Genomic DNA, 114928 nt, shown 5'->3' with positions numbered 1-114928 from the left:
TTGGCACTGGTGTAGGTTGGCGTTTGATCATTATTCATTACCGGTGCGCCATCGTCGCTGTCCCGGTTAGTGAAATTCCAGCCAATGAGCACCAGCGCAATCAAGGCCAGCCCCAACGTTATCCAACGCCTGCTTTTACTCATACTGATTGCCCTTTGGCATCCTCAAATTTATTTTGCGCCATCAAAATGAGATCGCACAGTTCACGCACTGCGCCGCGCCCACCGGCGATACGTGTGACGTAACGCGCTCGCGCTAACAGCAGCGGGTGCGCATCGGCCACCGCTACGCTGAGCCCTACTTTTGCCATAACTGGCCAGTCGATCAGATCGTCACCAATATAAGCCACCTGCTCGTCAGAGAGCGACAGTGTATCCAGAAGTTCGCGATAGGCCAAAAGCTTATCTGATTGCCCCTGATAAAGATGGCGAATCCCCAGCGTTTTGCAGCGGTCTTCCAGTAACCGGGCCGTGCGGCCGGTAATAATAGCCACTTCAATGTCCGAGGTCAGCAGGCAACGAATGCCGTAACCGTCGCGCACATTAAAGGTTTTCAGTTCTTCTCCACTGTTACCCATGTAGATCAGGCCATCAGACATCACGCCGTCCACATCGCAAATCAGCAGGCGAATGTGCCCGGCACGGGCCATAATGTCGGCACTGACCGGGCCGTAACATGTTTCTATAGCGGCAATCTCAGACTGCATTGTGTCTTCCTGTTTACACTACGCCTGCGCGCAGCATGTCATGCATATGTACCACACCCAGCAGATGGTCGTCATCGGCTACCAGCAGGGAGGTAATGTTTTTGGTTTGCATTAAATTCAGCGCATCGACGGCCAGCACGTTCGGACGTACGCGGATGCCGCCACGCGTCATGACTTCTGCAATGGTCGCTTTTTGAAAATCGATGCCCATGTCAAAGATGCGGCGCAGGTCACCATCGGTAAAAACGCCTTCAATCTTCATCAAATCGTCAACAATCACGGTCAGGCCCAGATTTTTACGGGTTATCTCCAGCAACGCATCCCGCAATGATGCATCCCGCGTGACGTGCGGTAACTCATCACCGCTGTGCATGATATCGCTCACGTGCAGCAGCAGTTTACGGCCCAGCGCACCGCCCGGATGCGACAGCGCGAAATCTTCAGGCGTGAAGCCGCGAGCCTCCAGCAGGGAGACCGCCAGTGCATCGCCCATCACCAGGGCTGCGGTGGTACTGGTTGTAGGTGCCAGGCCCATCGGACAGGCTTCCTGCGGCACCTTGACGCAAAGATGAATATCGGCGGCCCGAGCCATGGCGCTTTCAGGTCGACTGGTCAGGCAGATCAGTTTAATCTGCTGGCGTTTAACCACCGGAATCAGCGCCAGAATCTCGCTGGATTCACCGCTATTCGAAATGGCAAGCACCACGTCGTCTTTACCCACCATTCCCAGGTCGCCGTGGCTGGCTTCCGCTGGATGCACAAAGAAAGCCGGCGTGCCGGTGCTGGCAAAAGTCGCCGCCATTTTTTTACCAATATGACCTGACTTGCCCATGCCCATAACCACCACTTTGCCCTTACAGGCATAAATCATGGCGCAGGCGTCGGAAAAGGCCTCGTTGATATACTGGTCAAGCTGCTCAAGGCCTTCGCGCTCAATGCGCAGAACCGTTTTACCGGCTCGCTGAAAATCAAACTCTACCGTTGGTTGCTGATGTGACATGGCAAATCTGTCCTTTTTAGCCGCCCATAAACGCTGGCTGTAGCCACAGCAACGTTACCCAGACGAAGAAACCACAGAGTAAAAGCGTCCCCGCCGTACGGCCAATGCGGCGGTGGCGCAACAGACAAAGCATGGCGAACAGTACGCTTACGCCAAGCATTATCCAGTAATCGCGTGCAAAAGCGTGATAATCGACGCTGCCGGGGTGAATCAGTGCCGGCAGGCCCAACACGATAGCGAGGTTATAAATATTGGCCCCAATCAGGTTGCCAATCGCAATATCATCTTCGCCTTTCAACGCACCGGCGATGACCGTAGCCAGCTCCGGCAGACTGGTGCCGACGGCGATAAGCGTCAGCCCCATAACCAGTTCACTCACGCCAAAGTAGTCGGCAAAGACCGTCGCATTATCAATCACCATGTGTGTTGACATGGGCAGGATAATCAGGGCGACAGCCAGCCAGAGAAAGGCCACGGTGTTACCCGTTTCTTCGCGTGGCAGCTCAGCCAGTTGTTCACGCGTCAGCGTATCGTTATTGTCATTTTCTGCTTTACGCGCGATGTGAATAGTCACAATCAGATAAATCGCGGCGATGGCAATCAGGGCGATACCGTCCAGTCGACTAAGATAGTTATCAAACAGCGTAATACCGCTCAGTAATGAGACCAGCACCATCAGCGGCAGTTCACGGCGAATTAAGTTGGAATGGATGCTGAGCGGATGCAACAGCGCCGCGCCGCCGAGAATCAAAAGTATATTGGTGATGTTCGAACCAAGCGCGGTGCCCACCGCCAGATCCATTTGGCCATACTGCGCAGCGGAGAAGGAAAGGATGATCTCCGGAAGCGAGGTACCGATACTGACGACGGTCATGCCGATGATTAACGGTGGGATCCCGAACGATCGGCAAAGTATTGCAGCACTAAACACCAGACGATCGGCACCATAAGCCAGTAAAAGCAGTCCGATAATCAGCAGTGCGGTTGCGACGAACATGAAAAATCCTTGCTTAAAACCCCTGTTGGCTTGCCTTCAGGTTCGATGTGACAAAACAGGCGCTGATTTTGACCGTCCGAGCGACAAAAGTAAATTTTATGACCGTTTTCGCCAAATCTTTGCATTAAGTTTCTGTAAAGCTATCGTGCGTTTAACCTTAACAGGCTACCATCGTACCCTATGTTTACGCCCGATCCGTAATAGAGGTGATAATGATCCAACAAAAAACGAACCTGGTTGAGGTTCGTGGCGTGAGTTTCTCACGTGGCGATCGCAAAATTTTCGACGATATTTCCCTTACGGTACCCAAAGGCAAAGTGACGGCGATCATGGGGCCGTCAGGGATCGGGAAAACAACGCTGCTGCGCTTGATTGGCGGGCAACTTCAGCCTGACAGCGGCGAGATCTGGTTCCGGGACGAGAACATTCCGACATTGTCGCGCACCCGATTGTATGAAGCGCGTAAAAAGATGAGCATGCTGTTTCAGTCCGGTGCACTTTTTACCGATTTAACCGTCTACGAAAATGTGGCCTGGCCGCTTCGTGAACACACACGGTTGCCGGCGGCGCTTCTGCACAGCACAGTCATGATGAAGCTGGAAGCCGTGGGGTTACGGGGTGCCGCGCAGTTGAAACCTGCGGAGCTTTCGGGCGGAATGGCGCGCAGGGTGGCCCTGGCTCGGGCTATTGCTCTGGAGCCTGAGTTAATTATGTTCGATGAGCCGTTTGTAGGTCAGGATCCTATTACGATGGGCGTACTGGTTAAACTGATTGATGAGCTTAACCATGCACTGGGACTGACATGCATTGTGGTGTCGCATGACGTGCCTGAAGTGTTAAGTATTGCCGATTATGCTTATATCGTGGCGGGACAAAAAATTATCGCGCACGGGACCACGCCTGATTTGCGTGCCAACAATGACCCACGCGTGCGCCAGTTTATCGACGGCATTGCGGACGGGCCCGTACCGTTTCGTTTTCCGGCGGGCGATTATTTGGCCGATTTAACCGGGTCAGGGAGAAGCTAAGCTGATGTTGTTAAAAGCACTGGCGTCATTAGGACGTCGGGGGATTGGAACCTGCGCCAGCTTTGGGCGTGCCGGATTGATGCTTTTTCATGCGCTGGTCGGTAAACCCGCGTTTCGCAAACACTTCCCGCTGTTAGTCAAACAACTCTACAGCATTGGCGTCCTGTCTTTGGTGATCATTGTGGTCTCCGGGTTATTTATCGGCATGGTGCTGGGGTTGCAGGGCTATCTGGTATTAAACACCTATGGTGCAGAAACCAGCCTGGGCATGTTGGTGGCACTGTCATTGCTACGTGAACTGGGGCCGGTTGTCACAGCCCTGCTGTTTGCCGGTCGGGCAGGGTCGGCGTTAACGGCTGAGATTGGGCTGATGAAGGCCACGGAACAGCTGTCCAGCATGGAGATGATGGCGGTCGATCCTCTGCGCCGTGTTGTCTCACCACGTTTTTGGGCAGGCTTTATCAGCATGCCGCTGCTGGCACTCATCTTCACCGCCGTAGGGATTACCGGCGGCGCGCTGGTGGGCGTGAGCTGGAAAGGTATTGACCCTGGCTTCTTCTGGTCGGCGATGCAAAATGCCGTCGATTTTCGTAGCGATGTGGTTAACTGCATTATTAAAAGCGCCGTTTTTGCCGTCACGGTTACCTGGATCGCGCTGTTTAATGGTTACGATGCGATTCCGACCTCTGAAGGTATTAGTCGCGCCACGACGCGCACCGTGGTGCATGCATCACTGGCGGTCCTCGGTTTAGATTTTGTGCTGACAGCACTGATGTTTGGGAATTGATGCGATGCAAAGCAAAAAAAGCGAAATTTGGGTTGGCGTTTTTATGATCATGGCACTGTTAGCGGTGCTGTTCCTTTGCCTGCGCGTGGCGGATCTTAAATCGCTGGGGACAGAACCCACCTGGAAGCTGTATGCCACCTTCGATAATATCGGCGGCCTGAAAGTCAGTTCGCCTGTTAAAATTGGTGGTGTCGTGATTGGTCGGGTGACAGATATTTCACTTGAACCGAAAACATTACTGCCACGCGTCACGATGGATATCAGCGACAAGTATGCCAACCAGATTCCGGACACCAGTTCGCTGGCCATCCGTACTCAGGGCTTGCTGGGCGAGCAATTTCTGTCGTTAAACGTTGGCTTTGACGATCCTGAGCTGGGCTCGGCGATGTTAAACGATGGTGGCACGATACGTGATACCAAGTCGGCGATGGTACTGGAGGACCTGATAGGCCAGTTCCTGTATAAAAGCGGCGACAACAAAGGTAACAAGCAAACCGGTGACAGTAAGGATGCGCAGGGTGGCGATACTGCCGCTCCCGCAGCCGCTCAACCTTAACAGAGGGATAACATGATGTTTAAACGTTTTCTGATGATTGCCATGCTGGCGATCGCGCCATTGGCGGCGACAGCAGCCGATCAAAGCAATCCTTACACGTTGATGAATGAAGCGGCTAATAAAACTTTTACCCGCCTGAAAAGCAAGCAGGCGAAAATCAAGCAGGATCCCAACTACCTGCGTGATATTGTCCGCCAGGAGCTGCTGCCTTATGTGCAGATTAAATATGCGGGGGCGTTAGTCCTGGGCCGTTTCTATCGGGAAGCCACACCGGCACAGCGCGAAGCCTATTTTAAGGCTTTTGGTGATTATCTGGCTCAGGCCTATGGCCAGGCGTTAGCGCTTTATCACGGTCAGACTTACCAGATCGAACCTGCGAAACCGCTGGGCAATGCCAATATTGTCGCCATCCGCGTGACGATCATCGATCCTCAGGGCCGTCCGCCAGTGCGCCTGGATTTCCAGTGGCGTAAAAACAGCCAGACCGGTAACTGGCAGGCGTTCGATATGATCGCAGAAGGGGTCAGCATGATCACCACGAAACAAAATGAGTGGGGCGATCTGTTACGTACGAAAGGGATTGATGCATTGACTGCGCAACTTGAAGCGTCAGCGAAACAGCCAATCACACTGGATCAAAACAAATAATGCAGCCCTCACTGCACTGGAGCCGCGAGGCGAACACGCTACGGCTGGAAGGTGAGCTGGATCGTGACACGCTGCTGGATCTCTGGGAGCAGCGTGAAACGTTGATTAGCGGGGCGACGCTGATCGACGTTTCAGCTCTGGAACGTGTGGATACCTCAGGCCTGGCGCTGTTGGTCCACCTGCGGGAAATCGTCTCGCAGCAGGGCGGCGCGCTGCAGTTTGTTGGCATCGGTGACAAACTGCAGTCGTTGATCACCCTTTACAACCTGCAACAAATTATTGTTTCTGCGGATTAAAGCGCCTGTATTCGCCTTCTCAGCCTTAGCCCCGGTCGCCGACAGGGGCTTTTGCGTATTTAAGAATCAGGCACTTTCCTCTACTATGTCAGCCTTATTATTATTAAGTGAAGTTAAGAGCAATGGAAAACAGTGAAATTCAGGCTGTGCTGATGGCAGCACTGCCTTTAGAAGAAGTTCATGTCATGAGCAACGATGGCAGCCATTTCCAGGTGATCGCCGTGGGCGAACTGTTTGGTGAGTTAAGCCGCGTTAAGAAACAGCAGGCTGTTTATGCGCCGCTGATGGAATTCATTGCGGATAACCGCATTCATGCGGTATCCATCAAAACCTACACGCCTGCAGAGTGGGCGCGTGACCGTAAACTGAACGGTTTCTGATCCCCGCAAGGGCTGCGCCACCTGCGCGACCGTTTAATAGCCAGTTAATTGAGAACCGTGTTAATGGATAAATTTCGTGTGCAAGGCCCCACCCGTTTAAGTGGTGAAGTCACCATTTCCGGGGCGAAGAACGCCGCACTGCCAATTCTGTTTGCAGCTTTACTGGCCGAAGAGCCGGTTGAGATTACGAATGTGCCGAAGCTGCGTGACATCGACACCACTATGAAGCTGTTAACCCAGTTAGGTGCGAAGGTTGAGCGCAACGGTTCCGTTCACGTCGATGCCAGCGGCGTAGACGTTTTTTGTGCACCCTATGACCTTGTGAAAACCATGCGTGCCTCTATTTGGGCGCTTGGTCCGTTAGTGGCCCGTTTCGGTCAGGGCGAAGTCTCACTGCCCGGCGGTTGCGCCATCGGTGCGCGTCCGGTAGACCTGCATATCTCAGGTCTTGAGCAGTTGGGTGCCGAGATTAAGCTGGAAGAAGGCTATGTAAAAGCCTCAGTTAACGGTCGCCTGAAAGGGGCGCTGATCGTGATGGATAAAGTCAGCGTAGGCGCGACGGTGACCATTATGAGTGCCGCGACGCTGGCAACCGGGACCACGGTGATTGAGAACGCGGCGCGTGAACCTGAAATCGTGGATACCGCCAATTTCCTTAATACGCTGGGTGCAAAAATTTCGGGCGCAGGCACGGATAAAATCACCATTGAAGGCGTTGAGCGTCTGGGCGGTGGGGTTTATCGCGTCCTGCCAGACCGTATTGAGACCGGCACCTTCCTGGTGGCGGCTGCTATTTCGGGGGGGAAAGTGCTGTGCCGCAATGCGCAGCCTGACACTCTGGACGCAGTGCTGGCGAAACTGCGTGATGCCGGTGCAGACATTGAAACCGGTGAAGACTGGATCAGCCTGGATATGCACGGTAAGCGCCCTAAAGCGGTCAACGTGCGTACCGCTCCTCATCCGGGTTTCCCGACCGATATGCAGGCGCAGTTCACCCTGCTGAATTTGGTCGCGGAAGGCACGGGGCTAATCACCGAAACCATTTTTGAAAACCGTTTTATGCACATCCCTGAACTGATTCGTATGGGTGCTCACGCAGAAATTGAGAGCAATACCGCAATCTGTCACGGTGTGGAAACCTTGTCGGGCGCGCAGGTGATGGCGACGGATCTCCGTGCATCGGCAAGCCTGGTGCTGGCAGGGTGTATTGCGGAAGGCACAACGCTGGTCGATCGCATTTACCACATCGATCGGGGTTATGAGCATATCGAAGATAAGCTAAAAGCGATGGGCGCAAACATCGAGCGCGTCAGCGGCGAATAATGTTTCGGACAGGCCTGTAAAAAACCAGCCTGGCATACGGGCTGGTTTTTTTTCGTCTGGCACTAACCCGATGTTAGTTTTTGGTCGTCTGATCGGACGATCGCACACGTTTTTTTCGATCCAGTAGGCTGTTCGTTTCAGGATCGTAATAGCGGCTTGGCCATATCTCTGATGGGTGGACATTGATCGCATCAGCAATCAGCCATTCCCCTTTTGGCCATGGCCGTGAAAGGGCGTTAGCCAGTGTTGATGAGCTTAATCCTGCCTGGCGGGACAATGCCGCCAGCGTTGTACCACGTTTGCGCAGTGCGGCAATAATATCGGCAGGATGCCAGTCCTCTGTCCTTTTTTGCATTACTGTTTTCTCCTTGTCAGTGCGAAGCGCGCGGGGGATTCTGACGTGCTTTAAAATACATCTGGAAACTTATGGTGGTTTATATCAGAAAGTTTCCATAAGGTTCCAGTAATATTTCCGTAAGCAGACAGAACTGCGCGGCCTGACGCAAAAGGATGGTAATGACTGCAACAGCGGCGGGGGAAAGAAAGAAGACGAGGCCGTCAGGCCCCGTCAGCGATTAGAAATCGCGTTGAACCGACATGTGAGCCAGAGATTCCAGCGCTGTGCGCCATGGGGTTTCAGGCAGGATTTGTAATGCCGCGATGGCCTTATCCGCTTCCTGCTCAGCACGCTTGCGCGTCCATTCCAGAGAGCCGCACTGGTTCATTGCTTCCAGAACGGGAGCCAGTAAATGGCGGCCGTTCCCCTGTTCAATCGCCTCACGGATCATTTTAGCCTGTTCAGGCGATCCGTTGTTCATAGCATGAAGCAGAGGCAGCGTGGGTTTACCTTCGCTGAGATCGTCACCGGTATTTTTGCCCAGGGTTTCACCATCGGCACTGTAGTCCAGTAAGTCATCGATTAACTGGAAAGCCGTTCCCAAATAACGTCCGTAATCCTGCAGCGCTTTTTCCTGCGCTGGCGTCGCTTCCGCCAGGATCGCCGAGGCCTGAGAGGCGGCTTCAAATAAGCGCGCGGTTTTGCTGTATATCACCCGCATATAGCTCTCTTCGGTGATGTCGGGATCGTTGACGTTCATCAGCTGGAGCACTTCTCCTTCAGCGATCACGTTCACCGCCTCGGACATCAGCGCCAGAATGCGCAACGAGCCCATGCTGGTCATCATCTGGAAAGCGCGGGTATAAATAAAATCACCGACCAGTACGCTGGCCGCGTTACCAAATGCGGCGTTCGCGGTGGCTTTTCCACGGCGCATATCGGATTCATCCACGACATCGTCATGCAACAGCGTGGCGGTGTGGATAAATTCGATTAGCGCCGCGTTGGTCACGTGTAAATCGCCCTGGTAACCCATGGCGCGAGCAGACAGCACGGCAATCATGGGCCGGATGCGTTTACCGCCGCCACTGATGATGTAATAACCCAGCTGGTTGATGAGCGAGACATCTGAATTCAGCTGGTCGAGTATGGTCTGGTTAACGGCAGCCATGTCCTGTGCGGTTAATTCGTTAATCTGTTCTAAGTTCATTCGTCTTTTCAGCTATGACTCGTTTCTCTGCCATGGTAAGCGGTTTTACCCAGCCAGCGTTCAGTAATCTGTTACTGATTGTACTTGAATTTTCAGGTTGAGAAACGTTTGCATTGAGCCTGTGTTTTTTTTCTGCAAGAGTGTGCAAAGTGCTCTTGTCTTCTGTTTGAGTTTTGCGTAGAATTCGCGCCCTATTGTGAATATTTAGCGCGCCGCCTGATGAACTAAAAGGCAAGCGCAGAAGCGGAGTTTTATATGTACGCGGTTTTCCAAAGTGGTGGTAAACAACACCGAGTAAGCGAAGGTCAGACCGTTCGCCTGGAAAAGCTGGACATCGCAACCGGTGAAACCATCGAGTTTGACCAGGTTCTGATGATTGCAAATGGCGAAGACGTGAAAATCGGCGCGCCACTGGTTTCAGGCGGTGTGATCAAGGCAGAAGTTGTTGCTCATGGTCGTGGCGAGAAAGTTAAAATCGTTAAGTTTCGTCGTCGTAAGCACTACCGTAAGCAAGCTGGCCATCGCCAGTGGTTCACTGATGTGAAAATCACTGGTATCACGGCGTAAGAGGAGATCTGACAAATGGCACATAAAAAGGCTGGTGGTTCGACTCGAAATGGTCGTGACTCCAATGCAAAACGTCTGGGTGTAAAACGTTTCGGTGGTGAATCTGTTCTGGCAGGTAGCATCATCGTTCGTCAGCGTGGTACCAAATTCCACGCCGGTAACAACGTAGGTTGTGGTCGTGACCACACTCTGTTTGCTACCGCAGACGGCAAAGTAAAATTCGAAGTTAAAGGTCCGAACAACCGTAAATACATCAGCATCGTTGCTGAGTAAGGTTGTCGTGACGCAGACGGCTACCGTCTGAACGCACGAATTGAAGGCCCCGCAACTCTTGCGGGGCTTTTTACATTCTGCGACCTGTCGCCAGACAGGCGACATAGCCTGGCTGCGTGTTGTACACTTTATGTACATGCTGGCGAGAGCCAGTTTTGATTTATCCGCCGCTGGTCAGCGCAGAACGACCCTGGCGGACCCGTTTGCAGCCTGTTGCAGACGATTGTGTGACGGAGAAAGAAAATGAAGTTTGTTGATGAAGCGACAATTTTGGTCGTCGCAGGTGATGGCGGTAATGGCTGTGTCAGTTTCCGCCGTGAAAAATATATCCCAAAAGGCGGCCCGGACGGCGGTGATGGTGGTGACGGCGGTGACGTATATTTAGTCGCTGACGAAAACCTTAACACCCTGATCGATTATCGTTTCGAAAAATCTTTCCGCGCTGAGCGTGGTCAGAATGGTCAGAGTCGCGACTGTACGGGTAAACGCGGCAAAGATATTACGATTAAAGTCCCCGTCGGAACCCGCGTTATTGACCAGGGAACGGGCGAGACACTGGGCGATATGACGCGTCACCAGCAGACGCTGATGGTGGCAAAAGGCGGCTGGCACGGTCTGGGTAACACCCGTTTTAAATCCTCGGTCAACCGTACCCCACGGCAGAAAACCATGGGCACCGCAGGCGAGAAACGTGACCTGCAACTGGAGCTGATGCTGCTGGCTGACGTGGGCATGCTGGGCTTACCGAATGCCGGTAAATCCACCTTTATCCGTGCGGTTTCCGCTGCCAAGCCGAAAGTGGCTGATTATCCTTTTACCACCCTGGTACCCAGCCTGGGCGTTGTACGTATGGACAGCGAGCAGAGCTTCGTCGTCGCCGATATTCCGGGGCTGATTGAAGGTGCTGCAGAAGGCGCCGGTCTGGGGATTCGCTTCCTGAAACATCTGGAACGCTGCCGTGTTCTGTTGCACCTGATTGACATCGCCCCGATTGACGAGAGCGATCCGGTTGAGAACGCCCGTATTATTCTGGGTGAGCTGGAAAAATACAGCGATAAGTTATTCAACAAGCCGCGCTGGCTGGTGTTTAACAAAGTCGATCTGATTGATGAAGAAGAAGCACAGGCGCGCGCAAAAGCCATTGCTGAGGCGCTGGGCTGGGAAGAGAAGTACTACCTTATCTCGGCGGCCAGCCGTCAGGGCGTGACCGACCTGTGCTGGGATGTGATGAGCTTTATCAACGCCAATCCGAAAGAAGCGGACGTTGAAGAAAAACAGCCTGAGAAAGTGGAATTCATGTGGGACGACTACCACAAAGAAGCCCTCGAGAACGCGGCTGTTGAAGACGATGAAGAGTGGGATGACGACTGGGATGAAGATGACGACGAAGGCGTCGAAATCATTTATCAGCGTTAACACACTTTGCTGCCCCCTTCTGCCGGAATGGGGGCAGTTTTCTTTCCGGCCTGTCTTTGCCCGCTATCACGCCTTGCCGTTGATAACTCAAATGCCGCAGGCAGGGAACAAACCTCCTGCTACCCGCTTCGACGTATACGCCGAAATCCAGCGGGCAGGCGCTGGGTTCACCCGCGCAGCCCTGGCGTATGTCTGCCAGTTTCTTCATACAGCCTATATCTCACTATGCTTTCCCTCCTTCGCATAAAAGCCTGAGGTTCACTTACGTGGCTAACGTGTCGCGGCTCACGGCGTGTTTAATGGCCCGTGGCGTCAGCCCGAGGAACGTCACTAACGCGATGGCAGTAAGAATAAAACAGTGAGGCAAAGGGGAAGGGCGAACGCCTGTCAGGGCAATAAAAAAGCGCAGCGGCGTTGATCCCACTGCGCTTTTATCGACATCAGTTAGTAGTTCTTGTTGATATCGCGATAGAGCCGACTTTCGAACCGCACCAGTGGAATACGGCGCGTGCGCTGATCTTCCGGCGGTACCGCATAGCCGGACAGGAACTGCACAAACGCGACGCGCGCCCCGCTGGACGTGGTGATAAAACCGGCAAGGTTGTAAACGCCCTGCAGTGAACCCGTTTTGGCAGAGACTTTGCCATCCAGACCGGCTTCATGCAGGCCGCCGCGATATTGCAGCGTGCCGTCATGACCCGCCAGGGGCAGCATGGAAATATAATCCAGCTTGCTGTCATTTTGCGCAATGTACTGCAGCACCTGCATCATGGTGGCAGGAGAGATGAGATCGTGGCGCGACAAGCCGGAACCATCAACCTGAATACTGTTACCCAAATCGATATTCGCTTTTTCACGCAGGATACGGCGCACCGCGTCTGACCCGGCGCGGAAGGTGCCCGGCACATTAAAGTAATGATGGCCAATGGTGCGGAACACCGTGTCGGCGATCATATTGTCGGACTTCTTCAGCATCATATGCAGCAGCGTATGCAGCGGCGCAGACTGGGTTGAGGCCAGCACGGTGCCCGGCTCAGTGACCTGTGTCTGGCGCAGCAGATGTCCGCTGTAATCAATACCGGCGGAACGCAGTTCAGATTTCAGAATCTCGCCGGCCCAGGCGGCACCATCCTGAACGGCAAAGGCCAGCGGAAGGGGATCGCTACGCTGACGCAGACAGCCGGTCAGGGTATAGCGGTTCAGCTCACCTGGCACCACATCCAGTTCGCAATACTGACCCTCGCCACTGTTGCGCCCAATGGTGCGCACCTGGCTCAGCATGTGCGCCGGATAATAAGAGGCGATGCGCACGAAGGCGTTTTCGCCGGGCTTATCCGCACTGTAGAGCGACACGGAGAAACAGTTTTTATCGACGATAGCCGCAGCGGGCGGTGCGCTAAAGCACTGCGTCATATCGTTCCACGGCCAACCCGGCGCCGCATCATGGCTGGCAAACACCGAGGTATCAATGACCAGATTGCCTTTGATATGCGTGATGCCTTGTTTTTTTAAGGCTGCGACCATATTACGCAGATCCTGGCGGCCCAGCGTGGGATCGCCAGCGAAACGGGCAACAAGATCGCCATTCAGTGTGCCATCGATCAGCGCACCTTTGGTCTCAAAGGTCGTTTGAAAACGATAATCACCGCCCAGTTCCAGTAATGCCGCCAGCGCGGTGATGACTTTCATGGTACTGGCGGGAAGCGCCATCTGTTTCCCGTGGTAATCAATGATCGGCGTAGTTGCGCCCACTTTTTGCACCAGTAAAGCCAGGTTGGCACCATCTGGCAGATACTGCATGTATTCATCAACGGGTGCTGCTTGTGCCTGCAGCATAAACGCACAGGTTAATCCGGTAACAAGTCGTGAAAATCGCATAATCTCGCGGCAACTGACAGGTGAAGGCGACAATACTACGTCCCTGGACGGTGCAAAGTAAACGATGACCCGCAGGGAACTCTGGGGTAAAATACGTATCAAATTGCAAAACCTTTTCTGGCCTGGAACATTTCCGGGTCAGTCTTCTTTTATTTGCAAAATGAGGCATGGCGCCGCAGAACGCTTTTTTCTGCAGTCACCGGTCAGGATGCACCGTGAAACAGGATTGATGACGAGGAGCTAAAATGAACCAGATTCCGATGACGTTAAGAGGCGCTGAAAGGCTGCGCGAAGAGCTGCATGAGCTGAAAACGGTGAAACGCCCGCGCATTATTGCCTCCATCGCGGAGGCCCGCGAGCACGGCGATTTGAAAGAGAATGCCGAATACCACGCTGCGCGTGAAGAACAGGGGTTCTGTGAGGGACGTATTCAGGAGATTGAGGCCAAACTCTCTAATGCGCAGGTTATCGACGTCACCCAAATGCCTAAAACCGGCCGCGTCATTTTTGGCGCGACGGTGACGGTCCTGAATGTGGATACGGATGAAGAGTTTACGTACCGCATCGTAGGTGACGATGAAGCAGACTTTAAGCAAAATCTGATTTCTGTTAACTCGCCAATGGCGCGTGGCCTGGTGGGGAAAGAAGCCGATGACGTGGCGATTATTAAAACGCCGGGCGGCGATGTGGAGTACGAAATCCTGAAGGTGGAATACATCTGACAGGTGGCAACCTTTTGTAACGGGTTGCAGTACAATGTAAAGAAAGGAAAAAGGCCGCGCTGCGGCCTTTTATCCCATGTAAGAGCATGGCACTTTCTTTGCCCACTTAACGTGGCAGAGAAATCTTGCTCTCTTTAGCGGGGCGATACAGCACCAGCGTTTTACCTATCAACTGAACGTTGACGGCGCCAGTTTCACGTACGATAGCGTCGACGATCAGCTGCCGGGTCTCACGATCTTCAGAGGCGACTTTCACCTTGATTAACTCGTGGTGTCCCAGCGCGTGTTCGATCTCTGCCAGCACACCTTCGGTCAGGCCATTGCCTCCGAGCATGACGACTGGCTTGAGCGGATGGGCGAGGCTTTTCAGGTGCTGTTTTTGTTTGGTACTTAGATTCATCGTATTATTTACTTACTCGGGGATTGAAAACGGTTCATTCTACCGCCATCTCGGGTATATCGCCAAATCGACGCAACCTACTGCGTGCAGATTTATCGCTACGATGACGATTTAGTTGGAAATTTTATGACCGGTAAAAAGCGTTCAGCCAGCTCCAGCCGCTGGCTACAGGAACACTTTAGCGATAAATACGTGCTCCAGGCACAGAAAAAAGGGTTGCGTTCGCGCGCCTGGTTTAAACTTGATGAAATACAACAGGGTGACAAGCTTTTCAAACCCGGTATGACCGTGGTAGATCTGGGTGCTGCACCCGGTGGCTGGTCGCAATATGTGGTACAGCAAATTGGGTCCAAAGGGCGTGTCATTGCATGTGATATCCTGCCTATGGATCCTATTGTTGGTGTCGATTTTCTTCAAGGCGATTTTCGTGAAGAATCGGTGATTAACGCGTTGCTTGAGCGTGTGGGCGATCAGAAAGTCCAGGTCGTCATGTCTGATATGGCACCGAATATGAGTGGTACACCTGCCGTAGATATTCCCCGGTCGATGTATTTGGTTGAGCTGGCGTTAGAGATGTGTCGTGACATTTTGGCTCCCGGCGGGAGTTTTGTAGTGAAAGTGTTCCAGGGGGATGGCTTTGATGAATACCTGCGGGAAATTCGATCCCTGTTCACGAAAGTGAAAATACGTAAGCCTGACGCTTCACGTTCACGTTCACGTGAAGTTTATATTGTGGCGACTGGGCGCAAGCTGTAGCCAACGTGGTGGATCATCCAGCCTTCCCGCTGCGATTCCATGTACGAAGGATCTATAGTACCCTACGCTATCTGTTAACACCGTTGTAATATGAGGTTAATCCCTTGAGTGACATGGCGAAAAACCTGATTCTCTGGCTAGTCATCGCGGTTGTACTGATGTCAGTCTTCCAGAGCTTTGGGCCCAGCGAGTCAAATGGCCGTAGGGTTGATTATTCAACCTTCCTGTCGGAAGTGAACCAGGATCAGGTCCGCGAGGCACGTATTAACGGGCGTGAAATTAACGTAACCAAAAAAGACAGTAATAAATACACCACCTACATTCCTGTCAATGATCCCAAGTTACTCGATAACCTGTTGACCAAGAACGTTAAAGTGGTTGGTGAGCCGCCTGAAGAGCCAAGCCTGCTGGCGTCGATCTTCATTTCCTGGTTCCCAATGTTACTGCTGATTGGTGTGTGGATTTTCTTCATGCGGCAAATGCAGGGCGGTGGCGGCAAAGGCGCAATGTCCTTTGGTAAGAGCAAAGCCCGCATGCTAACGGAAGATCAGATTAAAACCACTTTTGCTGACGTAGCAGGCTGTGACGAAGCGAAAGAGGAAGTCGGTGAGCTGGTCGAATACCTGCGTGAACCGAGCCGTTTCCAGAAGCTGGGGGGTAAAATCCCGAAAGGCGTTCTGATGGTCGGCCCGCCGGGTACCGGTAAAACCCTGCTGGCGAAAGCCATTGCCGGTGAAGCGAAAGTACCGTTCTTTACCATTTCAGGTTCTGACTTTGTTGAAATGTTCGTCGGTGTGGGTGCGTCTCGCGTCCGTGACATGTTTGAACAGGCTAAGAAAGCGGCACCGTGCATTATCTTCATCGATGAGATCGATGCCGTTGGTCGCCAGCGTGGTGCCGGTTTAGGGGGAGGGCACGATGAGCGTGAACAAACCCTGAACCAGATGCTGGTTGAAATGGATGGCTTTGAAGGTAACGAAGGCATCATCGTGATTGCCGCGACCAACCGTCCAGACGTACTTGACCCTGCGCTGCTGCGTCCGGGCCGCTTTGACCGTCAGGTTGTCGTGGGCTTGCCAGACGTACGTGGTCGTGAGCAGATTCTGAAAGTGCATATGCGTCGTGTACCCTTGGCAACCGACATTGATGCGGCCATCATTGCGCGCGGTACGCCAGGCTTCTCCGGTGCCGATCTGGCGAACCTGGTGAACGAAGCGGCGCTGTTTGCTGCACGCAGCAATAAACGCGTTGTGTCGATGGTGGAATTCGAAAAAGCCAAAGACAAAATCATGATGGGTGCAGAGCGCCGTTCCATGGTGATGACCGAAGCACAGAAAGAGTCTACGGCTTACCATGAGGCCGGCCACGCGATTATTGGTCGTCTGGTACCGGAACACGATCCGGTGCACAAAGTGACCATTATTCCGCGCGGTCGTGCATTAGGTGTGACCTTCTTCCTGCCTGAAGGTGATGCGATTAGCGCAAGCCGTCAGAAGCTGGAAAGTCAGATTTCGACCCTGTACGGCGGTCGTCTGGCGGAAGAGATCATCTACGGTGCAGAACATGTCTCTACCGGTGCCTCTAACGATATCAAAGTGGCAACCAACCTGGCCCGTAACATGGTAACCCAGTGGGGCTTCTCTGAGAAACTGGGCCCGCTGCTGTATGCTGAAGAAGACGGTGAAGTGTTCCTGGGCCGTTCAGTGGCAAAAGCCAAGCATATGTCAGATGAAACTGCCCGTATTATCGACCAGGAAGTTAAACACTTGATCGATACGAACTATCAGCGCGCTCGCCAGATCCTGGGCGAAAACATGGACATTCTTCACGCGATGAAAGATGCGCTGATGAAGTATGAAACCATTGATGCACCGCAGATTGACGACCTGATGGCACGCCGTGAAGTGCGTCCGCCAGCAGGCTGGGAAGATCCGGGCAGCAGCAATTCAGACAGTAACGGTACGCCAAAGGCCCCGCGTCCGGTCGATGAACCGCGTACGCCGAATCCAGGCAATACCATGTCAGAACAGTTCGACAAATAAGACGTCAGGTCTTTTAATAAAACCCCGGCTGGTCCGGGGTTTTTTACATCTATACATTGAGCCACAAGGAGTTTTTCACCATGAAACTGTTCGCCCGTGATTCCCATCTCGATTTGTCATTTCCACATGTGATGGGCATTCTCAACGTCACGCCGGACTCTTTTTCCGATGGTGGTAAACACAATGCGCTGGTCGATGCGTTAACGCACACTAACGAGATGGTGAACGCTGGCGCAACAATCATTGACGTGGGGGGTGAGTCCACGCGTCCGGGCGCTGACGAAGTGAGCGTTGAGGAGGAGCTTGAACGGGTGATTCCGGTGGTCGAAGCTATCGCTCAACGCTTTGAGGTATGGATATCAGTCGATACGTCCAAAGCCGACGTGATTCGTGAAGCCGCCAGCGCAGGGGCTCACATTATCAATGATGTGCGCTCGCTGTCTGAGCCTGGCGCGTTGGCAGCGGCAGCGGCAACGGGCTTACCGGTTTGTCTGATGCATATGCAGGGCGAACCGCGTACGATGCAGCAGGCACCCGCCTATAAGGATATTGTAAGCGAAGTGGACACTTACTTCGTTGAACAACTGGCCCGCTGCGAAGCCGCAGGCATAAAAAAAGAGAATCTGTTACTCGACCCGGGCTTCGGTTTCGGTAAGAATCTCAGCCACAATTATGAACTGCTGGCCCACCTCAGTAAATTTCACCGTTTTGCGCTGCCGCTGTTGGTTGGCATGTCACGCAAATCAATGATTGGACAACTGCTGAATGTGGGGCCTTCCCAGCGCCTGACGGGCAGCCTGGCCTGTGCGGTTATTGCCGCCATGCAGGGCGCGCACATTATTCGCGCCCACGATGTAAAAGAAACCGTCGAAGCGATGCGGGTGGTTGAAGCGACACAAAGAGCGAAAGGATGAAGAGCATGAGCGAACGTAAATATTTCGGTACCGATGGGATTCGCGGCAAAGTCGGTGAGTCACCGATTACCCCTGACTTTGTATTAAAGCTCGGCTGGGCGGCGGGTAAAGTACTGGCCCGTCACGGCTCCAAAAAAATTATCATTGGTAAAGACACGCGCATTTCAGGCTATATGCTGGAATCCGCGCTGGAAGCCGGTCTCGCAGCCGCAGGGCTGTCCGCGGCCTTTACCGGCCCAATGCCCACGCCCGCTATTGCCTATCTGACCCGCACGTTCCGTGCCGAAGCCGGCATCGTGATTTCCGCGTCGCACAATCCGTTTGATGATAACGGCATTAAGTTTTTCTCCGCCGAAGGGACGAAACTGCCCGATGACGTGGAAGAGGCGATCGAACTGGAAATGGAAAAACCGCTTACCTGCGTGGAATCCGCCCAGCTGGGGCGTGCCAGCCGTATTGTTGACGCGGCCGGGCGTTACATTGAATTTTGTAAAGGTACGTTCCCCAGCGAACTCAGCCTCAGTGGCCTGAAAATTGTCGTCGACTGTGCAAACGGTGCCACTTATCACATTGCGCCTAATGTCCTGCGTGAACTCGGTGCGACGGTGATTGCAGTTGGCGTCCAGCCTGATGGCATGAACATTAATAAAGCATGCGGCGCGACCGATCTCAGGATGCTGCAGGAACGCGTACTGGCTGAAAAAGCGGACATCGGTCTGGCCTATGACGGTGACGGCGATCGCATCATGATGGTCGACCACCTTGGCAAGAAAGTGGATGGGGACCAGATTCTGTATATCATCGCCCGCGAAGGTCTGCGTCAGGGACAGTTGCGCGGTGGTGTGGTCGGCACGCTGATGAGCAACATGGGGCTGGAGCTGGCGCTGAAACAGCTGGGTATTCCGTTTGTTCGTGCAAAAGTGGGCGACCGCTATGTACTGGAAAAAATGCAGGAAAAAGGCTGGCGCCTGGGAGCGGAAAACTCCGGTCATGTGATCCTGCTGGATAAGATCGCTACGGGTGACGGCATCGTTGCAAGTTTGCAAGTACTTACAGCTATGGTTCGTAACCATATGAGCCTGCACGATCTCTGCACCGGCATGAAAATGCTGCCTCAGGTGCTGGTAAATGTCCGCTTCGCCGGCGAGCACGATCCGCTGGAAAGCGATGCCGTTAAAGCGGTAGCCGAGGACGTGGAAAAAGCCCTGGCCGGAAAAGGACGCGTGCTGCTGCGTAAATCAGGCACGGAACCGCTAATCCGCGTAATGGTAGAGGGTGAGGATGAAACCCAGGTGACGGCGCTGGCGAATCGAATTGCCGATGCGGTTAAAGCCGTCTGAGGCAGCTGGCAGGCGGGGACATCGCAGTGAACCTGCCTGCAAAATCATCGCACTGGCGCTTTTTTCTGCAATCAGCGTGCCGCATGTAAATTGCACTTGCAGAGGTATGCGCCATTGGTTAGTATTCACACCCGCTTCTGATGGGTGATGAAGAAACTCCCCGTCAAATTGGTTGAAGCTTTAACTGTGCGGATTACGCGCAAGGAAACAGGTTGATTATGTACGAAGCTCTGTTAGTTGTTTTCCTTATTGTAGCAATTGGCCTGGTAGGTCTTATCATGCTGCAGCAAGGCAAAGGCGCTGATATGGGTGCATCATTCGGTGCAGGCGCGTCAGGTACGCTGTTCGGTTCAACAGGGTCAGGTAATTTCATGACTCGTATGACCGCCGTACTGGCTACGCTGTTTTTCGTCATCAGCTTGATTCTGGGTAACCTGAACAGTAATAAAACAGCCAAAGGAAGTGAGTGGGATAACCTCACTGCGCCAGCTCAGTCTCAACAGCAGACTCAGCCAGCTAAACCGGCTACGCCGGGCAACGATATCCCGCATTAATAGCGTTAAGCGTCATAAGCGGCAGTTCAGCGTCGCAGTCAGTGCAGTACCGAGGTGGTGAAATTGGTAGACACGCTACCTTGAGGTGGTAGTGCTCGAAAGGGCTTACGGGTTCAAGTCCCGTCCTCGGTACCAAATCTTAGTTAGACTTGCATTTTATGCATGATCGGCGTAACATTCGCCACGTTTTCGGACGCGGGGTGGAGCAGCCTGGTAGCTCGTCGGGCTCATAACCCGAAGGTCGTCGGTTCAAATCCGGCCCCCGCAACCACTTTCCCTTAGAGTTCTTTTTCAAATATACTGTATGCATCGACGGGCGCATTAGCAGCGAATTTTGAAAAAAATTCTTTTGGATGGGCGTCCGGGCCGCAATGCGGCATACAGGGTCCAGTGATAAAAAGCCCCGACTATTCGGGGTTTTTTGTTATTAGCGAATCGTAATACTGGGCTATAGGCCCTTTTTTTATGTCTTGGGGGTGGGCTTGTCCACATTAGAGCAAAAATTGACAGAGTTGGTATCTGCTCCGGTAGAAGCGCTCGGCTACGAACTGGTCGGAATTGAATTCGTTCGTGGTCGCACATCAACCCTGCGCATCTATATTGACAGTGAAGATGGCATCAATGTTGACGATTGCGCGGACGTCAGCCACCAGGTGAGTGCCGTGATGGATGTGGAAGATCCCATCACCGTCCCTTACCACCTTGAAGTGTCCTCACCGGGGCTCGACCGTCCTCTGTTCACTGCAGAACATTATGCACGCTTTACCGGCGATGAGGTGAGCCTGGTGCTGCGTATGGCCGTTCAAAACCGCCGTAAATGGCAGGGAATCATCAAGTCTGTAGAAGGCGAGATGATAACGGTAAACGTTGAGGGTAATGACGAGGTGTTCGCGCTGAGTAATATTCAGAAAGCGAACCTGGTCCCCCACTTTTAAAAGTCCGGATTGAGGCTAACCAGGATGAACAAAGAGATCTTAGCTGTTGTAGAAGCCGTTTCTAACGAAAAAGCCCTGCCGCGTGAGAAAATCTTCGAAGCGCTGGAGAGCGCGCTGGCGACTGCGACCAAGAAAAAGTACGAGCAGGAAATTGACGTCCGCGTCAGCATCGACCGCAGAAGTGGCGACTTTGATACGTTCCGCCGTTGGGAAATCGTAGAGCAGGTCACTCAGCCAACGCGTGAGATCACGCTGGATGCGGCTCGCTACGAAGATGAGTCCCTCAATCTGGGCGACTACGTTGAAGATCAGATTGAATCTGTCACCTTTGACCGCATTACTACCCAGACCGCAAAACAGGTTATCGTGCAAAAAGTACGTGAAGCCGAGCGCGCAATGGTCGTGGATCAGTTCCGTGAGCAGGAAGGCGAAATCATCACCGGCGTGGTGAAAAAAGTTAACCGTGACAACATTTCACTGGATCTGGGCAACAATGCTGAAGCGGTAATCCTGCGTGAGGATATGCTGCCGCGTGAAAACTTCCGCCCTGGTGACCGTATTCGCGGTGTTCTGTATGCCGTTCGCCCGGAAGCGCGTGGTGCACAGCTGTTTGTGACCCGCTCAAAGCCAGAAATGCTGATCGAATTGTTCCGCATTGAAGTACCAGAAATTGGCGAAGAAGTGCTTGAAATTAAAGCCGCAGCCCGCGATCCGGGTTCACGCGCTAAAATTGCAGTAAAAACGAACGACAAACGTATTGATCCGGTGGGTGCCTGCGTCGGTATGCGCGGTGCGCGTGTTCAGGCCGTGTCCAGTGAACTGGGCGGCGAGCGTATCGATATCGTGCTGTGGGACGACAACCCGGCACAGTTTGTTATTAACGCCATGGCTCCGGCTGATGTGGCGTCAATCGTGGTTGATGAAGACAACCACACGATGGATATCGCCGTTGAGGCTGGCAATCTGGCCCAGGCGATCGGCCGTAATGGCCAAAACGTGCGTCTGGCTTCACAGCTGAGTGGCTGGGAGCTGAACGTGATGACCGTCGATGATCTGCAGGCGAAGCATCAGGCTGAAGCCCATGCAGCGATCGATATGTTCACTAAACATCTCGACATCGACGAAGAGTTCGCCACCATTCTGGTGGAAGAGGGCTTCTCATCGTTGGAAGAACTGGCCTATGTGCCAATTAACGAGCTGTTGGAAATCGACGGCCTCGACGAAGAGACCATTGAAGCCCTGCGTGAACGAGCAAAAAATGCGTTAACCACCCTGGCACTGGCTAAAGAAGAGAGCCTGGGGAATCAGGAACCTGCAGAAGACCTCTTGAATCTTGAGGGTCTGGATCGTGCACTGGCTTTCCGCCTGGCATCCAAAGGCGTTTGCACGCTGGAAGACCTTGCTGAGCAAGGTGTTGACGATCTGACTGATATTGAAGGGCTGACTGATGAGCAAGCTGGCGCGCTGATTATGGCCGCACGCAATATCTGCTGGTTCGGCGATGACGCGTAATAACAGGAAGGAACAGCATGACAGATGTAACCGTAAAATCGCTGGCAGCAGAAATTCAGACTTCGGTCGATCGCCTGGTACAGCAGTTTGCTGATGCGGGGATCCCAAAGTCTGAAAATGATGCGGTGACCCAGCATGAGAAAGAAACCTTACTGTCTCACCTGAAGCATGGTCAGGCCGGTTCAGGCAAACTGACCCTGCAGCGCAAAACGCGTAGTACCTTGAATATTCCTGGCACCGGGGGTAAAAGTAAATCGGTGCAAATCGAAGTCCGCAAAAAGCGCACGTATGTAAAAGGTGATGCAGAGTCTGAGCAAGCTCAGGCAGAAGCAGAAGCCGAGGCGCAGCGTGAAGCGGAAGAGCAGGCGCAACGCGAGGCCGCTGAACAGGCGCGTCGTGAAGCGGAACAAAAAGCGCAACGTGAAGCCGAAGAGAAAGCCAGGCGCGAAGCCGCTGAAAAGGCTAAGCGTGCAGCAGCGGAAAATGAGAAAGTGACTAATCAACCTACCGACGAAGTGACCAAGGCCGCCCAGTCCGATAAAGCACGTCGTGAAGCTGAAGCCGCTGAACTGAAGCGTAAAGCGGAAGAAGAAGCGCGTCGTAAGCTGGAAGAGGCTGCCCGCCTCGCCGCGGAAGAAGCCCGCCGTTTAGCCGAAGAAAAAGCGGCTGAATGGGAAAAGCCTGAAGAAGAGGATAAGGGCGACTATCACGTCACCACCTCAACACATGCCCGTCAGGCCGAAGACGAGAACGATCGTCAGGTCGAAGCGGGTCGTGCCCGCACGCGCAGTGCTAAAGCCGCGCGTCCGGTGAAAAAAGGCAACAAGCATTCAGAAGCCAAAACCGACCGCGAAGAAGCCCGTGCGCAGGTTCGTGGTGGTAAAGGTGGTAAGCATCGTAAGCCAAGCGCTCTGCAGCAGGGCTTCAACAAGCCAGCACAGGCGGTTAACCGCGATGTGGTGATTGGCGAAACCATCACCGTTGCTGAACTGGCTAACAAAATGGCCGTTAAAGGTTCACTGGTCATCAAAGCGATGATGAAAATGGGCGCTATGGCGACCATCAACCAGGTTATCGACCAGGAAACCGCACAGCTGGTTGCCGAAGAAATGGGCCACAAGGTGACCCTTCGTCGTGAAAACGAGCTGGAAGAAGCGGTAATGGACGATCGTGATACCGATGCAGCGCAGGAAGCGCGTGCGCCGGTTGTGACCATTATGGGCCACGTTGACCACGGTAAAACCTCACTGCTGGATTACATCCGCTCGACCAAAATCGCCTCTGGCGAAGCGGGCGGGATTACACAGCACATCGGTGCATACCACGTCGAAACCGACAACGGTATGATCACCTTCCTGGATACCCCGGGCCACGCCGCGTTTACCGCGATGCGTGCACGTGGTGCGCAGGCAACGGATATCGTTATCCTCGTGGTGGCGGCAGATGATGGTGTGATGCCACAAACCATCGAAGCGATTCAGCACGCCAAAGCCGCGAAAGTGCCGGTTGTGGTTGCTGTCAACAAGTGCGATAAGCCAGAAGCCGATCCGGATCGTGTTAAAAATGAACTGACACAGTACGGCATCATTCCGGAAGAGTGGGGCGGCGAAAACATGTTCGTCAACGTCTCTGCGAAAGCGGGTACCGGTATTGACGATCTGCTGAACGCGATTCTGCTGCAGGCAGAAGTGCTTGAGCTGACGGCCATTCGTGCCGGTATGGCCAGCGGCGTTGTGATCGAATCGTTCCTCGACAAAGGTCGTGGTCCGGTTGCGACCGTTCTGGTACGCGAAGGTACGCTGAACAAAGGCGATATCGTTCTGTGTGGCTTCGAATACGGCCGTGTTCGTGCAATGCGTGACGAACTGGGACGTGAAGTCATGGAAGCGGGCCCGTCTATCCCGGTTGAGATCCTCGGCTTGTCCGGTGTTCCGGCGGCAGGTGATGAAGCGACCGTGGTGCGTGACGAGAAGAAAGCCCGTGAAGTGGCACTGTATCGTCAGGGCAAATTCCGCGAAGTGAAACTGGCACGTCAGCAGAAATCTAAGCTGGAAAACATGTTTGCTAACATGACCGAAGGCGAAGTATCTGAACTGAACATCGTGCTGAAAGCCGACGTTCAGGGCTCTGTGGAAGCGATCTCCGACTCCCTGCTCAAACTCTCCACCGACGAAGTGAAGGTGAAGATTGTGGGTTCAGGCGTAGGTGGTATCACCGAAACCGACGCGACGCTGGCAGCCGCATCTAACGCGATTATCCTTGGCTTTAACGTCCGTGCGGACGCATCTGCGCGTCGCGTCATCGACGCTGAAAGCCTGGATCTGCGTTACTACTCCGTCATCTATAACCTGATTGACGAAGTGAAAGCCGCAATGAGCGGTATGCTGGCACCAGAGTACAAACAGCAGATCATCGGTCTGGCTGAAGTGCGTGACGTGTTCAAATCACCGAAATTTGGTGCTATCGCAGGTTGTATGGTGACGGAAGGTAACATCAAGCGTCACAACCCAATCCGCGTCCTGCGCGATAACGTGGTGATCTACGAAGGTGAGCTTGAATCACTGCGTCGCTTTAAAGATGACGTTAACGAAGTGCGTAACGGCATGGAGTGCGGTATCGGCGTGAAGAACTATAATGACGTTCGTGTCGGCGATATGATCGAAGTCTTCGAAGTGATTGAAGTTAAACGCACCATCGCTTAAGTCCTGGCGTTGATGATGCAATTTGGGAGGCCGCTGGCCTCCCGAATTATTTGGGAGAAATAAAAATGGCGAAAGAATTTGGCCGTCCGCAGCGTGTATCACAGGAGCTGCAAAAAGAGATTGCGATGATTCTGCAGCGTGAGATTAAAGATCCACGCCTTGGCATGATGGTGACCGTTTCGGGTGTTGAGGTATCACGTGACCTCGCTTACGCCAAAGTGTTTGTGACATTCCTCAACGATCAAGATGAAGAAGCCGTAAAAAATGGCCTGAAAGCGTTGAAAGAAGCCTCGGGTTATATCCGTACGCTGCTGGGTAAAGCCATGCGCCTGCGTATCGTGCCTGAACTGACCTTCTTCTACGATAACTCGTTGATTGAAGGGATGCGCATGTCCAACCTCGTGACTAACGTGGTGAAAAAAGACGTTGAGCGTCGTGGTCCAGAAACCACGGATGATGACGAGGAGGCGTAATGAGTCGTCCTCGTCGTCGCGGTCGCGACGTCCATGGCGTTTTGTTGCTGGATAAGCCACAAGGCATGTCGTCTAACGATGTTCTGCAGAAGGTGAAGCGCATTTTTAACGCTAACCGTGCAGGACACACCGGTGCACTTGATCCGCTGGCAACCGGCATGTTGCCGATCTGTCTGGGTGAAGCCACCAAGTTCTCGCAGTATCTGCTGGATTCCGATAAGCGTTATCGCGTGATTGCCCGGTTAGGTGAACGTACCGATACCTCCGATGCGGACGGGAACCGGGTACAAACGCGTCCCGTGACCTTTACCCAGGCCGATCTGGATACCGCACTGGACAGTTTTCGTGGTGACATTATGCAGGTACCGTCGATGTTTTCAGCATTGAAACATCAGGGCCGGAAACTGTATGAATATGCCCGCGAAGGCATCACTATCGAACGTGAGCCCCGGCCGATCACCGTGTATGACTTGCAGTTTATTCGCTGGCAGGGCAGTGAGCTTGAGCTGGAAATTCACTGCTCTAAAGGTACGTACATCCGTACCATTATTGACGATTTGGGTGAAAAGCTGGGCTGCGGTGCGCATGTCATCATGCTGCGTCGTTTGCAGGTAGCACGCTATCCCTTCGAAAGAATGGTCACGCTGGAGCAGCTTCAGGCGTTGCAGGCAGAGGCGAACGCCTCAGGCGACGATCTGGCGTTACAGCTCGATCCTCTGCTGCTGCCCATGGACAGTCCGGCTGCGGATTTTCCTGCGGTCAACCTGTCAGCGGATGTGGCGGCCTACTTTAAACAGGGCCAGCCGGTGCATGCAAGTCAGGCACCTGACCAGGGGCTGGTTCGGGTCACCGAAGGTGAAACACGCAAGTTTATCGGTATGGCAGAAGTGGCCGACGATGGCCGGATTGCTCCACGCCGTTTAGTGGTTGAGTATCAGAATTAAGTTGTGCGCTTTTCATTAAGGGCATTTGCGTTGCCTTCTGGCGAAGAGTAGAATAGCGCGGCTTTAAAGCGGGATGCTGAATTAGAGATCGGCGCCCATACATTCATTTAACTGGAGTTTATTATGTCTCTAAGCGTAGAAGCTAAAGCAGAGATCGTTGCTAAATATGGTCGTGGTGCTAACGACAGCGGTTCAACTGAAGTTCAGGTTGCACTGTTGACCGCGCAGATCAGCCATCTGCAGGGCCACTTCTCTGAGCACAAAAAAGACCACCACAGCCGCCGCGGTCTGCTGCGCATGGTATCTCAGCGTCGTAAGCTGCTGGACTACCTGAAGCGTAAAGACGTTGCACGCTACAGCAGCCTGATCGAAAGCCTCGGTCTGCGTCGCTAAGTCTTAAAATCGGATCGTCTGGGATGCCACAAATGTGTGCTAAAACCCCTTTGGCGATCAGATTTGTGCGAGTTTCATGAAAAGGGGGCCTTTATGGCCCCTTTTTTCGAGCAATGCGCAGCAATCCTGAGCAAACTCATGTATTGTTGTTGGGTGTGATCTTTGTTTGCAGAGGTTCGCGCGGCTAATGAGAGGCTTTACCGCAGGGGCGGTTAAGGGTTGTCATTAGTCGCGAGGATGCAACGGAGATCGGTAATTAATGGCAGGCTCAAGATAGCACTGCCCCGATGTTAAGGACTTTGATTTTGCTTAATCCGATCGTACGCAAATTCCAATATGGTCAACATACCGTCACGCTGGAAACCGGCATGATGGCTCGCCAGGCGACTGCCGCCGTTATGGTGAGCATGGATGACACCGCTGTTTTTGTCACCGTTGTTGGCCAGAAAAAAACCAAACCAGGCCAGGACTTCTTCCCACTGACCGTTAACTATCAGGAGCGTACTTACGCTGCTGGTCGTATCCCGGGCAGCTTCTTCCGTCGCGAAGGTCGTCCAAGCGAAGGTGAAACGCTGATTTCACGTCTGATTGACCGTCCGGTGCGTCCTCTGTTCCCGGAAGGGTTCGTTAACGAAGTTCAGGTGATTGCGACCGTTGTTTCGGTCAACCCACAGGTTCACCCAGACATCGTTGCGATGATCGGTGCCTCTGCCGCGCTGGCGCTGTCGGGTCTGCCTTTCAATGGCCCAATCGGTGCGGCGCGTGTGGGTTATATCAATGACCAGTACGTACTGAACCCAACGGCTGACGAACTGAAAACGTCACGTCTGGATCTGGTGGTTGCAGGTACGCAGAACGCCGTTCTGATGGTGGAATCTGAAGCAGAAATCCTGTCTGAAGAACAAATGCTGGGTGCTGTGGTGTTCGGCCACGATCAGCAGCAGGTGGTGATTGAAAACATTAATGCACTGGTCGCTGAAGCGGGCAAACCGCGTTGGGACTGGCAGCCAGAAGCGGCCAATACCGCACTGATTTCACGTGTCGCGGCCCTGGCTGAAGCGCGTATCAGCGATGCGTACCGTATCACTGACAAGCAAGCGCGTTATGCCCAGGTTGACGCCATCAAAGACGAAACCATCGCAGCGCTGCTGGCGGAAGACGAATCCCTGGATGCGGCTGAAATCGGTGATATCGTGCACAGCCTGGAGAAGACGGTTGTTCGTACCCGTATTCTGAACGGCGAGCCGCGTATCGATGGCCGTGAAAAAGACATGATTCGTGGTCTGGACGTGCGGACCGGCGTACTGCCGCGTACCCATGGTTCAGCCCTGTTCACCCGTGGTGAAACACAGGCGCTGGTGACCGCAACGCTGGGTACCACCCGCGATGCGCAGAACCTGGATGAACTGATGGGTGAGCGTACCGACAGCTTCCTGTTCCACTACAACTTCCCTCCCTACTCAGTAGGTGAAACCGGTATGGTGGGCTCGCCTAAGCGTCGTGAAATTGGTCACGGTCGTCTGGCGAAGCGCGGCGTGTTGGCCGTAATGCCAAAAGTGGAAGATTTCCCTTACACCGTTCGTGTCGTGTCTGAAATCACTGAATCAAACGGTTCATCTTCTATGGCTTCCGTCTGTGGTGCTTCTCTGGCGCTGATGGACGCGGGCGTACCTATTAAAGCGTCTGTTGCCGGTATCGCGATGGGCCTGGTAAAAGAAGACGACAAATTTGTTGTTCTGTCTGACATTCTGGGTGATGAAGATCACCTGGGTGATATGGACTTCAAAGTGGCGGGTAGCCGTGACGGTATCACCGCGCTGCAGATGGACATCAAAATTGAAGGCATCACTCGCGAGATCATGCAGGTAGCGCTGAATCAGGCCAAAGGTGCACGTCTGCACATTCTGGGCGTGATGGAGCAGGCTATCAGCACGCCGCGTCAGGAAATCTCTGAGTTCGCACCGCGCATTTACACCTTCAAAATCAGTTCAGATAAGATCAAAGATGTGATCGGTAAAGGCGGTTCTGTTATCCGTGCGCTGACCGAAGAAACCGGCACCACCATCGAAATCGAAGATGACGGTACGGTGAAAATCGCGGCAACTGATGGCCTGAAAGCGAAAGAAGCGATTCGTCGCATCGAAGAGATCACCGCTGAAATCGAAGTGGGCCGCATTTACAGCGGTAAAGTCACGCGCATTGTCGATTTCGGTGCTTTCGTTGCTATCGGCGGCGGTAAAGAAGGCCTGGTGCACATTTCACAAATCGCTGATAAGCGCGTTGAGAAAGTGACGGATTATCTGCAGATGGGTCAGGAAGTACCGGTGAAGGTGATGGAAGTGGATCGCCAGGGCCGTGTTCGTCTGAGCATCAAAGAAGCGACAGAAACCAAGCCTGAGGCTGTTGCAGCTGAGAGCGCACCTGACGCTGAATAAGTCTTTCCTGATTTGCCTCTCCTTGCCTGGCAGGGGGAGGCTTTTGTGTCATCGCGAGGGCAGGAATCCTTGTGCACAGCAGGCGGATAACAGGACGGTTGTCCCAATGTTTGTATTCGGGAGTGGGAAATGAAGCCTTTTTTGCGCTGGTGTTTTGTTGCGACAGCTTTGACGCTGGCAGGATGCAGCAACTCCAATTGGCGTAAGAACGAAGTTCTTGCAGTACCTTTACAGCCCACACTGCAGCAGGAAGTGATTCTGGCTCGCATGGAACAAATTCTTGCCAGTCGAGCCCTTACCGATGATGAACGCGCACAGCTGTTATATGAGCGCGGAGTGTTGTATGATAGTTTGGGTCTGAGGGCATTAGCGCGGAACGATTTTTCGCAAGCGCTGTCTATAAGACCTGATATGCCAGAAGTGTTTAACTATCTTGGTATATACTTAACGCAGGCGGGCAACTATGATGCCGCCTATGAAGCGTTTGATTCTGTACTTGAGCTTGATCCAACTTACAACTATGCGCATTTAAATCGTGGTATCGCCCTCTATTACGGTGGTCGATACAAGTTAGCGCAAGATGATCTGCTGGCGTTTTATCAAGACGATCCTAACGATCCTTTCCGTAGCTTGTGGCTCTATCTTGTTGAAAGCAAGATGGACGCAGCCAAAGCAAAAGTGGCGCTTAAACAGCGTTACGATAAAGCGGTTAAGGACCAATGGGGATGGAATATTGTCGAGTTCTACCTGGGCGACATCAGCGAAGCAACACTGATGGAACGTCTCAAGGCGGACGCAACGGATAACACCTCGCTCGCTGAACATCTCAGTGAAACCAACTTCTATTTAGGTAAGTATTACCTAAGTCTGGGGGAGAAGGACAACGCAGAAGCGTTGTTCAAACTGGCGGTCGCCAACAACGTGAATAACTTTGTTGAACACCGATACGCATTGTTGGAACTGGCGCTACTCGGCCAGGCACAAGACGATTTATCAGAATCTGACCAGCAATAGCTGACGAACTTTTTTGCCTGTAAACCTGTCAAGTCATCATCTTCAGGGATGAGGGCTTTTCTGTTCGTCAAAACTTCTAATTTGAGCCGGTTCACACTTTTTGATGAAAATGACTGAAAGTTTTCACGACGAGTTATGTAGACTGGCCGCCGCAATCAACGAGGCACGTGTACTACATGACTGATATTCAAACCACTTTTGCAGACCTTGGCCTGAACGCCGACATCCTTGAATCACTGAACGGTATGGGCTACGTAAAGCCATCCCCAATCCAGGCTGAGTGTATTCCTCACCTGTTGGCGGGCCGTGACGTGTTAGGCATGGCGCAGACCGGGAGTGGTAAAACGGCAGCGTTCTCTCTGCCGCTGTTAAACAACATTGATCCGACTATTAAAGCACCGCAAATTTTGGTGCTGGCTCCGACCCGCGAACTGGCGGTTCAGGTTGCTGAAGCGATGACCGAATTCTCTAAGCACATGCGCGGTCTGAACGTAGTTGCCCTTTACGGCGGCCAGCGTTATGACGTGCAGCTGCGTGCTCTGCGCCAGGGACCCCAGGTTGTTGTGGGAACCCCAGGTCGTCTGCTGGATCACCTGAAGCGTGGCACGTTAGATCTGTCTAATCTGCGTGGTCTGGTGCTGGACGAAGCAGATGAAATGTTACGTATGGGCTTCATCGAAGACGTTGAAACCATCATGGCGCAGATCCCGGAAGGTCATCAGACCGCGCTGTTCTCTGCCACCATGCCAGAAGCGATTCGTCGCATCACCAAGCGTTTCATGAAAGATCCGCAGGAAGTGCGTATTCAGTCGAGCCTGACAACGCGTCCTGACATCAGCCAGAGCTACTGGACGGCTTACGGCCGTAAAACCGATGCACTGGTTCGCTTCCTGGAAGCAGAAGATTTTGATGCGGCGATCATCTTCGTTCGTACCAAAAATGCCACTCTGGAAGTCGCTGAAGCGCTGGAGCGTAGCGGTTACAACAGCGCGGCCCTGAACGGTGATATGAACCAGGCCCTGCGTGAGCAGACGCTGGAGCGTTTGAAAGATGGTCGTCTGGACATCCTGATCGCGACTGACGTTGCGGCTCGTGGCCTGGACGTTGAGCGTATCAGCCTGGTTGTTAACTACGATATCCCGATGGACGCCGAATCTTACGTTCACCGCATTGGCCGTACGGGTCGTGCGGGTCGTGCGGGTCGCGCACTGCTGTTCGTTGAGAACCGCGAGCGTCGTCTGCTGCGCAACATCGAACGCACCATGAAGCTGACTATTCCGGAAGTTGAGCTGCCAAACGCAGAGCTGCTGGGTCAGCGTCGTCTGGCTAAGTTTGCCGCGAAAGTTCAGCAGCAGCTGGAAAGCAGCGATCTGGAACAGTACCGTGCACTGCTGACCAAAATGCAGCCTGAAGAAGAGCTGGATATCGAAACGCTGGCTGCCGCCCTGCTGAAAATGGCACAGGGTGAGCGTCCGCTGATCGTACCTGCTGACGCACCGCGTCCTCCGCGCCGCGAATTCCGTGAGCGTGATGATCGTCGCGACAGCCGTGGTCCACGTGACAGCCGTGATGGCGATCGTCCACGTCGTGAGCGTCGCGATGTTGGCGACATGCAGCTGTATCGCATTGAAGTGGGCCGTGATGACGGTGTTGAAGTTCGTCACATCGTTGGCGCGATTGCTAACGAAGGCGACATCAGCAGCCGTTACATCGGTAACATCAAACTGTTTGGTACGCACTCGACGATCGAACTGCCGAAAGGCATGCCGGGCGATGTCCTGCAGCACTTTACCCGTACGCGTATTCTCAACAAGCCGATGAATATGCAATTGCTGGGTGATGCACAGCCGCATGAAGGTGGCCGTGGTGAGCGTCGTTCAGGTTCTGGCGAGCGTCGTGGTCCTCGTCCTGAAGGTCAGGGCCGTCGTTTCTCTTCTGAGCGCCGTGAAGGTGGTCGTGAAGGTGGACGCAGCTTTAACCGTGAAGGCGGTCGTGGTCCACGTCGTGAAGACGGTGCTGCTGCACCTCGTCGTCGTGACGCATAAGCGAGACGATTTCGCATGATAAAAAGGGAAGCCTGCGGGCTTCCCTTTTTTTTGCCCTTGCGGTAAATCCCTGTCAGGGCAGACCGGCTGAGACAGCGGGGAAGCAAGATAAGTAAAGGGAAGCCAGCAGGCTTCCCTTTTTGTCTTTGCCTTTTACCTGGCGCGAAACAGAACGAGGCGTTTACAGCCCGCGTGCCGCCTCCATCGCCAGCTTAAAGGAGTGCAGACGTGCATCGGTATCGTAAATCTGACCGTTGACCATGATCTCATCGGCCTGCGTTTCACGCAGCAGCGAGGCCAGACCGTGACGCACTTTATCCACGTCCCCGACCAGCGACATGCTCAGAGCCTGCTGGACGCCATACTGTTCTGACGGCGACCAGAGGCTGTCCATGTTCTGCACCGGGGCAGGTAACGGACCGGGCTTGCCGCGACGCAAATTAATAAACTGCTGCTGCATTGAGGTAAACAGAAAACGGGCGTCGCTTTCCGTGTCCGCCGCCACGATGTTAATGCAGACGGTAGCATAAGGTTCAGCAAGGCGGGCTGACGGTGTAAAGTTTTCACGATAAACATGCAGAGCCTGGAACAGCTGGTCCGGTGCGAAATGCGAGGCAAACGCAAACGGCAGCCCCATTTTGGCCGAGAGCTGGGCGCTGTACAGGCTGGAACCCAGTAACCAGACGGGAATTTTCATCCCTAAACCAGGTACCGGCTGAACAGGCGGCTGCGCGCCAGCTTCTGCATCAAACCAGTGAATCAGCTCGGCCACATCATCCGGAAACGTATCGGCCTGCATGCCTGACAGGTTGCGACGTAAAGCCAGCATCGTGCGCTGATCCGATCCTGGCGCACGGCCTAATCCCAGATCGAGGCGATCGGGATACAGCGATGCCAGGGTGCCGAACTGTTCTGCGATCACCAGCGGCGCGTGATTGGGCAACATAATGCCGCCAGAGCCCAGACGCAGCGTCGTGGTGTTTGCGGCCAGATAGCCGATTAACACGGCTGTGGCGGCGCTGGCGATGCCGGTCATATTATGGTGCTCAGCTAACCAGTAACGTTCAAATCCCAGAGCTTCGGCCTGACGTGCCAGCGCAAGTGAATTCTGAAACGCATCACGTGGCGTAGCGCCCTGAGCAACAGGGGCAAGATCGAGTACAGAGAGGCGAACGTTTTTTTTCTCAGACATGGGTACTCCAGAGGTTATAGCGCAGGTTTCATACCCTGCACTATTAAGTATTGCGCAACATTCGCTATATTAAAACGCTTTACGCCCACTCTCTGTTGCCTGTATGTGCGTTTCAGTCGGTGGTCTGTAAAACCATCCCCGGCAGTTTACGCCAGTAGCCATTGCAGTCCCGGTTTTTCTCGATCGCTAACGGGGCCTGGCCCGCTTCGTTGTCGCGAAAACGGTCAACAAGGCTTAAGGTTTCCTCGCTTTGTGGTGAAAGTCGCACGATATCGACACAGTTGTGCATGCTTACCAGATCGTTGCCCAGGTTGTAACAGTAGCCACTCAGCGTCTGAATACCGTTCAGAACGAAAACCTGTTGTTGCTCCTGCGAAAGCACCCTGCGTCCGTTCGGATAATGACGGCAGCAGGTTTCGCAGTCATCTTTAGCGCGATTCTCCGAGCGGGCCGTAAAGCATCGCGCTGACAGAGCCAGCGGTAAATGCCCATAGGCCAGCACCTCGACTTCAAACTGTTCGCGAATACCGCGTGTTTCGCACTGCGCCAGCAGAGGTAACAGCCAGTCTCGTGGCATTTCAACGGGCAGGCACCAGCGCGTCATACCTTCTTTCACCAGCAGATGTAATGTGTCAGCGTTATAAACGTTCAGGGTAGGACCGGCGACAAAGGGCAGCTTGCGCTCCGCCGCCATGTTGACCGTCCCCATGTCGTTGGCCTCGATAAGAAACTCGCCATTTTCGACATAACGCTGTAACTCTTTCAGTTCGGATGGGGATTGCAGCAGCGCCAGCGTGCTCACGACAACCTGCTTGCCGCTGGCAGCCAGCTCACGCGCTAAATCCATCCAGGCGGCAAACGAGGTTGCGCGGCGCTTGCTGCATACGGTTTCGCCCAGGTAAATGATGTCGGCACTGCTTTGGGCGGCGAGGTGGTAAAAGTGTTGCAGTGTGTCGCCAGGCCAGTACCACAGCACCGGGCCAAGGGAATATTTCATTCTGTCTCCTTATTGCCAGTCACGATGGTAAGCACCTAACGTGGTTTGCGTTCCTTCAGACAGCGCCCCTAATGTCTGCATCCATTTCTCGCTGACGTCAAAGCTATCCGGCGCGGCCTGACAGCGATTGATCGCCTGACGCCAGACGCGCGCCACCTCAGAAATATAGGCGGGGCTGCGTTGACGGCCTTCAATCTTCACTGAGGCAATGCCCGCCCGCAGCAGCTCAGGCAGCAGTTCCAGGGTATTCAGGCTGGTGGGCTCTTCCAGCACGTGGTAGCGCTGTTCGTCAATCTCGTAACGCCCTTTACACAGGGTGGGATAACCCGCGCTTTCATCCGCACCGTAACGGTCAACCAATACGTCATTCAGGCGCACCTCCATCCCGGCAGGCGTTTGCTGCCAGCGCACAAACTTCGCCGGCGAGCAGGCGCCTTTGCTGTTTGGCGATTCCCCTGTGAGCCAGGAGGACAGGTAGCAGCGACCTTCGGCCATAATACACAGGCTGCCAAAGGCAAATACTTCCAGCGGGACTGGCGTACTGCGCGCCAGTTGTTTTACCTGATGGAGGGATAAAACACGGGGCAGCACTACGCGATGCAAAGTGAAATGACGGTGATAAAAACGGATGGCTTCCAGATTGGTGGCCGAGGCCTGAACGGACAAGTGTCGCGCTATGTGTGGATAGCGTTCGCGGGCATAGGCCAGCGTGGCGATATCGGCCAGTATCAGCGCATCCGCTCCACAGTCCGCCGCCACATCAATGGCCCGCTGCCAGCGATGCACGCTATCAGGGTGTGCAAAGGTATTAATGGCAACGTGCAGTTTGCGACGATGCTGATGTAAGTAACAGGCTGCTTCACGTAATTTCTTATCCGTAAAGTTTAGCCCGGCAAAATGACGCGCATTGGTATCGTCTTTTAGCCCGACATAGACCGCATCGGCCCCATTCTCAACGGCGGCGCGCAGGGCTGGCAGGCTCCCGGCCGGACACAGCAACTCCATACCCAATCCTCTCGACATACAGATGGAGCCCGAGTCTAGTCATGCCGCGTTGCGCAAATCTTGATTTGGGGCAGGGAAAGCCGTTTTGATGCGTGAGGCTGACGTATTTTTAATCGGTCAGCTGTTGGTTTTATTGATCTCACCGACGGCGATAACCGGTGTCTGTGGCAATATAGCTAAAATTTTTTTAACAGGAGTGACGAGCGTGCTTCAGCGGTTTTCAGCCAGTTTAGTGAAAAATGGTCCTAAAATTATTGGTTTACCGGCGAAGATTGCCCCGTTTACCTTGAAGAAGCCCCTCTTGCAGCAACTCTTAAACTGGCAATTTCGTCATGTTTTGGCTGAAGGTGAGTTAGACTTCCTTCAGGGACGCTTTTTAGGCATTGAGATCCTTGATATGCATCTCACCTGGATGACCACGCTAGAGGATGGCCGACTGAAGGTGTTGCAGCATGCCGAAGCAGATGTCTGGTTCCGGGGCAATGCCAATGATTTGTTGCTGGTAGCCGCGCGTAAAGCGGATCCTGATATGCTTTTCTTTCAGCGTCGATTGCTGATTGAAGGGGATACTGAACTGGGACTGGAGGTTAAGAACGTAATGGATGCAATAGAACTCGACACCATGCCCGTAGGGTTACGTACCGCCATTCAGCACATGGCTGCGATTGTGGAAACAACGATGCAACAGGACGCGAACGCCGCACAGGCACGCGCAGGTGTTTCATGTTAATACGAACGGAAATTGGCGTTGACGCCGCCGGAATCGATGCACTGCTCCGACGTTGTTTCCCTACATCGGCCGAGGCGGAACTGACACAGGCACTGCGCGAAGATGGCCTGTTAACGCTTGGCGTCGTGGCAACCGATGATGAAGGACAAGTGCTGGGTTATGCTGCCTTTAGTCCGGTCACGATGCAGGGCGAGGATCGCGGCTGGGTCGGCCTTGCGCCGCTGGCCGTTGATGAACCTTTACGGGGACAGGGCATTGCGAAACGCCTCATTTACGAAGGTCTGGATACGCTCAATGAGTTTGGTTACAGCGCGGTAGTCGTACTTGGCGAGCCAGCGCTGTTTCATCCGCTGGGATTTGAACCTGCGGCGCGCCGGGGATTGCACTGTCGCTGGCCGGACAGTGAAGCCGCTTTCCAGGTTTACCGTCTGGCCGATAATGCCTTCGACGACGCGGAAGGGCGCATTGAGTATTCAGCCCCCTTTAACGCACTGCGCTAAGCCAGGTTTCGAGACTCTGCGGTTGCTCGGCAACCAGTTGCAGTTTGCGTTGCCGGGGAAGTTGCTTGACCTGATATTCCAGCCTGGATGCCTGCGCGCGGTCACCTGCCGCGCAGGCATAAACCAGCGCCAGTGGGCCTTTTCCGCGCAGGGCCCGGGCTCCACGACCACACTCATGTTGCGCAAGGCGGCGCGTGACGTCGGTCGTGATGCCGGTATATAACAGACCGGCGGCCGTTTGTATCAGGTAAAGTTGCCAGTGCTGACTCATAATCTGTCCCAGAAATGCCTGCCCGGCAGTGTAACGCGCTTCCCCATCGTGCGCTATCCGTTGCCCTTATCCGGAGTTGATTGTGTCTGATCTTTCCCATCTTATTCGCTACCTGAAGAAGCAACATGTCCTGTCACTGTGCTGCAGTGCCGGAAATGAACTGTGGTGTGCAAACTGTTACTACGTGTTTGATGAGGCACGTATGGCATTCTGGTTGATGACGGAACCGGATACACGTCATGGCCTTCTGGCCAGCAAAAATCCTCACGTGGCCGGAACGATCAATGGTCAGCCTAAAACGGTCTTACTGATAAAAGGGGTGCAGTATCGTGGACGCATCAGGCAACTGCGTGAGGAGGAGGCGGTTGAAGCTCGCCATGCCTATCAGCGACGTTTCCCGATGTCACGCAGCGTGTCTGCACCGCTGTGGGAAATCACGCTCGATGAGCTGAAAATGACCGATAATGCGCTGGGATTTGGCAAAAAGATTGCCTGGCTGCGGGAAGAGTAGTGCGCCCTGATCCCTGACGGAAAAGGGCGCCAACGCGTTACAGCGCTTCCAGAATGCGCAGGGACTCACGGTTAAAAGCAGGCAGGTCAGCCGGGGTGCGGCTGGTTACCAGCTTGTCACTGTCCACCACCACTTCTTCATCGCGGAAATCAGCCCCGGCATTAATCAGGTCGACCGCAATGGCTTTTACGCTGGTCATTTTTCGGCCGCGGACGCCATTGGCACTGATCAGCAACTGTGGCCCGTGGCAGATCGCAAACACCGGTTTGCCGCTTGCCACGAAGTCTTTGGTGAAAGCGACGAAGCGGTCGTCGCCGCGCAGGGCGTCAGGTGAATGGCCGCCAGGCAGCAGCAGCGCGTCAAACTCAGCCGCACTGACATCGTCGATGCTGCGGTCAATCTTCACTTCCGCATCACCCTGTTTGCCTTTAACGGTTTTACCCGCCTGCTCCTCAATGGTCACCACCTCGTAGCCAGCACGTTTATACACTTCCGCTGGCGAGGTAAACTCAGAGTCTTCAAATTCATCGGTGATCAATACCGCAATTTTGGTGCTCATCTTTACCCTCCTGTAGGCATGTTAGGCGCTTAATGCGCTATCCTGATACGCATTAAGCCTGGCTGCCGACATCAGGAAAGCAAGCCAGACGGCGCACATTGACCAGATTTTGCACGGCTGGTGATGAAACAGGGACAATTCTGAGATGAATCGTGTTTTAGTGACCGGCGCAACCGGGTTAGTCGGGTCATATCTGCTGCGTTTACTGGTTGATGATCCTCGCATCGATGAGATCATCGCCCCGACGCGCCGTGCGTTGCCTGTTATGAACAAGGTGATCAATCCGGTTGAGGACGATCTGACCGATGTGCTTCAGCCCCTGGATGGGCCACTGACCACGGTATTTTGCTGTCTGGGCACCACGCGCAAACAGGCAGGCAGTAAAGCGGCCTTTATCCATGTGGATTACACGCTGGTGGTGGACACCGCGTTGAATGGCTTACGACTGGATGCCACGCAGATGCTGGTGGTGAGCGCGCACGGCGCGCATCGCCATTCGCCCTTTTTATACAGCCGCGTAAAAGGTGAGATGGAGAATACGCTGCGCCACCAGAACTGGGCACGCCTGGTTTTCGTCCGGCCATCTTTATTGCTCGGTGAAAGAAAAGAGAAACGCCGCGGAGAAAGCCTGATGGCACCGTTGTTTTCCTGGTTGCCCGGCAACTGGCGTGCAGTGTCAGCACAGGATGTGGCCCGCTGTCTGCATCAGCAGGCCTTCATGGATAAAGCCGGCGTCACCCTCATTGAATCCGGGGCGATTCCCCGCTCTTCAGCGTAAATACCAGATGTGCTGATTACGACTGCCGCGCCATAAGAGGGTGGCGTCTTTTTCGGCCTCTTCAAAGCGCCCGTCGATCAGAACGTCAATCCAGGGCAGCACTTCACGCTGCGCGGACGTCAGTGACGCCATTTCATAGCCGGTCCATAGCCAGATATCTTTGCCCGGGCAGGTCTGTTTGACGCGTTTCACCAGACGACGAATATGCGGCACATTCTGTGGATGCAGGGGATCGCCGCCGCTTAACGATAAGCCCTGTCGTGGGATGCGCGTGTCGTTCAGATCGGCCAGCAGTTGTTCTTCCATCGCCAGGGTAAACGGCACCCCGGAATCCAGCCGCCAGGTACGTTGATTGTAACAGCCGCGGCACTGGTGCTCGCAGCCAGAGACAAACAGCGTACAGCGGGTGCCGGGGCCGTTCACGATATCGACATCGTAGTAACGATGGATGCGCATCATTCCAGCTGGCCGCTATTAAGATGTTTCACCCGACGCTGCACTTCCTGTTGTTTTCCCGCATTAAACGGGCGCGCGTCCGGACTGCCCAGATAGCCACAAACCCGCCGTGTGACTGAAACCCGTGCAGGATCGTGATTGCCGCAGTTCGGGCAGGTAAATCCGCGGCTGGTACAGGTGAATTCCCCGTTGAAGCCACAGTCGTAACATTCGTCAATTGGCGTGTTGGTGCCGTAGTAAGGCACGCGGTCGTAGCTGTAATCCCAGACGTCTTCCAGCGCCTTAAGGTTGTGCTGCACATTGGGATATTCGCCGTAACAGATAAAACCGCCATTGGAGAGTGGCGGATAGGGGGCTTCAAAATCGATTTTTTCGTAAGGATTTACCTTCTTCTCAACGTCCAGATGGAAGCTGTTGGTGTAATAACCTTTGTCGGTCACGCCTTTTACCACACCAAATTCAGCCGCATCCAGACGGCAGAAACGGTCACATAAGTTTTCGCTGGGGGTACTGTAGAGGCTAAAGCCATAGCCCGTTTCCGCTTTCCAGGCGTCGGTCGCCGCGCGCAGACGTGCCACGATGGCCACGCCTTTGGCGCGCAGGGTTGCATCATCAAAAGGATGGACTGAGGCGCCGCTCAGCGCATTCAGTGTTTCGTGCAAGCCGATGAAACCGAGAGACAAGGAGGCGCGGCCATTGCGGAAAATCGAACCCACCTCATCGTCTGCCTGCAAACGCACGCCGCAGGCACCTTCCATATAAAGAATGGGCGCAACCCGGGCTTTGGTTTTTTCCAGCCGGGCAACACGCGTCATCAATGCCCGTTTCGCCAGCATCAGCCTGTCATCCAGTAACGCCCAGAAACGCGCCTCATCACCCCGTGCTTCCAGCGCGATACGTGGCAGATTCAGACTGATGACGCCGATATTGTTGCGCCCTTCATGAATCTGCTCGCCATTTTCTTCGTAAACGCCCAGAAAACTGCGACAGCCCATCGGCGTTTTAAAGGAGCCGGTAACCTTAACGACCTGATCATAATTGAGAATATCGGGATACATTCGTTTGCTGGCACAGGCCAGCGCCAGTTGCTTAATGTCATAGTTCACATCGCCCGGACGACGGTTAACGCCTTCCCGAATCGCAAACACCAGCTTCGGGAAGACGGCCGTTTTGCGATTTTTACCCAGTCCTGCCAGACGGTTACGCAAGATGGATGTCTGCACCAGACGGGCGGCCCAGCTTGTCCCCAACCCGAACCCAAACGTGACAAACGGTGTCTGACCATTTGCCGTATGCAGCGTGTTCACCTCATATTCCAGCGACTGAAAGGCGTCATAACACTCTTTTTCGGTACGCTGGCGGGCATAGGCTTCCGCCTGCGGGATATCCCAGTGCTGCGCTACCTCTTTATGCCGGGCAAAACTTTTTTCAACATAGGGTGCCAGCACCTCGTCAATTCGATTCAGCGTGGTTCCGCCATAGATATGGCTGGCAACCTGGGCAATGATTTGCGCGGTCACCGCAGTGGCGGTAGCAATCGACCTGGGCGGCTCGATCTCCGCGTTACCCATTTTAAAACCGTTGGTCAGCATGCCTTTCAAATCGATCAGCATGCAGTTAAACATGGGGAAGAAAGGCGAGTAATCGAGATCGTGATAATGGATCTCGCCGCGCTCATGCGCCTGAACCACATCACGAGGCAGGATTTGCTGCTGGGCGTAATGTTTCGCCACAATCCCGGCCAGCAAATCGCGTTGGGTCGGGATCACTTTGCTGTCTTTATTGGCATTTTCATGAAGCAGGGCGGCATTGGTCTGATCGACCAGGCCACGGATGGCATGATGCAGCTGGCTGCGGCGTTCGCGCTCGACGTCACGATCGTGACGATAGGCAATATAAGCCCGTGCCAGTTGTGGATAAGGTCCGGCCATCAGCGTCTCTTCCACCGCACACTGAATATCCTGAATGTCGACGTCCTGACGATCAACCAGTTGTGCGCTAACCTGTCCGGCCACCGCGTCGCACCATGCGGCATCGTCGACGTTCGCTGCCCGCGCAGCCGCCATAACGGCCGCTGCGATACGTTGTGCATCAAAGCTTACGCGGCATCCGTCGCGCTTTATCACCACCGTTGCCATGCTCTCTCCGTTAACTACATATAGGTGTTGTTTCGGATTTTAGGCTCAACATGTAGTGACTGCAGCGAATTAATTCGTCTCGTTTTGACCTGAAACAAAGAAGCCGTAAACACGCGCAGAAAATCAGCACGACAAAAAAATCGCCCCGGGGTCGCCTTTTCGGACGGACTGATTTGATCAGCCACGCAAAATGACATTACTCTGGTGACTGACCTTTTTTGCCATCGACTTGCAGGGTACCGTGCCAATGTCGCTACGCCGAAATGTGCTTATCTGTTGTTGTGCTTTGTCCTTTTCTGCCGTAGCGGACACGTTGCCGTTAATGCCATGGCCACAGCAGGTAGAGCAACCTGCCAACGCAGGCTGGCTGACGTTGACGCCACAGCTCACCTTGCGCATCGAGGGGGACAGGTTACCCGGTGCCGAAACGCGCTGGTTGTCACGCATTGCCCGACAAACCGGCTGGCCTTTACTGCCCACCGATCAGGCCGTGACCCCGCCTACGATTCGCGTGCAGATTGCAACGGTCACCGATCCCATTCCGCAGCCAGACAGCGATGAAAGCTACCAGCTTAACGTCAACAGTGATGGCGTTCTGCTACGGGCCACTACCCGTTTTGGCGCGATGCGCGGCATGGAAACACTGCTGCAACTGATTGAAAACACGCCCGAAGGCACCCGCATTCCCTGGGTGACGATACAGGATAAACCGCGCTTTGCGTGGCGCGGCATCCTGATCGACAGTGCCCGCCATTTCATGCCGATCAGAACGATTAAGCGGCAGATTGATGGCATTGCGGCGGCACGGATGAACGTGCTGCACTGGCATCTGACGGACGATCAGGGCTGGCGTTTCGCCTCCAGCCGCTATCCTCAGCTACAACAAAACGCCAGCGACGGCCTTTTCTATACCCAGGAAGAGATGCGCGACGTGGTGCAGTATGCGGCGGAACGTGGCGTGCGCGTAGTGCCGGAACTCGATTTTCCCGGACATGCCTCTGCGCTGGCAGTGGCGATGCCGGAACTGATCAGCGCCCCCGGTCCTTATCGGATGGAGCGCGGCTGGGGCGTCTTTAAGCCGCTGCTGGATCCCAGCAATGAGCAGGTTTACCAGGTCATTGATGCGCTAATCGGGGAGGTCGCCGCCATTTTTCCCGATCCGTATGTGCATATTGGCGGCGATGAGGTCGATCCCAGCCAGTGGCAGGCATCATCCCGCATTCAGCAATTTATGCACGATCGTGGTCTTGCCGACAGTCACGCGCTTCAGGCGTACTTTAATCAGCGCCTTGAAAAAATTCTCGAAAAACATCAACGACACATGGTGGGCTGGGATGAGATCGCCCATCCGGATCTGCCTCACAGCATTCTGATCCAGTCCTGGCAGGGCCAGGATGCGCTGGGTACCGTCGCCAAAAATGGCTATCGCGGCATTCTCTCCACCGGGTTCTATCTGGATCAGCCGCAACCGGCCAGCTATCACTATCGCAATGAAATCTATCCCCAGGGGCTTGAGGGCAAAGATGTCATTCAGCCGGGTGACCAGGCGCAGAGCTGGTCGTTCTCTATGCCGCGGTTAAAAGGCAGTCCGGTGACGGGCAGCTTTACGCTGATTAAAGGTCGTGACGGCTGGCGCGGGTTTATTGATTTCGCGGGTAAGTCGCGCCGTCTGGTGAAAGGGATTGCGTGGCTGGCACCCGATCGTCTGACGTTCGAGGTCGATACGTGGATGGGACCGTTCCAGCCCGTGGTGACGCTGACCGGTAACCAGCTCAGCGGGTATATGCGGGTAGGGAACGTACGCTATGCCACCGAAGGCCGACGCCTTGATGCCGTGCCAGCCGGTATTCAGCCGGTGCTGCCCGATGCGCGGCAGAAGCAGCAAAACCTGCTGGGCGGCGAGGCCGCGCTGTGGGCTGAAAACGTCAACAGCACGATCATTGATACCAAACTCTGGCCGCGCGCTTTTGTGGTGGCCGAACGGTTATGGTCAGCGCAGAACGTGACCGATCCAGACAGCATGTACCAACGGCTGGCGGCGATGGATCGCTGGACAACGATCTCCGTCGGCCTGCAACAGCACGATCAGGCGGAACGACAGATGATGCGGCTGGCCAACAGTACCCATATCGAGCCGCTGCGCGTGCTGGCCCAGGCGCTGGAACCGGCACAGTACTATACGCGTCAGCATCTCAAGTTTCAGGCCGGGCATTACAACTACTTTGAACCGCTGAATCGCCTGGCGGACGTCTTACCGGCTGAAAGTGATACCGTCCGGGCGCTGGATAAGCAGGTTGCCCTGCTGATTGAAGACCGGACCGATCCTGCCGCCGCGACGGCGATTCGTGCACAGTTACAACGCTGGCACGAAAATTATTCGCAGGTTCAGCCGCTACTGAATGCCACCCAGCCGCTCCATGCGCTGGCGGGCAGCGCCAGGCAGGTTGATGCACTGAGCGTGATGGGCATGGCGATGGTGGATGCCTATGTACGTAACCAGGCCTTTGGGGCGGGCGAGGTGGCGCAGATGCAGGCGAAGCTGGATGCAGCGGCACAGGTGCAGGATGAGACGGTCATTGCACTCGTACGGCCGCTTGAACGCCTCCTCCATGCTTTCAAATAAGCTGGCGACCTGCGCACAGCAGGCGCATTGTCAGCGGTTCGCCATCACGGTCACTGACAACAGTAAGTTCCCGGGGATGGCTCATCTTGCCGCCTTCCTGCAGCGCGAAGGCCCGGCTTATTTCGCAGAACAGGCAGAGAGAGAAAAGATGCAAAAAATGGTGGGTATCATCCTGCACCATCAACATATGCCGCGCCAAAGCAGGAACTCAGGAGGAGGTGGCCGGGCCGCTGACCGAGTGGCGGCGGACTAACGTCGGGCTGAACATATTGGTCACTTCAGGAACGGGCTGGTGGTGAGCCAGCGCCAGCGCCAGTTCGGCGGCTTGCTGCGCCATAGTGACGATGGGATAACGCACCGTCGTCAGGCGCGGGCGAACGTAGCGGGAAACCAGCACGTCATCAAAACCGATCAGGGACATCGCTTCGGGAACCTGTACGCCATTATCGCTTAAGACCGCCAGCGCCCCGGCGGCCATGGAGTCGTTATAGCAGGCTACGGCAGTAAAGTTTCTGCCGCGTCCCAGTAATTCCGTCATCGCCTGCTCGCCGCCGACTTCATCCGGTTCGCCCCAGGCGACCAGCCTGTCATTGCAGGGCAGGCCGTGCTCTTCCAGGGCATCGTAATAGCCCTGCAGGCGGTCTTCCGCATCCGAAATGGTGTGAGTGGAACAGATAAACGCGATATTTTGATGGCCCAGTTGAATCAGATGGCGCGTGGCCAGCCAGGCACCGTAGCGGTCATCAAGCGCAATACAGCGTTGTTCAAACCCCTTTAGCAGGCGATTCACTAATACCATGCCGGGCATCTGCTTCATCAACACTTCCAACTCGCTGTCGGGGATTTTCTTGGCGTGAACCACCAGCGCCGCGCAGCGATGACGCATCAGTTGTTCGATAGCCTGGCGCTCTTTTTGCTCATTATGGTAACCGTTACCAATCAGCAAAAAGTTGCCTGTCTGGCCTGCCACTTCATCTACTGCTTTCACCATCGCGCCAAAGAACGGGTCGGATACATCGCCCACCACCAGCCCCAGGGTTTCGGTTGACTGCTGTGCCAGCGCCCGTGCATTGGCGTTTGGATGGTACTGGAGCGATTCCATGGCCTGATTCACCGCCTGGCGCGAACTGTCACTGGCCTTAGGCGAATTGTTGATCACGCGGGAAACCGTGGCGACAGAAACACCCGCCAGCCGGGCAACATCCTTAATGGTAGCCATGGGTTTACCTGATTTTGGGGAAACGTTTACACATCGCTCCAGTGTTACGGAAAAGCGCACGTACATCAAGCCAACAGAATGCCAGCAAGGTCGCAAACAGGGCAAAATCAGACGATGGGTGATGCCTTCTGCTACGGTCACAGCCCGTGATATGCTGCTTATCCCAACACCTGCCGAAGCGATGACCATGAAAATAAAAGTGCCACATCTGGCGCACTGGGGCGCCTTTACCGCGGTAAGCGAAAACGACCGTCTCATCGGTTGCGAACCTTTTTTTGCCGACGCCGATCCGTCGCCCATGCTCAACACCATTCCTGAACTGGTCTACTCGGATAAACGCATCCGCCAACCTATGGTGCGGCGTTCGTGGTTAACCTCCCGCGAGAACAGCGATCGCACCTTGCGTGGACGCGAAGATTTTGTCGCCGTTGACTGGGATACGGCGCTGGATCTGGTGGCTGAGGAAAATCGCCGCATTCGTGAACGCTACGGTGCCTCCGGCATTTTTAATGGCTCTTACGGCTGGTCATCGGCAGGGCGCGTCAACCATGCGCGCACGCTGGTACGGCGTTTCTATTTTCAGGGCGGCGGCGGGGTCGATCAGCAAGGCAACTACAGCTGGGGCGCAGCGCAGTTTTTCCTCCCTTATGTTATGGGCACCTACATGCCGCTCACCGGGCGCGTCACCGACTGGCCGCAGGTGGTGGAACACGCCGAGATTTTTGTCGCCTTTGGCGGACTGGCGCTAAAAAATGCCCAGGTGGCTTCCGGCGGCGCAGGTCAGCACAGCCTGAAACCGGCGCTGGAACAGCTGGCCGCGAAAGGCACGCCCGTCATCAACATCAGCCCCATGCGCGACGACTGCCCTGAATTTGTTCGCGCGGACTGGATCCCGATCCGGCCGAATACCGATGTGGCGCTGATGCTGGCGCTCGGGTATGAAATTTATCAGCGCGGTGCGACCGACGAGGATTTCCTTGCCCGTCACTGCACCGGCTGGCCGCAGCTGCGTGCTTATCTGCTGGGCGAAAGCGATGGCATCGCCAAAACGGCGGGCTGGGCGAGCCGGATCACCGCGGTCCCGGCGGAGCGCATTGTGCAACTGGCGCAGCAGTTGATCGGCAAACGCAGTTTTATCACCTGCTCCTACTCTGTCCAGCGTGCTCATCGCGGCGAACAGCCCTACTGGATGATGATCGCGCTGTCCTCCATGCTCGGACAGCCAGGCCTGCCGGGCGCGGGCTTCTCATTTGGTCACGGCTCCATGAACAGCGTGGGCAATCCGCGCCAGGAAGGGCCCGCGCCGATGATGAGTACCGGACCCAATCCGTCGGGCCTCTCTATTCCCGTGGCGCGCATCAGTGACATGTTGCTTAACCCCGGCCAGCCCTATAGCTTCCAGGGCGAAACCCTGCACTACCCGGACATTCACATGGTGCACTGGGCGGGCGGCAACCCGTTCCACCATCATCAGCAGTTGAACCGGCTGGTGGAAGGCTGGCAAAAGCCGGATACCGTCGTGGTGCAGGATATCGTCTGGACACCGGCTGCACAGATGGCCGATATCGTACTGCCGGCAACCACCACGCTGGAGCGCAATGATATCGGGGGCTCGTCGCGCGATCGCTTTGTGCTGGCGATGCATCAGGCGATTAAACCCCAGCATCAGGCACGTAACGACTTTGATATCTTTGCGGATCTGGCCGAGCGACTGGGCTATCGGGATACCTTCACGGAAGGGCGCAACGAGATGCAGTGGATCGCGCATCTTTACCAACAATGCGCCGTCGCCCATGGTCGTCGCGGCATTGCTTTCCCCGAATTTGAGGCGTTCTGGCAGCGCGGCTTCGTTGAAATCCCCGAAGGCGGTAAACCCTACGTCTTTATGGCGGACTTCCGCGCCGATCCCCTCGCGCATCCGATCCAGACCGCCAGCGGCAAAATTGAGCTGTTCTGCCAGACCATTGCGGATTATCAGCTGGAGGATATGGCCGGTCACCCGGAATGGCGTGAGCCGCGGGAATGGCTGGGAGCGCCGGCAAGTCAGGACTATCCACTGCATATGATCTCCATTCAGCCCTCGGATCGCTTGCACAGTCAGCTGGATGCCACCGCCACCGTGCAGGGCAATAAAACCGCCGGCCATGAAACGCTGTACATGCATCCTGAGGATGCGAACGCGCGCGGCATTGTCGATGGTGACGAGATTGAAGTCAGCAATGCGCGCGGCAGGATTCTGGCTGGGGTGCGTTTAACCGACGGCCTGAAGCAGGGCGTGGTGATCATCTCTACCGGTGCCTGGTTTGATCCCGGCTTTGGCAACGCCTGGCAGCCGTTTGATCGGGCGGGCAATCCGAATGTCTTAACGCTGGATATCGGCACCTCGTCACTGACCCAGGGGCCGAACGCCATGAGTTGCCTCGTGGACATCAAAAAACATGTCGTTTGCACAAATACGTAAGGATCACACGGCTGGTTACATTTTGCAGGTAACTGTTGCGTTTCTGTCGTGGCAGAACGGGATCGCCGCTTGCTACAGTCAGGATCCCAGAGGTATTGATGGGTGAACATCAACTGATTTTTTTGATTACACCAACCTGCGTAGATACGCAGGTTTTTTTTGCCCCGAGGAAAACGATCAATAACGAACTGATACACAGTTTTCCTGTGTTTTCACCCGCGCTTTGATTATAACTGCTGGATTGACCTCTTTTTTTTAAGCGCAGCGGATTGCTATGCCCCGGATAAAAAAATTACTGGGTAAAGACCAGATAAAAGCCCCGTTTAACCCGTTTCGTTTTCGCCTGATTTGTCTGGGCGTATTTGCCTGCATGGTCGTTTTGCTGGCGCGCGTGGCCGATTTGCAGTTCCTGAATCAGCCGATGCTGGAGCATGAGGCTGATCAGCGCTCCCTGCGCACCGTGACGCTGCCCACCAGCCGGGGCACCTTACTGGATCGCAATGGTGAGGCACTGGCACTCAGCGTGCCCTCGCGTGACGTGATCGCCGATCCGCAGCGCGTACTGGAAAGTAACCCCGACTTTACCAGCGCCAAATGGGCCTATCTGGCGGCGGCGCTGGGCATGCGGCCCGAAGAGGTCGCGTCACAGATTACCGCCAATCCTAAACGTCGTTTTCTCTATCTGGGACGTAAGGTGGAGCTGGGGATCGCCAAAGACATCAAAGATCTCAAGCTGAAAGGCATCAGTGAGGTCTATGACGACAGCCGCTTCTATCCGATGAGTGAAGCCTCGGCACCGCTTATCGGCATCGTCGGTGCTGACAATACCGGTCTGAATGGCCTGGAAAAAGGCTTCGATAAAGTGCTGCAGGGTCAGCCGGGCAAAGAAGTGTATCGCCAGGATGCGGCCGGCAATATCATTTCGATGATTAGCTATCAGCCGCCAACGCAGCCGCCGACGGTACAGCTCAGCATTGATAAATTCAGCCAGTACACGCTGTACAGCAAACTGCGTGACGGCGTATTGCTCAACAAGGCCGACTCCGGTGCGGCGGTGCTGGTCAAAATTGATACCGGCGAGATTCTGGCGATGGCCTCTTATCCGTCGTTCAACCCCAACAACTACCAGGGTGCCACACCGGCACAGATGCGCAATACCGCCATCAACGACAGTTATGAACCGGGTTCGACAGTGAAACCGCTGGTAGTGATGGAAGGGCTGGAGCGCCACCTGGTGCGACCGGATTCTGTACTGGATACCACGCCTTATCGCGTGAACGGCCACCTGATCCGTGACGTCGGGCACTGGCCGCGTCTGACGATGACCGGCATCCTGCAAAAATCGAGCGATATCGGCGTCTCGCATATTGCCCTGGCAATGCCTGCGGAAGCCCTGGTGAACACCTACTATGCCTTTGGCCTCGGTAAACCCACCGGACTGGGCTTAACCGGCGAAAGCGTCGGCTACTTCCCGCTGCACCGCACGCGCTGGGCCGATATCGAACGCGCGACCTTCTCCTTCGGCTATGGTTTACGCGTGACGCCGCTACAGATTGCCCGGGAATATGCCACGCTGGGTTCCTATGGGGTTTATCGTCCGCTGTCGATCACCAAGGTCACGCCACCCGTGCTGGGCAAGCAGGTGGCCAATCCTGAAACGGTGAAAGAAGTGGTGCATATGCTGGAAAGTGACGTCTTACCGGGCGGGACCGGGGTGAAGGCGGCGGTACCCGGCTATCGTCTGGCTACCAAAACCGGGACAGCGGAGAAAATGGGCAGCAGCGGTAAATATGACGGCGGCTATGTGAACTACACCGCTGGCATTGCTCCCGCCAGCCATCCTGAAGTGGCGCTGGTCGTCATGATTAACCACCCGACCGCTGGCGATCACTTTGGTGGCTCCGTGGCCGCGCCGGTATTCGGCAACATCATGGGGCCGGTGCTGAAGCACATGAATATCGCCCCCGATGCTATCTACAGTAAGCCTGTGGATAACGGTTCAGATAAATCCTAATCAAATCAAACTGTAAGCGAGGTGTGGATGTTTTTACACCTCGTTTCATTTCGGCGAATTCATTTTCTTTTTTCATCTGTCTCTGATCGACTAAAGGGTGAGAGGATAGAAATCCCAGAGGTATTGATGGGTGTGAAAACGGGCACTGCTCCGGCAAGGCCAGTCGTTATTACACCGACCCACGCAGATGCGTGGGTTTTTTTTGCCTGAAATCTGGCCTGGTCTTGTCATGATCTGCGTCAGCTTTCTCCGGCGCATCCGCCAATAATCAGTTGTCGATTACCGCTAAATCCTGCATCGTGAGTGGCTGTTTTCACCATGCTAAGGAGCCGGCATGTTATTCACTTTTTTCCGTCTGCTTTTTCGCCTGCTGTGGCGGGTTGAACTGCGGGGCGATACCGCTGAGCTGCGCAAGCAGAAAGTGTTGATTACGCCCAATCACACCTCATTCCTGGATGGCGCGCTACTGGCGCTGTTTCTGCCCGTTAAGCCAGTATTTGCAATCTACTCGTCTATTAGCGAACACTGGTTTTTACGCCTGATAAAACCCTATGCGGATTTCGTGCCGCTCGATCCTATGAAGCCGATGGCGCTGAAGCAGCTGGTGCGGCTCATCGACAGCGGCCGCCCGGTGGTTATTTTCCCCGAAGGCCGCATTACCGTGACCGGATCGCTGATGAAGATTTACAGCGGCGCGGGCTTTGTCGCAGCAAAATCTGGCGCGACCGTGGTGCCGATGCGCATTGAAGGGGCAGAATTTACGCCGTTCGGTCGCCTGGCGGGCGTTTTCAAGCGTCGCCTGTTTCCCCGTATTACCCTGAGCATTTTACCCGGCACACACATTCCGATGCCCGAGGCGAAGCGCGCCCGCGACCGTCGCGTGCTGGCCGGTGAGCACCTGCACCATATTATGATGGAAGCACGCATGGCGGTGCGACCCAGGGAAACCCTGTATGAGGCTTTTCTGAGTGCCCGTCAGCGCTATGGCGCGTTTAAGCGGTGCATCGAAGACGTGAATTTCAAACCCGACAGCTATACCGGCCTGCTGAAAAAAGCGCTGGGCGTTGGACGCATTCTGGAACGGTACAGCCAGCCTGGCGATTACGTCGGGTTGCTGCTGCCCAACGCCACGGTCACGGCGGCGGCGATCCTGGGCGCATCATTACGTGGGCGCGTGCCCGCCATGCTGAACTACTCTGCGGGCGTAACGGGCCTGCGTGCGGCGCTGACTGCGTCACAGGTAAAGACCGTGTTCACGTCGCGGCAGTTCCTGGATAAAGGCAACCTGTGGCATCTGCCGCAGGCGCTGACCGAGGTGCGGTGGATCTATCTGGAAGATCTGAAAGATACCGTCACGTTGCAGGATAAGCTCTGGATACTGGCGCATTTGCTGGTGCCGCGTCAGGCGCAGGTGACGCAACAGCCGGAAGATGCCGCGATGGTGCTGTTTACCTCTGGCTCCGAAGGGCATCCGAAAGGCGTGGTGCATTCTCATAAAAGCCTGCTGGCGAACGTTGAGCAGATTCGCACGGTGGCCGACTTTACGCCACGCGATCGCTTTATGTCAGCGTTGCCGCTGTTCCATGCCTTCGGCTTGACTGTGGGGCTGTTTACGCCGCTGATGACCGGGGCGCAGGTCTTTCTGTATCCCAGTCCGCTGCACTACCGCGTGGTGCCTGAGTTGGTGTACGACCGCAACTGTACCGTGCTGTTTGGCACTTCAACCTTCCTGGGGAATTACGCCCGTTTTGCGCAGCCTTATGACTTTGCCCGTCTGCGCTATGTGGTCGCGGGGGCAGAAAAACTGCAGGAGAACACGCGCCAGCTGTACATGGAAAAATACGGCATCCGGATTCTGGAAGGCTATGGCGTCACCGAATGCGCGCCTGTTGTCGCCATCAACGTGCCCATGGCCGCCAAAGCGCACACGGTAGGTCGTATTCTGCCGGGAATGGATTCGCGCCTGATGTCCGTGCCGGGCATTGAACAGGGCGGGCGGCTGCAACTGCGTGGTCCAAATATCATGAAAGGCTACCTGCGGGTGGAGAATCCCGGCGTACTGGAAACCCCGGCGGCGGACAACGGGGAAGGGCAGATGGAAGCGGGCTGGTACGATACCGGCGATATCGTCAGCTTTGATGACGGCGGTTTCTGCCAGATCCAGGGCCGGGCGAAGCGCTTTGCCAAAATTGCCGGGGAAATGGTCTCGCTGGAAGTGGTCGAGCAGATCGCCCTGAGCGCGTCGCCGGATAAACAGCACGCGGCCTCGCTGCGGCCCGACGGTAATCGGGGTGAAGCATTAGTGCTGTTTACTACCGACAGCGCCTTAGCGCGTGAGGATTTGCAAAAGGCGGCCCGGGCGCTGGGTGCCGCGGAGCTGGCCGTACCGCGCGATATCCGCGTGGTAAAACAGCTGCCGCTGCTGGGCAGTGGCAAGCCTGACTATGTCACCCTGAAGAAAATGGCGGAAGAGGACCAGGCATGATCCCAGAACGTGATGCGCCGTTACTGTCGCGCGGCATGATAGCGGTAATCGTGGCGCAGTTTTTCTCCGCGTTCGGCGATAACGCCCTGCTGTTTGCCACGCTGGCGTTGCTGAAAAACCAGTTCTATCCCGACTGGAGCCAGCCGGTACTGCAGATGCTGTTTGTTGCCACTTATATTCTGCTTGCGCCCTTTGTCGGCCAGATGGCAGACAGCATTGCCAAAGGCCGGGCCATGATGTTTGCCAACAGCCTGAAGTTGCTCGGTGCGATGGTGATCTGCTTTGGTTTTAATCCTTTCCTGGGTTACACCCTGGTGGGAATCGGGGCTGCCGCGTACTCCCCGGCGAAGTATGGCATTCTGGTTGAAATTGCGCATGGCGAAAAGCTGGTTAAAGCCAACGGGCTGATGGAAGCCTCCACCATTGCGGCTATCCTGCTGGGCTCGGTGGCGGGCGGCATCCTGTCGGACTGGCATCTGGTTGCCGCACTGGCCGCCTGTGCTCTGACCTATGCGGTGGCGGTGGTGGCGAACCTGTTTATTCCCAGACTGCGCGCCGCGCGTCCGGGGCAGAGCTGGAATGTGGCGGCCATGCTGGGCCGTTTTCTCCGCGCGACGCGCCTGCTGTGGAACAATGCCGAAACCCGATTCTCTCTGCTCGGTACCAGTCTGTTTTGGGGCGCAGGTGTAACGCTGCGTTTTCTGCTGGTGCTGTGGGTACCCGTGGCGCTGGGCATCAGCGATAACAAAACGCCGACCATGCTGAATGCTATGGTCGCGGTAGGGATTGTGGTGGGCGCGGCACTGGCGGCAAAGCTGGTGACGCTGGAAACCGTGCGCCGCTGTATGCCCGCGGGCGTTCTGATCGGCGTGATGGTGGTGATTTTCGCCCTGCAACATGCCCTGCTGAATGCTTACCTGTTGCTGATGATCATCGGCGTGCTGGGCGGTTTCTTTGTTGTACCCCTCAACGCGCTGCTTCAGGAACGCGGTCAACAGAGCGTCGGCGCGGGCAATGCGATTGCAGTGCAGAACCTGATTGAAAACACCGCCATGCTCATCATGTTGGGGCTGTATACGCTGGCTATTCGCGCCGGTGCCCCCGCCGTGGCGACCGGCATTGGCTTTGGCGCCTTATTCGCGCTGGCGATTACCCTCCTGTGGCTGTGGCGTCCGTCCTCCCGCGCCTGATGCAACAACCGCGGGGCGCGCTGTCCCCGCGGTTCCGCTTTTCTCCTTTATGCTGGCCCCGAGGGTATTACGTCTCTTTTTGACGTATCACCAAAAATTTACTATTCAAAAAAATATAGTTTATTTTGTTATTGTTTTCATCCGGTCATTTATTTAATTCCGATAAGTTTTTGCAATGAATAATTAATTTAAACTTGAAATCGAATTCAGGTTTAAAAAAATTGAAATAAATTTTTATTTATTATTGCCGATTAATTTCTGGCTTCCTTCGGGAATAGGCTCGGAGGAAAGAAAGGAGCTCGGTTTAATGAATATGACGCAAAGACTTTCTCTGGCTTTTTCGCTTTTAGCAGGTTCGTTGATTATTCTGGGGATCGTAACACTTTCACTTCTTGCCGGTTTTCAGGCGCGATTTGAATATGTGCAGGTAAACACGATTGATTCGCTCAAGGTATTAAACCGGCTGGTGGATGAAAGTAATCGCCTCTCTGTGGCGTTATATCGTCATCAGACAGAGGATGAGAGCGGCAAGCTGGCCAGTCTCGAAGCGGTTATTCAAAAACGCATTGAGGACATTTCGACACTGACGAAATATTATTTCGATAACGACATTACCAACGATGACGATCGGGTGATGACAGAAAAGTCATTCCGGTTAATCGATGCCGTTAAACAAAATCTTCCGGCATTTCTCACGGCTTCCCGGGCACATCAGAATGAACGCAGCCTGGCGCTGTTAAGTGATGATGAAGGTATTGGCGGCGCCATCACCCAGCTAAAAAACAGTTACCGCGATCAGTTTGAATTTAACAGCAAAATGGGTGAAGCGTTACGCCTGCAAAACCAACATATTTATCGGCTGGCCAAATGGGGCATGGCCGCCGGTATTGCCCTGGCGATTACTGGCCTGGGGATGCTGACGATACTGACCATCTTGCGCGTCCGCCGCAGCCTGAATGCCATGGGCGGGCTGATGGAACGCGCCAGCAATACGCTTGATCTTTCCCTGAAGGCCGATGACAGCCGCCGTGATGAAGTCGGTATCATGGCACGCTCTTATAATCGTCTGATGACAAGCATTTCGTCCGCTATGCATGCGGTCAGGAGTGCCTCGCAGTCCGTCAGCAGTGCGTCGGCACAGATTGCGGCAGGGAATGAGGATTTGTCTGCCCGTACAGAAGAGCAGGCTGCCTCGCTGGAGCAAACGGCTGCCAGCATGACGCAAATCAGCGAAACCGTCAGACAGACCGCCGACAACACGCGCCAGGCGAGCAATCTGGCCGAAAACACGCGCAACCTCTCCGAAACCAGCTCTGCGGCGCTCACTACCATGCTGGATACCATGACGTCGATCCGTGACAGCGCGGGCAAGGTGGGCGACATTATCACCCTGATTGAAGGCATTGCGTTTCAGACCAATATTCTGGCGCTGAACGCGGCGGTTGAAGCGGCGCGAGCCGGCGAACACGGGCGCGGCTTTGCGGTCGTGGCAGGGGAAGTGCGCAATTTGTCGCAGCGTTCCACCACCGCCGCCCGTGAAATCAAAACGCTGATTCAGTCGTCGAATGCGTTGATTGAATCGGGAACGTCCCAGGCGGATAACGTGAATCAGAATATGGAGACGATGCGCGGTGCGGTCAGTCAGGTTACCGATCTGGTTAACGAAATCGCCGCTGCGGCCACAGAGCAGAGCCAGGGGATCGCGCAGGTGCATCAGGCGGTCAATCAGATGGACGACGTGACCCAGCAGAATGCGGCCCTGGTGGAAGAAGCCTCGGCTGCATCGCTCTCACTACAGGAGCAGGCCGACGGCCTGGCTGCGCTGGTGCGCAGGTTTACGCTCGCGGGCCAGCAGGCGGCTGATGTGGCGCCTCAGCGTCAACCCGCAGCTGTTATTTCGCCCAAACCCGTAATGGCTCTGGCGACAGGCGGACAGGATAACTGGCAAAGCTTTTAAGGCTGATCACACCGTGAACGGTCGGCGGTAAGCAGGGCAAATTCCTGGCTTGATGGCAGACCGAAAGCCGCGTGCGCACCCGGTGCGCACGCGTTTTATCAGCGACGCAGTGCAATCGCTTCGATTTCAATCTTCACATCTTTTGGCAGACGGGCGACTTCCACGCACGAGCGCGCCGGGAAGTTTGCCTTGTGCTCAGTAAAGAACGCTTCGTAGGTGGCGTTTACGGTCGCAAAGTCATTCAGATCTTTCACGAACACGGTGGTTTTAACGATATCGCCTACCGTCAGTCCCGCCGCTTCCACGATTGCCTTCACGTTTTCCAGCGACTGACGTGCCTGCGCAGACACATCATCGGCGACCTCACCGGTGGCCGGGTTCACGGGAATCTGACCCGAGGTGATGATCATGTTGCCGAGATCAACGCCCTGTACGTAAGGGCCAATGGCCGCAGGGGCTTTTTCCGTACTGATTTCACGAGACATCATTTCTCCTTAAAGTAAGGCCGGGGCAGCAACGATGCCGCCCGCAACAGAACGCGTTCCATTATAGGCGCGCCCGGGACGATTAAAAGTGGCCCAGCACGACATGGCGGGCGAACTCTTTCTCACAGTATTTGCACTTCAGGTGCACCTCATCGGCGCGGTGCTTGACGGCGAAGCTGGAGAACACCGGCTCGCTGCGGCTGATGCAGTTGCTGTTCGGGCAGGTAAGCACCCGATCGATGTGATCCGGCAGCGCCGGGGCGATCTTGGCCACCACTTCATAGTCGTCGATGCGATTGACCGTCGCATGCGGCGCATAGAACGCCAGTTGATTGATCTGATCGTCGGTCAGGTAGGTGTTTTCGATCTTGATCAGGTCCTTACGGCCCATTTCACCTGACGGCAGGTTCAGACCAATAGTGATGCGCTGGTCAGTTTCGGTCAGGCGAAACAGCGACAGGAGCTTAAAGCCCACCTGCGCCGGGATATGATCGATAACCGTGCCGTTTTTGATGGCTTCGACCTGCAGTTTGTTATCGTGGCTCATTGTTCACTCCTTACAGGGCGATGTCGCTGTTCAGTACCAGCGCCAGCAGGGCCTGGCGCGCATAAATACCGTTACCTGCCTGCTGGAAATACCAGGCGTACGGCGTGGTGTCCACGTCAGGGGTAATTTCATCAATACGGGGCAGCGGATGCAGCACTTTCATGTTATCGCGGGCTCCGGCCAGATCGGCTGCCCGTAAAATAAACTGGGCTTTGACGTTGGCATATTCTGAGGGATCGAGCCGCTCTTTTTGCACGCGGGTCATATAGAGAATATCCAGCTCAGGCATCACCTCTTCAAAGCTGTCATGGCGCGACCAGGCAATATTCTGCTCGTCCAGCATATCGGTGATATAGGCAGGCATTGCCAGCGCATCCGGCGCGATAAAGAAGAAGCGGTTGCCGTCGAACTTGGCCAGCGCCTGGGTCAGCGAGTGAACGGTACGGCCATATTTCAGATCGCCCACCATGGCCACGTTCAGATTGCTGAGACGACCCTGGGTTTCGTGGAGAGTAAACAGGTCCAGCAGCGTTTGTGTCGGGTGCTGATTCGCGCCGTCGCCCGCGTTCAGAATGGGAATGCCGTTGGAGAACTCCGTGGCCAGTCGGGCTGCCCCTTCCTGCGGATGACGCATCACAATCGCGTCCACATAGGTGCTGATGACGGAAATGGTATCCGCCAGGGTTTCCCCCTTCTTGCCCAGCGAGGTGTTACTGCCATCGGCAAAGCCAACGGCGGAGGCACCCAGGCGATGAATGGCGGTTTCAAACGACAGCCGGGTGCGGGTGGAGGCTTCAAAGAAGCAACTGGCGATCACGTTGTGTTTCAGCAGTTCCGGCTGAGGGTTGGCTTTGAGCCGGGCGGCGGTATGCAGCACCAGCTCCAGCTCGTCGCGGCTGAGATCGTTAATTGAAATGATGTGCTTGCGATATAGCGGGTTAGCCATAGCTCTCTCCTCTGCGCGGCCGGATTGCGGACAAAAAAAAGCCCCTTAGAAAGGGGCTTTTTTGAGATCGGTTCGATGACGGAAAGAAACAGCGGTGCCGCCTGCGGTCAGGCGAGATAGCGCGTCACATTGTCCACGATGCTGTTGCATGTTTCCTCCGGCAAATTGTGGCGCATTATACGCCATCGCGGGTTGGCATCAAGGAAAAATCGCGTAACAGGTAACCGTTTGCGTCTGTCTGATTAACGCTGTCCCAGCGTGGCGACCATTACCGCTTTGATGGTGTGCATCCGGTTTTCAGCCTGGTCAAACACGATGCTGTGTGCCGACTCAAAGACCTCATTGCTGACTTCCATGCCGTCTTTAAGGCCATACTGTTCTGCCATCTGGCGGCCCAGCGTGGTCTGATCGTCATGGAAAGCCGGTAAGCAGTGCAGGAATTTCACCGCCGGGTTGCCTGTCAGCGCCAGCATCGCACGGTTCACCTGATAGTCGCGCAGCAGGGCAATCCGTTCTTCCCACACCGCTTTGGCTTCGCCCATGGAAACCCAGACGTCGGTATAGATAAAATCGGCACCTTTTACGCCCTCGGCAATATCCGCCGTCAGGGTGATTTTACCGCCGGTCTTTTCGGCGACCTGACGGCATTCTGCGACCAGCCCGGCTTCCGGCCAGCAGCTTTGCGGCGCAACCATGCGCAGATCCAGCCCGACCAGCGCAGCGGCTTCCAGCATGCTGTTGCCCATGTTATTGCGGGCATCGCCAACGTATACCAGCGTCATCTTATTCAGCGGTGTAGCGGGCAGATGCTCCTGCATGGTCAGCAGGTCAGCCAGCAACTGGGTGGGGTGAAACTCGGTGGTCAGGCCGTTCCAGACCGGCACGCCCGCGTGCTCGGCCAGCGTTTCCACCAGTGCCTGACCGTAACCCCGATACTGAATGCCGTCGTACATGCGGCCCAGCACGCGCGCGGTGTCTTTCATCGACTCTTTATGGCCGATCTGGCTGCCGCTCGGGCCAAGATACGTGACGTTAGCTCCCTGATCGTAGGCGGCAACTTCGAAAGAGCATCGGGTACGGGTCGAGTCTTTTTCGAAGATGAGCGCGATGTTTTTGCCTTTCAGGTATTGGGTTTCGCTGGCGGTTTTTTTGGCGTGTTTTAATTCGGCAGACAGGGCAAGCAGGTAATCGATCTCGGCCGGGGTAAAATCCAGCAGCCTGAGAAAATGACGGTGATACAACTGACTCATACAGCACTCCGGTACGGGTTTCGTAATGAATTAAAATTCAATTTAACCGTATGAATATGCATTTTCAACCCTGGCGAGAATAATCTTTTCTGTTTTGTGTAGTGGCGCGACAGGCAGTATGGGAAAATAATGACTTATTGCCGAACTCAGAGAGGATATCGCCATGGCATTTGAAGCATTGTTGGAAGAGCAGCGTGAAGAGACGCGGCTGATCATCGAAGAACTGTTAGAGGATGGCAGCGATCCCGATGCGCTCTATACCATTGAGCACCATCTCTCCTGTAATAACTTTGACTCGCTGGAAAAAGCGGCGGTGGACGCGTTTAAGCTGGGCTATGAAGTCACCGAGCCGGAAGAGCTGGAGCTGGAAGACGGCACCACCGTCATGTGCGTGGACATTCTCAGCGAAGGCGCGTTGAAAGCGGAGCTGATCGACGCGCAGGTAGAGCAGCTGGTGAATCTGGTGGCAAAATATAACGTCGACTACGACGGCTGGGGCACCTACTTTGAAGATCCGAATGCCCAGGATGACGATGAAGACGATGGCGATGTCATCGACGAAGACGATAACGGCATTCGCCACTAATCTGACGAGGGCGGAGTCTGCTCCGCCTTTTCTGTTTTCCGGCCCTGTCTGACATTCATGAATTACGCACCCTTACTTGAACCGATACAGCAATTTTTACACTGCCGCACGCCGCAGGCCTGGATTGATGAAGCGCGCAAACCTGAAAACCTCACACTGCTCCTGACCGACCATCTGGTGTGTGAACTGAAAGCCGCACAGACCGCCGTCTGGCTGATTCGCAAATATGTCGCCGACAAGCCAAGTGGAGACCGGATTCTGGCGTGGCTGCGGCCTTACGAGAATTTTATCTTTCGCGAAGACGGCGACAGCGATTTTATCAACGCCCATAAAAATCTGACTAAAACGATCATCGTACGCAATGCGCTACCGTGGGCGGACGATCTGGTAGAGAAAATGGTGCTGCTGATTAAAGAAGAGCTGCATCACTTTTACCAGGTGTGGGAAATTATGCAGTCGCGTGGTCTGGTGTACGAGAAAATCACCTCAAGTCGTTACGCCAAAGGGCTGCTGCGCGAAGTGACCACGCACGAACCCGATACGCTGGTGGATAAGCTGATTTGCGGTGCCTATATCGAAGCGCGCTCCTGCGAACGGTTTGCCAGCCTGGCGCCTTTCCTGGACAGTGAACTCGAGAAGTTTTATATCTCGCTGCTGCGTTCTGAAGCCCGCCATTACCAGGATTACCTGGCGCTGGCGGCACAGATATCACCCAAAGACATTACGGCGCGCGTACGGGCGATTGGTGAAGCGGAGGCCAGGCTGATTAGTGAGCCGGACACGGAGCTGCGCTTTCACAGCGGCGTCCCGGCTTTTTGACGGCGTTACAGCGTTTTCAGCATCCTGAACTCGCAGTCGCCATGGCCGGTGCAGCCCAGCGCATGGTCGATACGCGCAAAGCCCAGCGATTCATAAAGCTTAATGGCGCGCGTCAGGCTGCCGGTGGTTTCCAGATAGCAACGACGAAAGCCCCGCTGGCGCGCATGATCCATGGCTAACAGCGCCAGTTCGCGCGCCACGCCGAAGCCGCGGATAGCGGGCAGGAAATACATCTTTTGCAGTTCACAGATATCCGGCGCGCTGCAGGCGAGCGGGGCAATGCCGCCGCCGCCCATCACCTTCCCCTGATGTTCCACCACCCAGTAAGCGCTGTGTTCAGCGCTGTACAGCTCAAACAACTGGTCCAGATTAGGATCGGCAACGGTGTAGCCTTTATCCGCCGTCAGGCCAAATTCCGCAGAGACGTCGCGGATGACCCGGGCGATATGGAGATTGTCGGCGGCAGTAATGGGCCGCAGCTGAATATCGGCAGTGGTTCTCATCAGGATTCCGGTACAAAGTCAGCGCAATAAAAAAGCCGGGCAAAGCCCGGCTTCAGGTTCAAGCTATCGGACTACGACGCATTACAATGCCGCAATCACCGCCTGCTGTTCAATCAGTTTTGCTTTGGACTGTTCCATGTCGGCAACGCGTTCACGCTCTTTGGCGACGACCGCTTCCGGGGCACGGGACACAAAGCCTTCGTTGGCCAGCTTGGTCTGAATCTTCTCGATTTCAACATCGAGTTTCACCAGCTCTTTCGCCAGACGTTCCAGCTCGGCGGCCTTATCCACCAGATCCGCCATCGGGATCAGGAGCTCGGCGCCTTCGACAATTTTGGTCACCGAAACCGGCCCTTTCTCGCCCGCAGGCAGAATGGTCAGGCTTTCCAGACGCGCCAGGCGTGACAGGAAGTTACGGTTGGCCTCAACGCGGCGCTGGGCCGCCGGCGAGCAGTCACGCAGCAGCACATCCAGCAGCTTGCTCGGCGCGATGTTCATTTCCGCACGGATGTTACGCACCGCGATGATCGCCTGCTTCATCCACTCAATGTCGGCTTTGGCGTCGGCATCTTCTTTCGCCGCATCAAACTGCGGGAACGGCTGCAGCATGATGGTGTCATCGCTGATATTTTTCAGGCCTTTCACGCGCTGCCAGATGGTTTCCGTGATGAACGGAATGATCGGGTGCGCCAGGCGCAGCAGCGCTTCCAGTACATAAACCAGCGTATGGCGCGTACCGCGCAGTTCTGCTTCGCTGCCGCTGTTCATCACCGGCTTGGTCAGCTCCAGGTACCAGTCACAGAACTGGTTCCAGGTGAAGTCATACAGAATGTTGGCGGCGATATCGAAGCGATAGCTGTCCAGGGCTTCACGGTAAGCTTTCACCGTATGGTTGAACTCGGTCAGAATCCAGCGATCGGCCAGCGACAGCGTCATCTCGCCACCGTTCTGACCACAATCCTGATCTTCGGTGTTCATCAGCACAAAGCGGCTGGCGTTCCACAGCTTATTACAGAAGTTGCGATAACCTTCCAGGCGCTTCATGTCCCAGTTGATATCACGACCGGTTGATGCCAGCGCGGCCAGCGTAAAGCGCAGCGCATCGGTACCGGATGGCTCAATACCGTTCGGGAACTGTTTCTCGGTGCGCTTACGGATTTTCTCGGCCAGCTGCGGCTGCATCATGTTACCGGTGCGTTTTTCCAGCAGATCTTCCAGCGAAATGCCGTCAACCATATCCAGCGGGTCAATCACGTTGCCCTTGGATTTGGACATCTTCTGGCCTTCTTCATCGCGGATCAAACCGGTCATATAGACGGTTTTAAACGGCACCTGCGGTTTGCCGTTTTCATCTTTGATGAAGTGCATGGTCAGCATGATCATGCGGGCAATCCAGAAGAAGATAATGTCAAAGCCACTGACCAGCACGCTGGTCGGGTGGAAGGTCCGCAGGGCCTCGGTGTTTTCCGGCCAGCCCAGCGTTGAGAACGTCCACAGACCTGAAGAGAACCAGGTATCCAGTACGTCATCGTCCTGGCGCAGCGCCACATCGGCGGCCAGGTTGTTTTCGCTGCGCACTTCGTCTTCGGTGCGACCAACGTATACATTGCCGTCGTTATCGTACCAGGCCGGAATGCGGTGGCCCCACCACAGCTGACGGGAAATACACCAGTCCTGAATGTCACGCATCCAGGAGAAGTACATGTTCTCGTACTGTTTTGGTACAAACTGAATATCGCCGTTCTCAACGGCTTCAACGGCCACTTTTGCCAGCGGTGCCGTGCGGACGTACCACTGGTCGGTCAGCATCGGCTCGATGACCACACCGCCGCGGTCGCCGTAAGGAACGGTCAGATCGTGTGGTTTGATCTCTTCCAGCAGGCCCAGTTCGTCCACCGCGGCCACGATGGCTTTACGCGCCGCAAACCGTTCCATCTTCTGGAACGCAGTCGGGATCGCGTCACTGTAGACAGTGCTGGCTTCGCCGTTGGTATCGTAAACCTGCGCGCTTTCACGGATATCCCCGTCAAAGGTCAGGATGTTGATCATCGGCAGCTTATGACGACGGCCCACTTCATAGTCGTTGAAGTCGTGCGCCGGGGTGATTTTCACGCAGCCGGTGCCTTTTTCCATGTCCGCGTGCTCGTCACCCACGATCGGGATCAGGCGATCAACCAGCGGCAGCATGACAAACTTGCCGATCAGATCTTTATAACGCGGATCGTCCGGGTTCACGGCTACGCCGGTATCGCCCAGCAGCGTTTCCGGACGCGTAGTGGCGACAACCAGATAATCTTTCCCATCGGCGGTTTTGGCGCCGTTGGCCAGCGGATAGCGGATGTGCCACATGGAGCCTTTGCTCTCACGGTTTTCCACTTCCAGGTCAGAGATCGCGGTGCGCAGTTTCGGATCCCAGTTCACCAGGCGCTTGCCGCGGTAAATCAGGTTCTCTTTGTACAGGCGCACAAACACTTCTTTTACAGCATTGGACAGGCCTTCATCCATGGTGAAGCGTTCACGCTCCCAGTCCACAGAGTTGCCCAGGCGGCGCATCTGGCGGGTAATGGTGCCGCCGGATTCGGCTTTCCACTGCCAGATTTTGTCGATAAAGGCATCACGACCGTAATCCTGACGGGTTTTGCCTTCTTCTGCGGCGATCTTACGCTCAACTACCATCTGCGTGGCGATGCCCGCATGGTCGGTACCGGCCTGCCACAGGGTGTTTTTGCCCTGCATGCGCTGGTAGCGAATCATGGTATCCATGATGGTTTGCTGGAAGGCGTGACCCATGTGCAAGCTACCGGTGACGTTCGGCGGCGGGATCATGATGCAAAAGCTTTCCTGGCTGGTGTCGCCATTCGGTTTGAAGTAGCCCTGCTTTTCCCAGTGCTCGTAAAGCGGCTGCTCGATATCTTGCGGGTTATATGTCTTATCCATTTCTGCTATGTCGTTTGCGGCTGTGGTGGCGTTGCCGTATTCAATTGGAAGCCAACGCTGCGATAGGCTTTATAGCGATCGCGCGCTAACTGTTTGAGCGATTCTTCATAAGGAACGAAGTCTATCACTTCATGGAAAGCAGTAGCAAAATCTGCAAACTGCGGCAGCAGGCTGATCAGCAGGTCGCGCGGTGAATTGCCCCGACGCTGCGGCCAGGCCAGCTCGACCGGTGCGCCGTAGCGCGGGCCTTCGCCAGCCAGGTTATGTGGCACAAAGGCATTGGCAGGGCGCTGCCAGAGCGCCTCATCCAGCCGAATGGCTTGCTGCTCATCTTCACAGGCGATGAGCACTCGCTTACCGGCCCGCCAGCGTGTTTCCGCCAGATCGCACACCAGCGCTTCCACAGCGGTTAAGCCGTCGCGGGATGCATCGGTTTCCAGCACGTAGAAGGTTGCGTTTTTCATCGAATTGCCTGCTAAAAGAAAAGCGGGGCGACATGGCGTCCACCCCGGTTGGTTCGGTTGCCCGGACGTTTAGTCGTCGCCGTTCAGACCTGCACGGTTCAGCAGGAACTGTGACAGCATCGGCACCGGACGGCCGGTGGCCCCTTTGGCCTTGCCGGAGCGCCACGCGGTGCCGGCGATGTCCAGGTGCGCCCAGTTATATTTGCGCGCAAAACGCGCCAGGAAGCAAGCGGCGGTAATCGCGCCGCCCGGACGGCCACCGATGTTGGCCATATCGGCAAAATTGGATTCCAGCTGTTCCTGGTACTCATCGGCCATCGGCAGGCGCCAGGCGCGGTCGCCCGACTGTTCTGACGCGCTGATTAGCTCATGGGCCAGCGGGTTGTGGTTCGACAGCAGGCCGCTGACGTGATGGCCCAGCGCGATCACGCAGGCGCCGGTCAGCGTCGCCACGTCGATGACCACTTCCGGATCAAAACGCTCGACGTAGGTCAGGGCATCGCACAGCACCAGGCGACCTTCGGCATCGGTATTCAGCACTTCAACGGTCTGGCCAGACATGGTGGTCAGCACATCGCCCGGGCGCATGGATTTGCCGTCCGGCATGTTTTCACAGCCGACCAGTACGCCCACGACGTTCAGCGGCAGGTTCAGCTCGGCGACCATGCGCATCACGCCATAAACGGATGCCGCACCGCACATGTCGTACTTCATTTCATCCATGCTGTCCGCAGGCTTAATAGAAATACCGCCGGAGTCGAAGGTCAGCCCTTTACCGACCAGCACGATGGGGCGTGCATCGGTATCCGGGTTGCCTTTGTACTCAATCACCGACATCAGGGATTCATTGTGCGAACCGGCCCCGACGGCAAGATAGGCGTTCATGCCCAGCTCTTTCATCTGCTGCTCGCCAATCACGCGGGTTGAGATGTGTTTGCTGTAGGCATCCGCCAGCTGACGCGCCTGAGAAGCCAGGTAAGCCGGATTACAGATATTTGGCGGCATGTTGCCCAGATCTTTGGCCGCTTTCACGCCCGCCGCAACGGCCAGGCCGTGCTGAATCGCCCGTTCTCCGCTGGTTAACTCACGGCGGGTCGGCACGTTAAACACCAGCTTGCGCAAAGGACGGCGCGGTTCGGCTTTGTTGCTCTTCAACTGGTCGAAGTTATACAGCGCCTCTTTAGAGGTTTCGACAGCCTGACGCACTTTCCAGTAGGTGTTGCGCCCTTTGACGTGCAGTTCGGTCAGGAAGCACACGGCTTCCATCGAGCCGGTGTCATTCAGCGTGTTAATGGTTTTCTGAATCACCTGCTTGTACTGACGCTCATCCAGCTCGCGTTCTTTGCCGCAGCCAATCAGCAAAATACGTTCTGACAGGATATTCGGCACATGATGCAGCAGCAGCGTCTGACCCACTTTACCTTCCAGCTCACCGCGGCGCAGCAGGGCGCTGATATAGCCATCGCTGATTTTATCCAGCTGCTCGGCAATCGGTGACAGACGGCGCGGTTCGAAAACACCAACTACAATGCATGCACTGCGCTGTTTTTCCGGACTACCGCTTTTTACACTGAACTCCATGCACTCTCCTGAATCTTAAAGACAACAGCCGTAGCTGCCGCTAGAATGTAGCGCATTCATGACTCATTTATTAATCGGTGCAACATGCTAGCATGCTGTCGACGGTCGTAATGAATCAGGGTGACAACGTGTTGTTTTTTCACCACCCACATGCAATTCGTATACATTTTTAGCGCTGGCTTCGGCCATTTATGAAGAAAAATGGCTAATAAGCGTTGAAATTAGCGATTTTCCTGCAAAAAGACAAGTTTTCACAGGCGTATTAAGCGTGATCATTATTAGATATCTGGTTCGGGAAACGCTCAAAAGCCAGCTGGCTATCCTGTTTATCCTGTTGTTGATCTTCTTCTGCCAGAAGTTGGTCAGGATTTTAGGGGCTGCGGTGGATGGCGAAGTGCCGACAAACCTTGTTCTGACGCTGTTAGGACTCGGTGTGCCTGAAATGGCGCAACTTATTCTGCCCCTTAGCCTGTTTCTGGCGATTTTAATGACGCTGGGAAGGCTGTATACGGAAAGTGAAATCACCGTGATGCACGCCTGCGGGCTGAGCAAAGCGGTGCTGGTCAAAGCGGCGATGATTCTGATGCTGTTCACGTCGATTGTGGCCGCGATTAACGTCATCTGGCTCGGCCCCTGGTCGTCACGTTATCAGGATCAGGTTACGCAAAACGCCAAGGCCAACCCCGGCGCAGCGGCCATGGCGGCCGGGCAGTTCCAGACCTCCAGCGACGGCAATAATGTGCTATTCGTGGAAGACGTAAAAGGCAACCATTTCGGCCATGTCTTCCTGGCGCAGCTACGGCCAAAAGGCAATGCCCGCCCGTCCGTCGTGCTGGCCGACAGCGGCCATATGCAACAGGAAAAAGACGGTTCGCAGATCGTCACCCTGGATAAAGGTACTCGCTTTGAGGGCACAGCGTTGTTACGTGATTTCCGTATTACGGATTTCACCAACTACCAGGCCTATATAGGCTATAAACAGGCGACGCTGGATCCTAACGATGTGGATCAGGCTCCCCTGAGTACGCTCTACGCTAACAACACGCCGGAATTTAAGGCCGAGTTTCACTGGCGTCTGACGCTGGTGTTCTCTGTGCTGGTTATGGCCCTGATGGTGGTACCACTCAGCGTGGTCAATCCACGTCAGGGGCGCGTACTGTCCATGCTGCCCGCCATGCTGCTGTACCTGATTTTCTTCCTGCTGCAGAGTTCGTTGCGTTCAAGTGGAGCCAAAGGCCGCCTGGATCCGGCCATCTGGATGTGGGTGGTTAACCTCAGCTACCTGGCGTTAGCGATTGTGCTCAACCTGTGGGATACGGTGCCTGCGCGCCGGATTCGCGCGCGCTTTTCACGCGGAGGATCGATCTGATGTTTCGCGTTCTTGATCGCTACATTGGTAAAACCATCTTTAATACCATTCTGCTCACGCTGTTTATGCTGGTCTCGCTGTCCGGCATCATCAAGTTCGTCGATCAGTTGCGTAAGACCGGCCAGGGTGCATACAGCGCGCTGGATGCGGGCTATTACACCTTGCTGAGCGTGCCAAAAGATATCGAAATCTTCTTCCCGATGGCCGCTCTGTTAGGCGCATTGCTGGGACTGGGAACGCTGGCGCAGCGCAGTGAGCTGGTCGTGATGCAGGCGGCGGGTTTTACCCGCATGCAGGTGGCGCTGTCGGTAATGAAAACGGCGATTCCGCTGGTCCTGTTGACCATGGCTATCGGCGAGTTTGTTGCCCCGCAGGGCGAGCAGATGGCGCGTAATTTCCGCGCGCAGCAGCTCTACGGCGGCGCGCTGGTTTCAACACAAAACGGCCTGTGGGCAAAAGACGGCAACAGCTTCATCTACATTGAGCGCATTAAAGGCGACGATGAGATCGATGGCGTCAGTATTTATAACTTCAACGACGCGCGCCGCTTAGAGAATGTTCGCTACGCGGCCTCGGCCAAATGGGATAAAGACAAAAAACTGTGGGTGCTGTCGCAGGTGGATGAATCGAACCTCACCGATCCCAAACAAATTACCGGCTCACAAAGCCTGGGCGGCGAATGGAAAACAAATCTGACACCTGACAAGCTGGGCGTGGTGGCGCTGGATCCGGATGCGCTCTCGATTACCGGCCTTTACGATTACAGTAAATACCTGAAGCAGAGCGGCCAGGAATCCGGTCGTTACCGCCTGAACATGTGGAGCAAGATCTTCCAGCCGCTGTCGGTTGCGGTGATGATGCTGATGGCGCTGTCGTTTATCTTCGGCCCCCTGCGCAGCGTTTCAATGGGCGTTCGCGTGGTGACCGGCATCAGCTTCGGCTTTCTGTTCTATGTGCTGGACCAGATTTTCGGCCCGCTCAGCCTGGTCTACGGCCTGCCGCCGATTTTCGGCGCGATACTGCCAAGCTTCGTCTTCTTTGCCATCAGTCTGTTTATGCTGGTAAAACGGCGTTAAGCGCCTGCCGTGAAAAAGGCCGCCTTTCGGGGAGTGACCCCGAGCCCATAGACAAATCTGCTCTATATGTTGAGCACAGGAGGAGTCTATGGGCACAACATGATTTACCCTGCGTTTAAAGAAGCTGTCCGCCAGATCACCTGACGGTGCTATTCCGTCGCCGATATTTCTGAACCACTGGGCTCTCGCCACAGCCTCTAAAAGTGGGTCCGCTCCATAAAACCTGATGCTAACGGGCACCAGGTGCAGGATCAACTGGATGCCTGGACGGAGATCCTCCGACTGAAAACGCAGCTCAAGCGGACCGAGGACAACGAATGTCCACGGGAAAGGAGGCACTACAATTCCGTCAGCTTCTCCTGTGCCAGTTATGAGCAAGCAGAACGCATTACAGGGGTTCGATACGAAAGGAACTGAAGCCAGATGGACAGTCAGAGAATCATGTTCATCGACTTGCTTCGTAACCGACTAATAAAATTGGCAAATTTACCCACTGGTCAATAAACATCAAACCAGCCCCTTTAAGCACGCAACCATAAAGTGCTAATCATCCGGATGTTATAAAAGCAGGAAGTCCTGTAGACGATTAAATATTGGAAAGGATCACATAGAGATCATTTTTATAAACGTTGATATTCTGGACCGGCCTCATGGACTGGAGACGTTATACATGCCTGAATATACCTTGCAGGACTGCAACATTACGGTGCCTGACGTATTTCGCGATCGCACCATGAACCTCTTTACCCTCAGCCATACGAATGCCAATGAATTCACCTTTGTGATTTCACGTGCAACTGCTGCTGCAGAAGACACGCTTCAGTCAGTATCCCAGAGACTGTCATCCGAACTGCAGGCGACTTTGCAGGATCTCTCACTCAATCATGCCCGGCTCACTGAACTGAATGGCAGGCAGGCCCTGGAACTGTTTTACAGTTTCAAATCTGGCGAAAGAATCATCTTTCAGAAGCAGAGGGTGGTACTGACATCTGAAAATAGTACGGGAAAAAAGTTGCTCTGTTTCATTGGCACCTGCCCGGATGCGTTTGACGATTACCATGGCCGGATCTATGACAACATCACGGACAGCATTACCTTTCCGGACGATGCACCAGATTCTCCCGCAAGGGGTAGCCAGATCCCCGCCGACAGCCAGGAACTCTTCTTCAGCTTTGACCGTGACAGCCGCGAACTGAATGTGTTCCCTTCAATTTCTGACCTCTACTCGTCGATTGATCTTAGTCGGGCCAGGAACGGCAGCTATCTGTTCTTTGACGCTGCCGGCGAACCGCTAATGCTGTCTCCGATACCTGATGGCGAGCATGCTGGCCGCTTTGCGCTGTGGGAGATAACAGATGCCAGGATACCTGGACTGATATCAAGTTTGCTTCTGGCCAGAAGTGTCCGGGGCATTGACGGCCTGGATACCTGTGAAGCCGTTGAGGCTTACCTTAGCCAGCGGATAAATGAAAAATGAGTGGTGCCGCTGAAGCTTTTTCCGCTGCACGCGTGGGGGACGGCATAGAACACTCTGCCTCTGAAGGCTGGCTGGTGCTCGGTCTGATAGGCGGGGCCATTGCTGGTGCGGCGTTCACGCTGGCCACGGGGGGCGTCGGAACAGTAGTCCTGGCCGCGACGGTCGCAGGCGCAGCTGGCGGCGGCGGACTGGGAGAAGTTCTGGGCAGTATGTCATGGGCACCCCACCACGAAACCGGCCATCTGGTTACTGGTTCATCAAACGTATTCATCAACGGAAGACCGGCGGTGATGTCGCATATGTCTGTAGGTGACTGTGACGAGCACGGCCCGGCCCTACAGCGGGTGGCAGAAGGATCTTCACGCGTCTATATCAACGGACTGCCCGCTGCCAGGATGGGGGACCGCCTGACTTGTAGTGGTGTCATCAGCGGCGGATCTCCTAACGTCATTATTGGTGGCAGTAAAGAGCAGACTGATGTAATCAGCCCTGAAATTCCGGACTGGGTGGACAGAGTACTGCTGGGCGTGGGCCTTGCGGCTACGACCGTTCTGGCAGGACCGGCGATAGCCCTGCTGGGTTTTGCGGGAGGTCTTGGTGGGGGTTATGGCGGCGCTTACATAGGCAAAAAATTATGGGGAGAAGGCTCTGACGGTCAGAAGTGGCTTTCATTAGGCGGTGCGTTTGCAGGCGGCCTTGCCGGTGCAAAAGGAGGCGCGGCCTTTAATGCGTGGCGCAACACGCCTAAGAGCCTCATCAACCTTAAAGAAATAGAACCCCAACTGGCCACTGATCCGGACAGTGCCTTTTTCTGGTCAGGACGCACTGAAGGTGTCGGCGGTCCTGACGTCGCAGAAGCCATCGCGAAGTCCCGAGGCGGTGTCACGCTCGAATCCACAATCAAAGATAAAAATATTAAAATGCCTGAATGGGATTTCGATAACCCGCAGAGCATCAAGGCTTGGGAGGATGTCTCCGCGTCTTATGCAAAACAGGTATCTGGAGAAGTCAGAGCCGTAGTGGGGCAGTCGCTGCGTGAAGGTAATATATGGGAAAACGTTGAGTTACCGCGCCTGATGGGCAATGATAATGTCACGAAAATCACCACAATCGATCCGGTATCACAGACGGAAAAAGTCATTTTTGTAAGGGATAACTGATATGAAAATTACAGGCACAAGTTCGTATGTGATGCTTGATATCGACGGCAAAAAAATCAGGGCAGAAGGTGAAATGGTCGTGGGTGGTTTTGTGGCTGAAAAAAGCACCATGAAACAGTTTGAACCCCCCTATGAAAGTGAACCTGTGACTGATGCCGTTCGCCAGCATTATATTGATGAAGCAGTCAAAAAAACCCAAGGATCTCATATGATCCTGAAATTCGTTTAAATCTGTACCCTGTAGGTAACCTGCTCATTACCTTCACCTCACACCGGGACTGACCGTCAGTTCCTGCGCACTGTAGGTTTGCCGACAGATAACCTGATTTGGACTACGTAGCGAAAAGTATTGCTGAGGTGCCCAGCCTGCTTTTCCACCGGGCAAAATTATCCACAGCCAGCCTCGCCATGCCAGATCACAGTGGCTGACCACCGCAACGTCGCCTGCCTCCACGAAAAGGGGATCGGGATATGCAGACACATAACGCTTTATCACGCATGCTCGCCGTCTCATCATGTTCTCTCTGGCCTGAAACACCGCAATCATTATAGAGGGGAAATTCCTGATGGCTTTTACGTCGATATCAGGCCGTGTCGGCGCAGCGTAAAGGCGGAAAGGTTTGAAGTGAAAAAGCCCGCCGTGCAGGAAAAGATTAAGCCTCAGGAAAACGGGGCTGACACCGCTCCGCGCATGCATCATCTCTTCATCACGTCATCCAGTCGTGAATCAACGCACCATACAGCACCTCCGCTTCCGCTAACCGGCTCAGCAGACAGTATTCATCGGTCTGGTGCGCCATCGACGGCTCGCCGGGGCCGAGGATAATACAGGGCGGATTGCCCAGCGCGGGCAGCAGCAAGGACGCATCGGTGAAGTAGGGCACAATGCGCGGTGTCAGCGGTGCATCATTTAACGGCTGGCAGTGCTGATAAACCGACTGAATCCAGGCCTGATTGTCTTGGCTCAGCACCGCGGGCAGATCCACCAGCGTGGTCACCGTTACGCTGTCGCCCAGTAACGTCGTGAGCTGCTGACGAATGGTGGCGTGCTGCAGATTGGGGGCGCTGCGGATATCCACGTCAAACTGCGTGTGATCGGGCACGGAGTTAATGTTCAGGCCGCCCACGATGCGGCCGACGTTGAGGGTCGGCTGCTTCATCAGCGGATGCGGCGCGCCGGGTGAGAAATGCTGAATTTTGCCCAGCGCGTCCGCCGCCAGATAAATGGCATTGATACCCAGCTCCGGCATCGCGCCGTGGGCCGTTTTGCCCCGGGTTTCACAGCGCAGCCAGAGTGCGCCTTTATGGCCGATAACCGGATAGTTGGCGGTGGGCTCGCCGACGATCAACGCGCCCACTTCGGGCAGGTCAGCGCTGTCGATCAGCGCCCGCGCACCATCGCAGCCTGTTTCTTCGCCGCCGGTAATTAACATCACCACGCCGGAACCCTGTCGAATCGCCTGCTGGTGCGTAACGCAGGCGACGGCAAAGGCCGCAACGGCGGCCTTCATATCACTCGAACCGCGCCCATACAGTTTATCCCCGACGATTTCACCGAACGGATCGTGCTGCCAGTCGGCATTGCCGAGCGGAACCGTATCCAGATGGCCGGTAAATCCCAGTTGCGGTCCGGGCTGGCTGCCAGGCAGGCTGGCAATCAGGTTCAGGCGGTTTTCGCCGAAGGTGGACAGGGTGACGTCAAAGCTCCGTTCCGCCAGCCAGTCCGCCAGAAAGTGCATGCAGGCTGCTTCGTTGCCCGGCGGATTAATGGTGTCAAAGCGCAACAGCTGCTGCGCCAGCCTCTGGCTCTCGCTCATCAGCCGCGCACCGTTAACCAGTCCAGGCAGTTGATCCACAGCTGGCGATAACCCGGCCATTGAGCAAATTCCTGCGGCAGCCAGTGGGCAGACATATCGCTGGTCCAGACCAGCGAGCGGCCCTGTTGATATTCGCGCACCGCCAGCAACGGATGTGACGTTCCGGCAATGGTCGCCAGCAGTTTACCTTCCGGGTGCATTTCCACTTCGTTATAGCCCAGTAACCATGGCCAGTCGCCCGGCATATCGGTAAACAGCGCGTGAGATTCGGTCACGCTGGGATAGGCCCCTTCGGGCGTTTCGATGCGGTCATCCCAGGCCAGGCAGCGCACCGGCAGCACCTTCTCGACCGCCGTGTTGCGATAGCGCGCGCCGCCGTTGATGCCCTGAAAACTAAAATAGCCGCCAATCATCATCAGCGCGCCGCCCGCCGCCACGTAGTCGTGGATCAGCGTCAGGCGGTTTGCCGTGCGCTGGCTCTTCAGCCAGGTATCCGGGTGCAGCAGCAACGTATTGGCGCCGATGTCGGACAGAATAATCGCATCCCACTGCTGAAGCCCGGCAGGCGTCAGCGGAAACTCGGTCGCGGCGGCATGAGCGGGCATGTAGGTAATGGCATAATCACTGTCGGCCAGCGCCGCCATAAAGTCGGTCGCGCCATTGTGCCAGGTGGCGGTGGCAAACTGATCGAAGCCTTTGACGTGAACGGATGTGCTGGTCCAGGATTCCCCGACCAGTAAAATTTTCTTCTGCATTACGCTTCTCCCTTACCCACCAAAAACGCGCTGTGGGTTAGCAATCAGTAAGGTTTCAAGTTGTTCGCCGCTGACGCCGTGGCGTTTCAGGCGCGGGACAAAATGTTTAAGGATGTAGCCATAGCCGTGACCGCCGTAGCGGGTCAGCATGGTTTTCAGGAACACGTCCTGCGATAACAAAATCTGTTCGATAAAGCCGTCATCGATCAGCTCGCGAATGGCGCGGGCATTCTCTTCATCGGACGGTGACTGCGCGGACTCATCGGCGTAGTAATAGCTCATGCCGATCATGTCGTATTCCAGAAAGGCCCCGCGCTGAGCCAGGTCGCGCTGGTAGCGCTTATCGGCAAAGCTGGGGTTCATGTGGCACAGCACCACGTGACGCAGGTCAGCGCCTTCTTCTTCCAGAATATCCAGCACCCGATGGCCTAATCGCTCCCAGCCGGGCAGATGCACCTCAACCGGCACCCGTGTCGCGGCACTGGCACGGCCCGCCGCTCGCAGGGATTTCTCCTCGTTGGGAGTAAAGCGGCTGGAGACGCCGATTTCGCCGATCAAACCGGCCAGCACCTCGGGTTTCTCTTCCCGGCCGCCCAGGTCGTAAATCAGCTTGTCAGCAAGCGCTTCGATGCTGATCGTTTTGACCCAGTCCGGATGAGATGGCTCCAGATACAGCCCGGTGCTCATAATGATGTTCAGCCCGGTCAGGCGCGCGATGCGCTGCAGCGCTTTCGGGTCACGGCCAATGCCGATATTGGTGGGATCCACCACCGTCTCGCCGCCCAGTGCCCGAAACTTCATCAGCTCTTCAATCGCCAAATCCACATCAAACAGCTGACAGTTATCGCGACTGATCAGCGGGTTAAGCGACAGCTCACCCAGGTTTTCGATGCTGACCGGCATTTCTGCCAGGTGACGATCGCCACAGCAGCAGGGCGGCACCCATTTGCCGGAGGCATCCAGCAGAATATGTTCGTGCATCAGCGTCACGCCCATTTCACTCACCGGCAGCGGACCGAGTACGGTCATCACATAGCCGCTGTTGATGCCCAGCGGCAGCGGATCGGGATGGCGAAAAATAGAATGTTTCATCAGCTATCCTTTCGCCGCCGATCGCGTCGGGTTGAGAATGCGGGTGTTCAGCCAGATGGCCAGCAAAATAATCGTACCGGTGGCGATCTGCGTATAAAACGGGGAGATGTGCGACAAAATCAGGCCGTTCTGGATGATGGCAATCGACAGCGCGCCGAGCAGCGTGCCGATAACGGTACCGAAACCACCAAACAGGCTGGTACTGCCCAGCACCACCGCCGCGATAACCTGTAACTCGAAGCCTTCGCCCTGGTTAGAGGAGCCGCTGCCCAGACGCGCAGTGATGATCATGCCCGCCAGCGCCGCCGCCATGCCGCTGATGATGTAGACCTTCATGGTCACGGCTTTGGTGTTAATGCCGCTCCGGCGCGCGCCTTCCGCATTCGCGCCGATCGCCGTGACATAGCGACCAAAGCGCATATGATTCAGCACGATATGGCCGACGATCAGCACCACGATGCCGATCAGCGCGGGCATCGGCACGCCCAGCACCCAGGCGCGGCCCATAAAGGCGAACGGGCTGTCGGCAGGGATGGGAATGGAATAGCCCTGCGTAATCAGCAGCGCCACGCCGCGCACTACCGCCAGCGTCGCCAGCGTGACGATAAAGGCCGGAATGCCTTCATAGGCGATAAAGAAGCCGTTGATGGCTCCTACCAGCGCGCCCAGCAGCAGGCCACCCAGCAATACCACCGGCCAGGGCAGGCCCCAGTTATTCAGCGCGATAGCCGACAACGCGCCGACCAGCGCCAGCGTCGATCCTACGGAAAGGTCGATGCCGCCCGTGGTGATCACCAGCGTCATCGCCGTGGCGACGATCAGCAGCGGCGCGCTCTGGCGAATGATATTCAGCCAGTTAGCACTGCTGAGAAAGTTGCCGGTGATCAGGGAGAACACCACGCAGCAGAACACAAAAAACAGCGCGATGCTCACCACGCCAGAGTGGTTGTGCAGCAGGCGGCGCGGCAACGAGTGTTGCGCCATACGGGAACTGCTCAGATTCATAATAGTCATCCTGTTACCTCGCTCAGTGCGCGGCGGCCGAGCGGGCGACAAACTTCTCACCCACGATCAAATTGACGATCTCGGTCAGATCCGTGTCGGCCACGCGGCGCTCCGCTACGTTGGTGCCCTCGTACATCACCATGATGCGATCGCACACCAGGAACAGATCCTGTAAGCGATGGGTGATCAGGATGACGCTCACGCCACGCGCCGAGACCCGACGGATCAACTCCAGCACCGCCTCGACTTCGGCGACGGCCAGCGCGGCGGTGGGTTCATCCATAATCAGCACTTTGGGATCGAAGGCGGCGGCGCGCGCAATGGCAATCGCCTGGCGCTGACCGCCGGAGAGATTGCGCACCAGTAAGCGCGTGTCGGGGATTGAAATGCCCAGGCCTTTCAGCATTTCCCGCGCATCTGCGTGCATTTTTTCTTCGTCCAGAAACGGAATGCCGAGAATCGACTTCATCGGCTCACGTCCCATAAACAGGTTGCCCGCCACATCGACGGTGTCGCACAGCGACAGGTCCTGATACACCATCTCGATATGGCAGCGGCGGGAATCCGCCGGGTTACTGAAATGCTGGTCTTCACCATCGATACGAATCGTGCCGCTGGTAGGCACGACTGCGCCTGACAGCACTTTGGTCAGCGTGGATTTACCCGCGCCGTTGTCGCCCACCAGGCCCAGCACTTCGCCCGGGGCCAGTTGCAGATTGACGCCGCGCAGGGACCGTATCGCGCCATAAGTCTTGGTAATATTCACCATTTCTACCCTTGCCGGGGCAGGTTGTATTTGCTGCATGTGATCACTCCCATCACCGCTAACGGGAAAGTTGTTCTGCGGGTAAAAAGAGGTTATCCGGCACGGTTTACGCCCTTGTAAACCGGTTTACCTGCAAGATAAACCCTTTTTCATTACATACAGAACAACGCGCTACAACGATATTTGTTTGCCGGGTACGACATTGCAGCTTCCGTGCCAGCCTGGGAACAGGCGCGACATTCACGGTCTAACCTTTTGTAATGCAAAACATTTAAATGTTAATTTCAGGTAAACCGGTTTACCCACTATAACGCTGTGAAATTAAAAAGCGCGTTATTTGCGCTAAAACTGTGCACTTTTGCGCCATTTTGGGATGTTGTTAACACATTTGTATCGAATCGCGCGCCACCCATTCCACCGGCAGGCGGGTTTCGGCGGGCACGGCGAGGTCGTCATTCAGAATGCGCAACATGATGTGAACCGCCGTGCGGCCCAGTTCCCGCGCGGGCTGGCGGATGGTAGAAATGCGCGGTTGGGTAAAGTCGGCATAGGTCGCGTCATCAAAGCCCACCAGCGACAGCGCCTCAGGGGCTGTGAGTCCGCGTGCGCGCAGGCCATCCAGCAGTCCCAGCACCAGATAATCACTGGCGGCAAAGACAGCGGTAGGGCGCTCATCGCGGCTGAACAGCCTTTCCAGCGCCTGCTCACCGAATTCACGCTGGTATTCGCCGTACATCACCCATTCGGGCGGCACGTGCAGGCCCGCCTGCGTCATCGCGGTGCAAAAGCCCTGATAGCGTTCGCGCACACTCATCAGCTCATCCGGCCCGCCGACAAAGGCGATATGGCGGTGACCGGCGGCGATCAGGTTTTCGGTGGCAATCCGGCCGCCCTGTACGTTATCGGCAAAGACCTTGGGCACCATGCTGCCGGGAATGTCTTCATCCAGCAGTACGATGCGCTGGTGGCGGTTAATTTCTTTGCGTAACAGGCCGTTATCAGGATGGTTAGTGGTAAACAGCAGGCCATCCACCTGGCAGGTATCCAGCCAGCGAATAAACTGGCTCTCTTTGTCAGGATGGTTGCGGGTGAGGCACAGTACCAGGCTGTAGCCGTGGGTCGAGGCGGCTTCTTCGGCGGCATCGGCCAGTTCGGCAAAGAAGGGGTTGGTAATATCGGGCAAGACCAGCCCTAAGGTTTCGCTGCCGCCCTTGCTCAGACGGCGTGCCAGGCTGTTGCCGCGATAATCCAGTTGACGAATCGCCGCTTCAATCCGGTCGATGGTTTCCTGCGGCAGCATAATGCTTTGATTCATATAGCGGGATACGGTCGCTTTTGACAGCCCGGCCAGCGCTGCGACGTCGGATAACAACACCCGTTTTTTACTCATATCATCTGCCATCTTGCCCGCAATCGGCTATCAGTAACACAGTTACGCGCAGCGAATACAGTATTTTCCCTGACCGCTGACGATAAAATAATCGCTTGACAAAATTTTGCCGGAAGCGAATGGTAGAGACAGTTTACCGCATGACCCGGGAGTCACTCCCAAACCCGATTAATCCCTTTCACAAGTTCACCATAATGGACGGCGAACAGAAAGTCGGTTATTCAGGTCCTGGCTGAATCAGCCATTCAGACGATATTTGCCCGCCAACAATAATCCCTCTGCATTACGATGCGGAGATCGACTGGTTATCGCACATTCCCGACGAGGAATTTTATGATGATGGCATTTAACACCAGAAAACTGCGCGCGGTTGCGCTGGCTACCGGCTTACTGTCTGCGGGTTCGTTATTTTCACTGGCGCACGCCGCCACGACGTATGCGCTGGTTCAGATTAATCAGCAGGCCCTGTTTTTTAATCAGATGAATCAGGGCGCACAGGAAGCCGCGAAAGCCAGCGGTAAAAATTTAGTGATCTTTAACGCCAACGATAATCCCGTATCGCAAAACGACGCGATCGAAAATTATATTCAGCAGGGCGTGAAGGGCATTATGGTGGACGCGATTGACGTCAACGGCATTATGCCGGCCATTAAAGAAGCGGCCGCCGCCAAAATACCGGTCATTGCGATTGATGCGGTATTACCGGCGGGCCCACAGGCGGCACAGGTGGGCGTGGATAACCTGGAAGGCGGCAAAATTATTGGTAAATATTTTGTCGACTACGTGGCGAAAAATATGGGCGGCAAAGCGCGACTGGGCATTGTGGGCGCGCTGAATTCAGCCGTGCAGAACCAGCGTCAAAAAGGGTTTGAAGAAACCATTAAAAGTCATCCAGGCATCACCGTCGCGGATGTGGTTGATGGCCAGAACGTGCAGGATACGGCGATGACGGCGGCAGAAAACCTGATCACCGGCAACCCGGATTTAACCGCCATCTACGCGACCGGCGAACCGGCCCTGCTGGGCGCGATTGCGGCGGTGGAAAACCAGGGCCGCCAGAAAGACATCAAAGTCTTTGGCTGGGATCTGACCTCCAAAGCTATCAGCGGCATCGATGGCGGGTATGTCACGGCTGTCCTGCAACAGGACCCGAAAAAGATGGGTGAAGAGGCGGTGAGGGCCCTGAACGCGATTACCGCAGGCAAAACCGTGTCGAAAACCATTCTGGTGCCGGCCACGGTAGTGACCAAAGCCAACGTGGACAGCTATCGCGCGATGTTTAAATAACCGCTGACTCGCCGCCTGCCTGGAGCAGCGCGGCGAGTTCCTCTGCGGTGGGAAAGGCCTGACGTGTGCCATGCCGACTGACGGTCAGCGCGGCAGCCTTACTGGCGTGAGTAAGTGCTAACTTATCAATCTCGCCCCCACGGAGGAGTGCGGATGCCAGCATCACGGCAAGAAAGGTATCGCCTGCACCGGTGGTATCCACGGCATGAGCGGGCTGAGCCGGGCAAAACGTCCGCTGCTCGCCCTGAATCAGCCAGGCCCCGGCGCTGCCGTGAGTAATCACTAATGTTTTAACGGCGCCGGGCGCGAACTGTTGGGCTTCATGCTGATTCACTACCGCGATATCCACCTGCGGCCAGCACGCGTGAAAACCGGCGTTCACTGGCGAGGGGTTAAAGACGGTGATCAGACCAAGGGATTTCGCCAGGCTGAACAGCGCGTGGGTTTTCCCGGGCGAGAAATTACCCTGCTGGACCAGCAGATCGCCCGGACGCGCGCCGGCAAGATGGTGACTGAGCGTCGCGATATCCAGCGCCTCAGCCGCCGCTGTACTGGTAATAATGGCGTTATCGCCGTCGGCGCTGTTTAAAATAAGTGAGGTATCGCTCAGGGCCGCAACAGGCTGTGCAGGCAGTAACGTCACCGGCTCGTTTATAAGCTGCTGACGGATCCAGTTTCCTTTGCTGTCATGACCGGTCGCGGCAAGTAAATAAGTTTCGATGCCGCAGCGGGATAATACGATCGCCTGATTCGCACCTTTACCGCCGATATCCTGCGAACGGTGATAACCATGCACAGAGGCGCCCTTAGCCGGAATATCCGTGACAGACCAGGTTTCATCGACAGTAATATTACCAGCCACATAAACACGCATAGTGTTTTCCTGAACAGGATAAAGACGCGATGGTTGCTATATCAGCAGAAAAAAATGACGCAATACAAGCGATATTTTCCCGCCCCAAAGCCGTTATTGGCGTGATTCACTGTGACCCGTTTCCGGGCTCGCCAAAATATCGCGGCAAATCCGTCAGCGCGATCATTGAGCGCGCCTTACGCGATGCCGAAAACTATATTCTCGGCGGTGTTCACGGCCTGATCGTGGAAAATCATGGCGATATTCCCTTTTCAAAACCCGAGGATATCGGCCCGGAAACGCCGGCATTAATGGCGGTAATTACGGAAAAAGTGCGCGAACGTTTTGGCGTACCGCTGGGTATTAACGTGCTGGCGAATGCCGCGCTGCCTGCCTTTGCCACCGCGCTGGCGGGCGGGGCGGATTTTATCCGCGTCAACCAGTGGGCGAATGCGTATATTGCCAACGAAGGCTTTATTGAAGGGGCCGCCGCCAAAGCGCTGCGCTACCGCAGCCAGCTACGTGCCGAACATATTCGGGTGTTTGCCGACAGCCACGTTAAACACGGCAGCCATGCGATAGTCGCCGATCGCTCCATTCAGGAACTAACCCGCGACGTTGATTTCTTTGAAGCCGATGCGGTTATCGCCACCGGACAGCGTACCGGCGACAGCGCCACGCTGGACGAAATCGACGAGATCCGCGCCGCCACCGCCTTACCGCTGCTGGTGGGTTCGGGCGTCACGCCCGCCAATGTCTGCCAGATTCTGGGGCGCACCCAGGGCGTGATTGTGGCCAGCGCGCTCAAGGTGGACGGCGTCTGGTGGAACGACGTGGACCGGGACAGGGTAAAACAGTTTATGGCCGTGGCGCAGGCGGCGCTGGATCAGGCATAACCGCCGTTTATTCTCTGGCGCAGACAACAAAAAACCCCGCGGGTGAGGCGAGGTTTTTTGTTTACGTCAGCACGATTGCGTGCGGTGCACATCATGCATTATCAACGTTTTGAACTATACGAATTAATCCGGCATGGTGCAAGCAGGTGATGCTTTATTGTACGCTCTGACTGGATTGGTTTGAGGCTTCGCTCGCAATCATTGTATTTTTCTGTTTATTTATACAGTGTTTTTGTTATGCTTTTCCAGGTTGATGTTGATGTGCTCTGAGGCCGCACCGTGCTGTGAAAGATGCGTTTCATGACCGACAAGTCCTGGCTGCAACGGGTGGTGCCGTCAGTGCCTTAACCTCCAGGGGCACATCATGCATTATCAACCTAATCAGCCTGTTACAGGCAGCGGAAAGGTACGCAGGCTGTAAGTGCTCCTGACCACAGGAGCCAGCGTATGAGATGGATAGAAATCGCTCGCGTATTTCTGAAGCTCATGGTTGCACTACTGCAACTGCTTGAAATTATCGTGAAGTCCTTCAGGTAAATCACGTTCAGGCCGCACCTAAGGGAGGTGATGTTTACCTCCCTTTAATCATGTCGTTGAATTAAGCAGAACAGGGCAGTGTTAAATCAGGCCAGCCAGCCTTTCACCACCGGCAGCAGCGCCGGAATCTGCGATAGCAGATACAGCACCAGCCCGATGGTGCCGCCCACCAGCGTGCCGTTGATGCGGATAAACTGCAGGTCCTTACCGATGTTCAGCTCGATCTGCTGCGACATATCGCGCGCATCCCAGCTTTTCACCGTGTCGCTGATATGGCGCGTCAGGAACGCCGCGAACTCCGGCGCAACGCTACGGGCAGCGTCTTCCAGATGCTGATTCATCGAGCTGCGCAGCCCTTCATCGGCGGCGAGGGTTTCGCCCAGCCACAGCGACGCCTGACGAACCTTGTCCTGCACTTTTGACGCCTCGCTGTTGAGATCCGCTTTCAGCCAGTCGCGCAGATCGCCCCACAGCTCGCCGATATAGCGGTTCAGCGTAGGATCGTCTTTCAGCCAGCCTTTAATTACCTCGGCGCGTTCCGCCATTTCCGGATCGTTTTTCAGCTTCTCAATCAGGCGATCTACCGCGCGGTTAAAGCCCAGCCGCAGTTCATGGCCCTGATCCAGCGCCACATCATCCAGCAGCGAATCCACCGCATTCGCCACCAGTTCTGCGCTGTGCTCGCCCAGCCACTCAGTCGGTAACATTTTGGCCTTGATGGGATGCTCGCGCTTCAGCCAGCGCACCAGCTGGTTAGCGATAAATTCCCGGGTACTGGGTTTATCCAGCAGCCGCAGCAGCTGATCGATCGCGGCATCCAGCAGCTCCTGATGGCGGTTATTTTTGGTCAGGCTTTCCAGCATCAGCGCGCCGGTCTGGCTGAGATCCACCTTGCCGATCGCCTTGTGCACCGCCTGGCGCATAAAGTGCTGGATGCGTGCGTCATCCGTCAGATCGAGAAAGCCGCGCATCACCTGCAAAAGATGGCGACCGACCCGATCGGCATTACCGGGCGCGCTCAGCCATGTCGCCAGCATGTGCGACGGATCGTGGCGGCGGATCAGATTCAGCAGCGAATCGGTATCCAGAAATTTTTCCTGCACAAAGCGGCCCAGATTCTCACCGATGCGATCTTTATTGCGCGGAATGATGGCCGTATGACGGGCAATAAACGGCACCGGCACGCGGCGAAACAGCGCCACCACCGCAAACCAGTCGGCCAGCGCCCCGACCATCGCGGCTTCGGCAATGGCTTTGATACCGCTGACGTAGAAGTTGGGCGGCAGAAACAGCGTGACAACAAAAGTGATGGCGGCCAGCAGCAGCAGCGAGAGCGCCAGGCGTTTGGTCCGTTTTAATTCGCGTTGTTTATCCATATCCTGATCTTAGCAGCTTGCCTGCTGAGTAAGTCAACGTTGCCCGATCCAGGCCGAAAAGCGCAGTTAAGTCTGGCACTAAACCGGCCTGTCTTAACATGTCGGGCGATGTGCTCATCAGACTGTTCCTAAAAACTAATAACATTAAAAATTACCACTCTTATAAACAGTTACAGCAGTGTACATTTCGGGAGCAGTCTCCGTACGTTGACGCACCCTATCCATGGAACCAGACCAGGAGAATTCACGTGAAAGCAATCGCAACGGCAACCGCAAGTCTGTTGATGTTAATGAGTGGCATCGGCGCGCACGCAGAAGGGCTGACCACCTCTGCCGATGGAAAAAATCTGACCGTCAGCTTCGGAAAGCCCACCATTAAGCAGGTTCTGCATTACCGTAAAATGTACGACAAAAAACCCTTCCCCGATGCCGAAATTTATTACTACGACAACGGCACCTATAAAATCATCTCGCAGGGGGAAAACCATTACGGCGTGTACGTGATGCAGGGCAAGTTCGATGATGAGACCTTCACGGTGCGCTTTATCTCGCTGCCGTCCACCGACTGGGGCAACAAGACCGCCTTCCATCAGCTGACCTTTGTGCGCGGCGATAAGCAGAACGTGTTTATCCAGAACGCGATTGTCGATACCGGCGAGGCGATTGCCCAGCAGAACGGCACCTACACGCAGGAAAAGAACACCGTCACCAACCCGGTGTCTACCAGCTGGAAACACAAGTAGCGTTAAGGTGGCAGCCAGGCTGCCACCGACCTTTAGCGACGGCGACCGCCAAACAGGCTGCCCAGCACGCCGCGAATAATCTGGTTAGTAATCTGTCGTCCCGCGCTTTTTGCCATGGTTTGCACCACGCCATCCCGCTTGCCGCCACGCGGACCGGTGCTGCCAAACAGGATCTCTTTTAATCCCCCCAGAATACCGTCGTCGACCGCTATGGCATTGCCTTTGGCTTCGGGCGCATTGGCCTTGTCACTGGCGGCCTGCACGCCCTGTTGCAGACGTTCGTAAGCCGATTCCCGATCGATTTCCGTGTCGTATTTGCCCGACAGCGGAGAATGGTTGATTAGCCCGTTGCGCTCGTCCGTATTCACCGGCCCCATGCGCGAGCCGGGAGCGATCACCATCGCCCGTTCCACCACCGACGGGCTGCCTTTGGCATCCAGAAAGGAGATCAGCGCTTCGCCGGTGCCCAGCGCCTGGATCGCCTCTGCGGTCGTAAAGGCCGGATTGGCGCGCAGGGTTTCGGCGGCGGTTTTCACCGCTTTCTGATCGCGCGGCGTAAAAGCGCGCAGCGCATGCTGCACCCGGTTGCCTAACTGGCCCAGCACCGTATCCGGAATGTCCGCCGGATTCTGCGTCACGAACCAGATCCCTACGCCTTTGGATCGGATCAGGCGGATCACCTGCTCGATCTTCTCCAGCAGCACCGGCGGCGCATCGTTAAACAGCAGGTGCGCCTCGTCAAAGAAGAACACCAGCTTCGGTTTGTCCAGATCGCCCGCTTCCGGCAGGTATTCATACAGCTCTGACAGCATCCACAGCAGGCTGGTCGCATATAGCTTTGGCATCTGATACAGCTTCTCGGCCGACAGGATGTTAATGATGCCCTTGCCGTCGCTGTCGACGCGCATCCAGTCGCTAATTTCCAGCATCGGCTCGCCAAAGAAGTGCTCCGCGCCTTGTTCTTCCAGCGCCAGCAGCCCGCGCTGGATCGCACCCACCGAGGCGCTGTTGATATTGCCGTACTGCGTCTGAAAGCTTTTCGCGTTATCGCCGATGTACTGCGTCATGGCGCGCAGGTCTTTAAAATCCAGCAGCAGCAGGCCCTGATCGTCGGCGATGCGGAAGATGATCTGCAGCACGCCGCTCTGCACCTCGTTCAGGTTCAGCAGCCGCGCCAGCATCAGCGGGCCCAGATCCGACACGGTTGCGCGCACCGGATGGCCTTTCTCCGCAAAAATGTCCCACAGCACCACCGGATTGCGCTGCGGTTGCCAGTCGGTCACGCCGATGCTGGCCAGCCGCGCCTGTAGCTTTTCACTGCTCTGGCCTGCCATCGCCACACCGGTTAGATCGCCTTTCACATCCGCCATAAATACCGGCACGCCAATCGACGAAAAGGATTCCGCCAGCTTTTGCAGCGTCACAGTTTTTCCCGTGCCGGTCGCACCGGTGATCAGGCCGTGGCGGTTTGCCATCTGCGGCAGCAAATGCAGTTGAACGTCAGGGGTTTGGGCGATAAGCAGGGGATCGGTCATAGCGCAGTACTCACAAATAGTCAGTCATGCGTCAAGCATAGCCAGCGGGGCGGCAGCCGTCAGTAAAGTTTGCGTGCTGCCGCCCGGAAATTTACTTTTGCACCTCTTCAAAATTCAGCAGCGTCACGCCAATGCCCTGCTGCGCATGCGTCACGTTCTTACGCAGCGCGACCTGCACCTCGCCCTGCAGCATCACCACGTAAGGCGAGTTCTGCTGAAGCTGCTGTTGCAGCGAGACGTAATCGGCCCGGCGCTTCGCGGCATCGCTTTCTCCGGCGGCTTTACGGGTCAGGGCGCTCAGCTCCGGAATATCCCAGCCCACGCGCCAGGCCAGCGTTTTGCTGCCGTTTGGCACGTTATAGGCGAAGGTACTGGCGTTAGTGTTCGGGTCGATATAGTCCGCGCCCCAGTAGGTAAAGATGGATTCGAACTGACGGCTGCGCATCTTGCTCCACAGCTCGGATTCCGCCACCGGCTGGATATCCAGATTCACGTCCGCCTTGGCAAAGCTCGACTGCAGCGCCTGGGCAATATCGATATACGGCGGCTGATTCACCACCGTCAGCGCGATATGCGCGCCAGGCTTAATGCCGCCTTTGGCTAAGATCGCTTTGGCCTTCTCGACATCGTAGTGGAACGGTTTGGTCTCCAGCGCGCCGTCAAAGCCCTGCGGCAGGAAGCTCTGGTGCACGCGATATTGCCCCTTCAGCAGTTGATTCGCCAGGCTGTCGTAGTCCACCAGCCAGCGCGCCGCCTGCCATAAGGCCGGATTACCCAGCGCAGGCTGCTGCGTGCTTTTGGTATTAAAGCCCAGGTAGTAGATCAGGCTGGAAGGAAAGGCCGCGATGTGCACATTGGGATCGCTTTTCAGCGAGGCCAGCTGATCCGGCCCCAACTGGTAGGCCGCATCCACATCGCCCTGCTGGATCAACAGACGACGGGTGCCCGGATCGGCTACGCCTTTCAGCAGCACCCGTTTCAGGTGCGCTTTCTGCGTGCTGTTGGGATTGGCTTCCAGCACCAGCGCCTGCAGGGGCACGAACTGTTTGATCGCATAGGCCGCACTGCCCGCTGAGTGCGTTTTCAGCCAGCTGTTGCCGTAGTCATTACTGACGGCATGCGACTGCGCCAGCTTGCTGTCGACAATGGAGGAGACCGGCGCGGTCAACAGGCGCAAGGCCAGATCCTGCCCGATTTGTGCCGGCCAGCGCAGTTCCAGTTGATGATCGTTGATCACGGTGAACTGCTGGTCGATGTTCTCCGGTGTCCAGCCAAATTCACTCAGGATAAATGAGGGCGCTTTGTTCAGCTTCACCGCGCGGGTAAAGGAGAACACCACATCCTGCGCCGTTAACGGATTGCCGCTGGCAAAACGCGCCTGCGGATTCAGGTCGAACACCAGACTGTGTGGGGTTTTACCCGGCTGCCAGCGCAGCGCCGCCAGCGGGGACAGCTTCTGCGGATCCTGATGGTCCGGCTCCAGTAACGTCTGGTAGATGTTGCGCAGGCTGCTGTTGCTGACGGTTTCAAAGCTTTCCGCCGGGTCAAAACTGATAATGCCGTCCAGCGGCACGGCGACCACGAACGTATCTTTCGGCGTTGCCGCGTGGGCGGCAGAGGAGAGAGCAAGGGCGGTAAGCAGGAGCAGCGGTTTGCGCATGGCGGTTATCCTTAATGATTGATAACCCTACTGTAACCCGCGGCAGAGCAGGTCAAAATGCCGGTTTGTTCTGAGCTATGCCAGTTTCGTCTTAGCTGATAAGCCGCCCGTTAAGGGCGGCTCAGATCGTCAGTGGAAGTTGTGAATCACTTCCAGCACGCCGTTGATAATGAACTGCACGCCCATGCACACCAGCAGAAAGCCCATCAGACGCGAGATCGCCTCGATGCCGCCTTTGCCCACCAGGCGCATAATCGCCCCTGAACTGCGCAGGGAAATCCATAAAATCACGCTCACCACCAGGAACGTCAACACCGGCGCGACGTTAATGACCCAGGCCGGAAAATCCACCCCGCTGCGCACGGTAGAGGCCGAGGAGATGATCATCGCGATCGTCCCCGGCCCGGCGGTGCTGGGCATCGCCAGCGGCACAAAGGCGATGTTCACCGGCTCCTGCGCGGTTTCCAGCTCATCGTGCTTGTGTTTGGCTTCAATCGAATGGCCCACCGGCTTCGCCGGAAACAGCATCCGAAAACCAATAAATGCCACAATCAGTCCGCCCGCGATGCGCAGCCCCGGAATGGAGATGCCGAACGTATGCAGCACCGCGCTGCCCGCATACCAGGCCACCATCATGATGGCGAAAACATAGATGCTCGCCTGCAGGGCCTGACGGTTGCGCTCCCGAAAATTCATCTCACCGGCCAGGCCCAAAAACAGCGCCACGGTGGTGAGCGGGTTGGCGAGCGGCAGGATTACTACCAGTCCCAACCCGACAGCTTTGATTAACTCCAGCATGCCTTATTCCGCTTAGTGTTTAGGCCGTTCCAGCGCTTCCAGCAGCTCCGGGAAGAAGTCTTGCAGAATTTCCGGCGTCATCAGCTCCGGGTACTGCATCAGGTGCTCGCGGATGCGTTCGTTCACGTCCGGGATCAGGCGCTGTGCCGCATCGCTGGCGCTGATTTTATGCTTCTTCATGCTGCGCAGCAGGTCGGCGGGCAGGTTGTCTTCGTCTTCGTTGTCTTCCACCATCTCCAGCGCATCCAGCTCGTCGAACATCTCCATTAACGCTTCGGTTTGCGGCGTGCGGGATTCATATTCGCGCGGATGCTCTTCTGCCATGTAGCGCAGCATCAGGCGCATCGGCGTGCCATCCGGGGACTTGGGTGGTTCGGCGGCGAACCAGGTCAGCAGCTGGTGGATAGTGACCTGATGGACGTGATAACCGTTATCCACCAGTTCGTCGGCCAGCAGCTCAGCGCTTTCGTTTTCAATCAGGCAGATATGCGTGCGGTTGGGATCGTACTCTTCGAGCCACTGGTAGATCTCTTCGATCACCCCATCGTCGTACTCGAACTTTTTGTTTACATAGCTCCCTTCTGACGCATTTACGCAGGCTGTGATCAGGTCTGGATCAAAGTAAATTGCGATGTTGATACCTTTCATGCGTGCCGTCCTGTTCAAATCCAAAACATCACTATAACGCTCAACGCATTAGGAAGGAAAACTTATGACTTAACGTGTTGCGATACAAGATGATACAGACAGCGGGCGGGGTGCTGACAGGCGGTAAACAGGCGGAAGGGAAGGGCGATAAACCTGCCAGCGCGGGGCTGGCAGGCGACGGTCAGGAGATAAAGTTTTTACCCTGCTTCAGCACCACGTCACAGGCTTTGGTTTTGAGCTTCTCGCCCATCGGCGAGTTGCTGAGGCTTTGCAGGTTCAGCTGCTGGCCATTGCCGGTGTTCAGCAGCCCGGCTACGCCCTGGGTGTAATCCGGTTTCTGCGCCTGTGCCGCCGTGGTGTTCAGGCCCAGTTTGCTCAGCACCTGGTCTTTTACCGACTGCACGTTGTTTTTCACCACGTTGTGCTCCACGCAGTACTGCATCACGCCGGCGGCATTGGTCATGCTGTTGGCGCTCATGGCTTTGTCGTTGCTGTTCAGCAGGCTGGTAATGGAGGACATCGACAGCCCGCCGTTCTGCTGACCTGCTGCACCGTTGTTTTGCTGGCTGAGCTGGTTGGCGGCACTGCTCAGTTGATCCTGCCAGCTTGCGGCTGACGCATTGCCCGCCAGCAGCAGGGCTGCCAGGGCGCAGGCGATATGGCGCTTTTTCATTTCGACCTCGATTGGGTTTAGTGCTTCGTGTTGCTAAGAGGCGGTGCGGATGAGAAAGTTCCGACGAAATGGCGAGGGGAAGGCGGTTTGGGAGGATTCTGGCGGTGGTAAAGTGCGGGTTTATCCGGTTCCGTGTGTTTTTTCGCCGCTTAGCGCACAACACAGCGGAATAGAGTTGCGCGCCGGGCACGTAACGGTATAATCGCCAACGTTTTCCGCATCCTCTTCAGTGCCGAAGTGGCGAAATCGGTAGACGCAGTTGATTCAAAATCAACCATCGAAAGATGTGCCGGTTCGAGTCCGGCCTTCGGCACCATTATCCTGTACATTCTCGTCCTAGGAAATCCAAAAAACCTTTAAAATCAAAGTTAATACTGATTTTGTTATCCGGTATCGTCCGAGCACATCCGTTGCAATCCAGACCCCGCTGGGGGCATCCCCACTTCGATAAGAAATGTGCCCCCAAAATGAAGCTGAATGCCCGTCAGGTCGATACTGCTAAACCTAAAGAAAAACCTATAAAATGGCTGATGGTGGCGGTTTGTACCTTGAGGTCACGACCAAAGGATCAAAGTACTGGCTTATGAAGTACCGACGGCCAGCCGAAAAAAAAGAAGACCGGCTTGCCTTTGGCGTCTGGCCGACAGTGACGCTTGCTGAGGCACGTGCTAAGTGTGACGAAGCTAGAAAGATGCTAGGGCAGGGTATTGACCTCCAAGGCTGAACAGAAAGAAGCTTAGGCTGAGAACGCCGGAGCTTATACTTTTGAAACGATCGCCCGCGAATGGCATGCGAGTAACAAGCGCTGGAGTGATGACCATCGTTTACGGGTCATTCGCTATCTTGAGCTATATATTTCCCCTCATATCGGTTTGGCAGATGTTCGTAAACTGAAAACCAGCCAGCTTTTAGCACCTATTAAGACCGTTGATGCCAGTGGCAGGCATGATGTAGCTCAGCGTCTTCAGCAGCGTGTTACATCTGTAATGCGCTATGCCGTGCAGAACCATTACATTGAATCTAACCCTGCTGTTGACATGGCCAGAGCACTTTCTACGGTCAAGGCCCGACATTATCCTGATTTGCCCTTCAGCCGCTTTCCTGAGTTTCTTGCGCGCCTTGCCGCATATCGTGGACGAATTATGACGCGCATTGCTGTAGAGCTTTCATTATTAACTTTTGTTCGTTCGAGTGAGCTGCGCTTTGCCCGGTGGGATGAGTTTGATTTTGAAAGAGCCTTGTGGCGGATACCAGCACAGCGAAAAGAAATAGAAGGGGTTCGTTATTCCCACCGAGGCACGAAGATGAAAGAGGAGCATCTAGTACCACTAAGCCGGCAGGTTTTAGTCTTATTGGAAAAGCTAAAGCAATTAAGCGGTGACAATGAGAGGCTCTTTCCAAGCAATCACGATCCCAAAAAAGTTATGAGCGAAAATACTGTTAATAATGCTTTACGTGCGATGGGTTATGACACGAGAACTGAAGTTTGTGGTCATGGTTTCAGGACGATGGCACGTGGTGCTTTGGAAGAGTCAGGTTTATGGAGTGATGACTCAATAAAACGCCAGTTAAGTCACTCAGAACGTAACAATGTTCGCGCTGTATATATCCATACTTCAGAGTATTTAGATGAACGCAGATTAATGATCCAATGGTGGGCTGATTATTTGGATGAGTATGGAAAAAAACCAAATTAGCCTCTATGATCACTCAAAACTAAAAGCTATAAATATTTAATATTATAAATAGCCTTATAATACTTTAACTCAAGGGTTGTTTAGATTAAATACAATCTGGTCTCTTCGTTATCCATGCACCATTTGTCGGCATATATTCTATTTATGGTTTCTAAATCCATTTTTATTTTACCTATACTATCTTTATCGAAAAATGAATTATCAATAAGCTTCGTCCAGCCTTTAGGATAGAATGTGGAAATTATGAAAGTAGTAAATGCATATACATTGAGAACCCTTTTCACTGGCATTCTAGACTCATTTTCGTAACCGATGTGTAAATGATGTGCTGGATGATCATGCTTGTTATACTGGTGGGGATGTTTGTCTAATCTTACTGGGGTAGAGCTTTTGTAATCTGATGTTGTTTCAAGAAATTTTTCATATTCAGAAGTAAATGATGTTGAACTCCGATAGATTAACTTTTCATCATCAGTAAAAGAGTCCCATACATCGCCTAACTCCCCATATATATACTGTTCCTCGGTGGGAACTGATATGGGTGACATTATAAAGCGATAACTTGATTCTTCATAAAGAAATAAACTGTTGTCTTTAAGCATGCAATGATAGTAAAAATTTTCCATATGGAAATTCCAATAATCTTTATAAGTCAGCCCTCTGACTCTTTTAGCATATCCACTATCATAAACCAAACTCTCGTTTGGATGCGCTAATAACTCTGCTGCATTAAGTATATTAATAGCGGCCTTTAAAGAACTATAATCCTTAGTTAAACTCATTTCTTTTTCCCTTTTCTAGCATTTTGTTCCTCAAAAAATGCTTTCATATTATCAAAGCTACCGAATCTCTCTATAATATTTTCAAGCTCTGTGAGATCCTTTGAGTCTATATTTTCGGCATGCTTTATGTCATGCTCAATTTGCATTGCCTCTTCTTTTGATGGGTATTTGAATCTTATGTTAGGGACGTTATCAAGCGCTTTGTTTAATTCTGCTTCCAATCCTTTTGTACCTTCACCTATGCCAGATATATACAGCCATCCTTTAGTTCTTGTCATCGCAGTGAATAGCAGGTTCCTATTTCTAATATTTAGGTTATGACTCAAAAAATCAGCGCCAACAACATAAACAGAGTACGCCTCATTACCCTTAGCTTTGTGTATTGTACTTAAAGTGACACGGCCTTTAACTCGGAAATCCCTAATGCTAATTTTATCCGCGTGAACATTATTTGTTGGGATCGAATGATCGTTTAGAAGGCTACTTAAGTTATTAAAGTAACTATTACAGTTATAATCATCGGCACATATTACCAGAATATCTTCGGGTAATAGGCCTTCACTTTTTATATCATTAATAATAGATGCGCATATCGTATTTACTTCAGCAGTTAAATCCTTAGAATTAAAGTTATAAGTTAGAATCTCTCGTGCTTCTTCATCAGACAATGTTGGAGATTTTTGCACTGTTCTGACTACATCTACATCTTCTAACTCCTCAAACTCACCTTCAGAACGCGATAGTACATTATAACCAAGATCCTTCCAGTATCTTACGGTCTCAATTTTTTGAGCCTGCTTTCCATACACACCCAGACCTATTGCATGGGCGCATACCAATATGGAAAGTGGCGTTCTATAACATACTTCAAGAAACTTATCGCTTAAGAATTGCGTTCCATCATCAAATATATCTGCTGCTGTTGGTGTTCTTTTTTGGAATATATTTTGGAAAACATCCGCACCAAATATTACTTGTTTATTTCTTGCTAGTTTCGTACATAGTCTCAAAAAATATATATTATAATCTTGCGCCTCATCAACAAAAACATAGTCGTAAAGCGGTTCTATATTAACTTTGTCAAGTAAATCCTTACATGCATATTCGAAAGCATCCATACCAAGAGGTCGCATCGATTGGGCTGCGGGAAATGTTAGAAAGGGGTGATTAAAAGCTTGGCATGCTTCATAGTATACACCTGCATTGGATCTGCCTCCCCATGAATGCATAACAGTAACTCGGTCTAAATGCGTTGAGTCATCATGAAATTCTCTATAAAACCTTTGAATTAGTCTTTGTACATGTTGATAGAGACTTTTGGTACTGAAGGTGTACAATATTGTTGCTTTATCATCTCTCAAAAGAGTTTGTGCTGTTTTCATTGCAAGAATTACTGTCTTTCCTGAGCCTGCAAGTCCACGTATTCGTTGCGGGCCGTTGAGAGCAGGAATATAACCATCCTGTTGATCTCGGTCGAAGAGAAGTATCTTGGATTCGACCTTGCTTATTTTTACAGCTTTAGAATCGTCAGAAAGGTTTTCTAAGTTTCTATCTTCAGGTCGTAATAAACCTTTAGCACCTTGAATCGTGGATATAGATTCCAAGAAAAGCTGTCGGCTAAATTTCTTATAACTACTATTAATAGTCTCTATAAAGGATGCTTCTGTACAAACAACTTCATTACTTGATTCAAAATCATTTATATCATCATCTGCCAATAAAGGGGCGTATAGCACAGTTTTAATAGGGATATTAAAGCCCATATAACCGTTTCTTAATTTGTCGTTTTTAATTAACCTTGAAACTATATAGCTGGCAACTCGATCCAATGACTTATTGTCATCTTTAAGCGTTTTAATACTATAAGATGTTGCTTCTGAGATGTAAAATATTACCACTCCATAAATAGGGCTTATCATCAACAACTGAGATACAACTAAATTATCGTCGTCACCTTTGTACAAAGGAAATTCGAAGAATATTTCAGCTTCTTCTAAATTTAATGGTGAGCCATCTAAGATCCTGATCGCATCTGAAATTATTTTATTTTTCTGATATTGAATGTTGCTGGGATTGATGTTCACGGCGATTCCTTTGTTCTCAATAACGTTAAAAACACAGTCTCATGCTATCGTTTTCTAAGCTCTCAAGACAGCATTTTAATGCGTTGCGCGCACTCGTAGCCCCGCCACGCCTGCGCACTTCATGTAGCGGTTTTCATGCACCTGCATGAGTGGCTCCGGGCCGCGCCGCCACTGGTCTTTGCTGCCGCTTTTGGGTGCCTGAGACTCATGAGTTTTCATGCAGCATAAACATGCACTCACGCAGCAGACGTAAAAAAGCCCGGCAGGTGCCGGGCTGAGGCGTTATTTCTGGCCGGGGAACCGCCTGCGCTGACGCCGGTCAGTTCCGGCACCCCTGAAGGGGTAGGGACCAGCAAGGCTGATAACATCATCACGAAACATCAGCGGCAGCTTTGTATTCGTCCAGCTCATCATCAGTTTCATAATATATCCACGGTACAGCGTGTCTGCATCGTTTGCCCCTTCAAGTACGCCCGGCGCATGGGGGGAGCCATACCGTTCAAACTGGCTATATTTCATTCTGAGCAGGCTGGTCAGCTCAATGGCGTGGAAGAGAAAGAATTCATCAATGAGCGCATCGATGCGCTCGTCCATGATGCGCTCATGGCAGGTGATGTAAGCGTGAGCCTTTTGCCCGGTCACGTCGGCCAGCCCCGGCAGCTGCTTTTATCTCTGGGTAATCAGCCCGGCCAGCCCGGTCGCCGTTTCCTGCTGCTCCAGATACTCCGCACGCAGCGCCTTCATCTCCGGCGTGACGGTGCCGCCGTTCTGCTCCAGCAGCTATCGGAAGCGTGTCCGGTTGACGGCGCGGGCATCAAGGCGATTACCGGCGGCGATGCGGTGTCCGTTGGCCCCAAGTAACGCGACGCCTACTCAACCCACATTCCGGCGGTGATTCTGGCCGTGAACAACAACCCCATGCGCTTCACCGACCGCAGCGGGGGCGTGTCACGCTGTCGCGTCATCCTGCATTTCGCGGAAATTATCCCGGCAAACGAGCGCGACCCGCAGCTGAAGGAGAAGATACAGGCGGTGCTGGCCCCGTCATCGTGCGCCAGCTGATGCAGCGCTTCAGCAACCCGCAGGACGCCCGCGCGCTGCTTCAGCAGCAGCAGAACTCCGGCGAGGCCATGCGCATCAAGCGCGACGCCGACCCGATGGTGGACTTCTGCGGCTATCTGTTCGCGACCGCCGAGCCGAACGGCCTGCACATGGGTAACGCCAGCATCCGGCCCTTACAGCCGAAGCGCTACCTGTATCACGCCTATCTGGCGTACATGGAGGCCAATGGCTATCGTAACCCGCTCAGCATGAAGACCTTCAGCCAGGCGCTGGAGAGCATCATGCGCGAGTACGGGAAAAGCTATCTGAAGCGGCGCACGAAGCTCGGGATGCAGACCAACCTCGGGCTGACGGACGAAAGCAGCTCCGACTAGCTGCCAAAGTGCGACGATCTGAACGCAGCATGACAACCAGAACCGGCGAAAGCCGGTTTTTTTAAGCTTATAAAATTTGAATATGCAATGGTGTAACTATAATGTAACACTTAATAATTATGTTTATGAAAGCGGGTAGCTCATGGATCTCAATGGTAGAGAATATGCAGTACTTACATGGATGTTAATAGGTTTTTTATTGTGTCTTTTTTACAAACCTACTCGTATGTCAATTTTAGATATATTATTGATAATAAAAAATAAAGCCGTTGTCAAGGTGTTTCTTATATTAGTTCTGTGGGTGTTTTTAGAGGTTGTATTGCTTCATCAGTTAGGGGTGTGGAGTATTTTAAATTTAAAATCAACATTGGTATGGTTTGTCAGTTATGCTTTATTGACAATATTCGAGGTTGTTAATGTAAGTTACGCAAAAAAATACTTCAGGGATAAGTTTAAAGATAATTTAAAACTAAGTGTTTTGCTGACTTTTTTGCTTGAATTGCAAAGTTTTTCTTTTTTTACTGAATTTTTATTTTTTCCCGTTATTTTTATATTGAGCGGTATGGTGATCGTAGGTCGGGAAAAAGAAGAAACAAAAAGGGTAAGCACTTTCTTATGTTCAGTCATTAGTCTTTTTGTGGTTTTTTATTTTGCTCACTCAATATATATTTCTATTCTTTCATATAAAGAGACTTTTACGTGGTTTAACTTTACTGAGCTTTTAATCCCCATGATGTTATCTGTAATATACATGCCATTTTTGTATTTTCTTCATCTTTATGTTAATTATGAAAGGAATTTGGTGTCATTAAAGTTATGTACAAATAATCATTTTTTGTACAAAGAAGCCACTAAACTTGCAATTATTTATTTTCGCAATGATATTGATGCGTTAAATATATTCGTACGTGATGTGGGTCAAAACCCTTTTAAGAGTGAAGGTGAGATTAAGCTGCGCATTAAAAAAATCCTTCAGAGAAAGAAATTAGAGGCTAACCCTCCATTGGTGTTGCCAAGCGAAGGTTGGTCACCATTTCTAGCAAAGGACTTTCTCTTAGAGAAAAACATAACGATGAATGACTATCATCTCAGTTTTGATACATGGGTATCTAGCAGTAAAATGATAGAAATTGGCGAAAATAAATTAATTAAAGATAATGTTGATTTTTCTATTAACGGGACGGAAAATGTAGCAAGGTCTCTTAAAGTTAGAGCTCATATTAATAACATGCCTCTTTCTAATGAAACCCGAGAAACCATTCATGAAATCGCCGATATCTTAATTTTAAAATCACTTGGTTCCGAAATTTCACTTAAATTTTCCTTATTTGATGATTTTCCAAATTTAATAAAATATAAAAATTACAAAATAACCACAAGAAAAGAGTTTTTTGTAAAAAAAGAAAAAGGATTTACATTTGAATTGGTAATTTCAATAGTTTGAGAATATTGATTCTAGCTATAAATAAATGATATCTATTAAGGACCTAATAGGTTTCATGATGATGTTCATCCGTGGTGTACATCGGTGGTTATTATTCATCATTGCTTCATCGCTTAATTTGATGACTTTAAGAATAAAATTCAAGGGTGTAGGGTGTGAAGGGTTTCCAGTAAATCTTTTTTACTTGATTGGTCCAGATATGTTCAGCATTACTAGCCACAAAATGGCGTAAAAACTATTGCCTTCGGCACCATTTCGTAGGGGATTTTGCATCTGGATCTGTCACTGCGATTTTCTTTAGCCTGCCTTTGTGGACCAGCGGAGGACCGTTCTGGAGGCAATCATGGTGAAAAATGCAGCGGCAACCAAACGCAACAACCGTAAAATCGATGCTCGTCAATTTCTGTCGACACCAGAGGGCAAAACGTGGCTCGAACGGAAGAAAGCAGAAGAGGCTGAGTTGAAAATTGTCGCATAGGTCAGGAAATTTAACTGAGTTGAGCTAACTACAAAGGGGTGATGATGTCCCTTCTCCTGCCATACGATTCTGATCTGCTGCGATTGGACGCGATGCCATTTGCAGATTTTAAAAAAATGGAGCCAGCGTCAGGCTCCTTAAATGCTCGTTCTTTTTACTTTACGTATTATGTGGACCCAGGAATCGATCACCATTCAGATGGATCATATGAGTTGGTGCATCAGCCACCCAAACCTCTGTTTCCCAAGATAAATCCATAAGGTATTTAGCCATTACTTTACGGTCTGGAAACGCCGTAACATAAACCAACCCCGGTTTTGCATTCGCAAATAATTTCGCTAATTCACCGCGGCGTTTTCCATCAACTGGGCCATGAGAAGTGACTGATTCGATTAACAGTAACCAATTACGTTTTTCCCAATAGAGAACAACATCAGGCAGTTTTCCTTTGCGGTTAACTGTTACCCCCAGCTCTGCAAGTCGCTCCTTGCGAAAATGATCCTCCTTCGCTCCAGTGTCACCGATGTATATAACTTCGGCTTCTGGAGCGAAGCGAGGGCCAAACTCAACAATGATATTCTTGATTAACTGACTGTGGGCACCTGGGCTTAAAATGAGCTCCGTTCCATCGTTCAGCTTCAAAGGGATCATTTCCATTTTTCTTGCCATTGCATACTGTTCAACCAAGGTAGATATGCTTCCCATGTGCTCTTTGAGTGATTCATCCCATTTAGGTGTACCATACGTTAGCAGCACGGTATGCAATTCAGGTGCTATTTGATAGCAGGCTTTGGGAGAGTTTACTGCGCGGTTGGGTTCATCAGGGTTGTATAGGGCAATTCCACCATCACAAAATTGATGCAGTGTTTGTCTGCGGAAAGTCTCACGCGTGTTCGGCGCATATTCCTTACCATATACATCTCTACACCAATCCATGATCGGAGTGACACCCATCATAGGTCGTAATATATTTGACCAGTCTCCATCAGGATGAAGGTCAAGTAGAGCGAGTAAGGTCAGTGCTGAACGTTCATTTATCTGAGCGCGTGGCATCCCAAGCAAACGCAATATCTCAAGAGATTGTTCTATTTTTTCTTGAGCTTTCAGTGGATCAGTCGTTTTTCCTTCTGTCATCAGATCTAATTCCCTATTAATTATTTCATCTATTTGATTCTGACTAAGTACTTCACTGTCTAATACACTGCCCATTTTCCGCAAAATTTCCAGTGGCGGATAGTGGATCGATCTTAGGTCTGAGGCATTTATTTGAGTGTGCCCACCGAACTGGCGATAGTATTTGTCCAATAAAGTACAGTTCAAATAAACATAAAGCCCACGGGCAAGATCTGCGTCCATACCAGCTTTTTTAATATGAAAGACATTGGTTTTATTTTCAAAACCTATCAACTCACCTGGAAGGGATGAGTCATACAAAGTTGCTACAATTCGACGTTTTTCTTCTTTACTGCTAAATCTTTTAATGATCAGAAAGTAGCCCTCATTTTTCCAGAGCCATGGGCGTGATGAATCTGACACCCTTATAGCATTTGGTTTTTTTCCGTCGAGGGGCCAATGAACTTTCCCGTTTAAATGCTGGGGGAAAAGAAGCGGGACGGATTCTGCATCTAAATTTTCGCGCAGATCGTCTCGAAGTCGAAAGTTAACAACAGGTCCTGTACTGACCTGAATTTTTAGATCGTCTAATGTTGATGTGAATGGTGACAATCTTTCAATTATGTCCTGCTCACGCGGGCTTGCTGCGATATGTATGAACTTCTGTTTATCCGTAGGGTTTACAATTTTATCGATTGAAACCTTACGTTGTGTCATGTCAGTAGCTGTTATTTGCCCAGTTTCTTCATCAAGATGAAAATCAGACGTTGGGCTTGAAGTGATCGTAACTTCACCCTGAGGTACACCTTTGACGCAATGAATGATGATATTTTCTTGAAGAACTTCATCTTCTGCAAATGCAGTATTCCGTGTGTCAAAAATGTGAATATGCTTGATGGATGTTTCCGAAAGCAACTGTTCCCGGAAAGGTTGATAGTACGGGCCATTACAGAAAGATCGAGGAATGATTGCCACTAATTCCCCACCGGATTTTAACTGTTTTAACGCTAAAGCAACAAATCCTGAATATAAATTGACTGTTTCTATGCCTGCATTGCTCATCGAGATGCGGTGAGGGCTGGAGGATAGAATTTTTTTGTATGGGGGATTCATGATGACATGGCTGTACGTTTCAATCTCTTCCGGGTTGAAAAGGTTTTCTATGCGCAGACTTGTCTCGATTATGAAGTCTTTCTTGTTGATTTTAAATGAGAATTTTTTTCCAAACTCATTTGCACATGATTTTAGTGTGTTATCCAGGAATGGCAACATCACCTCTTCAATGTCATAGACCTCGAGCTCTAACCTTTCAACCCCCAAGGACAAGGCTCGATCTACGAATGAAGCGGAAAGTGATCCCACCCCACATCCAGGGTCAAGTAACTTAACCTCGCTTTCGATGTTGTCGAAAAGACTTGCCATGAACAGACAAATCGGGGCTGGAGTCATAAACTGACCGAGTGCTGATTTGGTCTTGGGGTTGAGTAGTTTGTTCGCTTCTTTTCTATTCTGTTCAGCCAATTCCAAAAGACGCATCGTTTTTCCACTAATTTGCTAAAAATTCAAAACTGCGTTTTGTCCTTTTCATCAAAGCCAGGCCTGAGAATCAAAACGCCTCACAAGGGGGACAATATTACTACAAATGGCTCAGAGAAGCAGGTAGAGCGAAAACGGAACGATTCACCAAACGGGCAAGCGGAGCTACTTTTTTCATTAGTCTGAATCATCCGTGTCGAAGGTTTTCACGCTGGGCAATGCAAACATCTCTTTCATATAGCTGACGAACTCACGCTTTATCGCTGGTTTTAACGCTTTTTTCAATGACATCTTTAAACGCGCGGTTTTCCAGACTCAGGTCGGCAAACATCTGTTTGAGACGGCGGTTTTTGTCCTCATGATCCTTCATCTTTTTGACATCAGAGGCTTCAATGCCGCCATACTTTATAGTATGAAGCCTCATATATTCCCGCTTCGCAGCAGACATCTTTGACGATGCGTCCGGCTTCAACAGACTTCAGAACGGTGATGATCTGATGCTCTATAAATCGGGCTTTACGCATTGTGATCTCCTCAGTGACATAATCAGTATGTCGGAAGACCTCTAAAAGTGAGTGGGCCGTTTTGACGGGATGCTCACAGTATGGGCTATACCACCGGACTGAATTAGTGAATAATAAAATAATTTTTTTGCAAAAATGGTGGGATTAATAGGAGGTAAGTTGGTCATGAACTACATATTTCGTTAGATACCTTTGAGAACTGATGTTTAACCACTCTTAACGAAATCTTAGGGAGTTATTTTGCATATTAGCATTGGTAATATTTATGAATGGATCTACCAAAGGCGTGAGGCACTTATAGGCTTAGTCTTTTATTCTTTGGCTGCTTTGTTTTTATTCAAGGGTCATATTTTTTTCGCTTACCTGTTAATCTATGTTGTGAGTTTATGGAAAATTAATGATGTCAAAGATGTTGTTTTGCGATTTGGCAAAAGCACGATCGCCGTCAAGTTTTACAATATTGCTATCTGGTATGTTTCATATCTTCTTTCAACTAAGCTATTGAGCTATTTTTTCTCCTTAAACGAAAGTGAACTGAAGTTTTCTCCTGGGATTTTAGCTGTTCCGGTTTCCATTATCCTTATATATATACTGGTTTTGGTTTGCGCATTATTTCCAATAGTAATTATGCAATCCATCTCTTTTCTTTCAATATTTATTAGTCGAAGAATAATTAATAGGGTTTCAGAATCAACGTTCTACAAAGTATGTAAAAACTACTACCACTTGATAATCGTGCTCTCCCCCTTGTACATTCTTGTTGCCTTCGCAATTCCATACGTTGTGAAAGTATCTCTTTTAGCGGATGCGCAGTTTGTTTCTGATTGTGGGCCAAAGCAACATGACAAAATGTACCTTACTGTTAACGAAAAAGAGTGTTATGAGCTAACACTAGACAGGAACTACCTGTTTTCGAATCCCCAGCTCGTACCTAAGCCCGTAAAGAAAGATATGTAAATTATCCGTTTTCATGTTGTTAAGTGATCTGCTCGATTAATTTCGTTAGGTCTTTCAGCGATCGCAGCGGAGACATATCGCGGTGCCGAGACATTTTTAACTTTTCACGGGCTATTCCGGAGAACGAACGTGACCCACTGATGACGATAAAAATTGAGGCTGAGTTACAGGTCATCATCCGCCACCTTAATACTCCCTTTGCTGACCAGCAGGGGCTCATCAGTTGCTGTCTGAACAGCAGACTGACGAGTAGGCTCTTGCCATCAGGCGCGAGTGTGATTCGCTGGTGGATTACTGTGGTTACCTGATGGTTTCACAGCAGTGTGACGGCATGCTTATTGGCAACGCAGAAGTGATTTGACCTGCTCGCCGTTGATTAATACACCAAGATGTTAGTCATATCTTCATCAGGATTATGGACTGGGCGCAAAATCCTGAATCATTCAAAGCAAAATACTTGTCGCAAAAAATTGAGGTTAAGTATGTTATTTTTTCATCAAACTGCCAAAAAATTAGTAGATCAAACCAAATCCAAGGCGTGATGGGGATTGGACGACTAACTATCATTGATGAGCTGATGCATAAGGAGGATTGATTATGAGCACTCAAGCTGAAGAAGGGACACAACGCCGTATGACGTTAGGTGAGATTGCGATGGCTCGCCGGATTTTTGGTGATTCAGTAGCCTATAATCGCATCTGGATTCATTGTGACAGCTATTTACCGTTTGGTTTGCAGAAGCAAAACTATGCTATGACGCCAAATGGAGAGTTGTGGTACAGAAAACCAATGTATAAAGAGGATTTTTCTTCAAACGCTGTTCTTATTGAAGATAAATACGTTTTTATCCATGAACTTGGGCATGTCTGGCAGCATCAAAACGGGCAGTGGGTCAGACTACGAGGCGCTTTTAGCTGGGCTGCTGACTATACCTATGAACTTGATAAAAATAAGCTCACTGATTATTCTCTTGAACAACAAGCATCCATTTTAGCTGATTACTGGCTGCTACTAGTATATGGTGCTGATAAATGGCGCTACTATCAGAGACTAGGGCGAATGGGGATGTACAGGGGAAACGACAGGATTCAGGATGTATCGTCGCTTTATCAGAAAATCGTTACGGGAAAAGGATGATAACCATGAAGGGTAAAATTTTATTGGCTTCAGTATTTATTTTATCCGGGTGCCCTGGTCCGGGTGACAGAATGACTGAGCGAGAATCAACCTCAGTGATTATTAAAGATAATCAGGTTTGTGTAGTGTCGCCGCTAAAATCAGAGGAACGGGTTACCGCTATTCAAATAAACAGCGATAAAAACGATACGCTACATAAAGTCTTTGATGATAAACCTGTTTATGTAGATAAAGGGGAATGCCTGCCACTATTCGGATTTAAATTCTCACCGGGTGAAAGATATTCAATCGCTTATGACGTCATGAATCAGAAATCACAATCGCATTTGGTAACGGCTGAGTTTTCTACTCAATTCGACAAAGGCGTCATCAAGATCTTTTAACACGATGATCTTACAAGCGCGCATATTCTTATAAGACCAGTGGCATTTTTATACAAATCTATATCCGATCGAATATGTGCTGGAAGGGGTTTAGCGAGGCGCGGAAAACCATAGTGATATTAGTTCTAATCTTGCGAAACTGGTTCCGTTCCTCGGTGCTATAGGTAGCGTTGAGGACGAAACCATCAGAGTGACCGCGTTTATTCATTAAGTCAACTGTCAATATTTGAATTTCATATGAGTTACATCTGGTTCTGTGCCATTGGTACTCTCTTATCAGGGCAGCCCACTCTGGTCAGATCTGCCGCAACGAACCTAATACTGGATTTAAAGTCATCATCGTCGAGGTAGGATAAGTAATAAATATTATCAATATTTATTACAACTGAAAGCTCGACAATATTGCCTTCCTCCCGTTTTAGCACTTTTGGGATTGAGGTTTTATCTATTTCTTTTTTTAAATAGCAACGATGCTCTAACCCAAGCCCGACACTTCTGACTAACTTATTAACTGGATAGTTGGAGATTTCACCTGGCAGTAATAAGAAGAGAAACGATATGGAAGTTAACATTAAGGTTGTTGTCGGAATTTCCTCTTTTCTCTTCTCAATCGTTGGGATATATAATGAAAGAAAGTTAACTATAGTTAATACTAATGAGAGATAAATTATACCCATGTAGTCAGATGTATTGTTTTTTTTGATGAGGACATCAAATGTCAAATAAAAAAACAGTACGGCATACATTGAGAATAATGGTATTAATACTAATGCTGCTACTTTTGTTCTGCTAATTATTTTATTTTTAGGTGAGTTGCTGCCACCAATAAATGATGTTGTTAAGCAGTTATGATAGAAAACTAGTATTATTGCTAAAGATAATAAATAGCAGAGGAAATTTACCCATAAATTTTTACTGTCGGAATAAATTAGAAAGACAAAAGGCCAGCTGCCAAGCATTAAACTGACAAGAGATAATGAAATTTTAGGATGGGCTTTTAAAAAATCGAATTTTGATTTCCCTATAAGTTCTTTATTAACAACCTTGTTAAGGGAATGGTTGAGTAATGTTACTGATGAAGCGATGAGGATTAAGGTGATAATCATAACTAGATACATTGCTCCAAATGACATCAACATGCTGACTTTAAGTAAGTCTGTAAAGGAAATGCCATGTGCAATGGAAAAAGTAAATAGCTGAGCCGAACCAAAACAAATAAGCAAAAAAGGAATGACTGTAACTGCTTTTGTTGACAGGTTCAATGTTTCATCAAGACTGTATTTTTTGTTCCTTTTTTTATTAAACTTATATTTTCTAATTATATTTAAGCTGTTTTTTTTCATTGTGGCTCTAGTCCTTTAAGTAATCATATCTTTTTTTTGGGGCTTTAATATAAACATGAGTCAACCTTTGTTTAGTTGATGTTATGGTATGATTTTTTTAGAGGCTTGGCTATATCATTGGTAATGAAAATAATGGGTGGCTGATTTGTTTTTTAGTAATCTAATTTCGTGGTTTTTTATATTGATTGTGGTTACCTTAAGCGTTTTTTATTCTTCCTGTTAGTCTGTCGGTGGGTAGATCTGATGCAAAAGGTTGAGGTAACTCTACGGCTTCTGATGAAAATTATCTGAAAATAAAGGTTGTTAAAAATGAGATGTTGATTAAGTAGGGCGTGCACAATGATTTTGTTAATAAATTCCTACGGAATTAATTCAACAATGTATGACTTATTTTCTCACAAATTGAAAATGAACCTAAAACCCCACTTGCCCCCACCTCCGCAGGAGCAAGCCCCCTCAACCTCTTACCACTCAGTCAGCCCAATCGCCTTCATCACCCGCTTTCTCTGCTGCACGGACAGCGAAGCCAGATCCTTAATCGATCCCACCCGCGTCCCGTTTATCACGTCCCTGGGTTTGAAGCTGATAATAATCTGGCACCAGGTGACCTTCACATCCAGTTGCACACCAATCGGAAAACCCGCTTCTTTTAACCAGCAGCCCTTCAGGGTAATCGCTGGAACGCGGCGATAATTTGGAGTGCGGGTCACATAACCCACGGTCGCATAGCGCTGGGTGAAGTTTGATGCTTTAGGTTCTGTATGGCCTGAAATACAATTGAAGGCAGTCATGATTACTATTCCTTATAAATAGTGATTGTGATCAGCGATGCGGATGTGGGGCAACACATTCGTATCGCGCTAAATGACCGGAATATTTAATCAGGCAGGAGAAAACGCAGCGAGAGTGAAAATAGCAAACTGCGAAAACGTACGCAGAAATTTCACGCAATTCGCAACGTAATCCATCATTTTTAGTGGCAGATCTAAATTCTGATAGTGGCGAAAAGAAGGGGGAAATACCCGACCATTTCACGCTTTCTCAGCGTCAAGCCGTTGTCCTGTTGTCCTGACCTAAACCGCCTCCGGGACTTTCACCGCGTCACCAAACCCTGACCCCGAAATCCTTCATCAGCCACTCGCACTCTCCTGGGAGCTGCATAACAATTTCCACATCGGCACCGTCAACGCCTTTAGCCATCCACAGGATCAGCAGCTTCTGCTGGTGAAGCGTAATCTGATCGCCGAGCCGTTCGTGACCGTTGCCTCACCGCAATACTTACTGATGCCAGCTTGCTGACCGGCAGCAACGACTGGGCTTATGAGAACAATAAGGAACGTCCCTTTTTCAACATTCCCAAATCGCTTGAAGACAGGTGCTGAAACACAACCCGAAACGGCGCTTTATATCATGTTATAAGATTGTATAAATTTTTTACTGGAAACCAACTATCTAAAGGAAAGCCGAATGATTGAGGGTGAATGCTGGCCTTGAGCTTCCGCGTTAGGGCTAAAACATTCTGGCGGTTTTCAGATAAAAACAGACGAGCATTCGACGAAACCAAAAGGATGTAGTGCTCGTGATAACCGAAGATAAACCAAAACCAACCATCAAGGCCTCCTCACGATGAAAGTCATTCTGGTCAGACACGCGGAAACGGAGTGGAATGTACGGGGCATCATTCAGGGGCATTGCGACAGCGCAGTGAGCGAACGTGGCAGACGTGAAACGGCTGCATTAGTGGTCGCACTGGCAAAAGAAGATCATGTCGTTGAGCGTGTTTATGCCTCTCCACTAGGGCGAGCATGGCAAATGGCTCAAACTCTGGCTCAACGCTTCGCCTGTCCAGTGATTGCGGAGTCTGCACTCAAGGAACAGGCATTTGGTATGTTTGAGGAAATGAACATAGCCTTACTCGCGTCTGACTATCCTGATGAAGCTAAGGCGTTATTTTCATCACATGCTGATTATTGCCCTCCGGGTGGCGAATCGCTGGCGCAGGCAACGCACAGAATGCTGCGGTTTTTACATTGTCTTGCGGACGAGCAAAAACGCCAGACTGTTTGCCTCGTTTCCCATGGGCACATCATTCAGGGAACGCTTGCCATGCTTAACGAGGGAAACCTTGTTAATTTTGCCCGCTATGCTCAACCCAACGCGAGTTACTCCACATTTAAGTTGATTGATGGGCGCTGTACTGCGCTTAAATGGGGCATCGCCTCACATTTGCTTCAGTGTTAACTCCGCGGTTTCTGCTATCGCTACGTGGCGGATTCTGTGTCCGCGAGGATGAATGAGTTCTCTGAACGCACTTATCGCAGCGACACCAAAAACCCCACCGCCACCAACGCATAAAACCCCGCACAAATCACATCAAAACTGCGCCGCGCCCGATTGAGATACGTCTCCGCCGTTTGCGAAGCAAAAATCAGCGCATACAGGCTAAATATCATCACCCCGGTCAGTGCGCAGGTGGCAACCAGAACATAGCTCTGCCACTGCGGGGCACCGCGGGTCAGGCCTACGCTGGTGACGGTGAACCAGGTCAGCGCGGCTTTGGGATTCGTAAGGTGCAATCCCAGCCCTTGCAGATAGTAGCCGCGTAAACACGTGTGAGATCGGGCGGGACGTGCCGCCAGTTCGCCAGGGCGAAAGGCACTACGCAGGGCTTTTGACGCCAGCCAGAGCAAATAGGCCGCGCCGAGCAGTTTTAGCCAGACGATAAAACCGTGGAAGGAAACCAAAATGGCAGAGACACCAAAGGCGGTTAACAGGCCCCAGCACAGGGAGCCGGAGATGACACCGGTTGCCAGCACCAGTCCGGCCTGACGGCCATCATTCATGGCCGCATTCGCAATAGACAGATTGCCCGGTCCGGGCGAGGCGGTGCCAATGGTGTAAACCAGTAAGGCAGCTAAAAACGAAGACGCATCCCACATATCGCATCCCTGACCTGATAAGAGAATGTATTAACATAACTTCTGTAATTCGCCCAGGCCACTATTATCTGTCGTCGTTCGCACGTCTTAATCTCTCCGTACAGGATGAAGGACTTTTCCATAATTTAGTCAGTTTTTTGAAGCCCATTTTCACGGGATGGATTCAGTATTCTCTGCGCTTAGAAAATGAGAAAAGCGGCACGCCATGCAGCGTGCCTTCAGTAATACAAAAGAAGTTTTAATGCGATGCCGCCAGCCCGGCCTCTCCCTCATCGGCCTCCTTCCGCTCCCGAATCAATCCCCACAGTGCCGCCGCACCAATAAGGTCAAATACCGCCAGCGCAACGAAGAACGGACCAAAGCCGATAATGCTGACGAAGGCGCCAATAAACAGATTAAAAATCAACTGACCGGACCAGGCGCAGGCACCCGCCATACCGACCGCGGTGGCCACCTCGTTTTTTCTGAACAGATCGGCACCCAGGGTAGAAGCGACGGTCGAGAGCAACTGATGGGAGAAACCGCCGATGCTGATCAGCAGGACGGCAACATAGGGGTTTTCAACCACGCTGACCAGGCCGATAGTGGTCATCAGAACGGCACCAATCGTAAAAGTAATACGGCGGGAATTAATCAGGCTGATGCCGCGATCGTTCAGGAACTTCGCGACAAAGCCGCTGGCCAGACAACCCAGATCGGCCATCAGGAAGGGCAGCCAGACAAACATCGCAATCTCTTTCAGGCTAAAGTGCAGGGTTTCAACAAAGAAGATCGGCACCCAGAAATTGATCGTGCCCCAGGCCGGATCGGCCAGAAACCGTGAGATCCCGATGCCCCAGAAATTACGCTGCTTCAGGATACGCACAAGCGAGGTTTTCTCCTTCCTCGTAGTATGCAGGTGTTTTTCCTGTCCGCTTTCAATATAGTCGCGTTCCTCTGCCGACAGCCGTTTGGCCTCTTTGGGATCTTTATAAAAGAAGAGCCACACGAAGGCTGCCAGAATCGCCAGTATGCCTGCCACAATGAACGCAAACTGCCAGCTGTGAAACAGGATGCACCAGGCAATCAGCGGCGGTGCCAGCATTGCTCCGAACGAGGTGCCCATATTAAATACGCCGGTAGCTATGCCGCGTTCCTTCGCCGGAAACCAGGTGGAGGCGGTTTTGACGCCAGCCGGAATCGCAGAGGCTTCACTGAAGCCCATAATCGCGCGCATCGCCGCCAGGCCCTGCCAGGATCCCATCAGCGAATGCATCAGCGTGGCCACGCCCCATATCATGGCGCAGAGAAAAAAGCCCAGTTTGAGGCCAATGGTGTCAATGACATAGCCCACGATGGGTTGACCAATCGTATAAGCCAGTTGAAAGGCACTGACCACCCAGGAGTAATGCTCTTTGCTGATATCCAGCTCTTTCATAATGGTCGGTGCAGCCACACCTAACGCCGTACGATCAAGGTAATTAATGATCGTAATAAAGCACACCAGTAAGATCATATGCCATCTGTAATGCCTGATCGTTTTCATCATGAATCCTGTTAAAAATTTCCCAAATTATTAGCGAAAGGGATAAGGTGAAACTTAAATTAAAAAAGCTGGTTTAATTCGTAAAAATCCCCATGTATTCGTAAAGGCGAGCGATTCTGTCTCGAAAGCGGGAAGAGGATATGTGAGCTGGCACAATAATTATCGTTATCGCTTTAACGATATTCCAAAAATGTGAACGGGTTAACCCATGCGGTTAACCAACGTGTGCGTAAAGATAATGTTATAGCAAGGTGATGTTTTTAATTAAAATTAGGCGGTTTTTTTACATCATGGTTTTTCGTAGTGCGTTTCATGATGGTGGTGCTTTTTATTCTTTTCAGACCAGCGGATTTATACCGATGTCTCAAAATATAAGAGCAAGTAGAGTGATGAGGTAAGGAGAAAATACAGGGCACATAAATTGAGGAAGCCAAATTGAGCCTGGGTTTTAGCTTTTTTGGGGAAAATAAACCGGGATTTTAGGTTATGCAGATACCGTACCGAAAAGGTAAGCACCTGCTTTAATAAACGATCGTCTATTAAAGCAGGCACGGTTAAATACCGTTGTGTGAATCTGAACGTCTCCTGTTACAGGATGCCTGTAAGGCTCATCAGCGCATATCGCGCAAAAAGACTTCAGGGTCCGGAGCGAAGGTCTCTGTGACAGCAATAAGGAAGCATGAAAAAATGCGATTTAGCTTCTCCCGGAATCCTGCTGACGTCTCCTTTGCGGATAATATCGCTGGTCATCGTCCCGCACCGCGCCAAATCCCGGCCAACCTGATGCGATGAACCCGGCACCACGTCGCGGTGAACGTGCAACGTGCCTGGCGTCAAATCGTGAATGTGGCAGGATCGGCGCGCCAGCCCGGGGGAAATAACCTTGCTGGAACGCATCACATAACGTAAATGTTATCCGTCTGATGAGCGGTGCTTTAATAACGCGGCTTATGCTGAGGTGGCTAAATTATCCCCTCGGCCTGTGATAACAGCATGGCCACAATACGGCTGTTCCACTTGTTAATTAATTTTGTTGAAGTAAAAGAGTAAATATAAGACCATTGCGGCCGCTTATCGGGCCATCAGCCCACACTGGTTGCGTTTAATTTAACGCAAATAAGTCCTGCATGGTAATAATGATAATTATTTTCACGCTAATGATTTTGTTCTTATTAACTTCACACAGACAGGTATGTTGAATGAAAAAGTATATGAAGTGGTTCGCCGCGATAGCGGTTGTGAGTGCGTTATCAGGCTGTGCCCGTACGGCACCAATTGCCCAGATTCACACCACTCTGGCGGCAGGCTACACGCAGGAACAGGTTAAAACCGCGATTTTGAAAGCGGGCGCACTGCGCCAGTGGACCATGACGCAGGCCGGTCCGGACGTTATCAACGCGAGTCACCAGAGCCGTGATCACAGAGCCGAAGTGCGCATTAACTACTCGGCGGGTGGCTATGACATTACCTACGCGCGCAGCAATAACCTGATGGCATCAGGCGGCGAGATCCATAAAACCTATAACCGCTGGGTACAAACCCTGGATAACGACATCAAGGCTACGTTGTCTGCAGGCGCAAAACCGTAATTATTTTTAAAGTCGGGCCCGTCATGGCCCGATAAACCTATTTTGACTCAGCAGGTTTTCCCGCTTATGTACGAAACGGATACGCTCAGTGCCCTGGATGCCATTACGGAAGCGCAACGCATTGCGTTTGCGCCCATGCTTTTTCAGGCGGCGCTGTGTCTGCGTAATACCGGTGTACTTGCGTATCTGGATAAACAGGGGAAAACCGGCGCTACGCTGGACGCCATTGCGGAAAACAGCAGCATCAATGTCTATGCCGTGGGCGTGCTGCTGGATATGGGGTTGAGTGGGCGCATCGTCACCCAGCAGGACGGGCGCTATGTTCTGGCGAAAGTGGGGCATTATCTGCTGCATGACGCGATGACGCGCGTGAATATGGATTTCACCCAGGACGTTTGTTATCAGGGGCTGTTCCATCTTCAGGCGTCGCTGGAAACCGGCAAACCCGCGGGGTTACAGGTGTTTGGCGACTGGTCAACGATTTATCCGGGGTTGTCACAGCTCCCTGACGCCGCGCGGAACAGTTGGTTTGCCTTCGACCATTATTACTCGGACAGCGCGTTTCACGCCGCACTTCCGTATGTGTTCGCCAGCCGTCCTGCCGCCATCAACGATGTGGGCGGCAATACGGGGAAATGGGCAATACGGTGCTGTGAATACAACCGTGACGTCGCGGTCACCCTGATTGATTTGCCACAACAAATTGCGCTGGCCCGTGAAAATATCGAAAATGCAGGCTTTTCTCATCGCATCGCTTTCCATGAAGCAGATATGCTTGCCGACGCGTCGTTACCGGCAGAGGCGGATATCTGGTGGATGAGTCAGTTTCTGGACTGTTTTTCACCGGCGCAGATCGTCGCCGTACTGAGCAAGGTTGCCCGCGTCATGAAACCCGGCGCAACGCTGTTCATCATGGAACTGTTTTGGGATGCACAGAAGTTTGAAGCGGCCTCATTTAGTCTCAATGCGTCTTCGCTTTATTTCACCTGTATGGCAAACGGCAACAGCCGGTTCTACAGCGTAGAAACGTTTTATGACTGCCTGGAGAAGGCAGGGTTCCAGGTGGATGAACGTCATGACAACCTGGGCGTTGGGCATACGTTGTTGCAGTGTCAAAAAAATAACAAAGCGGCGTAAAGCGCCCTGAGTATCACCTGAATATCGCGGACGCGCGTTGATGAAATTTGCATTAAACATTATTGACTGGCAGGCCAGGGCCCCAGGATTAAGCGAAACACCACAGTGGCTCGACTGGGCACGGCTGTCGCTCGCCATCGATCCGGCCGCGCCGCAGGCGAAGCTGAGAGAACTGCCGATGATGACCGCGCGTCGCCTCAGTTCGGGCAGCAAGCTGGCTGTAGAATGTGGATTAGCCATGCTGCGACAGCATGAGATTGATGCCGTGCTGTATACCAGCCGTCACGGTGAGCTGGAACGCAACTTCCGAATTTTGCAGGCCCTGGCGACAGGACAGGCGCTGTCGCCCACCGATTTTGCCCTGTCCGTTCATAACTCCGCCGTGGGCAGCCTGACCATTGCCGCCCGGAAACCTGTTGTTTCCTCTTCGCTCTCTGCGGGAAAAGACACGTTTCAGCAGGGGCTGTGTGAGGTGATCTGTCTGCTGCAGGCAGGCTATCAGCGCGTGCTGATGGTGGATTTCGACGGCACCATGCCTGAATTTTATCTTCCGCAACTGCCGAACCCCATGGCGACATGGCCCTTTGCCGTGGCGCTGGTGATTGAAGCCGGCCAGGCCCTGCAGTGCGAAACGCGGCCACAGCAGACAGGGCAGGACAGCGCCTTGCCGCAGAGTCTGCAGTTTTTACAGCATTACCTGAACGATGACGCCACCTTTGCCTTAGCGGGCGAGCGCATGCAGTGGCAGTGGAGACGGGCATGAGCAGGCTGTTCGCGGTGGTAAACCGGGCATGGCGGCTGGTGATGACCGGCTTCTGTTTTGCTCTGTTCGGACTGGGTGGACTGCTGCTTTCTGTGGTGTGGTTTAACCTGCTGCTGCTGGTGGTATGGGACAAAGGCCGTCGCCGCCGTATCGCCCGATGCAGTATTGCCGCCAGCTTTCGTTTCTTTTTATGGGTGGCAAAAGGCGTCGGCGTACTGGATTACCGCATGCGCGGGCTGGAGCATCTGCGCCAGGATCGCGGCTGCCTGGTGGTGGCGAACCATCCGACGCTGATCGACTACGTGCTGCTGGCCTCGGTCATGCCGGAAACCGACTGTCTGGTCAAGAGCGCGCTGCTGAAAAACCCGTTTGTGGGCGGCGTGATTCGGGCGGCGGATTATTTGATCAACAGTCAGGCGGATGCCCTGTTGCCTGCCTGTCGGCAGCGCCTGGCGCAGGGCGACACGATTTTGATCTTCCCCGAAGGTACGCGGACCAGCCCCGATAAACCGATGACGTTACAGCGAGGCGCGGCCAATATTGCCGTGCGCTGCGGCAGCGATTTACGTGTGGTGATCATTCACTGCAGCGAGCATCTGCTGGATAAGCAGAGCAAATGGTATAACGTGCCGCCCGCCAAACCGCTGTTTAGCGTTGAGGTGCGGGAGCGGATAGCAATCGACTCATTTTACACAGCAAACTCACAAGAACCGGCACTGGCGGCAAGGCAGTTGAACCGGCATCTTTTGCTTCAATTACAACCAGGTTCTCCACCCTTTTCAGGAATGAATGATGCAAGCGCTTTACCTTGAAATCAAAAATCTCATTATCAACACGCTGAATCTCGACGAGCTGACTGCCGATGATATCGATGCAGAGGCACCGCTCTTTGGTGATGGCTTAGGCCTGGATTCCATCGATGCACTCGAACTGGGCCTGGCGGTAAAAAATGCGTACGGCGTGGTGCTGTCGGCTGAAAGTGAAGAGATGCGTCAGCACTTTTTCTCCGTTGCCACGCTGGCAGCGTTCATCGACGCGCAACGTGCCTGAGGAGCCGCCAGAATGACAGAACAAAACGCTATTTATGAAGAAGTTTCCGCCCTGTTGGTGAAGCTGTTTGAAACGGATCCGGAGGCGATTACGCCCCAGGCGCGGCTGTACGAAGATCTGGAGCTGGACAGCATCGACGCGGTCGACATGATCGTCCATCTGCAAAAGAAAACCGGTAAGAAAATCAAACCGGAAGAGTTTAAAGCCGTGCGTACCGTGCAGGATGTGGTTGACGCGGTAGAACGCCTGCTAAAAGAAGCCTGAGTCGCGATGGCCAGCAAACGCACGCTGCCCGTCGTCACGTTGCTGACAGGCTTACTGCTGGTAGCGTGGCCTTTTTTGATCAGCGTAGGGCTGGCGCATCACAGCCTGCACTGGCTGTTGCCCCTGATGGCGCTGCTGCTGCTTTCACGGCTGTATCAGAGCCGCCGTCGCGCGGGGCCGATGCGTGCGATCACCCAGACTGTCGCGGTGGCAGGCATTGCCCTGTGTGCGGCCAGCTATCTGCTGAAAACGCACCAGCTCCTGCTTTTTTACCCGGTGGTGGTGAACGGCGTCATGCTGGCGGTGTTTGGCGGATCGCTCTGGTCAGCCATGCCGCTGGTCGAGCGACTCGCCAGGGTAACGGAGCCGAATCTGCCTGAAAAGGGCGTGCGTTATACCCGGCGCGTGACGCAAATCTGGTGCCTCTTTTTTATCCTCAACGGCAGCATTGCGCTGTGGACCGCGCTGCACGGGGATGTGCGGTTATGGACGGCCTGGAACGGTATGATCGCCTATCTGCTGATGGGCACGCTGATGGCGGGCGAGTGGCTGGTACGCCGTAAGTTGATGAAACGAGAACGATAATGACGCAGACTCTTTCCCTGTCTCAGTGGCTCAGCGCCCCGCGCCCGTCTGATCTGCCCGTCGCCTGGCTGGACGACCGTACCTGGACGCTCGGCCATCTGCGCCAGGACGTTGCCCGCCTGGTTCATTTACTGCAGCAGCAGGAAGGTGACCGCTGGGCGCTGTGCTTTGAGGACAGCTATCTGTTTATTGTTGCCCTGCTGGCGACCCTGCACGCAGGCAAAACGCCGGTCATACCCGGCCACTGTCGGGCGGCGTTGCTTGACGAGCAACGTGCGTTGTTTGATGGCGTGCTGAGTGAAAAAACGTTGGGCTGGCAGGGACCGTTGCTGGTGATCAGCGCGTCCATGGCCGCCACCACAGCGACAGAGACGTTGCCGCCAATCCGCGACGATGCCGCCGTTGAACTGTTTACCTCCGGCTCCACCGGACAGCCCAAACGGGTGCGTAAGGCGGTGAAACGCCTTGATGACGAAGCGGCCTTGCTGGCGGCGCAGTTTGGTGAACGCCTGGCCGGTTGCCGGATCGTGGCTTCTGTTGTCCCGCAGCATCAGTACGGCCTGTCATTTCGTATCATGCTGCCGATGGCGCTCGGGCTGCCGCTGCATGCGGCAATGCTCTGGTACGCCGAGCAGTTAAGCGCGCTGAGTCATGATTATCGCTATGCTTTTATCAGCAGCCCGGCCTTCCTGAAACGGCTGGATCCTCAGTTGACGCCGCCACCGGTGGCGATGGTGCTGTCCGCGGGCGGCATGTTACCCTGGCAGGATGTCGTGCAGGCCGCCGAGTGGCTACAGATCTGGCCCGACGAGATCTATGGCAGTACCGAAACCGGCATTCTGGCCTGGCGTTACCGCCAGCAGGAGGCGGTGCGCTGGCAACCCTTTCAAGGCGTGCGCTTTCATCAGCAGGACGAGACATTACGTGTGTTTTCGCCGCTGATTGCGGAAGAAGAGGGCATAACGCTCGACGATATTCTGCGTTTCGAGGAAGACGGTCAGTTCAGCCTGACGGGCCGTCGTGGCCGGGTCGTGAAAATTGAAGAGAAGCGGATTTCACTCAGTGAGGTCGAACAGCGCCTGCTGAGTCTGCCGGGAGTCCGCGAGGCGGCGGCGGTGCCGGTGTTACGGCATGGACGGCAGGCCATTGGGGCGCTGCTGGTACTGGATGCAGCGGCGCGCCAGCACTGGCAGCGTGAGCCGTCGAAGCAGCAGGAGCTGGCCTGGCGGCGGGCGCTGCAGCCCTGGCTGGAGCCGGTTGCCGTGCCGCGTTACTGGCGCGTCATTGACGCGATCCCGGTTAACAGTATGAACAAGCGTGTTTATGCGCAGCTACAGGAGTGGTTTCATGAAACCCCATGAAATTGAGCGCCATCAGTCGCAGCCCGATGAGGCTGAGATTGTGTTACACCTTGATCCGTCACTGTTCTGGTTCAAAGGACATTTTGCCGTGCAGCCGCTGT

The 114928-nt window shown here is 53.4% G+C and carries 109 protein-coding genes, 3 tRNA genes and 5 pseudogenes (2 of these 117 running past the window's edge); 68 read left to right on the top strand and 49 right to left on the bottom strand.

All coding sequences use genetic code 11. The features are described 5' to 3' along the window. The 4 genes in view from lptC to GC090_RS18195 are tightly spaced (at most 16 nt apart) and all read right to left on the bottom strand, a layout consistent with a single transcriptional unit that may run on beyond the window. Positions 1-143, bottom strand: the 5' end (the start) of a protein-coding gene (gene lptC, locus GC090_RS18210; RefSeq protein ID WP_262959772.1) for an LPS export ABC transporter periplasmic protein LptC. It extends 439 nt beyond the left edge of the window; the window shows 143 of its 582 coding nt (coding positions 1-143); its start codon is at positions 141-143; its stop codon lies off the left edge, out of view. Further along, positions 140-706, bottom strand: coding sequence for a 3-deoxy-manno-octulosonate-8-phosphatase KdsC (kdsC, locus tag GC090_RS18205; protein WP_039338895.1), 567 nt, complete (start codon positions 704-706; stop codon positions 140-142). Before kdsC ends, lptC begins: the two co-directional genes overlap by 4 nt. A gap of 13 nt (positions 707-719) precedes the next feature. Then, positions 720-1706 carry an arabinose-5-phosphate isomerase KdsD gene (gene kdsD / locus GC090_RS18200; protein ID WP_006121739.1) on the bottom strand — a complete coding sequence of 329 codons (987 nt, stop codon included), beginning with the start codon at positions 1704-1706 and terminating at the stop codon, positions 720-722. A 16-nt stretch (positions 1707-1722) separates the two neighbouring features. Further along, the gene (locus GC090_RS18195; protein WP_324020603.1) at positions 1723-2703 is read right to left on the bottom strand and encodes a calcium/sodium antiporter; all 981 of its coding nucleotides are present in this window, start codon (positions 2701-2703) and stop codon (positions 1723-1725) included. A 212-nt stretch (positions 2704-2915) separates the two neighbouring features. On the opposite strand from GC090_RS18195, the gene mlaF reads away from it, so the two are divergent. From mlaF to murA, 7 genes are all read left to right on the top strand, one after another. Further along, positions 2916-3731 (top strand): phospholipid ABC transporter ATP-binding protein MlaF, encoded by an 816-nt coding sequence (gene mlaF / locus GC090_RS18190; RefSeq protein ID WP_006121741.1) that lies wholly within the window; start codon positions 2916-2918, stop codon positions 3729-3731. A 4-nt stretch (positions 3732-3735) separates the two neighbouring features. Next, the gene (mlaE, locus tag GC090_RS18185) at positions 3736-4518 is read left to right on the top strand and encodes a lipid asymmetry maintenance ABC transporter permease subunit MlaE (protein ID WP_006121742.1); all 783 of its coding nucleotides are present in this window, start codon (positions 3736-3738) and stop codon (positions 4516-4518) included. A 4-nt stretch (positions 4519-4522) separates the two neighbouring features. Continuing rightward, entirely contained in the window at positions 4523-5074 is a 552-nt protein-coding gene (gene mlaD / locus GC090_RS18180) for an outer membrane lipid asymmetry maintenance protein MlaD (protein ID WP_006121743.1), read from the top strand. A 15-nt stretch (positions 5075-5089) separates the two neighbouring features. Continuing rightward, positions 5090-5722 (top strand): phospholipid-binding protein MlaC, encoded by a 633-nt coding sequence (gene mlaC, locus GC090_RS18175; protein WP_324021626.1) that lies wholly within the window; start codon positions 5090-5092, stop codon positions 5720-5722. Beyond that, a complete protein-coding gene (gene mlaB, locus GC090_RS18170) occupies positions 5722-6018 on the top strand; it encodes a lipid asymmetry maintenance protein MlaB (protein WP_006121745.1) in 297 nt (98 codons plus the stop codon). The genes mlaC and mlaB overlap by 1 nt, the downstream gene beginning before the upstream one ends. Positions 6019-6140: 122 nt before the next feature. After that, positions 6141-6398 carry a BolA family iron metabolism protein IbaG gene (gene ibaG / locus GC090_RS18165; protein ID WP_006121746.1) on the top strand — a complete coding sequence of 86 codons (258 nt, stop codon included), beginning with the start codon at positions 6141-6143 and terminating at the stop codon, positions 6396-6398. A 63-nt stretch (positions 6399-6461) separates the two neighbouring features. Then, positions 6462-7721, top strand: a complete 1260-nt coding sequence (murA, locus tag GC090_RS18160) for a UDP-N-acetylglucosamine 1-carboxyvinyltransferase (RefSeq protein WP_006121747.1) — start codon at positions 6462-6464, stop codon at positions 7719-7721. Between the two features lie 73 nt (positions 7722-7794). On the opposite strand, the gene GC090_RS18155 is transcribed toward murA, so the two are convergent. Beyond that, the gene (locus tag GC090_RS18155; protein WP_006121748.1) at positions 7795-8076 is read right to left on the bottom strand and encodes a helix-turn-helix domain-containing protein; all 282 of its coding nucleotides are present in this window, start codon (positions 8074-8076) and stop codon (positions 7795-7797) included. Positions 8077-8296: 220 nt separating this feature from the next. Beyond that, on the bottom strand, positions 8297-9268 hold the full coding sequence (gene ispB, locus GC090_RS18150; RefSeq protein WP_006121749.1) for an octaprenyl diphosphate synthase: 972 nt from the start codon (positions 9266-9268) through the stop codon (positions 8297-8299). A gap of 255 nt (positions 9269-9523) precedes the next feature. Here ispB and rplU point away from each other — a divergent pair, with 255 nt between their 5' ends. The 3 genes from rplU to cgtA all read left to right on the top strand — a co-directional run bounded on the left by rplU (position 9524) and on the right by cgtA (position 11524). Beyond that, the gene (gene rplU / locus GC090_RS18145; RefSeq protein ID WP_006121750.1) at positions 9524-9835 is read left to right on the top strand and encodes a 50S ribosomal protein L21; all 312 of its coding nucleotides are present in this window, start codon (positions 9524-9526) and stop codon (positions 9833-9835) included. 15 nt (positions 9836-9850) lie between these two features. Next, complete coding sequence (gene rpmA, locus GC090_RS18140; protein WP_006121751.1) at positions 9851-10108, top strand: 50S ribosomal protein L27; 258 nt, start codon at positions 9851-9853, stop codon at positions 10106-10108. Positions 10109-10351: 243 nt separating this feature from the next. Further along, positions 10352-11524 (top strand): Obg family GTPase CgtA, encoded by a 1173-nt coding sequence (gene cgtA, locus GC090_RS18135; RefSeq protein ID WP_033739183.1) that lies wholly within the window; start codon positions 10352-10354, stop codon positions 11522-11524. A gap of 444 nt (positions 11525-11968) precedes the next feature. On the opposite strand, the gene dacB is transcribed toward cgtA, so the two are convergent. Next, the gene (gene dacB, locus GC090_RS18130) at positions 11969-13402 is read right to left on the bottom strand and encodes a serine-type D-Ala-D-Ala carboxypeptidase (RefSeq protein ID WP_033739262.1); all 1434 of its coding nucleotides are present in this window, start codon (positions 13400-13402) and stop codon (positions 11969-11971) included. 245 nt (positions 13403-13647) lie between these two features. On the opposite strand from dacB, the gene greA reads away from it, so the two are divergent. Continuing rightward, positions 13648-14124, top strand: coding sequence for a transcription elongation factor GreA (gene greA / locus GC090_RS18125; protein WP_006121754.1), 477 nt, complete (start codon positions 13648-13650; stop codon positions 14122-14124). A 106-nt stretch (positions 14125-14230) separates the two neighbouring features. Here greA and yhbY read toward each other — a convergent pair whose 3' ends face one another. Further along, positions 14231-14524 carry a ribosome assembly RNA-binding protein YhbY gene (gene yhbY, locus GC090_RS18120; protein WP_006121755.1) on the bottom strand — a complete coding sequence of 98 codons (294 nt, stop codon included), beginning with the start codon at positions 14522-14524 and terminating at the stop codon, positions 14231-14233. A 126-nt stretch (positions 14525-14650) separates the two neighbouring features. Here yhbY and rlmE point away from each other — a divergent pair, with 126 nt between their 5' ends. The 17 genes from rlmE (at position 14651) to GC090_RS18040 (ending at position 32583) form a co-directional block, all read left to right on the top strand. Further along, complete coding sequence (rlmE, locus tag GC090_RS18115) at positions 14651-15280, top strand: 23S rRNA (uridine(2552)-2'-O)-methyltransferase RlmE (protein WP_006121756.1); 630 nt, start codon at positions 14651-14653, stop codon at positions 15278-15280. A 113-nt stretch (positions 15281-15393) separates the two neighbouring features. After that, the gene (ftsH, locus tag GC090_RS18110) at positions 15394-17322 is read left to right on the top strand and encodes an ATP-dependent zinc metalloprotease FtsH (RefSeq protein WP_033739186.1); all 1929 of its coding nucleotides are present in this window, start codon (positions 15394-15396) and stop codon (positions 17320-17322) included. An 80-nt stretch (positions 17323-17402) separates the two neighbouring features. Further along, positions 17403-18236 carry a dihydropteroate synthase gene (folP, locus tag GC090_RS18105; RefSeq protein WP_006121758.1) on the top strand — a complete coding sequence of 278 codons (834 nt, stop codon included), beginning with the start codon at positions 17403-17405 and terminating at the stop codon, positions 18234-18236. 5 nt (positions 18237-18241) lie between these two features. Beyond that, positions 18242-19576 (top strand): phosphoglucosamine mutase, encoded by a 1335-nt coding sequence (gene glmM / locus GC090_RS18100; RefSeq protein WP_033739188.1) that lies wholly within the window; start codon positions 18242-18244, stop codon positions 19574-19576. Positions 19577-19794: 218 nt separating this feature from the next. Then, on the top strand, positions 19795-20130 hold the full coding sequence (secG, locus tag GC090_RS18095; protein WP_006121760.1) for a preprotein translocase subunit SecG: 336 nt from the start codon (positions 19795-19797) through the stop codon (positions 20128-20130). Positions 20131-20178: 48 nt separating this feature from the next. Continuing rightward, positions 20179-20265 (top strand) — tRNA-Leu (locus tag GC090_RS18090). Between the two features lie 59 nt (positions 20266-20324). Beyond that, a tRNA-Met gene (locus tag GC090_RS18085) sits at positions 20325-20401 on the top strand. Between the two features lie 211 nt (positions 20402-20612). Continuing rightward, the gene (gene rimP, locus GC090_RS18080) at positions 20613-21065 is read left to right on the top strand and encodes a ribosome maturation factor RimP (protein WP_006121761.1); all 453 of its coding nucleotides are present in this window, start codon (positions 20613-20615) and stop codon (positions 21063-21065) included. A 24-nt stretch (positions 21066-21089) separates the two neighbouring features. Continuing rightward, positions 21090-22577, top strand: a complete 1488-nt coding sequence (gene nusA, locus GC090_RS18075; RefSeq protein WP_006121762.1) for a transcription termination factor NusA — start codon at positions 21090-21092, stop codon at positions 22575-22577. Positions 22578-22594: 17 nt separating this feature from the next. Then, entirely contained in the window at positions 22595-25279 is a 2685-nt protein-coding gene (gene infB, locus GC090_RS18070; protein WP_028723648.1) for a translation initiation factor IF-2, read from the top strand. Between the two features lie 65 nt (positions 25280-25344). Continuing rightward, positions 25345-25752 (top strand): 30S ribosome-binding factor RbfA, encoded by a 408-nt coding sequence (gene rbfA / locus GC090_RS18065; RefSeq protein WP_006121764.1) that lies wholly within the window; start codon positions 25345-25347, stop codon positions 25750-25752. After that, positions 25752-26696, top strand: a complete 945-nt coding sequence (gene truB, locus GC090_RS18060; protein ID WP_006121765.1) for a tRNA pseudouridine(55) synthase TruB — start codon at positions 25752-25754, stop codon at positions 26694-26696. The genes rbfA and truB overlap by 1 nt, the downstream gene beginning before the upstream one ends. Positions 26697-26819: 123 nt before the next feature. Beyond that, positions 26820-27089, top strand: a complete 270-nt coding sequence (gene rpsO, locus GC090_RS18055) for a 30S ribosomal protein S15 (RefSeq protein WP_006121766.1) — start codon at positions 26820-26822, stop codon at positions 27087-27089. A 305-nt stretch (positions 27090-27394) separates the two neighbouring features. After that, a complete protein-coding gene (gene pnp, locus GC090_RS18050; RefSeq protein WP_324020602.1) occupies positions 27395-29524 on the top strand; it encodes a polyribonucleotide nucleotidyltransferase in 2130 nt (709 codons plus the stop codon). Between the two features lie 129 nt (positions 29525-29653). Then, positions 29654-30538, top strand: coding sequence for a lipoprotein NlpI (nlpI, locus tag GC090_RS18045; protein WP_033739194.1), 885 nt, complete (start codon positions 29654-29656; stop codon positions 30536-30538). 103 nt (positions 30539-30641) lie between these two features. Further along, positions 30642-30722, top strand: a complete 81-nt coding sequence (yrbN, locus tag GC090_RS23285) for a protein YrbN (protein WP_100208641.1) — start codon at positions 30642-30644, stop codon at positions 30720-30722. Then, entirely contained in the window at positions 30715-32583 is a 1869-nt protein-coding gene (locus tag GC090_RS18040; protein WP_058702613.1) for a DEAD/DEAH family ATP-dependent RNA helicase, read from the top strand. Before yrbN ends, GC090_RS18040 begins: the two co-directional genes overlap by 8 nt. 181 nt (positions 32584-32764) lie before the next feature. Here the strand turns inward: GC090_RS18040 and GC090_RS18035 are convergent, their stop codons facing one another. The 3 genes from GC090_RS18035 to ubiU all read right to left on the bottom strand — a co-directional run bounded on the left by GC090_RS18035 (position 32765) and on the right by ubiU (position 35777). Beyond that, on the bottom strand, positions 32765-33775 hold the full coding sequence (locus GC090_RS18035; RefSeq protein WP_324020601.1) for a luciferase-like monooxygenase: 1011 nt from the start codon (positions 33773-33775) through the stop codon (positions 32765-32767). 112 nt (positions 33776-33887) lie between these two features. Beyond that, positions 33888-34772: a U32 family peptidase gene (locus GC090_RS18030; RefSeq protein ID WP_172913057.1), complete on the bottom strand. Its 885-nt coding sequence runs from the start codon at positions 34770-34772 to the stop codon at positions 33888-33890. Between the two features lie 9 nt (positions 34773-34781). Further along, a complete protein-coding gene (ubiU, locus tag GC090_RS18025) occupies positions 34782-35777 on the bottom strand; it encodes a ubiquinone anaerobic biosynthesis protein UbiU (RefSeq protein ID WP_039338888.1) in 996 nt (331 codons plus the stop codon). A 205-nt stretch (positions 35778-35982) separates the two neighbouring features. Here ubiU and ubiT point away from each other — a divergent pair, with 205 nt between their 5' ends. Together ubiT and GC090_RS18015 are read left to right on the top strand one after the other, a co-directional pair. Continuing rightward, positions 35983-36507 carry a ubiquinone anaerobic biosynthesis accessory factor UbiT gene (ubiT, locus tag GC090_RS18020; RefSeq protein ID WP_006121773.1) on the top strand — a complete coding sequence of 175 codons (525 nt, stop codon included), beginning with the start codon at positions 35983-35985 and terminating at the stop codon, positions 36505-36507. Then, a complete protein-coding gene (locus GC090_RS18015; protein ID WP_058702611.1) occupies positions 36501-37007 on the top strand; it encodes a GNAT family N-acetyltransferase in 507 nt (168 codons plus the stop codon). The genes ubiT and GC090_RS18015 overlap by 7 nt, the downstream gene beginning before the upstream one ends. On the opposite strand, the gene GC090_RS18010 is transcribed toward GC090_RS18015, so the two are convergent. After that, positions 36991-37278: a GIY-YIG nuclease family protein gene (locus tag GC090_RS18010; protein ID WP_058707939.1), complete on the bottom strand. Its 288-nt coding sequence runs from the start codon at positions 37276-37278 to the stop codon at positions 36991-36993. The genes GC090_RS18015 and GC090_RS18010 overlap by 17 nt on opposite strands. An 82-nt stretch (positions 37279-37360) precedes the next feature. On the opposite strand from GC090_RS18010, the gene GC090_RS18005 reads away from it, so the two are divergent. After that, on the top strand, positions 37361-37789 hold the full coding sequence (locus tag GC090_RS18005; protein WP_033739205.1) for a YhbP family protein: 429 nt from the start codon (positions 37361-37363) through the stop codon (positions 37787-37789). A gap of 37 nt (positions 37790-37826) precedes the next feature. On the opposite strand, the gene GC090_RS18000 is transcribed toward GC090_RS18005, so the two are convergent. After that, complete coding sequence (locus GC090_RS18000) at positions 37827-38348, bottom strand: type 1 glutamine amidotransferase domain-containing protein (protein WP_006121777.1); 522 nt, start codon at positions 38346-38348, stop codon at positions 37827-37829. Positions 38349-38493: 145 nt separating this feature from the next. Between GC090_RS18000 and GC090_RS17995 the strand changes: the two genes are divergently transcribed. Further along, a complete protein-coding gene (locus tag GC090_RS17995) occupies positions 38494-39126 on the top strand; it encodes an NAD-dependent epimerase/dehydratase family protein (protein WP_324020600.1) in 633 nt (210 codons plus the stop codon). Here GC090_RS17995 and nrdG read toward each other — a convergent pair. Then, entirely contained in the window at positions 39118-39585 is a 468-nt protein-coding gene (gene nrdG, locus GC090_RS17990; protein WP_033739209.1) for an anaerobic ribonucleoside-triphosphate reductase-activating protein, read from the bottom strand. The two genes, GC090_RS17995 and nrdG, sit on opposite strands and share 9 nt — an antisense overlap. Further along, positions 39582-41720 (bottom strand): anaerobic ribonucleoside-triphosphate reductase, encoded by a 2139-nt coding sequence (gene nrdD, locus GC090_RS17985; RefSeq protein WP_324020599.1) that lies wholly within the window; start codon positions 41718-41720, stop codon positions 39582-39584. Before nrdD ends, nrdG begins: the two co-directional genes overlap by 4 nt. Positions 41721-41967: 247 nt before the next feature. Between nrdD and GC090_RS17980 the strand changes: the two genes are divergently transcribed. Then, on the top strand, positions 41968-44343 hold the full coding sequence (locus GC090_RS17980) for a beta-N-acetylhexosaminidase (RefSeq protein ID WP_324020598.1): 2376 nt from the start codon (positions 41968-41970) through the stop codon (positions 44341-44343). On the opposite strand, the gene GC090_RS17975 is transcribed toward GC090_RS17980, so the two are convergent. Together GC090_RS17975 and galR are read right to left on the bottom strand one after the other, a co-directional pair. After that, positions 44336-44530, bottom strand: a complete 195-nt coding sequence (locus tag GC090_RS17975; RefSeq protein WP_151160778.1) for a hypothetical protein — start codon at positions 44528-44530, stop codon at positions 44336-44338. The two genes, GC090_RS17980 and GC090_RS17975, sit on opposite strands and share 8 nt — an antisense overlap. A gap of 21 nt (positions 44531-44551) precedes the next feature. Beyond that, positions 44552-45562, bottom strand: coding sequence for an HTH-type transcriptional regulator GalR (gene galR, locus GC090_RS17970; protein ID WP_039338882.1), 1011 nt, complete (start codon positions 45560-45562; stop codon positions 44552-44554). A gap of 187 nt (positions 45563-45749) precedes the next feature. On the opposite strand from galR, the gene GC090_RS17965 reads away from it, so the two are divergent. From GC090_RS17965 to GC090_RS17945, 5 genes are all read left to right on the top strand, one after another. After that, positions 45750-48023 carry a molybdopterin guanine dinucleotide-containing S/N-oxide reductase gene (locus tag GC090_RS17965; RefSeq protein ID WP_039339105.1) on the top strand — a complete coding sequence of 758 codons (2274 nt, stop codon included), beginning with the start codon at positions 45750-45752 and terminating at the stop codon, positions 48021-48023. 274 nt (positions 48024-48297) lie between these two features. Continuing rightward, positions 48298-50037: a penicillin-binding transpeptidase domain-containing protein gene (locus GC090_RS17960; RefSeq protein WP_033739213.1), complete on the top strand. Its 1740-nt coding sequence runs from the start codon at positions 48298-48300 to the stop codon at positions 50035-50037. Positions 50038-50371: 334 nt separating this feature from the next. After that, positions 50372-52522 (top strand): bifunctional acyl-ACP--phospholipid O-acyltransferase/long-chain-fatty-acid--ACP ligase, encoded by a 2151-nt coding sequence (aas, locus tag GC090_RS17955; RefSeq protein WP_324020597.1) that lies wholly within the window; start codon positions 50372-50374, stop codon positions 52520-52522. Further along, positions 52519-53712 (top strand): lysophospholipid transporter LplT, encoded by a 1194-nt coding sequence (gene lplT, locus GC090_RS17950; protein WP_324020596.1) that lies wholly within the window; start codon positions 52519-52521, stop codon positions 53710-53712. The genes aas and lplT overlap by 4 nt, the downstream gene beginning before the upstream one ends. 307 nt (positions 53713-54019) lie before the next feature. After that, complete coding sequence (locus GC090_RS17945) at positions 54020-55669, top strand: methyl-accepting chemotaxis protein (protein ID WP_324020595.1); 1650 nt, start codon at positions 54020-54022, stop codon at positions 55667-55669. Between the two features lie 98 nt (positions 55670-55767). Here the strand turns inward: GC090_RS17945 and ridA are convergent, their stop codons facing one another. From ridA to argF, 4 genes are all read right to left on the bottom strand, one after another. Beyond that, positions 55768-56154 carry a 2-iminobutanoate/2-iminopropanoate deaminase gene (gene ridA, locus GC090_RS17940; protein WP_006121790.1) on the bottom strand — a complete coding sequence of 129 codons (387 nt, stop codon included), beginning with the start codon at positions 56152-56154 and terminating at the stop codon, positions 55768-55770. Positions 56155-56236: 82 nt separating this feature from the next. Beyond that, a complete protein-coding gene (pyrI, locus tag GC090_RS17935) occupies positions 56237-56701 on the bottom strand; it encodes an aspartate carbamoyltransferase regulatory subunit (protein WP_006121791.1) in 465 nt (154 codons plus the stop codon). Positions 56702-56711: 10 nt separating this feature from the next. Further along, entirely contained in the window at positions 56712-57647 is a 936-nt protein-coding gene (pyrB, locus tag GC090_RS17930; protein ID WP_006121792.1) for an aspartate carbamoyltransferase, read from the bottom strand. Between the two features lie 242 nt (positions 57648-57889). Next, the gene (gene argF / locus GC090_RS17925) at positions 57890-58897 is read right to left on the bottom strand and encodes an ornithine carbamoyltransferase (RefSeq protein ID WP_006121794.1); all 1008 of its coding nucleotides are present in this window, start codon (positions 58895-58897) and stop codon (positions 57890-57892) included. A gap of 163 nt (positions 58898-59060) precedes the next feature. Between argF and rraB the strand changes: the two genes are divergently transcribed. Both rraB and miaE read left to right on the top strand, forming a co-directional pair. Next, entirely contained in the window at positions 59061-59483 is a 423-nt protein-coding gene (rraB, locus tag GC090_RS17920) for a ribonuclease E inhibitor RraB (protein WP_006121795.1), read from the top strand. 57 nt (positions 59484-59540) lie between these two features. Continuing rightward, the gene (gene miaE, locus GC090_RS17915) at positions 59541-60302 is read left to right on the top strand and encodes a tRNA isopentenyl-2-thiomethyl-A-37 hydroxylase MiaE (RefSeq protein ID WP_033739224.1); all 762 of its coding nucleotides are present in this window, start codon (positions 59541-59543) and stop codon (positions 60300-60302) included. Positions 60303-60307: 5 nt separating this feature from the next. Here miaE and GC090_RS17910 read toward each other — a convergent pair whose 3' ends face one another. The 4 genes from GC090_RS17910 to pepA form a co-directional block, all read right to left on the bottom strand. Further along, positions 60308-60805, bottom strand: coding sequence for a GNAT family N-acetyltransferase (locus GC090_RS17910; RefSeq protein WP_050504827.1), 498 nt, complete (start codon positions 60803-60805; stop codon positions 60308-60310). A gap of 81 nt (positions 60806-60886) precedes the next feature. Further along, positions 60887-63742 carry a valine--tRNA ligase gene (locus GC090_RS17905; protein WP_164482872.1) on the bottom strand — a complete coding sequence of 952 codons (2856 nt, stop codon included), beginning with the start codon at positions 63740-63742 and terminating at the stop codon, positions 60887-60889. A gap of 5 nt (positions 63743-63747) precedes the next feature. Further along, positions 63748-64206: a DNA polymerase III subunit chi gene (locus GC090_RS17900; protein ID WP_033739228.1), complete on the bottom strand. Its 459-nt coding sequence runs from the start codon at positions 64204-64206 to the stop codon at positions 63748-63750. A 69-nt stretch (positions 64207-64275) separates the two neighbouring features. After that, the gene (gene pepA, locus GC090_RS17895) at positions 64276-65787 is read right to left on the bottom strand and encodes a leucyl aminopeptidase (RefSeq protein ID WP_033739229.1); all 1512 of its coding nucleotides are present in this window, start codon (positions 65785-65787) and stop codon (positions 64276-64278) included. 268 nt (positions 65788-66055) lie between these two features. Between pepA and lptF the strand changes: the two genes are divergently transcribed. From lptF to GC090_RS17865, 6 genes and pseudogenes are all read left to right on the top strand, one after another. Continuing rightward, the gene (gene lptF / locus GC090_RS17890; RefSeq protein ID WP_033739230.1) at positions 66056-67156 is read left to right on the top strand and encodes an LPS export ABC transporter permease LptF; all 1101 of its coding nucleotides are present in this window, start codon (positions 66056-66058) and stop codon (positions 67154-67156) included. Continuing rightward, positions 67156-68232, top strand: a complete 1077-nt coding sequence (gene lptG / locus GC090_RS17885; protein WP_033739231.1) for an LPS export ABC transporter permease LptG — start codon at positions 67156-67158, stop codon at positions 68230-68232. The genes lptF and lptG overlap by 1 nt, the downstream gene beginning before the upstream one ends. 99 nt (positions 68233-68331) lie before the next feature. Then, positions 68332-68544 (top strand): annotated as a pseudogene (locus GC090_RS17880) (IS3 family transposase); the annotation flags it as partial. Between the two features lie 358 nt (positions 68545-68902). Continuing rightward, complete coding sequence (locus GC090_RS17875) at positions 68903-69709, top strand: DcrB-related protein (protein ID WP_324020594.1); 807 nt, start codon at positions 68903-68905, stop codon at positions 69707-69709. Continuing rightward, a complete protein-coding gene (locus GC090_RS17870; RefSeq protein ID WP_324020593.1) occupies positions 69706-70869 on the top strand; it encodes a PAAR domain-containing protein in 1164 nt (387 codons plus the stop codon). The genes GC090_RS17875 and GC090_RS17870 overlap by 4 nt, the downstream gene beginning before the upstream one ends. 1 nt (position 70870) lies before the next feature. Further along, entirely contained in the window at positions 70871-71098 is a 228-nt protein-coding gene (locus GC090_RS17865) for an Imm74 family immunity protein (protein WP_185200014.1), read from the top strand. 33 nt (positions 71099-71131) lie between these two features. Here GC090_RS17865 and GC090_RS17860 read toward each other — a convergent pair whose 3' ends face one another. The 7 genes from GC090_RS17860 to GC090_RS17830 all read right to left on the bottom strand — a co-directional run bounded on the left by GC090_RS17860 (position 71132) and on the right by GC090_RS17830 (position 77706). Next, complete coding sequence (locus tag GC090_RS17860; RefSeq protein ID WP_324020592.1) at positions 71132-71365, bottom strand: SH3 domain-containing protein; 234 nt, start codon at positions 71363-71365, stop codon at positions 71132-71134. A 211-nt stretch (positions 71366-71576) separates the two neighbouring features. After that, entirely contained in the window at positions 71577-72686 is a 1110-nt protein-coding gene (locus tag GC090_RS17855) for a M20 family metallopeptidase (protein ID WP_324021623.1), read from the bottom strand. Beyond that, positions 72686-73441, bottom strand: a complete 756-nt coding sequence (locus GC090_RS17850; RefSeq protein ID WP_033739233.1) for a glutamine amidotransferase — start codon at positions 73439-73441, stop codon at positions 72686-72688. The genes GC090_RS17855 and GC090_RS17850 overlap by 1 nt, the downstream gene beginning before the upstream one ends. 12 nt (positions 73442-73453) lie before the next feature. Next, complete coding sequence (locus GC090_RS17845) at positions 73454-74533, bottom strand: phosphotriesterase family protein (RefSeq protein WP_033739235.1); 1080 nt, start codon at positions 74531-74533, stop codon at positions 73454-73456. 3 nt (positions 74534-74536) lie between these two features. Next, the gene (locus GC090_RS17840) at positions 74537-75538 is read right to left on the bottom strand and encodes an ABC transporter permease (RefSeq protein ID WP_161784121.1); all 1002 of its coding nucleotides are present in this window, start codon (positions 75536-75538) and stop codon (positions 74537-74539) included. Positions 75539-75560: 22 nt separating this feature from the next. Then, positions 75561-76307: an ATP-binding cassette domain-containing protein gene (locus GC090_RS17835; RefSeq protein WP_161784123.1), complete on the bottom strand. Its 747-nt coding sequence runs from the start codon at positions 76305-76307 to the stop codon at positions 75561-75563. A gap of 376 nt (positions 76308-76683) precedes the next feature. Next, positions 76684-77706 (bottom strand): LacI family DNA-binding transcriptional regulator, encoded by a 1023-nt coding sequence (locus GC090_RS17830; protein WP_324020591.1) that lies wholly within the window; start codon positions 77704-77706, stop codon positions 76684-76686. 324 nt (positions 77707-78030) lie between these two features. Here GC090_RS17830 and GC090_RS17825 point away from each other — a divergent pair, with 324 nt between their 5' ends. Beyond that, positions 78031-78981 carry an ABC transporter substrate-binding protein gene (locus tag GC090_RS17825; RefSeq protein WP_324021622.1) on the top strand — a complete coding sequence of 317 codons (951 nt, stop codon included), beginning with the start codon at positions 78031-78033 and terminating at the stop codon, positions 78979-78981. On the opposite strand, the gene GC090_RS17820 is transcribed toward GC090_RS17825, so the two are convergent. Beyond that, positions 78974-79855: a PfkB family carbohydrate kinase gene (locus tag GC090_RS17820; RefSeq protein ID WP_324020590.1), complete on the bottom strand. Its 882-nt coding sequence runs from the start codon at positions 79853-79855 to the stop codon at positions 78974-78976. The two genes, GC090_RS17825 and GC090_RS17820, sit on opposite strands and share 8 nt — an antisense overlap. Positions 79856-79884: 29 nt before the next feature. On the opposite strand from GC090_RS17820, the gene GC090_RS17815 reads away from it, so the two are divergent. Beyond that, positions 79885-80730, top strand: coding sequence for a BtpA/SgcQ family protein (locus tag GC090_RS17815; protein WP_205953989.1), 846 nt, complete (start codon positions 79885-79887; stop codon positions 80728-80730). Positions 80731-81353: 623 nt separating this feature from the next. Here the strand turns inward: GC090_RS17815 and GC090_RS17810 are convergent. Further along, a complete protein-coding gene (locus tag GC090_RS17810) occupies positions 81354-82643 on the bottom strand; it encodes a DUF445 domain-containing protein (RefSeq protein WP_324020589.1) in 1290 nt (429 codons plus the stop codon). 248 nt (positions 82644-82891) lie between these two features. Here GC090_RS17810 and GC090_RS17805 point away from each other — a divergent pair, with 248 nt between their 5' ends. Then, the gene (locus GC090_RS17805; protein WP_006121814.1) at positions 82892-83386 is read left to right on the top strand and encodes a hypothetical protein; all 495 of its coding nucleotides are present in this window, start codon (positions 82892-82894) and stop codon (positions 83384-83386) included. 32 nt (positions 83387-83418) lie between these two features. Here the strand turns inward: GC090_RS17805 and GC090_RS17800 are convergent, their stop codons facing one another. From GC090_RS17800 to GC090_RS17780, 5 genes are all read right to left on the bottom strand, one after another. Continuing rightward, positions 83419-84921 carry a helicase HerA-like C-terminal domain-containing protein gene (locus GC090_RS17800; protein ID WP_054688218.1) on the bottom strand — a complete coding sequence of 501 codons (1503 nt, stop codon included), beginning with the start codon at positions 84919-84921 and terminating at the stop codon, positions 83419-83421. A 91-nt stretch (positions 84922-85012) separates the two neighbouring features. Further along, entirely contained in the window at positions 85013-86581 is a 1569-nt protein-coding gene (locus GC090_RS17795) for an ABC transporter substrate-binding protein (protein ID WP_324020588.1), read from the bottom strand. Positions 86582-86710: 129 nt separating this feature from the next. Then, positions 86711-87379, bottom strand: coding sequence for a MarC family NAAT transporter (locus tag GC090_RS17790; RefSeq protein WP_324020587.1), 669 nt, complete (start codon positions 87377-87379; stop codon positions 86711-86713). Positions 87380-87391: 12 nt separating this feature from the next. After that, positions 87392-88027 (bottom strand): hypothetical protein, encoded by a 636-nt coding sequence (locus GC090_RS17785; protein WP_006121820.1) that lies wholly within the window; start codon positions 88025-88027, stop codon positions 87392-87394. A 181-nt stretch (positions 88028-88208) separates the two neighbouring features. Next, positions 88209-88700, bottom strand: coding sequence for a YjjA family protein (locus tag GC090_RS17780; RefSeq protein ID WP_054634574.1), 492 nt, complete (start codon positions 88698-88700; stop codon positions 88209-88211). Positions 88701-88931: 231 nt separating this feature from the next. Between GC090_RS17780 and GC090_RS17775 the strand changes: the two genes are divergently transcribed. Then, positions 88932-89016 (top strand) — tRNA-Leu (locus tag GC090_RS17775). Positions 89017-89167: 151 nt separating this feature from the next. Then, positions 89168-90437, top strand: a pseudogene (locus GC090_RS17770) (tyrosine-type recombinase/integrase). Positions 90438-90477: 40 nt separating this feature from the next. Here GC090_RS17770 and GC090_RS17765 read toward each other — a convergent pair. From GC090_RS17765 to GC090_RS17750, 4 genes are all read right to left on the bottom strand, one after another. Further along, the gene (locus GC090_RS17765) at positions 90478-91179 is read right to left on the bottom strand and encodes a DUF2290 domain-containing protein (protein WP_324020586.1); all 702 of its coding nucleotides are present in this window, start codon (positions 91177-91179) and stop codon (positions 90478-90480) included. After that, complete coding sequence (locus tag GC090_RS17760) at positions 91176-93263, bottom strand: DEAD/DEAH box helicase (RefSeq protein WP_324020585.1); 2088 nt, start codon at positions 93261-93263, stop codon at positions 91176-91178. The genes GC090_RS17765 and GC090_RS17760 overlap by 4 nt, the downstream gene beginning before the upstream one ends. A 75-nt stretch (positions 93264-93338) precedes the next feature. Next, complete coding sequence (locus GC090_RS17755; RefSeq protein WP_324020584.1) at positions 93339-93482, bottom strand: hypothetical protein; 144 nt, start codon at positions 93480-93482, stop codon at positions 93339-93341. Positions 93483-93545: 63 nt separating this feature from the next. Then, positions 93546-93857 (bottom strand): hypothetical protein, encoded by a 312-nt coding sequence (locus GC090_RS17750; protein ID WP_324020583.1) that lies wholly within the window; start codon positions 93855-93857, stop codon positions 93546-93548. 207 nt (positions 93858-94064) lie between these two features. On the opposite strand from GC090_RS17750, the pseudogene GC090_RS17745 reads away from it, so the two are divergent. The 3 genes and pseudogenes from GC090_RS17745 to GC090_RS17735 form a co-directional block, all read left to right on the top strand. Beyond that, positions 94065-94699, top strand: a pseudogene (locus GC090_RS17745) (primase-like DNA-binding domain-containing protein); the annotation flags it as partial. 142 nt (positions 94700-94841) lie between these two features. Then, positions 94842-96143 carry a hypothetical protein gene (locus GC090_RS17740; protein ID WP_324020582.1) on the top strand — a complete coding sequence of 434 codons (1302 nt, stop codon included), beginning with the start codon at positions 94842-94844 and terminating at the stop codon, positions 96141-96143. Positions 96144-96486: 343 nt separating this feature from the next. Next, positions 96487-96621: a hypothetical protein gene (locus tag GC090_RS17735; protein WP_324020581.1), complete on the top strand. Its 135-nt coding sequence runs from the start codon at positions 96487-96489 to the stop codon at positions 96619-96621. Between the two features lie 159 nt (positions 96622-96780). Here GC090_RS17735 and GC090_RS17730 read toward each other — a convergent pair whose 3' ends face one another. Both GC090_RS17730 and GC090_RS17725 read right to left on the bottom strand, forming a co-directional pair. Further along, a complete protein-coding gene (locus tag GC090_RS17730; protein WP_324020580.1) occupies positions 96781-99270 on the bottom strand; it encodes a BsuBI/PstI family type II restriction endonuclease in 2490 nt (829 codons plus the stop codon). A gap of 216 nt (positions 99271-99486) precedes the next feature. Further along, positions 99487-99794 (bottom strand): annotated as a pseudogene (locus GC090_RS17725) (transposase); the annotation flags it as partial. Between the two features lie 240 nt (positions 99795-100034). On the opposite strand from GC090_RS17725, the gene GC090_RS17720 reads away from it, so the two are divergent. From GC090_RS17720 to GC090_RS17705, 4 genes and pseudogenes are all read left to right on the top strand, one after another. Continuing rightward, the gene (locus GC090_RS17720; protein WP_324020579.1) at positions 100035-100751 is read left to right on the top strand and encodes a hypothetical protein; all 717 of its coding nucleotides are present in this window, start codon (positions 100035-100037) and stop codon (positions 100749-100751) included. Positions 100752-100795: 44 nt separating this feature from the next. Continuing rightward, positions 100796-101109 (top strand): annotated as a pseudogene (locus GC090_RS17715) (DNA primase); the annotation flags it as partial. A 239-nt stretch (positions 101110-101348) separates the two neighbouring features. Then, positions 101349-101888 (top strand): type IV secretion protein Rhs, encoded by a 540-nt coding sequence (locus tag GC090_RS17710; RefSeq protein ID WP_324020578.1) that lies wholly within the window; start codon positions 101349-101351, stop codon positions 101886-101888. Between the two features lie 5 nt (positions 101889-101893). Further along, the gene (locus GC090_RS17705; protein ID WP_324020577.1) at positions 101894-102271 is read left to right on the top strand and encodes a putative T6SS immunity periplasmic lipoprotein; all 378 of its coding nucleotides are present in this window, start codon (positions 101894-101896) and stop codon (positions 102269-102271) included. Between the two features lie 242 nt (positions 102272-102513). Here GC090_RS17705 and GC090_RS17700 read toward each other — a convergent pair whose 3' ends face one another. After that, complete coding sequence (locus tag GC090_RS17700) at positions 102514-103614, bottom strand: hypothetical protein (RefSeq protein ID WP_324020576.1); 1101 nt, start codon at positions 103612-103614, stop codon at positions 102514-102516. Positions 103615-104078: 464 nt separating this feature from the next. Then, positions 104079-104405, bottom strand: coding sequence for a SymE family type I addiction module toxin (locus tag GC090_RS17695; RefSeq protein ID WP_324020575.1), 327 nt, complete (start codon positions 104403-104405; stop codon positions 104079-104081). Positions 104406-105240: 835 nt separating this feature from the next. Between GC090_RS17695 and GC090_RS17690 the strand changes: the two genes are divergently transcribed. Further along, positions 105241-105855, top strand: coding sequence for a histidine phosphatase family protein (locus GC090_RS17690; RefSeq protein WP_324020574.1), 615 nt, complete (start codon positions 105241-105243; stop codon positions 105853-105855). Between the two features lie 71 nt (positions 105856-105926). Here GC090_RS17690 and GC090_RS17685 read toward each other — a convergent pair whose 3' ends face one another. Together GC090_RS17685 and GC090_RS17680 are read right to left on the bottom strand one after the other, a co-directional pair. After that, positions 105927-106553, bottom strand: a complete 627-nt coding sequence (locus GC090_RS17685) for a LysE family translocator (RefSeq protein WP_324020573.1) — start codon at positions 106551-106553, stop codon at positions 105927-105929. 238 nt (positions 106554-106791) lie between these two features. Continuing rightward, positions 106792-108078, bottom strand: coding sequence for an MFS transporter (locus tag GC090_RS17680; RefSeq protein ID WP_324021620.1), 1287 nt, complete (start codon positions 108076-108078; stop codon positions 106792-106794). A 1199-nt stretch (positions 108079-109277) separates the two neighbouring features. Between GC090_RS17680 and GC090_RS17675 the strand changes: the two genes are divergently transcribed. The 9 genes from GC090_RS17675 to GC090_RS17635 form a co-directional block, all read left to right on the top strand. Continuing rightward, on the top strand, positions 109278-109667 hold the full coding sequence (locus GC090_RS17675; protein WP_058702135.1) for an ApeA family protein: 390 nt from the start codon (positions 109278-109280) through the stop codon (positions 109665-109667). Positions 109668-109733: 66 nt separating this feature from the next. Beyond that, positions 109734-110804 (top strand): methyltransferase, encoded by a 1071-nt coding sequence (locus tag GC090_RS17670; protein WP_324020572.1) that lies wholly within the window; start codon positions 109734-109736, stop codon positions 110802-110804. A gap of 40 nt (positions 110805-110844) precedes the next feature. Then, on the top strand, positions 110845-111567 hold the full coding sequence (locus tag GC090_RS17665) for a beta-ketoacyl synthase chain length factor (RefSeq protein WP_058702133.1): 723 nt from the start codon (positions 110845-110847) through the stop codon (positions 111565-111567). Further along, on the top strand, positions 111546-112379 hold the full coding sequence (locus GC090_RS17660; RefSeq protein WP_080752816.1) for a lysophospholipid acyltransferase family protein: 834 nt from the start codon (positions 111546-111548) through the stop codon (positions 112377-112379). Before GC090_RS17665 ends, GC090_RS17660 begins: the two co-directional genes overlap by 22 nt. Further along, positions 112360-112617: an ApeE family acyl carrier protein gene (locus GC090_RS17655; RefSeq protein ID WP_039338834.1), complete on the top strand. Its 258-nt coding sequence runs from the start codon at positions 112360-112362 to the stop codon at positions 112615-112617. The genes GC090_RS17660 and GC090_RS17655 overlap by 20 nt, the downstream gene beginning before the upstream one ends. Before the next feature lie 12 nt (positions 112618-112629). After that, positions 112630-112881: an acyl carrier protein gene (locus GC090_RS17650; protein WP_039338833.1), complete on the top strand. Its 252-nt coding sequence runs from the start codon at positions 112630-112632 to the stop codon at positions 112879-112881. A 6-nt stretch (positions 112882-112887) separates the two neighbouring features. Then, positions 112888-113466, top strand: a complete 579-nt coding sequence (locus GC090_RS17645) for a COG4648 family protein (protein ID WP_205951207.1) — start codon at positions 112888-112890, stop codon at positions 113464-113466. Next, the gene (locus tag GC090_RS17640; RefSeq protein ID WP_205951208.1) at positions 113466-114827 is read left to right on the top strand and encodes an AMP-binding protein; all 1362 of its coding nucleotides are present in this window, start codon (positions 113466-113468) and stop codon (positions 114825-114827) included. The genes GC090_RS17645 and GC090_RS17640 overlap by 1 nt, the downstream gene beginning before the upstream one ends. Next, on the top strand, positions 114814-114928 hold the 5' end (the start) of the coding sequence (locus GC090_RS17635) for an ApeI family dehydratase (RefSeq protein ID WP_058708670.1). It continues 239 nt past the right edge of the window; 115 of the gene's 354 nt are visible here — the first part of the coding sequence; the start codon lies at positions 114814-114816; the stop codon falls past the right edge of the window. Before GC090_RS17640 ends, GC090_RS17635 begins: the two co-directional genes overlap by 14 nt.

Source organism: Pantoea sp. JZ29, assembly GCF_035190385.1.
Taxonomy (GTDB): Bacteria; Pseudomonadota; Gammaproteobacteria; order Enterobacterales; family Enterobacteriaceae; genus Pantoea; species Pantoea stewartii.
This window is presented reverse-complemented; position numbering and strand designations above follow the sequence as displayed.

Bases quoted from the DNA above. Each gene is read 5' to 3' on its own strand.
- kdsC (WP_039338895.1), bottom strand. From the start codon at position 706: ATGCAGTCTGAGATTGCCGCTATAGAAACATGTTACGGCCCGGTCAGT.
- kdsD (WP_006121739.1), bottom strand. From the start codon at position 1,706: ATGTCACATCAGCAACCAACGGTAGAGTTTGATTTTCAGCGAGCCGGT.
- GC090_RS18195 (WP_324020603.1), bottom strand. From the start codon at position 2,703: ATGTTCGTCGCAACCGCACTGCTGATTATCGGACTGCTTTTACTGGCT.
- mlaF (WP_006121741.1), top strand. From the start codon at position 2,916: ATGATCCAACAAAAAACGAACCTGGTTGAGGTTCGTGGCGTGAGTTTC.
- mlaE (WP_006121742.1), top strand. From the start codon at position 3,736: ATGTTGTTAAAAGCACTGGCGTCATTAGGACGTCGGGGGATTGGAACC.
- mlaD (WP_006121743.1), top strand. From the start codon at position 4,523: ATGCAAAGCAAAAAAAGCGAAATTTGGGTTGGCGTTTTTATGATCATG.
- mlaC (WP_324021626.1), top strand. From the start codon at position 5,090: ATGTTTAAACGTTTTCTGATGATTGCCATGCTGGCGATCGCGCCATTG.
- mlaB (WP_006121745.1), top strand. From the start codon at position 5,722: ATGCAGCCCTCACTGCACTGGAGCCGCGAGGCGAACACGCTACGGCTG.
- ibaG (WP_006121746.1), top strand. From the start codon at position 6,141: ATGGAAAACAGTGAAATTCAGGCTGTGCTGATGGCAGCACTGCCTTTA.
- murA (WP_006121747.1), top strand. From the start codon at position 6,462: ATGGATAAATTTCGTGTGCAAGGCCCCACCCGTTTAAGTGGTGAAGTC.
- GC090_RS18155 (WP_006121748.1), bottom strand. From the start codon at position 8,076: ATGCAAAAAAGGACAGAGGACTGGCATCCTGCCGATATTATTGCCGCA.
- ispB (WP_006121749.1), bottom strand. From the start codon at position 9,268: ATGAACTTAGAACAGATTAACGAATTAACCGCACAGGACATGGCTGCC.
- rplU (WP_006121750.1), top strand. From the start codon at position 9,524: ATGTACGCGGTTTTCCAAAGTGGTGGTAAACAACACCGAGTAAGCGAA.
- rpmA (WP_006121751.1), top strand. From the start codon at position 9,851: ATGGCACATAAAAAGGCTGGTGGTTCGACTCGAAATGGTCGTGACTCC.
- cgtA (WP_033739183.1), top strand. From the start codon at position 10,352: ATGAAGTTTGTTGATGAAGCGACAATTTTGGTCGTCGCAGGTGATGGC.
- dacB (WP_033739262.1), bottom strand. From the start codon at position 13,402: ATGCGATTTTCACGACTTGTTACCGGATTAACCTGTGCGTTTATGCTG.
- greA (WP_006121754.1), top strand. From the start codon at position 13,648: ATGAACCAGATTCCGATGACGTTAAGAGGCGCTGAAAGGCTGCGCGAA.
- yhbY (WP_006121755.1), bottom strand. From the start codon at position 14,524: ATGAATCTAAGTACCAAACAAAAACAGCACCTGAAAAGCCTCGCCCAT.
- rlmE (WP_006121756.1), top strand. From the start codon at position 14,651: ATGACCGGTAAAAAGCGTTCAGCCAGCTCCAGCCGCTGGCTACAGGAA.
- ftsH (WP_033739186.1), top strand. From the start codon at position 15,394: ATGGCGAAAAACCTGATTCTCTGGCTAGTCATCGCGGTTGTACTGATG.
- folP (WP_006121758.1), top strand. From the start codon at position 17,403: ATGAAACTGTTCGCCCGTGATTCCCATCTCGATTTGTCATTTCCACAT.
- glmM (WP_033739188.1), top strand. From the start codon at position 18,242: ATGAGCGAACGTAAATATTTCGGTACCGATGGGATTCGCGGCAAAGTC.
- secG (WP_006121760.1), top strand. From the start codon at position 19,795: ATGTACGAAGCTCTGTTAGTTGTTTTCCTTATTGTAGCAATTGGCCTG.
- nusA (WP_006121762.1), top strand. From the start codon at position 21,090: ATGAACAAAGAGATCTTAGCTGTTGTAGAAGCCGTTTCTAACGAAAAA.
- infB (WP_028723648.1), top strand. From the start codon at position 22,595: ATGACAGATGTAACCGTAAAATCGCTGGCAGCAGAAATTCAGACTTCG.
- rbfA (WP_006121764.1), top strand. From the start codon at position 25,345: ATGGCGAAAGAATTTGGCCGTCCGCAGCGTGTATCACAGGAGCTGCAA.
- truB (WP_006121765.1), top strand. From the start codon at position 25,752: ATGAGTCGTCCTCGTCGTCGCGGTCGCGACGTCCATGGCGTTTTGTTG.
- rpsO (WP_006121766.1), top strand. From the start codon at position 26,820: ATGTCTCTAAGCGTAGAAGCTAAAGCAGAGATCGTTGCTAAATATGGT.
- nlpI (WP_033739194.1), top strand. From the start codon at position 29,654: ATGAAGCCTTTTTTGCGCTGGTGTTTTGTTGCGACAGCTTTGACGCTG.
- yrbN (WP_100208641.1), top strand. From the start codon at position 30,642: ATGAAAATGACTGAAAGTTTTCACGACGAGTTATGTAGACTGGCCGCC.
- GC090_RS18040 (WP_058702613.1), top strand. From the start codon at position 30,715: ATGACTGATATTCAAACCACTTTTGCAGACCTTGGCCTGAACGCCGAC.
- GC090_RS18035 (WP_324020601.1), bottom strand. From the start codon at position 33,775: ATGTCTGAGAAAAAAAACGTTCGCCTCTCTGTACTCGATCTTGCCCCT.
- GC090_RS18030 (WP_172913057.1), bottom strand. From the start codon at position 34,772: ATGAAATATTCCCTTGGCCCGGTGCTGTGGTACTGGCCTGGCGACACA.
- ubiU (WP_039338888.1), bottom strand. From the start codon at position 35,777: ATGGAGTTGCTGTGTCCGGCCGGGAGCCTGCCAGCCCTGCGCGCCGCC.
- GC090_RS18015 (WP_058702611.1), top strand. From the start codon at position 36,501: ATGTTAATACGAACGGAAATTGGCGTTGACGCCGCCGGAATCGATGCA.
- GC090_RS18010 (WP_058707939.1), bottom strand. From the start codon at position 37,278: ATGAGTCAGCACTGGCAACTTTACCTGATACAAACGGCCGCCGGTCTG.
- GC090_RS18000 (WP_006121777.1), bottom strand. From the start codon at position 38,348: ATGAGCACCAAAATTGCGGTATTGATCACCGATGAATTTGAAGACTCT.
- GC090_RS17995 (WP_324020600.1), top strand. From the start codon at position 38,494: ATGAATCGTGTTTTAGTGACCGGCGCAACCGGGTTAGTCGGGTCATAT.
- nrdG (WP_033739209.1), bottom strand. From the start codon at position 39,585: ATGATGCGCATCCATCGTTACTACGATGTCGATATCGTGAACGGCCCC.
- nrdD (WP_324020599.1), bottom strand. From the start codon at position 41,720: ATGGCAACGGTGGTGATAAAGCGCGACGGATGCCGCGTAAGCTTTGAT.
- GC090_RS17980 (WP_324020598.1), top strand. From the start codon at position 41,968: ATGTCGCTACGCCGAAATGTGCTTATCTGTTGTTGTGCTTTGTCCTTT.
- GC090_RS17975 (WP_151160778.1), bottom strand. From the start codon at position 44,530: ATGTTGATGGTGCAGGATGATACCCACCATTTTTTGCATCTTTTCTCT.
- galR (WP_039338882.1), bottom strand. From the start codon at position 45,562: ATGGCTACCATTAAGGATGTTGCCCGGCTGGCGGGTGTTTCTGTCGCC.
- GC090_RS17965 (WP_039339105.1), top strand. From the start codon at position 45,750: ATGAAAATAAAAGTGCCACATCTGGCGCACTGGGGCGCCTTTACCGCG.
- GC090_RS17960 (WP_033739213.1), top strand. From the start codon at position 48,298: ATGCCCCGGATAAAAAAATTACTGGGTAAAGACCAGATAAAAGCCCCG.
- aas (WP_324020597.1), top strand. From the start codon at position 50,372: ATGTTATTCACTTTTTTCCGTCTGCTTTTTCGCCTGCTGTGGCGGGTT.
- lplT (WP_324020596.1), top strand. From the start codon at position 52,519: ATGATCCCAGAACGTGATGCGCCGTTACTGTCGCGCGGCATGATAGCG.
- GC090_RS17945 (WP_324020595.1), top strand. From the start codon at position 54,020: ATGAATATGACGCAAAGACTTTCTCTGGCTTTTTCGCTTTTAGCAGGT.
- ridA (WP_006121790.1), bottom strand. From the start codon at position 56,154: ATGTCTCGTGAAATCAGTACGGAAAAAGCCCCTGCGGCCATTGGCCCT.
- pyrI (WP_006121791.1), bottom strand. From the start codon at position 56,701: ATGAGCCACGATAACAAACTGCAGGTCGAAGCCATCAAAAACGGCACG.
- pyrB (WP_006121792.1), bottom strand. From the start codon at position 57,647: ATGGCTAACCCGCTATATCGCAAGCACATCATTTCAATTAACGATCTC.
- argF (WP_006121794.1), bottom strand. From the start codon at position 58,897: ATGAGTCAGTTGTATCACCGTCATTTTCTCAGGCTGCTGGATTTTACC.
- rraB (WP_006121795.1), top strand. From the start codon at position 59,061: ATGGCATTTGAAGCATTGTTGGAAGAGCAGCGTGAAGAGACGCGGCTG.
- miaE (WP_033739224.1), top strand. From the start codon at position 59,541: ATGAATTACGCACCCTTACTTGAACCGATACAGCAATTTTTACACTGC.
- GC090_RS17910 (WP_050504827.1), bottom strand. From the start codon at position 60,805: ATGAGAACCACTGCCGATATTCAGCTGCGGCCCATTACTGCCGCCGAC.
- GC090_RS17905 (WP_164482872.1), bottom strand. From the start codon at position 63,742: ATGGATAAGACATATAACCCGCAAGATATCGAGCAGCCGCTTTACGAG.
- GC090_RS17900 (WP_033739228.1), bottom strand. From the start codon at position 64,206: ATGAAAAACGCAACCTTCTACGTGCTGGAAACCGATGCATCCCGCGAC.
- pepA (WP_033739229.1), bottom strand. From the start codon at position 65,787: ATGGAGTTCAGTGTAAAAAGCGGTAGTCCGGAAAAACAGCGCAGTGCA.
- lptG (WP_033739231.1), top strand. From the start codon at position 67,156: ATGTTTCGCGTTCTTGATCGCTACATTGGTAAAACCATCTTTAATACC.
- GC090_RS17875 (WP_324020594.1), top strand. From the start codon at position 68,903: ATGCCTGAATATACCTTGCAGGACTGCAACATTACGGTGCCTGACGTA.
- GC090_RS17870 (WP_324020593.1), top strand. From the start codon at position 69,706: ATGAGTGGTGCCGCTGAAGCTTTTTCCGCTGCACGCGTGGGGGACGGC.
- GC090_RS17865 (WP_185200014.1), top strand. From the start codon at position 70,871: ATGAAAATTACAGGCACAAGTTCGTATGTGATGCTTGATATCGACGGC.
- GC090_RS17855 (WP_324021623.1), bottom strand. From the start codon at position 72,686: ATGAGCGAGAGCCAGAGGCTGGCGCAGCAGCTGTTGCGCTTTGACACC.
- GC090_RS17850 (WP_033739233.1), bottom strand. From the start codon at position 73,441: ATGCAGAAGAAAATTTTACTGGTCGGGGAATCCTGGACCAGCACATCC.
- GC090_RS17845 (WP_033739235.1), bottom strand. From the start codon at position 74,533: ATGAAACATTCTATTTTTCGCCATCCCGATCCGCTGCCGCTGGGCATC.
- GC090_RS17840 (WP_161784121.1), bottom strand. From the start codon at position 75,538: ATGAATCTGAGCAGTTCCCGTATGGCGCAACACTCGTTGCCGCGCCGC.
- GC090_RS17835 (WP_161784123.1), bottom strand. From the start codon at position 76,307: ATGGTGAATATTACCAAGACTTATGGCGCGATACGGTCCCTGCGCGGC.
- GC090_RS17830 (WP_324020591.1), bottom strand. From the start codon at position 77,706: ATGGCAGATGATATGAGTAAAAAACGGGTGTTGTTATCCGACGTCGCA.
- GC090_RS17825 (WP_324021622.1), top strand. From the start codon at position 78,031: ATGATGGCATTTAACACCAGAAAACTGCGCGCGGTTGCGCTGGCTACC.
- GC090_RS17820 (WP_324020590.1), bottom strand. From the start codon at position 79,855: ATGCGTGTTTATGTGGCTGGTAATATTACTGTCGATGAAACCTGGTCT.
- GC090_RS17815 (WP_205953989.1), top strand. From the start codon at position 79,885: ATGGTTGCTATATCAGCAGAAAAAAATGACGCAATACAAGCGATATTT.
- GC090_RS17810 (WP_324020589.1), bottom strand. From the start codon at position 82,643: ATGGATAAACAACGCGAATTAAAACGGACCAAACGCCTGGCGCTCTCG.
- GC090_RS17800 (WP_054688218.1), bottom strand. From the start codon at position 84,921: ATGACCGATCCCCTGCTTATCGCCCAAACCCCTGACGTTCAACTGCAT.
- GC090_RS17795 (WP_324020588.1), bottom strand. From the start codon at position 86,581: ATGCGCAAACCGCTGCTCCTGCTTACCGCCCTTGCTCTCTCCTCTGCC.
- GC090_RS17790 (WP_324020587.1), bottom strand. From the start codon at position 87,379: ATGCTGGAGTTAATCAAAGCTGTCGGGTTGGGACTGGTAGTAATCCTG.
- GC090_RS17785 (WP_006121820.1), bottom strand. From the start codon at position 88,027: ATGAAAGGTATCAACATCGCAATTTACTTTGATCCAGACCTGATCACA.
- GC090_RS17780 (WP_054634574.1), bottom strand. From the start codon at position 88,700: ATGAAAAAGCGCCATATCGCCTGCGCCCTGGCAGCCCTGCTGCTGGCG.
- GC090_RS17765 (WP_324020586.1), bottom strand. From the start codon at position 91,179: ATGAGTTTAACTAAGGATTATAGTTCTTTAAAGGCCGCTATTAATATA.
- GC090_RS17755 (WP_324020584.1), bottom strand. From the start codon at position 93,482: ATGAAAACTCATGAGTCTCAGGCACCCAAAAGCGGCAGCAAAGACCAG.
- GC090_RS17750 (WP_324020583.1), bottom strand. From the start codon at position 93,857: ATGGACGAGCGCATCGATGCGCTCATTGATGAATTCTTTCTCTTCCAC.
- GC090_RS17740 (WP_324020582.1), top strand. From the start codon at position 94,842: ATGGATCTCAATGGTAGAGAATATGCAGTACTTACATGGATGTTAATA.
- GC090_RS17735 (WP_324020581.1), top strand. From the start codon at position 96,487: ATGGTGAAAAATGCAGCGGCAACCAAACGCAACAACCGTAAAATCGAT.
- GC090_RS17730 (WP_324020580.1), bottom strand. From the start codon at position 99,270: ATGCGTCTTTTGGAATTGGCTGAACAGAATAGAAAAGAAGCGAACAAA.
- GC090_RS17710 (WP_324020578.1), top strand. From the start codon at position 101,349: ATGAGCACTCAAGCTGAAGAAGGGACACAACGCCGTATGACGTTAGGT.
- GC090_RS17705 (WP_324020577.1), top strand. From the start codon at position 101,894: ATGAAGGGTAAAATTTTATTGGCTTCAGTATTTATTTTATCCGGGTGC.
- GC090_RS17700 (WP_324020576.1), bottom strand. From the start codon at position 103,614: ATGAAAAAAAACAGCTTAAATATAATTAGAAAATATAAGTTTAATAAA.
- GC090_RS17695 (WP_324020575.1), bottom strand. From the start codon at position 104,405: ATGACTGCCTTCAATTGTATTTCAGGCCATACAGAACCTAAAGCATCA.
- GC090_RS17690 (WP_324020574.1), top strand. From the start codon at position 105,241: ATGAAAGTCATTCTGGTCAGACACGCGGAAACGGAGTGGAATGTACGG.
- GC090_RS17685 (WP_324020573.1), bottom strand. From the start codon at position 106,553: ATGTGGGATGCGTCTTCGTTTTTAGCTGCCTTACTGGTTTACACCATT.
- GC090_RS17680 (WP_324021620.1), bottom strand. From the start codon at position 108,078: ATGAAAACGATCAGGCATTACAGATGGCATATGATCTTACTGGTGTGC.
- GC090_RS17675 (WP_058702135.1), top strand. From the start codon at position 109,278: ATGAAAAAGTATATGAAGTGGTTCGCCGCGATAGCGGTTGTGAGTGCG.
- GC090_RS17670 (WP_324020572.1), top strand. From the start codon at position 109,734: ATGTACGAAACGGATACGCTCAGTGCCCTGGATGCCATTACGGAAGCG.
- GC090_RS17665 (WP_058702133.1), top strand. From the start codon at position 110,845: ATGAAATTTGCATTAAACATTATTGACTGGCAGGCCAGGGCCCCAGGA.
- GC090_RS17655 (WP_039338834.1), top strand. From the start codon at position 112,360: ATGCAAGCGCTTTACCTTGAAATCAAAAATCTCATTATCAACACGCTG.
- GC090_RS17650 (WP_039338833.1), top strand. From the start codon at position 112,630: ATGACAGAACAAAACGCTATTTATGAAGAAGTTTCCGCCCTGTTGGTG.
- GC090_RS17645 (WP_205951207.1), top strand. From the start codon at position 112,888: ATGGCCAGCAAACGCACGCTGCCCGTCGTCACGTTGCTGACAGGCTTA.
- GC090_RS17640 (WP_205951208.1), top strand. From the start codon at position 113,466: ATGACGCAGACTCTTTCCCTGTCTCAGTGGCTCAGCGCCCCGCGCCCG.